Consider the following 87,248-nt stretch of genomic DNA (forward strand, 5'->3'; position numbering starts at 1 on the left):
GCTAGTTGTTGCCGCGGGCGATCGCGAGGATGCGCAGGATCTCGACGTACAGCCACACCACGGTGACCATGATGCCGAAGCCGCCCATCCAGCCGTAGACGCGGGGGGCGCCGTTGCGCACGCCCTGCTGCACCTGGTCGAAATCGAGCACCAGCGAGTACGCGGCCATGATCACGACGAAGACGCCGATCAGGACGCCCCACGGGATGCCGAACAGCGGGCTGGGCTCGCTGCGGAGACCGAAAGCGCCGCCGGCGATCGGCGCGCCGAAGATCATGAGGCCGAGGTTGATGAGCGAGAAGACGAGGTACCCGATCATCGCGATCATGAAGATCTTGGTGGCCTTCTTCGAGGCACGGATGCGCCCGCTGGCGAAGAGGGCGAGAGTGACGCCGACGACGACCAGCGTCGCGAGTGTCGCCTGCACGACGATGCCCGAGTAAAGGTACTCGAAGAACGCCGAGATGCCGCCGACGAACAGGCCCTCGAAGGCCGCGTACGCGAAGATCAGCGCGGGGCGGACCTTCTTGCGCGAGGTGAAGATGATGACCATCGACAGGACGAAGCCGACGAGCGCGCCGATGACCCAGGGGAGGGCGTTGATGCGCGTGTCGGCCGCCGGGGCGAGACCGCCCAGGGTCCACACCCAGCCGACGGCTGCGGTGACGAGCAGGACGGCGAAGAGGCTCACCGTCTTCATCACGGTGTCTTCGATCGTCATGCGGTCGGTCTGCACGGCTCCGGCGGACGGAGCGGCGTACATGCCCTCCATCTGCGCCTGGGCGGCCATGTTCACGCCGGCGTGCTGCGCAGCGGCGGTCGGCGCCGACGGCGGCGTCAAAGACGGGTAGGCCTGTCCGGCACGTCTGTCCTGGAAAGCGGGGTTGTTGAACGCGGGGTTGTTGAGGGCCACTGCTCTCACACTCCAAAGTCGGTCTGTCTCAGCCCGGTGCTGTCCCTCAAAGATAGCCGACCTGCGTACGGTCGCACCTGATCACGGCTGGGATTCGGCCCAGAGCGTACCCGCGACGGCGAGTGGATGCCGCGGCTCCGCCCGTACCCTGGACGCGTGCCACGGACCCCTCCTCTCGTGATCGGACACCGGGGGGCGCCCGGGTATCGGCCCGAGCACTCGCGCTCGTCGTACGAGCTGGCCCTGGCCCTCGGCGTGGACGCCGTCGAGCCCGATGTCGTCCCCACGCGCGACGGCGTGCTCGTCGTCCGGCATGAGAACGAGGTCTCGGGCACGACCGACGTGGCCGATCGACCCGAGTTCCGCGACCGCCGCGTCACGAAGACCGTGGACGGCGAGACGCTCACCGGCTGGTTCACGGAGGACTTCACGTGGGCGGAGCTGTCGACCCTCCGCTGCCGCGAGCGCCTGCCCGGCCTGCGGCCGGGGAACACGATCTTCGACGACACCGAGCCGGTGCTGAGGCTGCGCGACGTGCTCGACCTCGTGCGCGACGCCCGCACCGGCCGCGAGGTCGGCGTGGTGCTCGAGATCAAGCACGCCACCTACTTCTCCGGCATCGGGATCGATGTCGCCGCCCTGGTCGAGCACGAGCTGCGCGCGGCGGACTGGGCCGACGGCGCGCATCCGCTCGTCGTGGAGTCGTTCGAGCTCGAGGTGCTGCGGCAGGTGCGACAGCGCGGCATCCGCGCCACATGGATCTACCTCCTCGAGGAGACCGGGGCGCCTGCCGACCTTGCGGCCGCCTACGGGCCGGCGGCCGCGCCGTACGCGCAGACCGTCACCCCGGCGGGACTCGACGGCCTCGTCGGGGTCGTCGACGGCATCAGCGTCGATCGCCGCATGATCCTCGACCCCGACGCGCACGACCGCCCGCGAGGGCCGGCGGCCTTCGTCGCGGAGGCGCACGCGCGCGGCCTCCGCGTCTACACGTGGACCTGCCGGCCCGAGAACGCCTTCCTCCTCACGCCCTTCCGCACGAGCGCCGATCCGGCGGAGCTCGGGTGCTACGAGCAGGAGTGGGCGGTGATCCGGGATGCCGCGATCGACGGCGTCTTCGTCGATCACGCCGACCTCGGTGTCGCTTTTTTCCGCGGATGAGCGCCGAAACCCGACGCGATCGGCCCTTCCGCGAGTCCCGGCCGCCGGCACCGCAATAGAGTCGGCCTATGTCGCAGAACCGGGATGAGCCGGCGCGGGCCGGTGTCGGCCGGCGCGGGTTCATCGCGGCATCCACTCTGCTGGCCCTCGGGCTGACGAGCTTCGACCTCGCCCGGCTGGCCCAACCGGCCACCGCCGTGGCCCCGTTCTGGGGGTATCCGATCCGGGCCTACGGCACCGTGAGCACGATCTTCAACCCCGGTCAGACGATCACCAAGGACGAGCGGGCGCACGACGGCATCGACTTCACGAACTCCGTGCCCGGATCCCGCAACGGCGACCCGATCTTCTCCGTCGCCGACGGCATGGTGCTGGCGTCGCAGTCCGGCGGCGCCTACGGCAACCTCGTGATCATCCAGCACCAGGACGGCTGGCGCAGCCGCTACGCGCACACGACCGCCGGCAGCCTGATCGAGAAGGGCATGCCGGTGAACCGCGGTCGCAAGATCGCCACCATCGGTGCGACGGGCAATGCGACCGGTCCGCACCTGCACTTCGAGATCCTCAACGACGGGGTGCTGCAGGACCCCTGGCCCTTGATCCGGAACGCCCCCCTGCCGGGGCTAGGAAACACGTATTCTCGCGATCTGACGGAGGCTGACATGTCCGTGCAACTGTGGCTGTACACACCCACGAACTCGCTCATGCTCATTGACCACATGAACATGACGATCCGCAACCTCGGCAACGTGCCGTCGGTCGAGCGGGATTTCTTCTCGTCGGGCGCCTTCTCGTACCGTCCGATCGGCGAGCCGGCGTGGACGAACACCTTCAAGAACTTCACCTACGTGAAGGTGCCGAACGTCGTCAACCAGCCCGCCACCTAGGAGCGGTGACCGTCGACACCCTGCGCGTCGGTCCTGTCGCCTTGGCCTGGGAGGTCGCGCCGACGGACGATGAGGCGGCGGTACACCGGGCGGCCGCGTGCCTGCCCGCGTCTCAGGCGCGACGTGCTGCGGGGCTCTCCGGCGCCCGGGCTGCGACCTTCGTCACGGGGCGCCGGCTCCTCGTCCGGCTCGCCGCCGATCTGGAACCCGGCGCCGCGCTCGAGATCGACACGGGCTGCACGACGTGCGGCGAGGACCACGGGCGCCCACGCGCGGTCGGTGCGCCGCTGGCGTTGAGCGTCGCCTACGCCGGCCCGCTCGTCGTCGCCGCGGCGGCGCGGCGGGAGGAGGTCGGGGCCGTGGGCGTCGACGTGGAGCGGGAGAGCGGCGCCGTGGACCTGAGCGGCCTCGCGCCGGCGGGTGCGAGCGGTCTGGTCGGGTGGACGCGCATCGAGGCGGTGCTCAAGGCCGACGGCCGCGGCATCCGTCTCGATCCGGGAGAGGTGCGCATCGACCCGACCGCGCCCGGACCGCTGCTGCGCCAGGCGACCGCGCGGCTGCCGGGCCGCGACAAGGGGATCGAGGTCGCCACCGTCACGGGCCCCGCGGCGCACCTGCTCAGCGTCGCGGTCATCGCCGCGCGCGGATGAGCGGGCGGATGCGGCGGGTCAGGCGACAGGCAGGGCCGGCAGCGCCGTCTCCTCGAGCCAGGGGCGCAGCAGATCGCGGGCGGCCGCGCCCGACCGCTCTGCGACGAGGGCGGTGAAGTCGGCCGTCGTGGCCGTCCGGCCGCGGCCGGCATCGGTCCAGGCGCGCAGGATCGCGAAGAACGCGTCGTCGCCGACGGTGAGGCGCAGGGCGTGGAGCGTGAGCGCGCCGCGCTTGTAGACGCGGTCGTCGAACATCGTGTCGGGCCCGGGGTCGGCGAGCACGAGGTCCTGCGGCAGCCGGCGCAGGCGGGCGTGGTGGGCCGTGGCCTCGGCGTGGGCCGACGGACCGCCGGAGCGCTCCGACCACAGCCACTCGGCGTAGCAGGCGAACCCCTCGTTCAGCCAGATGTCGCGCCACTGCGCCAGGCCCACGCTGTTGCCGAACCACTGGTGGGCCAGCTCGTGGGCGATGAGGCGCTCGAGACCGCCGAGGCCGTCGATGTGGTTCGCCCCGAAGATGCCCATGCCCTGCGCCTCGAGCGGGATCTCGAGGTCGTCGGCCGTCACGACCACCGCGTACGCCGGCGAGGGGTAGGGGCCGAAGACCTCCTGGTACACGGCCATCATGCGGCCGAGGTCGGCGAAGTCGGCGTGCACCCGCGAGGACAGCGGGCGGGGGTAGTGCAGCTCCCCGTGCACACCGTCGAGGTCGAGCGTCTCGGTGACGTAGTGGCCCATCTGCACGGTCACCAGGTACGTCGGGGTCGGGGTGACCCACTCGAACACCCACGCGCGGCGGCCCCGCACCGTCGCCACCTGCACGAGCGGACCGGCGGCGACGTCGTAGCCGGGGTCGGTCGTGAACGACAGACGGTAGGTGGCCTTGTCGGAGGGCACGTCGTTGCAGGGGAACCAGGTCGGGGCGCCCGTGGGCTGCGAGGCGACGATCAGGCCGTCTTCGAGCTCCTCCCACCCGAGCGTGCCCCAGCGCGTGCGCCGCGGCCGGGGCGCACCGCCGTAGGCGATCTCGACGTCGAACCCCTCGCCCGCGCGGAGCGGCCGCGACGGCGTGACCTTCACCTTGCGGTCGCTCTGCGTGAAGCGCGCGCGGGGATCGCCGCCGAGGCGGACCTTCGTCGCCCGCAGCCCGACGAGGTCGAACGTCAGGGCGGCGGCGTCGCTCACGACCGTGCCGGAGATGCGGGCCGTTCCCGTCAGCCGGTTCGTGGCGATCCGGTAGTCGAGCTGCAGGTCGTAGTGCGACACCGAGATGGCGGCATCGCCGCTCTGCGGCGTGTAGGCGTCGACGCTCATGCGTCGGCGGCCTGGTAGGCGCGGACCTTCACCGCCCGCCAGGGGCCGATCGGGTTGCCGCTCCAGCGGCTGCCCACCGGCACGTCCTCGCCGCGCATGACGAGCGACGCGGGGCCCACCGTCGCGTCGGCGCCGATGGTCGCGGCCGGCAGCACCACGCTGTGGGGGCCCAGGGTCGCACCCGGTCCGAGGGTCACGGTGTCGATGCTCATCACTCGATCATGGAACAGATGCGTCTGCACCACGCACCCGCGGTTCACCGTGGCGCCGTCGCCGAGCGTCACGAGGTCGGGTTCGGGCAGCCAGTAGCTGTCGGTCCAGACGCCCCGGCCGATCTTCGCGCCGAGCGAGCGCAGCCAGATCGCCAGCGCCGGCGTGCCCGCGGCGGAGTTCGCGAACCAGGGCGCGGCGACCATCTCGGTGAAGGTGTCGGCGACCTCGGTGCGCCACACGAAGGACGACCAGAGCGGATGCTCTCCGGGGCGGATCGCGCCCACGAACGTCCACTTCGCGAGGGTGGTGATCGCCGCGGCGACGGCTCCCGCCAGGAGCAGCACGGCGCCCGACAGCAGCGCCGCGACGAGAGGCCCCCACCGCTCGCTCAGCGAGCCCAGCGTGAGGAGAACGGCGAGCCCGAGGGCGCACGTGACCACGACGGGGATCAGCCGGCACAGCTCCCACAGGGTGCGGGCGACGCGGAGACGGCGGGCGGGACGGTACGTGCGCTCGAGGTCCGCGTCGTTGACGACGCGGCGGAGGCGCACGGCCGGCGAGCCGAGCCACGACGACCCGGGCTTCGCCTTCTCCGGAGCCACCGAAAGCACGGCGACCAGGCCGTCGCGCGGCACGCGGTGCCCGGCGCCGGCCATCCCGGAGTTGCCGAGGAACGCGCGCTTGCCGATGCGCGCCGGCCCGATCCGCATGCGTCCGTGGCGGAGCGCGTAGGTGGCCACCATGGTGTCGTCCGCGAGGAAGGCGCCGTCGTCCACGGTGGTCATGGAGGGGATGAGGAGCACCGTGGATGCTTCGACGTCGCGTCCGACGGTGGCGCCCAGCATCCTGAGCCAGACCGGGGTGAAGAGACTCGAGTAGATCGGGAAGAGGGTGGTGCGGGCGGCGTCGAGGATGCGCTCGGTCGTCCAGGCCTGCCAGGCGATGCGCCCGCGTACGGGGTGGTCGCCCTCGACGAGTCCGATCGCGAGCAGTCGCACGGCGATCACCACGACGCCGGCGAAGACCACGCCCGCCACGAGCACCGCCGGTACGAGCCAGGCCAGGAGCGCGGGGATCGCGTCGGCGATGGACACCGCACCGCGCATGCCGGCGGCCAGCACCAGCGCGCCGGCGGAGAAGGCGACGAGGGGCAGGAGCGCGAGGCCGGTGGAGGACGCCGCGTACGCCCACAGCCACCGGCGGCGGACGGGTGGGCGGGGGAGGTCATCGGGGGTGGCCGACCCGACGCGGACGGCCGGCGAGCCGGCCCACTGCTGGCCTGCGCGGACGCGCCCGAAGACGGCGGACCCGGGGGCGATCTCGGCGCCGCGGCCGATCTTGGTGCCGGGCGCGAGGGTGCTGCGCGACCCGATCACGGCTCCCGCGCCGATGCGGATGCCGCCGATGCGGACGGTGTCGCCGTCGATCCAGGAGCCGGTGAGGTCGACCTCCGGTTCGATGGCGGCGCCGGACCCCACCTCGAGCATGCCCGTCACGGGCGGGAGGGTGTGGAGGTCGACGTCGCGGCCGATCTTCGCGCCGAGCGCCCGCGCGTAGTAGGTGACCCAGGGGGCGCCGGCCATGCCGACGGGGTCGATCTGCCCGGCCACCTGCTCCGCGAGCCAGAGCCGGAGGTGCACGCCGCCGCCGCGCCGGTAGTCGCCGGGACGGACGCCGGCCAGCAGCAGCCGGGCGGCACCGGCAGACAGGGCCATGCGACCCAGCGGCGTGGCGAACACGAGGAGCCCCGCCACGATGACCCACAGCGGCGCGTCGGGGAGGAAGGCGAAGCCCGGCACGAGCTGGAGGATCCAGCTCGCCGTGAGCAGCCAGAGGAGCCAGCGGATGCCGCTCAGCACGAACAGGGGCACCCCTGCGAGGGTCTGCACCCACTGCATGATGCGCGGGGTGGGGGAGGCGCTGGTGAAGACGGCGGGCTCGCCGTCGTCCTCCGCGGACTCTGCCTCGACGGCCTCGGCCATCTTGGCGAGGCGCGGCAGGTCGTACACGTCGGCCATCGTGAACTCGGGTGCGCGGGTGCGGATGCGCGACACGAGCTGCGCGGCGGCGAGCGAGCCGCCGCCGAGCTGGAAGAAGTCGGCGTCCGGGCTGCCGGGACGGATGCCCAGCACCGCGCCCCACTGCTCGGCGAGCCATGCGGCGGTGCCGGAGAGCTGAGAGCCCTCGCCGTCCGCGTCGGTGAGGGGCCAGGGGAGGGCGGCCTTGTCGACCTTGCCCGACGTGCGCACGGGCAGGTCGTCCACGGTCGCGAGGAGGGGGATGAGGGGCGCGGGAAGGGTCTCCGCCAGCTCGGCACGAGCCCGGCCCCGGTCGAAGCCCGCGTCGGGGACGACGTAGCCGACGAGGAGCGCGACCCCGGCGGTCGAGCGCTGCACGACCACGGTGGCGGCCGAGACGTCGCTGAGCGACTGCAGGGCCGCCTCCACCTCGCCCAGCTCGATGCGGCGGCCGCCGATCTTCACCTGGTCGTCGGCGCGGCCCTGGAACACCAGACCCGCCGCCTCGGCGCGCACGAGGTCGCCCGAGCGGTAGGCGCGATCCCAGCCCAGCGCGGGGAAGGGCGCGTACTTCTCGGCGTCCTTCGCGGGATCGAGGTAGCGGGCGAGCCCGACCCCGCCGATGATGAGCTCTCCGACATCACCCTCGGCCACCGGCATCCCGTCGCCGTCGACGACCGCCAGCGCCCAGCCGTCCAGCGGCAGCCCGATGCGCACCGGTGCGGTGCCGTCCATGAGTGCCGCGCAGGCCACGACCGTCGCCTCGGTGGGGCCGTACGTGTTCCAGACCTCGCGGTCGTCGCCGATCAACCGGGCCGACAGCTCGGGCGGCAGCGCCTCGCCGCCGAAGATGAGCAGGCGGATGTTCTCGATCGCGTCCTGGGGCCAGAGGGCCGCGAGGGTCGGCACGGTCGAGACGACCGTGATGCTGTGGCCGACCAGCCACGGGCCGAGGTCCTCGCCCGAGCGGACGAGCGCGCGGGGCGCCGGCACGAGGCATGCTCCCGACCGCCACGCCAGCCACATCTCCTCGCAGGAGGCGTCGAACGCGACCGAGAGTCCCGCCAGCACGCGGTCGCCCGGGCCGAGCGGCGCGCTTCGCAGGAAGAGGCGCGCCTCGGCGTCGACGAAGGCCGCGGCCGAGCGGTGCGAGACCGCGACGCCCTTGGGCACACCCGTCGACCCCGAGGTGAAGATGATCCAGGCGTCGTCATCGACGGAGGGCGGCGGCACGATCAGCGTCGCGCTCGAGGAGGGGTGGGGCGCGTCGCCGGCGAAGAGGCCCCCGGCGTCGCGCGCGGACGGTGCGGGGTGCTCGGCGGGGGTGAAGACACCGCGGGCGCCGATGACGCCGCGGACGCGCGCCTCGCCGAACACGAGGTCGGCGCGCTCCTGCGGATCGTCGGCGTCCACCGGCACGTAGGCCGCGCCGGCCGCGAGGATGCCGAGGATCGCCACATAGAGCGCGCGGTCGCCCGAGGGCATGCGCACGCCCACCCGGTCGCCTCTGACGACCCCGTGCTCGTGCAGGCGCGCGGCCGTGCGCCACACCTGCGCCAGCAGCTCCGCGTAGCTGAGGGCGCCGTCGGCGTCCTCGAGCGCAGAGGCCTCGGGATGCCGCGCCGCGGTGTCGCGGAGGATGTCGATGAGTGTGCGCGGCGGCGACGCGGCCGACGTGCGGTCGAACGCCTCGATACTCGGCGGGGTCGCCATGTGCTCTCACACGCCTCTCGGGATCGCGCCGCCGGTCGGCGACGCGCGGCACAGGATACAGGTGCGATCGGAACGGCGAGGGAACCGGAGGCCCGTGGCGCGACGGCATGATGGACGAGTGAAACTCGCGGTCATCGGCGCGGCTCTGCTCGCAGCGGGCCTGGTCGCCGCTCTCACCGGGGTGCTTCCGGCGGAGGACGTCGCCGCGATCGGCGAGCGCGTGTGGCCGATCCTGCTGTTCGTCGTCGCCATCACGATCGTCGCCGAGCTGGCGGCCATCGCCGGGCTGTTCGACGTGATCGCGGCGTTCCTGGCGCGCCTGTCGGGCGGCCGCACCTGGACGCTGTGGCTGCTCGTGGTCGCCCTCGCCGTCGTCTGCACCGCCTTCCTGTCGCTGGACACCACCGCGGTGCTTCTGACCCCGGTGGTCGTGGGTGTCGCGAAGGCCAACCGCCTGCCCCCTCTCCCGTTCGCCCTCGCCACGGTCTGGCTGGCCAACACCGCGTCGCTCGTGCTCCCCGTGTCGAACCTCACCAACCTCCTCGCGGTGCATCGGCTCGACGCGGGCCCGGGGGAGTTCCTGGCGCTCCTCGGTCCGTCGGCGCTCGTCGCGGTCGTCGTGACGGTCGGGATCCTCGCCCTCGTGAACCGCCGGGAGCTGCGCGGGAGGTTCACGCCGGCCCCCGCGCCGGCCGTCGGCGACCGTCGGCTGCTGATCGTCTCCGCTGTCGTCGTGGCCGCCCTGCTGCCGCTGCTGGTGTCGGGGCTGGACCCGTGGATCCCCGCGCTCGCCGCCGCCGCCGTGATGGTGGTCGTCTACATCGTCCGGGCTCCGCGTGCCCTCCGGCCGGGCCTCGTGCCGTGGCAGCTCGTCGTCTTCGCCTCCGGGCTGTTCCTCGCCGTGGGAGCGCTCCAGGCTCTCGGAGCCGACGCGGTGATCGCCACGGTCGCCGGTCACGGCGAAGACCTCCCCGCCCTCGCGCGGCTGGCGGGGACGGGTCTGGTCGGCGCGAACGTGATCGACAACCTGCCCGCGTACCTGGCGCTGGAGAACACCGCGGAGACGCCGGCGCGCCTCGGCGCGCTGCTGGTCGGGGTGAACGCCGGTCCGCTGATCACGCCGTGGGCGTCGCTGGCGACCCTGCTCTGGCATCAGCGCCTCGAAGCCGCCGGCGTGCGGATCGGCTGGGGTCGGTACGCCCTGCTGGGCCTCTGCGCGGCGCCCGTCATCGTCTTCCTGGCGGTGGTGCCGCTCGCGTTCTGATCGAGCGCCGCGGTCGGAGGGGTGATTCCGGGCACGAGGAAAGGCCAGGCGATGCGCCTGGCCTTCTTCGTTCGTGCTGCGCGTTGCGCGGTGGTGTCAGGCCGCGCTGGCGACGAGACGCTGCGGTTCCGCGGTCTCCGCCGCGTACCAGCTGTCGAGCTCGATCTGCAGCCCGCTGCCCGAACTGGCACGGATCGCGAAGTCCTGCAGCACGGCCGAGTCGAGCTTGCCGGCCTCGACCGACGTGAAGACGAAGCGGAGGGGGATCGACTCCTGCAGCCAGAGAGTCGAGCGGCCGGCCGGATCGGTGATCGTGTGGCGCCAGCCGAGCGTGAAGCTCTCCTTGCGTCGGAGCTTCGTCGTGATGACGACCTTCAGATGAGCCAGGAGCGCATCCGGGAATTCGATCGGCTCCGCGCGGTCGCCGTAGTACAGCATGCCCATCGTGACTCCTTCGGGTATCGATCGACGATCCGCGGGGGCGGGGCCGACATTCGCTACTCTACCCGAAAACTCACCGATTTAGTTAAATCAGTGAATAGCTCGCCACGTGAAATATCAGGTAGGCTGGGGAGATGAGCAGCAGCACTGACGCGGACGGCGAGACGCCGACCCTGCGCGCTGCCCTCCTGGCCTACGGAAACGCCCGCGCACGCAATCTCGGCGCAGCCCGCCGTGCTCTGGACATCGGCGAAGGCGATGCCCGCGCGATGCTCCACATCGCCGACCACCCGGGCATCCGTCCGTCTCAGCTGCGTGAATTCCTCGACATCACCGCCGCCGGGGTGACGGCGCTCCTCGATCGCCTCGAGCGACGAGACGTCGTGCGTCGGGAACTCGACGAGAGCGATCGCCGCGTGACCCGCGTCACACTGACCGTCGACATGGACGAGACGCCCTGGGTCGCGCTGACGCGCTTCGACACCCGGTTCGACGAGGCGACGGCTGCGCTGGACGCGTCGGAGGTCAGCCGCTTCGCCGCATCGCTCGATCTGCTCACCCGGGCCACCGTCGGCGCGCCTTCCTGACCTGCGCCCCTGCGCGTCGTCAGGTCTCGTCTGTGCCGACGAACGCGGCCGACTTCGCCTCGAGGAAGGCGCACAGCTTGGCGACGACGGCCAGCTCCGCCGCGAGTTCGGCGATCTCCTCCGCACCGAGGACGGCGGTCTGCTCGCGTGGCTCGAGCGTCACGTTCCACGTCGTCGACGGAGCCGGCTCCGGCTGTATGTAGACGATCGTGGGCGCGTATGCGAGCTGCACCCCGACGAGACCGGTGTTGGCGCCGTCATCGCCGTCCTGCTGCATCACCGAGAGCGTCGCCGAGGTCTCGTGCCCGAGCGCGCGAAACTCCTCGAGCCACCCGGAGATGGTGCTCCGACTGCGGAAGGGCATGGGCGAGGACTCCTCGATGTGCGTGGGCATCAGATCAACGGTACCGGGGGGCTCCGACATCGCTCCACACCCCTGCGGAGGGATGTCGCTACACCGTCGATCAAGCGTCTGCAACGGTCAGCGACGCGGGCACGGTCGGACCTAGCCTTCGAGGAGGAGACCACCCGGCAACGAGACAGGAGTCGTCATGAACGAGAACAGCGACCGAGCGAACAACGAGCCGATCGAGGAGCCCGTCGACCCGAGCGCGGAGGCGGCGCCCGCCGACCCCCAGACCGGCGCCGCCGAGCCGTCCACGGAGCCGAGCACCGAGAAGGACCCCGGCGAGGAGCCGAAGGCCGCTCACCCCGACGATCCGTCGCCGGATCACGAGGCTGTCGGCATCGGCGTGGTCGGCGGATCCCAGGTCGACCTGGACGCGGGAGTCTGATCTCCGAAGACCCGGATGGACGGATGCCTCGGCCCGAGGCATCCGTCCGTCTCTCGTCTCAGCGCTGAGACACGTGCGAGACCGCCGCGCAGCGGGCCGCACGCAGAACTCACGGATCGGTGCGCGTCAGCAGTCCGTCGAGGGCGTCCTGAAGGTCGCCGAGCGAGTCGAAGACGGCGACCGCTCCGGCCTCAGTGAGCTCGGCCGAGGAGAACCCGCCGGTGCGCACCGCGATCGTCGGCACCTCGAGCTTCTGCGCGGCCACGATGTCCCACGTCGAGTCGCCGATCATGACGCCCGAGCGGCCGCCCACACGATCGAGGGCGGTCTGCACCAGATCCGGCTCGGGTTTGCTGTTCTCCACGTCGTCCGAGCTCGTCCAGGCGTCCACGACGTCGGCGCCGTCGACGAGATGAAGGAAGCGCTCGACGTGCTCCGCCTTGCCCGAGCTGGCCAGCACCACCTGGAACCCGCGCTTCTTCACCGCGACCAGCAGGTCGTGCGCGGAGGCGAACGGCTTGACCTCGTCGATGACCTCGTCGAATTCCTCTGTCCACGCCTCGCGCAGCGCTTCGCCGTACTCCGCCTCGACCTCATCGCTCGTGACGCTCGCGATCAGCTGATCGCCGCCCATGCCGATGGCGCGGTGGATGCGCCACACGGGCACGGTGATGTCGTGGCGGCGGAACGCGCGGAACCACGACAGGGCGTGCTGGTAGTTCGTGTCGACGAGTGTGCCGTCCACGTCGAACAGGACCGTGTCGACCGCCAGCGGCGTGCGCGGGGCGCCGTCGGCAGCGGTCATCGGTAGAGGAGGCTCTGGAGGAACCCGGCGACGGGGCGCTGCTGCTCGCCCTGCTGTGCGCCGAGGATCAGAAGCGTGCCGGTGGCGAGGGGGATGAGCCACTGCACGACGCGCTGCTGACGCTGGGTCGAGGCCAGCTTCGCGGAGGTCGCCGCGCCGGGCTCGGTCACGCCGGCCGCGCCCTCGTCGGACCGAGCGGCCATCTTCGCGCCGAGGATCGCCGAGTACCCGGTCGCGATGAGGGCGAAGACGGTGATGCCGAGCTTCAGCTCGGTGTTGCTGCGCGCTTCGGGCTGCTTCACGAGGCGGGTCTTGTTTCCGAGGATGAGCCCCACGCCGCCGATGCCGTGGGCGACGATCGCGGTGAGCTGCACCGGCGCCCACTTGCCCCACCCGATCGAGGACAGGCGGAGACGCTCGGACGGCTCCATGGCCTTCGCGGTGCCGCCGTTGAGTCCGACCGCGCCCATGAGGGCGCCGCCGAACCAGGCGGCGAGGCCGACGTCGTGGAGCGAGCGGACAAGCGTGTTGCGCTGGGACATCTAGGATTCCAATCCGGGTGGTGAGCGGCTCACCTTCCTCGTCCCCGCGCCGATCGGCACGGGGGTTGCCCACCCGGAGCCGACGTGCAAGCAGAGGGAGCGCAGCAGTGCCGATGCGGATCGTGGAGGTCGCCTACGACGATGAGCGCGCCCAGGAGCTGCGCCGGCAGCTGAACGACGACCTCGACGAGCGGTACGCGCCGCTGCACCCCCCGGCGGAGTCCGACGAGGTCCGTGCGGCGCGGGCCGAAGCGCTGCGCACCCGCCCCGAGGAGATCGTGCAGACCTGGCTGGCGCTCGACGAGGCCGATGCGGCGGTGGGGCACGTGATTCTGCGGCGGCTCGGCCGGGAGTGGGAGCTCAAGCGCCTCATCGTCTCGCCGAGCGCGCGTCGGCGAGGCGTCGGGCGCGCCCTCACGGCCGCCGTCGTGGATCGCGCCCGGACGGACGGCGCGCACCGCGTCATCCTGCAGACCGGCGCCGCACAGCCCGAGTCACTGGCCCTCTACACCGGCGCCGGATTCCAGCGCATCCCGGTGTACGAGCCCTACGTCGCCACGATGGCCGGCTCGCTCTGCTTCGCCCTCGACCTCGACTGACCCGCCTTCGGCGGGTCGCAACGGCCCCCATCCGCCGGGACCCGATCCCGAGGTCCGATCCCCGGGGCACACTGTCACCGTGCCCTCGCTTCCCGTTCCGCCCGCGCCGTCCATCGACTCCTCCGACGACACCGCCGTGTGGGTCGCTGAGCACCTCGGCGACCTCACCCGCGAGGGGCCCGACGGCGTGCGGGCCGGCGACTTCACCGGAGGACAGGCGGCGGCGGATGCTGCGCTCGCCGCCCTCGACGTCACCGGGTATGCGCGCTCGCGCAGCACGGTGCTCCCCGAGTCGCGGAGGGGCGCGTCGCGGATGTCTCCCTACATCCGGCACGGGTTGCTCAGCCTCCGCGAGGTGTGGGACGCGGTGTCGGACGCCCAGGGCCAGGACAAGAAGCGCTACCGCGACGAACTGCTGTGGCAGGAGTACGCGCGCCACCTCTACGCCCGGGTCGGGCCGGCGCTGGCCGCGCCGCTGCGCGCGGAGCAGCCCCGCACCGGCCGCTGGGACGGTGACCCGTGGCCGGCTGAGATGGCCTGCATGGACCTCACGGTCGGAATGCTGCACGACGGGGGCTGGCTCGTGAACCAGACCCGGATGTGGCTGGCGTCGCAGTGGGCGGTGCGCGCGGGCGCCGATTGGCGCGACGGGGAGGACGAGTTCTTCGCCCACCTCCTCGACGGATCACGGGCGGCCAACCGTCTCGGCTGGCAGTGGACCGTCGGCACGGGCAGCGGCAAGCCCTACGGCTTCAGCCGATGGCAGGTGCAGAAGCGCGCGCCGCAGCTGTGCCGCTCGTGCCCGCTCGCCGACCGCTGCCCAATCGAGAACTGGCCCGACGCCGGACCCGGGCCGTCGGTCACCGGACCGGACCTCGGCCGGGGCGAGACGCCGTCCGGCCCTGCCGAGGTGGAGGGCTCGGGTGCGTCGACGGTCTGGCTGACCGCCGAGTCGCTCGGGCGCGGCGATCCGGCACTCGCCGCCGATCCCGACCGGCCCGCGGTCTTCGTCTTCGACGAGCCGCTGCTACGCCGGCTGCGACTGTCGGGCAAGCGGCTGGTCTTCCTGGCCGAGACGCTCGGCGAGCTCGCCGCGACACGTCCGCTCGAGGTCCGGCGTGGACGGGTCACCGAGGAGCTGGCCGGCCGGGACCTCGCCAGCACCTACGCGCCCGTGCCGGGGTGGGCCACCCGGGCGGCGGCGCTGAAGCCGGTCGAGGTGCATCCCTGGCCGTGGCTGACCCGCCCCCGCGGCGGCCCGGTGCAGTCGTTCTCGGCGTGGCGCCGAACTCTGAGGGTGTGACGCAGGCCTCCGAGAGCGCATGAGGCCGGACGCACATAACGGGGCAGGGACCGCGCGTCAACCGTCGTGCGACGAACGCGCCGCGTGACCCAAGCTCTCGGAGCGCGTTCCGCCACACGGGCGGAGCGCGCCGCGAAGGAGACCTCATGCCCGCCGATGCCGCCCCGACGTCCGAAGGGCCGAACGACACCCGGCTGCGCCGCGCCATCACAGGCCCGCTCCTGTTCGCCTTCATCCTGGGCGATGTGCTGGGCGCGGGCATCTACGCCCTGATGGGCGTGCTGAGCGACCGGGTGGGCGGGATGCTGTGGGCACCGCTTCTGCTCGCGCTCGTGCTCGCGCTCCTCACCGCGGGGTCGTACGCCGAGCTCGTGACGAAGTACCCGCGCGCCGGCGGCGCATCCGTCTTCGCGGAGCGCGCCTTCCGCAACCGTCTCGTGTCGTTCCTCGTCGGCTTCTGCATGCTCGCGGCCGGGGTCGTCAGCGCCGCAGGTCTCTCGCTCGCCTTCGCGGGGGAGTACCTGCGCACCTTCGTCGACCTGCCGACGATCCCCGTCGCGATGGTCTTCCTCGTGATCGTGGCGCTGCTGAACGCCCGCGGCGTGCGCGAGTCGCTCGGCGCGAACCTCGTGATGACCGTGGTCGAGGTGAGCGGCCTGGTGATCGTCGTCGTCGTGGTCGGGCTGCTGCTGGCCGGCGGCGGCGGCGACGTGTCCCGCGTCACGCAGCTGCCGGAGGGGACGGGCGCTGCGACCGCCGTGCTGGCCGGAGCCATCATCGCCTACTACTCGTTCGTGGGCTTCGAGACCTCCGCGAACATGATCGAGGAGGTCAAGCAGCCGTCCAAGACCTATCCGATCGCGCTGTTCGGCGCCCTCCTGACGGCGGGCGTCGTCTACGTGCTGGTCGGACTGGCGAGCTCCATCGCCCTGCCCGCGAGCGAGCTGTCGGAATCGAGCGGGCCGCTGCTGGCCGTCGTCGAGGCGAGCGGCGTGGCGATCCCGTCGTGGCTGTTCAGCCTGATCGCCCTCGTCGCCGTCGCCAACGGGGCGCTGCTCACGATGATCATGACGAGCCGCCTCACCTACGGGATGTCGGAGCAGGGGCTGCTCCCGCGCACCCTGTCGCGCGTGCTCCCTCAGCGCAAGACGCCCTGGGTCGCGATCCTCGCGACGACCCTCGTGGCGATGCTGCTCACCCTCGTCGGCGACCTCGCGACCCTGGCCGAGACGGTGGTGCTGCTGCTCCTGTTCGTCTTCCTCAGCGCCAACGTGTCGGTGCTGGTCCTCCGCCGCGACCGCGTGCAGCACGCGCACTTCCGGGTCTGGACGTTCGTGCCGGTGCTGGGCGTCGCGTCCTGCATCCTGCTGATGACGCAGCAGCGTCCCGAGGTCTGGCTGTTCGGGGCCATCCTGCTGGCCGTCGGCGCCGTGCTCTACGTCATCTCCCGCTGGACGCGGTCGCGCGAGGGTGCGAAGGACGCGGACCGGGCGGAGGAGACCGCGCCCCGCGCCTGAATCGGGCCCACGGGAATGAAGAAGGCCGTGGGTCCGATGGACCCACGGCCGGTGGTGGAGGACTCAGGAATCGCACCTGACAGGGCGCCTCATGTGCGCATCCCCCGAGATCCCTCACTATAGCGACGCCCGGAATGGTAGACAAGTCGCGGGAGGAGGCACGCCGGGTACCCGCCCGCCGGGGTCCGCGTGTCGCACGCACATGAACGCTGATGAGATCCGCCGCGCCTACCTCGACTTCATGACCGAACGCGGCCACGTGATCATCCCGCGCTCGCCGCTCGTCCCGAAGGACGACCCGACGACGCTGTTCACCGGAAGCGGCATGCAGCCGCTCCTTCCGTATCTGCTCGGGGCGCAGCATCCGGCCGGCACCAGACTCGCCGACAGCCAGACCTGCCTCCGCGTGCAGGACATCGAGGAGGTCGGCGACAACCGGCACACCACCTTCTTCGAGATGCTCGGCAACTGGAGCCTGGGCGACTACTTCAAGCAGGAGCAGATCCCGCAGGTGTGGACGTTCCTGACGGCCAAGGTCGGCCTCGATCCCGACCGCATCTACGTGTCGTGCTTCAGCGGCGACCCGAAGAACGACATCCCGAAGGACGAGGAGTCCGCCCGGCTGTGGACCGGGCTGTTCCAGGAGGCGGGCGTCTCCTCCGCGCAGGTCGACGTGGGGACGGAGGAGCATGCCGCCGCCGTCGGCACCGGCGGCGCGCGCATCGCGTTCTACAGCAAGAAGAACTGGTGGTGCCGCGGCGGCAAGGCGGAGGACATGCCCGTCGGCGAGCCCGGCGGTCCCGACACCGAGATCTTCTACCTGTTCCCGACCGTCGAGCACGATCCGTCGTTCGGCGAGCACTGCCATCAGAACTGCGACTGCGGACGCTTCATCGAGCTCGGCAACTCGGTGTTCATGGAGTACCGCCGCACCGAGACCGGCTTCGAGCCGCTGCCCAAGAAGAACGTCGACTACGGCGGAGGACTCGCCCGCATCGCGGCGGCGGCGATGGACAGCCCCGACGTGTTCCGCATCGGCCTGCTCTGGCCGATCATCGAGCGCCTGCAGGAGCTCTCCGGCCGCACCTACGAGGACGAGACCGTGAGCATGCGCGTCATCGCCGACCACCTCCGCGGCGCGACCTTCCTCGCGGTCGACGGGGTGATGCCGGGCAACAAGGCGCAGGGCTACGTCATGCGCCGCCTGCTGCGCCGCGCCATCCGCTTCGCCTTCGACCTCGGACTCGAGGAGAACTTCTTCCCACAGATCATCCCGACCATCGCGAAGATCTACGAGGCGCACTATCCCGAGGTGGGGGAGCACGCGGAGTACGTCGAAAAGGTGCTGGTGAAGGAGGAGCAGGCCTTCCGCCGCACGCTCCGCAAGGGACTGAAGCAGCTGCGCGCGTACCGCGGCACCACGGTGACCGGAGCCGAGCTGTTCGTGCTCTACGACACCTACGGCTTCCCCGTGGAGCTCTCCACCGAGGAGGCGGGCCGTCAGGGGATCGAGGTCAGCGAGACGTGGCGCGCCGAGTTCGACGAGCACATGACGGCGCAGCGCGAGCGCTCGCAGCGCTCCACCACGCTCCACGTCTGACGGCCGTTCCAGGGCCTCACGAGCTCGTCGGAGCCGTGTCGCACGCGCGGCCGGTGTGCAACCCCCGCATCTTCACAGCCGAAGTGGGGTAGAACGTCCTGTGGAGGAAAAAAGTTCGACCTCCTATGGAGGATCGTTTGCCCGGTAATGCTGTTTCCCGTTTCCAGAACGTCGCGCTGCTGTCGGTGGCGAGCGTCCTGCCCAGTCGGGTGACCACCTCGGAGGACATCGAGGGTCGCCTCGGCCCCTCCCTGGCACGCCTCAAGCTGCGCAGCGGCCTCCTCAAGCGCGTCGCCGGTGTGCTCGAGCGACGCAACTGGGGTCCCGGCGAGTCGGCCGACAAGGCGACCATCGCGGCCGGGAAGCGCGCGCTCGACGAAGCCGGTGTCCAGGCCTCGCAGGTGGGCCTGCTCATCAACACGTCGGTCACGCGCATGCACCTCGAGCCGTCCGTTGCGGTCGCCCTGCACCACGGCCTCGGCCTGCCGAGCTCGGCGGTGAACTTCGACGTCGCCAACGCGTGCCTCGGCTTCATCAACGGGATGTCGCTCGCGGCCACGATGATCGAGTCCGGGCAGATCGACTACGCCATGGTCGTGGCCGGTGAAGACGCCGACGACATCCAGGTGAACACCATCGAGCGTCTCCTGCGCTCGGAGTCCGACCGCGACGGGTTCATGAGCGAGTTCGCGTCGCTCACCCTGGGCTCGGGCTCTGCGGCCGCCGTGCTGGGCCGGGCCGATGCGCACCCCGAGGGTCACCGCATCCTCGGCGGCGTCACCCGCGCGGCCACGAACTTCCACACCCTCTGCGTCGGCAGTGTCGACGGCATGTTCACCGACGCCAAGGCGCTGCTCAAGGGCGGGCTGGATCTCGTGGTGTCCGCGTGGAAGGAGGCGTCGGCGGAGTGGGACTGGAAGTCGATGAACCGCTACATCACGCACCAGGTCTCGTCGATCCACACCGACGCCATCGTCAAGGCCGTGCACCTCGACCGCTCGAAGGTGCCCACGACCTACCCCCGCTACGGCAACGTCGGTCCGGCCTCGGTGCCGATCACGCTCGCGCAGGAGCAGGACAGCCTGCGTCAGGGTGACCGCGTGCTCCTCATGGGCGTCGGGTCGGGCCTGAACACCGCCATGATGGAGCTCGCTTGGTGAACGACGCGATGCGGACGCTCGCGGCCCTGCCCGGCATCGACGTCCGCGTCAGTCGGACGCGGCTGGTGCCCGAGCGCGACTCGGGAGCGGTGCACGAGTGGCACTACCTCGACACCGGTGCAGAGCTCGAGCAACTGGGTGTGCCCGTCGCGGGCACGATCCTCGCCGTCCACGGCAACCCCACCTGGTCCTACCTCTGGCGGGGCATCGTCTCCGCCTCGTTGGAGGCCGCCGCGGCGGGCAGACCCGCCTGGCGCGTGATCGCGGTCGACCAGCTCGACATGGGATTCTCCGCGCGGACCGGCGCCGCCCGTCCCCTCGCGCGCCGCGTCGCCGACCTGGGCGACCTCACCGCCGACCTGGGCCTCACCGGCCCCGTGGTGACCCTCGCGCACGACTGGGGCGGGCCGATCTCGCTCGGCTGGGCCGTGGACCACACCGAGCTGCTCGCGGGGGTCATCGCGCTGAACACCGCCGTGCACCACCCCGACGGCGTGCCCATTCCGGCTCCGCTCCGCCTCGCCGGCGCGCGCGGGGTGCTCGCAGGCGGCACCGTCCGCACGACCGCCTTCCTCGACACGACCCTGGCCCTCGGGCACCCGGCGCTCGCCCCGGAGGTCAAGGACGCCTTCCGCGCGCCCTACCGATCGGCGGCCCGCCGCACCGGGATCGGCGCGTTCGTCGCCGACATCCCCGTCGATGCGACGCATCCCAGTCACGCCGAGCTCCGTCGCATCTCGTCGGGGGTCGCCGCCCTCCACGTGCCGGCGCTGTTCCTGTGGGGCCCCGAGGATCCGATCTTCGGCGACCGGTACCTCGACGACCTGATCGACCGGATGCCGCACGCCGACGTGCACAGGTTCGAAGGCTCCGGACACCTCATCGCCGAGGACCGGCCCTACGCCGACGCCGTGCTGACCTGGCTCGGCGACAACGCGGCGCGGCTGACGGGCGCGGCCGCTGGATCGTCCACGGACGGTGCGGCGGAGCGGACCCCGGTCGCCGACGCGGTGGCGGCCGCGCGGGATGCGGCCGCCTTCGCGCCCCTCTGGTCGGCGCTCGACGCCCGGCGCGACGACGACGACGTGGCGGTCATCGACATGTCCGCGCGGGCCGGGCGTCCCGCGCGGGTGAGCTGGCGGCGGCTCGACGACCGTGTGCGCAACCTCGCGGCCGGGCTCCGCCGCATCGGCGTGCAGAAGGGGCAGCGCGTCTCCGTGCTCGTCCCGCCCGGCCCCACGCTCACGGCCGTCATCTACGCCTGTCTGCGCATCGGCGCGGTCGTCGTCGTCGCCGACGCCGGGCTCGGCGTGCGCGGGCTGTCGCGCGCGGTGCGCGGATCCTGGCCCGACGTCGTCATCGGGGAGCTGCCCGGGCTGGCGGCCGCGCGCGTGCTGGGCTGGCCCGGCATCCGCATCTCCGTCCCCCGCCTCCCGAAGGTCTCCGCGTCGGCACTCGGCGTCTCCCACGACCTCGCCGGCATCGCCGCCCTCGGCGCCACCGCACCGCTGCCGGCGGAGCCCGCGCCCGACGACCCCGCGGCGATCCTCTTCACCTCGGGTTCCACCGGGCCCGCGAAGGGCGTCGCGTACACGCACCGTCAGCTGTCCGCTCTCCGCGACATTCTCTCCGCACACTTCGGCGTGACGGCCGACACCGGCCTCGTCACGGGCTTCGCACCGTTCGCCCTGCTCGGTCCCGCGCTCGGCACCCGCTCGGCCACACCCGACATGGATGTCTCCGCGCCCAGCACCCTCACCGCCGCGGCGGTGGCGGCCGCCGTGCGGGCCTCCGATGCGCGCATGGTGTTCCTCTCCCCGGCGGCGATCCTCAATGTCGTCGCCACCGCGGACGCCCTGACGGCCGACGACCGGGCCGCCCTGGCGACGGTGCAGACGTTCCTCTCGACCGGCGCGCCTGTCGGCGAGCCGCTGCTGGCCGCCGCGGCCGGGCTCATGCCCGGCGCCGAGCCCCACACGCCGTACGGCATGACCGAGTGCCTCCTCGTCACGGACCTCACGCTCGCGGACATCCGGGGAGTGTCGGATGCCGCGGACCGCGGTGTCTGCGTCGGGCGCCCCATCGAGGGCAACACCGTGCTGATCGACCCTCTCGACGACGACGGCCGCCCCGGCGGTTCTCCCGGGTCGGAGACGGGGGTGCTCGGCGAAGTCGTCATCTCCGCGCCGCACCTCAAGACGTCGTACGACCGGCTGTGGCTGACGGACCGCTCCGCGGGCGCCGACGTGCCCGCGGAGGGCCGCTGGCACCGCACCGGCGACGTCGGCCACCTGGACGCCGACGGGCGGCTCTGGATCGAGGGTCGCCTGCCCCACGTGCTGACGATGACGGACGGCCCCGTCGCACCGGTCGGAGCCGAGCAGCAGATCGAGACCGCGCACGCCGTGCGCCGGGCCGCGGTCGTCGGCATCGGCCCGCACCGGCTGCGACAGGCGGTGGCGGTCGTGGAGACGACCCCGCCCGCCCGGCGTCCCGCACTGGCGGGACCCGAGGTGACCGCCGTCGTGCGCGGCGCGACCGACCTCCCGCTGGCCGCGGTGCTCGTGGTGCCGGAGCTGCCGACCGACATCCGCCACAACTCCAAGATCGACCGCACACGACTGTCGGTGTGGGCCGAGGGCGTGCTCTCGGGTGGACGGATGGCGCGGCCGTGATCGTCACCGTGACGGGCGCCTCCGGCTACCTGGGGCGCGCCGTCGCGGCGGAGCTCGTCGCCGCCGGCCACGAGGTGCGCACGCTGCAGCGACGCCCGAGCACCGTGGCCGGCGCCACGGACGTGCTCGGCTCGATCGGCGACGCCGCCGTCGTCGCGCGCGCCCTCGACGGCGCCGAGGGCGTCGTCCACCTCGCGGCGAAGGTGTCGCTCGCGGGCGACCCAGCCGAGTTCCGCACCGTCAACGTCGAGGGGACCAGACGGCTCCTCGACGAGGCCGGCCGAGCCGGGGCATCCCGATTCGTGCAGGTCTCTTCGCCGTCGGTCGCCCACGCCGGCGCCTCGCTCGCCGGCGTCGGAGCAGAGCCGGCCTCGCCGGCGGACGCCCGCGGCGAGTACGCGCGCACGAAGGCCGAAGCGGAGCTCCTCGCCCTCGCCCGCGACTCGGCGGCGATGCACGTCGTCGCCGTCCGCCCGCATCTCGTGTGGGGACCGGGCGACACGCAGCTCGTCGGCCGCATCGTCGACCGCGCGCGCCGCGGCCGGCTGCCGCTCCTCGACGGCGGGCGCGCCCTCATCGACTCCACGTACATCGACAACGCCGCGACCGGCGTCGCCGCGGCCCTGCATCAGGCCCCGTCGGCCCACGCCCGGGCGTTCGTCATCACGAACGGCGAGCCGCGACCCGTCGGCGAGCTGCTGGCCGGCATCTGCCTCGCCGCCGGCGTGCGGCCGCCCTCGTGGAGCATCCCCGCCGGGGTGGCCCGGGCGGCCGGCTCGCTGATCGAGCGCGCATGGGCGCTGCGCCCCGGCGCCGACGAGCCGCCGATGACGCGCTTCCTGGCCGAGCAGCTCTCCACCGCGCACTGGTTCGACCAGCGCGAGACGCGCGCGGCGCTGGAGTGGTCGCCGGCCGTGTCGATCGACGAGGGGCTGCGGCGCCTCGCGAGCCACGCGGCGGCGGCCCGCTAGCTCGACGGGTCCTGCCGCAGGACCGGCCTCGGCGCGCGGCGGCAGCACGACGTCGAGCATGCGCGATGTCTGCCTTTCTCTTGCGCTCCCTCATACGTCATTCATATGATGTTTGAAGGTGTCCCAAGCACCACCCGTCCACAAGGCCGTGATCGGATCGCGACTCCTGCGTACGGGCATTCCTCTCCGGACAAGGAGTCCACCCCGTGAAGATCAGCCATCTCCGCGGCGGAGCGTTGGCGGTGATCGGTGCCCTGGCGGTATCCGTCGCCGTTGCCACCCCCGCCGCAGCTGCTGCGCCGAAGACCCTCCACACCTCGCCGGACGGGTCGGGCGACGCCTGCACCGTCGGTGAGCCCTGCTCGCTGCCCACTGCCAAAGACCGCGTCAAGGACCTCGTCGCGGGAGGGGGCGTCGACGTCGTCGTCGAACTCGCCGACGGCACCTACCGCGTCGACCAGCCGCTCGAGTTCCGCCCCGAGGATGCCGGCGGCGCCGACGGCTCGGTGCGCTGGACCGCGGCACGCGGTGCGTCGCCCATCGTCTCCGGTGCCCAGCAGGTGTCGGGCTGGACCGTCTCGGACGCCGACGCCGGCATCTGGGTGGCGGACACGCCGCAGGGCGTCGACACCCGACAGCTCTACGTGAACGGCGTGTACGCCCAGCGCGCGCAGCGCCAGGTGGCCGGCGCCGATCTGGCGCTGGATGAGACCGGCATCACGCTGAAGAACCCCGACCTCGCGTTCATGAACGACCTCCCGCAGCCGGACCGGGTCGAGTTCGAGGCGAAGGGCGACTTCACCTACCGGTACTCGCCGGTGGCGTCGATCGCAGACAACAAGGCGACCATGGATCAGCCCGCGTGGGAGAACAACACGTGGGGGTGGGACACTCCGCAGTTCGCCCTCCTGGGCGGATCGACCTACTGGTTCTCCAACGCCCTGGCATTCATCGACGAGATGAACGAGTGGTACATCGATCCGGACGCCGGGAAGCTGTACTACAAGCCGGGTGCGGGGGTCGACCCGAACACGCTCGACGTCGAGCTCCCGCGGGTCGAGGTGCTCATGAGCATCGGCGGCACCTACGACGAGCCGCTGCAGAACCTCGCGTTCGAGGACATCACCTTCACCGGCACCTCCTGGCTCGGACCCTCCACCGACGGCTACGCCACCCAGCAGAACGGGTCGTACATCAAGGACCACTACGACTACCGGCCGGCTGACGCCTTCACCAGCTGCTCCCGCGGCTGCGAGCTCTTCGAGCGCGCGCGCACCAGCTGGTATCAGGAGCCGGCCGCCGTGCAGGTCTCGGCCGCGTCCGGGGTGCGCTTCGAGCGCAACCTCTTCATCACTCTGGGCTCCTCGGCCCTCGGCATCGGCAACGACACCAACGCCGCTCTGAGCGGCGTCGGCCTCGGAGCAAGCGACATCCAGGTGATCGGCAACCGCTTCACCGAGGTCGGCGGCCACGGCGTCTTCGTCGGCGGCAACCGTCCGGAGGCGCATCACCCCGATGACGAGCGCATGATCAACCACGACATCACGGTGGAGCACAACACCGTGACGCGGGCGGCGGTCGAGTACAAGGACAACTCCGGCATCCTGAGCACGTACGTCACGAACGCGCGCATCCAGAACAACGAGGTCTCCAACGTCGCCTACGACGGCATCGACACGGGCTACGGCTGGGGCATGAACGACGCCGGCGGCGCCGACGAGTACGCCAAGCGCGGCTACTACAACTGGAACACCCGGTACGAGACGCCGACCACGCTGAAGGACAACGTCGTCGCGGGCAACCTCGTGCACAACACCAAGTCGCAGTTCGCCGACGGCGGTTCGATCTACAACCTCTCGGCGAGCCCGGGGTCGGTGACGGAGCGGAACTACCTGTACAACGTCTCCGGTGTCGGCCTGTACCTCGACGAGGGCACGCGGTCGACGATCTACCGTCAGAACGTGCTGCAGGGCACCAGCCCGTGGGTGTTCACCAACGCCTACAACGCCACGAACACGAGCGACAACCTCATCACGCAGAACTGGTACAACTCGGGCGGTGCGCAGACCCCGAACCTCGAGGCGAACCGCAACCGGCTCGTGGACAACGTGCAGGTGTCGGGTCTGAACTGGCCGGATGCCGCGCGACAGGTGATCTGCGAGGCCGGGGTCCCCTCCGACCTCCGGACCACCCTCAACGGCAACCTCTTCAGCGAGAACGCCGCCTGTGGCAGCAGCGGTGATCCCGTCAAGAAGCCCTACTCGACGACGGCCACCTCGGCGTCGAGCTCGTACTTCGCCCAGGCCGACGGCTCGTTCGCGATCCGCGCCCAGGGCGCGGACGTGTGGGGCGGCGGCGGACAGCGCGACGACGCCTACGGGTCGATCTTCCAGAAGGACGCCGTCAACGGAGCCTCGAGCGTCTCGGCGCGCGTGGACACCATCGGCGACGCGAACGCATGGGCGAAGTCGGGCGTCATGATCCGCAACGACATCGACCAGCCCGGCGCGTCGGCCGGTTATGCGGTCGTGGCCGTCACGCCGCGCAACGGCGTCGCATTCCACTGGGACGCCGACGGCGACGGGTATGTCGAGAGCTCCGCCGCAGCGAGCGTGAACACGTTCCGCCCCGTCTGGGTCAAGCTCGACCGCGCAGGCGACCAGGTCAGCGCCTGGTACTCCTACGACGGCGCGAACTACGCGCAGGTCGGATCCACCGTCGCGCTGAAGAACGCGGCGGCGGTGCAGGATGCCGGCATCTTCTCGTCGTCGCACGACACCGGCCGTTCGGCCGTCAACGTGTTCAGCGATCTGAAGATCGAGCGCGACACCGTCAAGCCGACCGCGACGCTGACCGCGCCGACCACGGCAGGGCCGTTCTCGGCGCTGAACCTGCAGGTCGACGCCGCCGATGACCGCGGTCTGTCGAAGATCGTGGCCAACGTCTACAAGGGCGGCACGCTCGTGAAAAGCACGCAGTCCGCGGTGACGGGCGGTGCGACGAGCGCCACCCACACGGCGACGGTCTCGCTTCCCGACGGCGAGTACCAGCTGAAGTACAACGCGCACGACCTGGCCGGCAACGTCTCCAAGACGGGCACCTTCGCCTTCACGATCGACGCCACCGCGCCGACCGCGACGGTGAAGGACGGCGCCTCGTTCACCGTGGCGACGGGCGCGACCTACGACAAGGTGAGCTTCAAGCTCTACGACGCGGGCCGCATCGACAAGGTGGAGCTGAACGGGGTGGTGAAGGATCTGTCGAACAACGCCTGGTCCGACATCAACTTCGTGACGCCCGGCGTGTTCGGCGCCGTGCGAGGGGTGAACACCCTCGTGGTGTTCGACGTCGCGGGTAACACCGCGACGACGACCTTCACGCTCAACTGACGCACGACGAAGCCCCCTCGTTCCGGGAACGAGGGGGCTTCGTCATGCCCGGCGGGTCCGGAGCGGTCCCATGACGGTCAGCGCTGCACGGGGTCCGATGCGGAAGCGGCGAGCAGGTCCAGCTGGCGACGGTGGGGGAGGCTCTCCCAGTCGCCCCGGCCCAGGCAGGCGAACGCGCCGGCAGCCACCGCCGTGCCGAGGCGCTGCTCCGCGGGGGCGCCCGCGAGCAGCTCGGTGAGATAGCCCGCGACGAAGGCATCCCCGGCACCGACCGTGTCGACGGGCACGATCGGCACGGCGCTGCGCTGCAGCATCCGCCCGTCGTCGCGCACGAGCGCGCCGCGCTCGCCGAGCTTCAGCGCGACGACGGTGGGGCCGAGGGCGGCGATGCGGGTCACCAGCTCCTCCTCGTCGCCCGCGCCGACGAGGAGCTCGGCCTCGTCCGCTCCCGCGAAGACGAGATCAGCGGATGCCGCGAGCCTCCGGTAGAGCGGCCGAGGGTCCCGTCCGCGCCACAGCGACGGACGGTGGTTGACGTCTAAGGAGACCATGACGCCGGCCGAGCGTGCGGCATCGACGGCGCCTTCCACCGCCGCGGCGGCGGTCTCGGACAGCGCCGGCGTGATGCCGGTCACGTGCAGCACAGACGAGCCGCGGAGCAGTGCGGGGTCGATGTCGTCGGGTGCGAGCCGGCTGCCGGCGCTGCCGGCCCGCCAGTACTGAACCGAGATGCGACCCGGGGCGGACTCGGCCTTCATCATCGCCCCGGTGCCGGCCGCGTCGTCGATCCGCACCACCGCGTTCACGCCCTCGGCCCGGAGTTCGCGGGCGATGCGCCGACCGGCGACGTCGTCGCCGACGCGCCCCACCCACGTGGCCGTGCCGCCGAGTCGGGCGACGCCGATCGCGACGTTGCTCTCCGCGCCGCCGAACGACAGCCGGTAGGCGTCGCCCTCGCCCGACTCGACGGGGCGGAAGAGCGCCATCGTCTCGCCGAGGGTGACGAGCCCGCCGGTCATGCGGCCGCTCGTGCCCGCAGGGCCGCACGGCTCCGCTCGGTCACTCCGGACAGGTCGCCCGCGTCCAGCTCGCGTCGCGGCGCCAGCCAGCTGCCGCTGACCGCGGGAACGGCCGGGTGCGCCAGGTAGGCGGCGGCGTTGTCCGGGCCGACACCGCCGCTCGGCACGAACCCCACATCCGGGAAGACCGCCGCCAGTGCCTCGATCATCGCCAGGCCGCCGAGTCGATCGGCGGGGAAGAGCTTCACCGCGTCGAGCCCGTCGCGGCGCGCGCGCTGAACCTCGCTCGCCGTGGCCACGCCGGGCAGCACCGCCAGTCCGCGCGCGCGTGCGCGGTCGACGACGGCCTGGTCGTACCCCGGGCTGACGATGAACGTCGCCCCCGCGTCGGCGGCGCGGTCCACCTGCTCCTCGTCCAGCACCGTACCGGCGCCGATGGCGAACCCGTGCGGCGCGCCCGTGCTCATGGCCGTGAGCAGCTCCAGGGCGTGCGGCGTGCGCAGCGTGATCTCGGCGCAGGCGATACCGCCGGCATCCAGCGCCTGTGCGAGGTCGGCGCCGATGTCGGATCGGTCGGCGACGACGACGGGGATGATCGGATGCGGGCGCAGCCAGTCGGTCATCGCCCGAGCCACCCGCCGTCGACGGGGAGGATGACGCCGTCGACGTAGTCCGAGGCGCGGGAGGCCAGGAAGACCGTGGCGCCGCCGATGTCGGATGCCTCGCCCCAGCGACCGGCGGGGATCCGCTCGAGGATGCTGCGCGAGCGGTCGGCGTCCGCGCGGAGCGGCGCGGTGTTGTCCGTGGCGATGTAGCCCGGCGCGATGGCGTTCACATTCACTCCGCGGGGCGCCCACTCGTTCGCCAGGGCCTTCGTCAGCCCCGCGATCCCCGACTTCGCCGCCGCGTACCCGGGCACATTGATCCCGCCCTGGAAGCTCAGCAGCGATGCGGTGAAGATCACCTTGCCGGTACGGCGTTCGAGCATGCCCTGCGCCACCGCCTGGGTGAGGAGGAACGGGCTGCTGAGGTCGACCTCCACCACGCGGTCCCAGAGATCGGCGGGGTGCTCGGCGGCGGGAGCCCGCTCGATCGTGCCGGCGTTGTTGACGAGGATGTCGACCCTCCGGCCGCGCAGCTCATCGGCGAGGGCGAGGACCGCGGCGCGATCCGAGAAGTCGCACGCCACTGACGAGAACGTCCGGCCGTGCGCGGTGACGGCGCGGGCGACCGCGCTGTCGGCGGCGGCTTCGCGGGTGCTGACGGCGATGATGTCCGCTCCGGCGCCGGCGAGGGCATCCGCCATCGCCAGCCCGATGCCGCGGCTCGCGCCCGTGACGAGCGCGGTGCGTCCCGAGAGGTCGAACAGCGCGGCGGTCATCGGTCTCCGCCCACCGCGACGAGGAGCTTCAGCGCCTGACCGGCCTCGAGGGTCGTGAACGCGTCACCCGTCCGCTCCAGCGGGACGACGTCGGTGATCAGCGCGTCGGTCGGGATGGCCCGGCCGCCGGCCAGGAGGTCGACCGCCGTCTCGAAGTCCTGCCGCTGGTAGACGCGCGCACCCAGGAGGCGCAGCTCCCGCCAGAACACCCGCTGCAGGTCGATCTCGCGCGGCTGCGAGTGGATGGCCACCACGACGATCGTGCCGCGCACCTTGGCCAGCGCGGTCATCCCGCGCACCGCGGCCGCGGCTCCCGAGACCTCGAAGACGACGTCCGCACCGGCGCCCTGTGTCCAGTCCTCGACGGCTGCCGTCTGATCGACGGCCGTGGGGTCGAGCGTGGGGAAGCCGAGCTCGTCGATGGAGGCGCGACGCCCGGCATCCGGCTCGATGACGACGACCTCGGCGCCGACATGGCGGGCCACGCTGGCGATGAGCACGCCGATCGGACCTCCGCCGATCACGACGGCCTTGTCGCCCGCCGAAAGCTCGGAGCGCCGCACGTCGTGCACGGCGACCGCGACGGGCTCGACGAGGGCTCCTTCGCGCAGCGGAAGGTCTTTCGGAAGCCGGACCAGGGTGTCGGCGGGCACGTTCCAGAGCTCCTGGAGCGCGCCGGGGGAGTCGATCCCGATGAAGTCGAGGTTCTGGCAGATGTGCTCGTTGCCGGCGAGGCACGCGGGGCAGGTGCCGTCCCATGCGAGTGGCATCACCGTCACCCGGTCGCCCTCGGCCCAGCCGTCGACGCCGACGCCGAGGGCGGTGACGACGCCGCTCATCTCGTGTCCGAAGATCAGGGGATGCTGGACGCGAGCGTCCATGTCGCCGTGGAAGATGTGGAGGTCCGTGCCGCAGAGGCCGGCGTACGCGACGCGCACCTGCACCTGTCCGGGCTCGGGATCCTGCGGCTCCACGTCGACGGGGTTGACGGTTCGAGCCGAGACGTAGTGAAGTGCGCGCACGACGATTCCTCTCCGATGAGTGCGGATGAAAGCGACATCCGCCCCCTCACTGTACGGGTCTTTCCTCATAGGTCACATGTATGATCTAATGAATCCGCGAGCCGCAGGAGCGGCGAGTCGTCAACGACGTCGACCTTTTGAAGGACTTGAAATGGCCACACAGCATCGCCGCTTCTCCCGAGCCACTCGATTCGGAGCCCTCGCCATCGCCGGGCTCGCCGCCGTCGCCCTCAGCGGCTGCGGCGCGGACGCCGGCGGAGGAGGAGACTCCTCGCTCGGCTTCGCGCAGGCGAAGCAGGAGCCCGACAGCGCCATCACCGTCTGGGTCGACGCCACCCGCGAGCCGGTCATCGACGCCTTCCGTGCCGCGCACCCCGACATCGAGGTGAACGCGGAGACCTACGACGGCAACGCGAGCGGCTCGGCGAGCCTGCAGACCCGCATCGCCCTGTTCGACCAGGCCGGCGAGGGCTGGCCCGACGTCGTCTTCTCGACGCAAAACAACGACGCCTCCTGGGCATCCCGCGAGTCCAACGGCCAGCAGGCATTCGCCGCACCGGTGAACAAGGGCTGGTTCGACCAGGAGTTCCTCGACGGCTTCACCGCAGGATCCCTCGACCCCCTGACGGTCGACGGCACCACCTACGGATTGCGCAACGACCTCGCGCAGGTCGTGTTCTGGTACGACCAGTCGCTGTTCGACCAGCTCGGCTACGACGTCCCCACCACGTGGGAGGAGTACGAGGCGCTCAGCGACCGCGTCGCAGCCGAGAACCCCGGCTACCTCCTCGGCTCGGTCGGCGACGGCTTCCTGGGCTCGTACGTCTACTACTGGGGAGCGCAGGCGCCCATCTTCCAGCTCGACGGCAACGAGTTCACCTCCGACTTCGACGCGGAGAACTCGAAGAAGATGACCGATCTGCTCGACCACATGGTCGAGAACAAGACGCTGTCCACCGCGTCGGTCTTCGGCTCGGACTTCATCCAGCAGGCCCAGGGCAAGGTGCTCGGCATGCCGGCCCCGGTGTGGTTCACCGGCGCCATCTTCCAGAACCCGGACAGCCTGAACGTGCCCGCCGGTCAGCTCGGCGCCGGAGCGCCGCTGCACTGGGAGGGCCAGGACATCGGCACCGGCAACGTGGGCGGCGGAACGTGGCTCGCTTCGAGCCACTCCAAGAACCTGGATGCCGCGAAGACGTTCATGGAGTTCGCCACGAGTTCCGACGAGTACCAGGTCGACCTCGCGCCCGGCTTCCCCGCGTACGCGTCGGCCGGCGAGAAGTGGATCGCCCAGCAGGCTGCCGGCGGATACTTCGTCGGCGACTTCGAGCAGACCGTCGTGGATGCCGGTGCCCAGGTGTGGAGCGGCTGGGGCTTCCCGAGCTTCAGCGCCGAGACCGCGTACAGCAAGGTCGTCCTGCCCGCGCTCGCCGCCGGCAAGACGATCGGCGACGTCGCCGCGGACTGGCAGGCCGAGATCCTCAACGAGGCCCAGGTCCAGGGCTACACCGTCAACCGCTGAGCCCCCTCAGCCCACGAAAGGCCAGGCCATCGTCACCTCAACGATGACGCCGCTGACCGCCGGCGCGGAGACGCGCCGGCGGAAAGGCGATGAACGGCGTCGGAACCCCAATCGTTCGCAGTCCGCGATGGCCTACGCCTTCAGCTCGGGCTACGGGCTGCTGCTGCTCTTCTTCGGCATCGGCCCGGCGATCTACGCGATCTACCTCGCCTTCACACAGGCGGGCCGGTTCGCCGGCGTCGACAACTTCGTCAAGGTCTTCGCCGACTACCGCTTCTGGCCCGCCGTGCAGCACGTCTCGGCGTACCTCGTCATCTGGCTGCTCTTCCAGATCGTGTTCGTGGTGCTGCTGGCCCTCATCGTCCACAACATGGCCTCGCGCTGGCTGTCGACGTCGGCCCGCTTCATCTACTACATCCCGGGGGCGCTCGCCGGAGCATCCAGCGTCCTCCTCTGGCTGTTCCTCCTCGATCCGTCGGTCAGCCCCGTCTCGGGGATCCTGCGCGCCCTCGGCTTCGACTCGTTCGTCGCCACCGTCTCGCTCGACAACCTCCCGGTGATCTTCACGATCGTGTCGTTCTGGACGGGCGCCGGCCAGTGGATCGTCATCATGTACGGCGCGTTGAACAACATCAGCCCCGAGATCATGGAGGCCTCGCGCATGGACGGTGCGGGGCCGGTGAAGACCGCGTGGTACATCCAGCTCCCGCTGCTGCGCAAGTGGATCTCGTACATGGTCGTGATGTCGGTCGCCGCGGGGAGCCAGCTCTTCGTGGAGCCCCGCGTCCTCTCGCAGGCGAGCAAGGGCGTCGTCCCGCAGGACTACTCGCTGAACCAGCTCGCGTACCTCTATGCATTCCGGCAGAACGACTTCAACGGGTCCGCCGCGATCTCCCTGATCCTGCTGGCCGTCTCCCTGGCGCTGGCCGCCTTCTTCGTCTTCCGAGGAGGACTCTTTGAGCGCGACTGACATCGCGACCGATACCGCGACCCTCGTGCGCGCCGACGAGCGCGGCAGGGGGCGGCGCCGTGTCCGCCGCTCGTACACGCCCGGAGAATGGCTCGGTCGCGCCCTCGCGGCGGTCATCGCCCTCTTCTTCGCGGTCTTCTTCGTCCTGCCCCTCGTGTGGCTCCTGCTGGCGCCGACGAAGACGCCCCGCGAGCTGCTGCTCAACGGACCCTTCGATTTCGGGGCGTTCAGCACGCTCGCCGAGAACTGGAACGCCCTCATGGCCTTCCAGAACGGCATCGTCTGGACCTGGCTGGGCAACGCCGCGATGTACACCGGCGGCGCGCTGGTCATCACCCTCCTGGTGACGATCCCGGCGGGCTACGCGCTCGCCATGATCGACTTCAAGCTGCGGCGCACGCTGCTGGTGGTGACGCTGATCATCATGCTCGTCCCCAGCACGGCGCTCGTGCTGCCGACCTTCCTCGAGCTGAGCGCGGTCCGGCTGATCGGCAACCCGCTCGCCGTCATCCTTCCCTTCTCGTTCTTCCCGTTCGGGGTGTACCTCACCTACATCTACTTCTCGACGAGCATCTCGAAGGATCTCCTGGATGCCGCGAGGATCGACGGCGCGGGGGAGTGGCGCGTGTTCGCCCGCGTCGCGATGCCGCTCGCCACGCCGGTGATCGCGCTGGTCGGCTTCTTCAACGTCGTCGGCAACTGGAACAACTACTTCCTGCCGTTCGTGATGGTGCCGGGACGGCGCGCACCCATCCAGGTGGGTCTCGCCGAGCTGCTGTCCAATGTCCCGCTGTTCAACCCGACGTCGGCGGGCTCGGTCACGATCGAGCTGCCCGTGCTGGCTCTGGCCACCCTCGTGTCGGTGCTGCCGGTGCTGCTGATCTTCCTGTTCTCGCAGCGCTTCCTCGTGACCGGCATGACCGCCGGCGGAACGAAGGAGTGAGCGTGCTGCGCGTGGCCATGGTGTGCCGCATGGTGCCCGAGAAGCGCGAGGAGTATCTCGCGCTGCATCGCGCGGTCTGGCCCGGCGTCGAGCAGACCCTCCGCGACGGGAACATCCGGAACTTCACCATCTTCGTGCGCGGCGACGTGCTGTTCGGCTACTACGAGTACGTCGGCGACGACCTCGCCGCCGACGACGCGAAGATGGCCGCCGACCCCGTCACCCAGCAGTGGTGGGAGCGCACGCGGCCGTGCCAGCTGCCGTTCGACGCGGACGGAACCGAGCCGAACTGGCAGACGATGACCGAGGCCTGGCACCTGGACTGATCGGGCCGGCCGCCCGGCGACCGCCCTCCATCCGCTCGTGACGGGCCGAGCTCCCGCGGTCGCGCGTCAGCGTTCCCGGGCGGTCGGGAAGCGGCGACGCTGCCACGCGTCGAGGATGTGGGCCCGCATGGCGGCCTCCGCCTCGGCAGGATCGCCGGCAGCGATGGCGTCGTGCACCCTTCGGTGCTCCTCGAGGGTGATGTGGAAGGCGTCGGTGGACTGGTTGCCGACGAACCGGGCCGACTGACGGGCGCGACTGAACAGGATCTTCGTGATGCTGCTCGCCAGCTCGTTGCCCGACAGCGTCATGACGAGGAAGTGGAACTCGAGGTCGGCGTCTGGGAAGACCTCCGGGTCTTCGACGGACTCCTCCATCCGGCTCAGCGACTCCGTCACGAGCGCCAGCTGCTCGGGCGTGCGACGCTCGGCGGTGGCCGAGGTCATCGCCCCTTCGAGGGCCGCGCGGATGACGGCGATGTCGTCGAGCACGCCGAGGGAGGAGTCGTTCTCGAGCAGCACGGCGAGGACCACCGGGTCGAGGATGTTCCACGACGTCTTCGGCCGCACGATCGTGCCGCGGCCGGGTGCCACGCTGATGAGCCCCTTCTCCTCGATCCGCTTGACCGACTCGCGGATGACGGTCCGGCTCACCGCGAAGTGCTGCGCGAGCTTCTCCTCGGGCGGCAGGGCATCGCCGGGGGCAACGTCGCCCTTCACGATGGCCTCGACGAGGTCGTGCACCACGGCGACGCCCAGGCGCGCCGCAGGCAGCCGCGGCGTCGAGCTGCGCAGCGCCGACGCGGTGCCGGAGGGCGGGGTCTGCTCGCTCATGCGGTCAGCCTAGTCGCGGCTCCGGGTGCCCTCGGGCGGGTCGTGCCGATCGCCTTCGGGCACGAGGCGGAGGCCCGCGCGAACGGGTCGCACGTGCGGGCCGGCACCGACGAGCCAGCTCGCGCCGCGGTGGCCGCTTTCGGCGATGAGGGCCTCGTCCACGCTCACGCCGTGACCGGGGGTGTCGCCGAGCACGATGCCGCCGTCGGCGAACTCCTGATCGATGGTGAGGCCGAACGGAGCGCCGAGATCCTGCACCTCGGCGCTGAGGTGATTGGGAACGGACGCGGCCGCGTGCGCGACGGCCTGGTTCGCGGTGACGCCCACCGGGCTGATCGGGAGATCGCGGCCGTGGGCCAGCATGGCGACGCGCAGGAAGTGCGTGACGCCCCACGTGCAGCCCACCTGGACGATGTCGACGCCCCCGGCATCGAGGAGCGGCCGGAACTGCTCGAGACCGGTGAGGTTCTCGCCGGTGGCGACGGCGGCGCGGATGCTGCGGGTCAGCCGCGCATGTCCGTCGGCGTCCCAGCGGCGCAGGGGCTCTTCGACCCAGGTGAGATCCAGGTCGCGTTCGAGCTCGCTCACGTAGCGGACGGCCTGCTTGACGCTCCAGGACTCGTTGGCGTCGAACATCACGCCCGGTCGGCGCGAGTTGCGGCCCATCGCGTCGCGCACGATGTGGAGCCTGCGGCGGTCCACGTCGAGGTCGCGGCCGCCCTTGAGCTTGCCGCTGCTGAAGCCGAGGTCGGCCATCCGTCCGTAGAACGTCGCGAGCTCCTCGTCGGTGAGCGCGATGTCCAGGCCGGAGGCGTAACCCGTCACGAAGCGGTCTCGCCCGCCGAGCAGGCGCCAGAGGGGCTCGCCCGCCGCCTTCGCCTTGATGTCCCACAGCGCCATGTCGAAGGCGCCGATGCTGCCGAAGGTGGCGCCGGCGTGGCCCGCCTTGAACACGCGGGCGAGCATGCGGTCGTAAAGGGCGGTCACGGCGCGGGGATCCTCGCCGTCGATCGCGGGGAACAGGCGCGCCAGATCGCCGACGTGGCCCGTGCCGACACCGGTGATGCCTTCGTCGGTGTCGACGAGCACGACAGCCTCTTCGGTGATGCCCGAGGCGATGTGTCCGTTGACGTCCCCGATGGGCCGACCCCATTCGCGGAACGTGTGCAGAACGCGGTAACCGGTGACCTTCATATCGCCCTTGACTTCCTGCTGGCCGGCGCTCGGAGCGAGCACACAAAGAACATACATCATATGTTAGGGTCGCCACAGATGCCGGTCGTCCTCTCGGCGGCATCGGCTGCGATGACGGAGGAAGCGATGCGCACGCGCTCGACGGCGAGGACCCCGATGCTCACCGAGATCGGCTTCGGCGGTGCGCAGATCGGCAATCTCTCGCGTCCCATCGACGACGACGTCGCACGCGGAGCCGTCGACGCGGCCTGGGATGCGGGCATCCGATACTTCGACACCGCTCCGCACTACGGCCTGGGCCTCTCGGAGCGTCGACTCGGCGCTGCTCTGCGCGACCGCCCCCGTGACGACTATGTGCTGTCGACCAAGGTGGGGCGACTGCTGATCGATTCGCCGGAGACCGCGCACCTGCCGGACGACGACGGCTTCGCCGTCCCGGCCGCGGTGCGCCGCCGATGGGACTTCTCGCGCGACGGCATCCTCCGCTCCGTCGAGGAGAGCCTGGACCGCCTGGGCCTCGATCGCATCGACATCGCCTACCTCCACGACCCGGACGAGCACTGGGAGGCGGCCTCCACATCCGGCGTCGGCGCGCTGATCGAGCTGCGCGAGCAGGGCGTCGTGTCGGCGATCGGGGCGGGTATGAATCAGGCCGGCATGCTCGCCGACTTCGTCGAGCGCTGCGACGTCGACATGGTGATGGTCGCCGGCAGGTACACGCTGCTGGACGACGCGGCCGCCGAGCGGCTGCTGCCCCTCGCAGCGGAGCGCGGCGTGGGCGTAGTCGCCGCCGCCGTCTACAACTCCGGCCTGCTGAGCTCTCCCCGCCCGCCGGCGGAGGCCACCTACGACTACTCCACCGCGCCCGTAGAGCTGCGGGATCGCGCACATGCGATCGCCGACATCTGCGAGCGCCACGGCGTCGACCTGCCTTCCGCGGCCATCGCCCATCCTCTGCGACGGCCGGAGGTCGTCTCGGTGGTGGTGGGGCTGCGCACCCGCGAGCAGGTGGAGTCCACGCTGGAGCGGTATCGCACCCGCATCCCCGCGGCGGTGTGGACGGAGCTCACCGCGGCGGGCCTCGTCGCGGCATGACATGGCCGGGCGGCCGCGTGCCGTCCGTGACACGGTCGGGCGGCGCCTCCGCGCGGCCCCGAGAAGAGGAGATCCGATGAGACTGGCCAGACGGGGAGTTCCCGGTTCGGAACGCGTGATCGCCGAAGTGTCGGGGACGGGCCGCGTGCTGCCGCCCGAGTTCGGCGACCTGAATGGCGCCTTCCTCGAGAACGGTGCGCTCGAGCGGCTGTCGGGTCTGGATCTGTCGAGCCTTCCGCTCGACGACCTCGAGTCCGACGAGCGCTGGGCGGCGCCCATCGCGACCCCCGGCAAGGTGGTGTGCGTGGGGCTGAACTACCGCGACCACGCCGCGGAGACGGGCGCGGCGATCCCCGCGGAGCCGGTGGTGTTCATGAAGGACCCGTCCACGGTCGTCGGTCCGTTCGACGACGTCCTCATCCCGCGCGGCTCGGTCAAGACCGACTGGGAGGTCGAGCTCGGCGTGGTCATCGGCCGGACGGCGCGGTATCTCGACTCGATCGAGAGCGCGGCCGACTGCATCGCGGGCTACGTCGTATCGCATGACGTCAGCGAGCGCGAGTTCCAGCTCGAGCGCGGAGGCCAGTGGGACAAAGGCAAGAGCTGCGAGACCTTCAACCCGTGCGGGCCGTGGTTCGTGCCGGCCGACGAGGTCGCCGATCCCCAGGCCCTCCGCCTGTGGGCCACCGTGAACGGCGAGTCCCGACAGGACGGCACGACAGCCGACATGGTGTTCTCCGTGCTCGAGATCGTGCACTACCTCTCGCAGTTCATGGTGCTGCGGCCCGGTGACCTCATCAACACCGGAACACCGGCAGGCGTCGGACTCGGGATGCCGCAGCCCGTCTACCTGCGGGAGGGCGACGTCGTCGAGCTCGGCGTCGACGGCATGGGCGTCGCACGCCAGCGGATGGTCCAGGCGTGAGCGCGCCCGCCTCGGGGCTCACGGGCCTGGTCGCCGTCGTCACGGGAGGCGGGTCGGGCATCGGCCTGGCCACCGCGGAGCTACTGCGCGACCGCGGCGCGTCCGTCTGGTGCCTCGACGCCGCGAACGGCGACGCGAGTCCGGGCACGCGGCGCCTCACCTGCGACGTGCGGGACGAGGCATCCGTCTCCTCGGCCATCGCCACGGTGACGGAGGCGGAGGGGCGCATCGACCTGCTCGTCAACAACGCCGGCATCAGCGCCGTCGGCACGGTCGAGGCCTTCGACGAGGCGGAGTGGGCGAGGGTCCTCGGGGTCAACGTCGTCGGCATGGCACGCGTGAGCGCTGCGGCGCTGCCGTCGCTCCGGCAGTCGTCGACGCCGGTCATCGTCAACGTCTGCTCGATCGCGGCCCTCAACGGGCTGCCCGAGCGCGCCCTGTACTCCGCGTCGAAGGGAGCCGTGTACGCGCTGACGCTGGCGATGGCCACCGATCACGTGGGGGAGGGCATCCGCGTGAACGCGGTGAGCCCCGGCACGGTCGAGACGCCGTTCGTGACACGGATGCTGGAGGGATTCGCCGACCCGGTGGCCGAGCGCCAAGCCCTCGAGGCGCGGCAGGCCACCCGGCGGCTGGTGCAGCCCGACGAGGTGGCGCGGGCCATCGCCTATCTGGCCGATCCGGCGGCGTCGTCGACGACCGGCACGGTGCTGGACGTCGACGGCGGCGTCACGCGGCTGCGCGTGCGAACCACGCCGTGAGCGCGAGGAGAGAGAGGATGCGGGGATGATCGACGCGCACGTGCACCTGTGGGACCCGCGGGTTCTCACGTACGACTGGCTCGAGGGGACGCCCATCGATCGCCCCATGCTCCCGGCCGACTACGCCGGTGAGGGCACCGGGGCGACCGGCGCCGTCTTCGTGCAGGCCGCCGACGATGCCACCGACCCGGTCGACGAGGCACGGTGGGTCGCCTCGCTCGACTGGCCGGAGCTGATCGCCATCGTGGCAGGAGCCGATCTCGCGGCCGGTGCCGACGTAGTGGGCGCGCAGCTCGACGCCCTCGCGGCCGTGCCTCGTGTGAGCGGGGTGCGACACCTTCTGCAGGACACGGGTGTCGCGGCCTTCGACGACCTCGCGCCCGGCCTGAAGGAGCTCGCCGCGCGCGGCGGCACGTTCGACGCCTGCATCCGGCACCAGCAGCTGCCCGCCCTCATCGCGCTGCTGCGCGCGGCGCCGGAGCTGGTCGTCGTGCTCGACCACGTCGGCAAGCCGCCGATGCACGAGGGCATCGACAGTGACGCCGGAGCCGCTTGGGCCCGGTCGCTGGCCGAGCTGGCCGAGCGACCGGGCACCTTCGTGAAGCTCTCCGGCCTGACCGGCGAGGCGCCCGACGCGGAGGCGGTCGACCGCCACGCGAACGGGTTCCTTGCTCACGCCCTGGACGTCTTCGGCCCGGAGAGGGCCATGATCGCGACCGACTGGCCCGTCAGCACGACGTTCGGAGCCGGCGGCTCGGCAGGCGCGTGGGTCGAGCGTGTGCGCTCCCTCGTCACAGCTTCGGGCTGGGATGAGGTCGCCGACGGGACGGCGCGGCGGGTCTATCTGCCGCACGGCGCTGCCGCGCTCGCTGCGCGCGGGTGACGGGACTGACGCGCGCCGCTGAGAGGGCGCTGGCCGCGCTTGCGCCCCGGGCCGGGGCTCCGCGAGGCTGGAATGGCGCCGGCGACGGGCGGCTCGGCGCCGGGGGTCTCGATGCCCGCACGGGAGCGTACGCATGGGCATTCACCTCATCGGCGGAGGTCGCGACGAGGCACGTGTCGCCGCCGTCGTGGCCCCGTTCGTCCGCGACGCAGCAGCCGCGGCCGGTGATGACCCGCCGGTGATCGCGGTGCTGGTCGTCGTCGAAGCGCATGACACGGCCAGCGTCGACCGCTACCGCGCGATCCTCACCGCCGCCGGGGCGTCTCCGGCGAGCATACGCATACGGGTCGTCGTCGAGGGCGATCGCTTCGACGGAACGGCGGTGGCCGGTGCTCATGGGATCTTCGTCGGCGGCGGACTCACGCCGGCGTATCACGACGCTCTGATCGGCATCCGCGACGCGGTGCGCGAGCGCGTCGCGGCAGGCGCCGCGTACGCAGGTTTCTCGGCCGGCGCCGCCATCGTCCCTGACCGGGCCCTCGTGGGCGGCTATCGGTGGAGGGGTACCCAGGTCTCGCCAGAGGACGCCGGGGAGGAGCTCGACGAACTCGACGTCCGCGAGGGCCTGGGCCTCGTGGAGGGGAGCGTCGACGTGCACGCGGCTCAATGGGGGACCGTGTCCCGGCTGGTGGCCGCGGTAGCCGCCGGTCTCGTCCCGCACGGCGTGGCGATCGACGAGCACACCGCGTGGACCCTCTCAGCCGGTGGTCGCGATTCGGCGGTCGTCTCGGGCGACGGAGGCGTCTGGCTTATCGAGGCGATGTCGTCCGGCGTCCAGGTGTCGCTGCGGCGGCTCGCGAGCCACGGCGCAACTGGCCGCTAGTGCGATCCACCCACTCGTCACGCCGCTGAGGTCAGCGCGGTGGCATGAAGACCGCGGCGGCGGCTTGGATCTCTTTGTCGGTCGGCACCCGCACCTCGTAGTCGCGCGCCCTCACGTGAGCGAGGAAGTCGGCGTCGGGAGACACCCCGTAGGTCTGCACGTAGTAGGTGACGGGCCCGGTCCACACGAATTCGCCGTCGGTGCGGATCGTCATCGGCACGACCTTCTCGTCGCCCTTGAGGATGTCGACGCCCAGGGCCGTCGTGCGCATGACAACGGCGCCCGCCTCGAGGTACGCGCCGATGCGCGCGGCCTCGTCTGCAGGCAGTCGCTCCTCGTTGAGCGGAGGGCGCTGTCCGGCGGCGGTGGGCACCCAGCCGGGCTGGAACACGGAGACCTGCTTGACCATCGACGTCCTCACTCCTTCGGGCTGAACTGCACCCACGCACCGTTCGGCGGCCACGCCGGGGCGCCCGTGACGGGGTCGATGTCAGTCACGAACGGAGCCCCGTTCGGCTGCGACCACACCGGTTTCGTCGGCGCCGTCACGTCGACGCCGAGATTGTTCGACAGCTGCTGTGCGAACCCGTCGGGGTCGGCGCCGGTGTCGCACGAGAACAACCGTATCGGGGTCTGCCCGTCCCAGTCGGTGCGCCTGCGGACCACGTCGGCGAACGTCGCGGCATCCATCATCGTGCCGTCGCCGCCCTGGACCTGCTGCGGAGATCCGTGCAGGTCCAGGGCGTACTCGCCCGGGTAGATCGGCACATGCGACGCCGCGTCGCGATCCCCCTTCGGGAGGAAGTGCCACCCGGCGTCGGTCTTCCGCCCCCGGCGGGCGATGATGTCGCCCAGCCACCCTCGGGCGGTGGCGTCGCTGACGCTGTCCGCATCGAAGGTGTCCACGTCCCGCATCGCGCGCACGATGCTGTCGAGATGGTCGTCGAGGTTCGTCGTCAGCTGGGAGAGCTTGAGGTCGGTGTGGCGCATGCCGTCCAGCACCGCCTGGCGGAGCTCGCGCATGACCGGCTTGATCGACACCTGAGCCCCTCCCGACATCGCGGGGCGCCGACGCGTCCCGGTGCTCGAAACGCTAGAGGCTGACGCGGGGATCGGCGATGGAGAGAACTGCCCATCCGCTTCGCGCCCCGCGGCGTCGACTCCGCCGCCGGGTCAGTCGGGCAGCGGAACGGGCCGACGCGTGCGCGGGTCGACACGGAACGCGAGACGCGGCGGGATCTTGGTGAGATCCACCGACACGATGTCGACGGGGCGCGTCACCAGGCTCGCCGCCCGGTCGAGCACGCGCTGCCGGATGTCGTCGAGATCGAGTTCGCGGGCACCGTCGAGTCGGACGACCCGATGCGAGCCGAGCACCGAGCCCTGGTCGTCATGCACGACGAAGTCGCGGGTCTCGACGGCCTTCGCAGGCGACTCGGCCTGCGGGGTCAGGTCGTGGATCAGCCCCAGCGCCGATGCCGTCTCGACGCCTTCGGCCTGGAGCTGGAAGGTGACCTGGTCGGTCTCGAGCCACACGAGGTTGTCCGTCTCCTTGTTAGGCATAGGAATCCCGAAGGGACCGGATGGCGTCAGCTCCGTCTCGATGTACGCGAGCGCGTACTGCCGGCGGAAGCTCTGGAAGCGCTGGCCGTCTGCCAGGGAGAGCGCACTCAGCTGGATATGCGCAAGGATCTGCCGGGCGGGGAAACGCGCCTCGTGCGTCGCCCACCCGAGGTCGCCTCGGCGGGCCAGCCACGCCCCGTAGAACACCTGTGACATCGAACGTCCTCCCGTCGCGCCGAAGCGCATCGTCGTGTCGGCACGTTGCCGACACGACGATCAGGAGGCTCGAGAGATCGTCCTGATACGACGACGGAGCTGAGGGGCCCCGACCGTCGAGCGGAGAGGCCGGTGAGCGGTGCTCCTGCGGGCGGCCTCAGGCGTAGGCCTCGTGCCCGAGCCGGCGCACGGAGAGCTCGTCGGGTTCCGGGATGACGTGCAGTCCGCCGGGCGTGTTCGCCACGTGGGTGAGCGCCTCCAGCCAGGGCCGGCTGAGCTCGGCCATCCTGCTGCCGTCGTACTTGAACTGCATGTTCGACGACGGATGGACCCACACGGTCGTGCGTCCGCCTCCCACGCTGACGTCCTCACGCCAAGAGAAGAAGAATGACTCCCGCCGTCGGAGCTTTGTGCCGATCACCGTCTGCAGATGCAGCAGAAGGCGGTCCTCGAAATCGATCTTCGTCACTTGGTCGAACCGGAATTGGCCTATGAGGGCACCGCCGAACGCCGCAGCCGGGAGAAGTCAGGCGAGGCCGCGGCGGCAGCGACAAGAACCGCGGTGATGGGGGTGACTTCACGTTCGCATCTCGGCGGGTGCGGGACAACCCATTACCCTCGGCCGGGAAATGTGCATGCGCCCCGCCCATGGCGGTTCGGTTGTGGGCGATGAGCGGGCTCCGTGTCCGCGACGGAGCTTGCGCCTTCCGGATCGGGCGACTTGGAGTCCTGGACGCGACGGCGGGAGTCGAACCCGATCAAGGGCGATCTCGCTCGGCCGACTCATTCCAGAACCCGCGTGATTTCGCGGTTTTTCGGACTTGCTGAACCAGATGGGTCGAGCCGAATCGTGCTCATTCTCGCCCAAATGTGGGCAAAATGTGGGCAGGAGATGACAAGAGGATTCCGCCATCTCCTGTGATGTCTCAGGACATCGGTGACAGTTCTGTGTCAGGACTTTGGTGACAGTCGATGTGTCAGGACATCGGTGACGGTTTGGTGGTTCGCGGCCCGCGGGTTTGGCGGTTGGAGACGTAGGTGATGCCGGGCTTGGGCCAGGGGTGTTCGATGATGAGGGTGCCGCGGAGGTCGAAGATCATCACGGTCTTGCCTGCGTCCAAGACGCAGACGCGGTGACCACCCATGGCTCGGCCGATGCCGAACTTGATGCCCTTGAACTCGACCGACCCGCTGTCTTGAACCACCTTGACTCGGATGTCGTCCGCGATCGCTTGCGCCGGTGACGGCGTTGCGGGACGGGGTGGTTGAACACGGGGCGTCGCATCCCATGCTTGCTGGGGAGTGACCCGTCCGGGTAGGCCTTGGTGGGGACGGTCGGTGTTGTAGATGAGGTCGAACGCATCGACCTGGGCCTGTAGTTCCTCGAGGGTGGCGGCAAGGGGCTGCTTGTCGAGGTAGCGGAACAGGGTCTGGTGGAACCGCTCGTTCTTGCCCTGGGTGGTGGGTTTGTAGGGCTTCCCCGTGATTGGTTCGACGCCGAGCGAGCGCAGGTAGGCGACCAATTGGCCGATCACGCCACGGCGGGACGGGTTCAGTGCCGCACCGTTGTCAGAGAGCAATCGTTGCGGGACGCCGTACCTGGTCACGCCCTTCCTGACGACGGTGATCGCCCCCTCCGAGGTTTCACCCCAGGCAACGTGGGACGCGATCGCGAAGCGCGAGTGGTCATCGATGAGTTGGAAGATGACGCACTTGCGGCCGAGGGTGAGGACGTACTCGGTGGCGTCGAGCTGCCAGCACGCGTTCGGAGCGGGATACACGAACCGGCGATACGACGCCCGCGGCTTCTTGCGAGGTTCTTTCCTCGCCACTCCCGCGGCGCGGAAGATCCTCGCAAGTGACGCGACCGACGGTACCGGGCCCAACCTAAGTGACCGCATCTTGTCGTGCACGCTGATCGGTCCATGGTCCAGTCCCGACCGTTCCAACGCCGCCCGGACCGCGATCGCCTGCTGCGCGACATCATCCACAATCCGGGACGGACTCGTTGATGGACGCCTGGACCGCGGCTGCAACGCCGCCGCCGGCCCCTCTACCGCTGCTCGCTTTCGGATCGCCTAGAACGTCTTCCGGGAGATCCCGTGCTCGAGACAGAACGTCGTCACCGACCCTCGCGGCGCATCCTCCGGCCACTGCACGATGGCAAGACGAACACGGGGATCAACAGGCTCGACACGGCTCATGCCTCACAAATAGAGGGCACAACTGTCACCACCGACCACAACGAAACCGTCACCGACGAGGTGACCCGATTCCGTCACCGATGTCCTGAGACATGACAGATTCCGCCATCTCCCGGCGTCAGTACCCGCTGGGGTTCGCTCCTGCGTAGTTCAGGGGCGTCGAATTCATCCACCTCTTGGTGCCGGTCGCGCCGAGGCAACGCTCTCTGGTCCGGCCTGTGGCCGGGCTGTGGTCGCCCTGCGGGCTCGGTGTGTGGCCGTGAAGCCTTCGGCAGCATACGGGCGGGCGGGCTTCGTGCAAGCGGCTGCGCCGCCGGCTCCTCCCGATAAGTGCGGCACGCGGTCGCTGCGCTCCCTCACATCGCACCGAACTTCTCTCCCCCCACCGCCCCTCCGGGTTGCGCTGCACCCCGTCCGCCCTCCGCGGCGACTCTGTCGCCTTCCTTACCGTTATTTCCGTGGATTCGGGGCAGTTGTAGGCTCCGGAACGCGCCAGGGGTCCCGGGTATGGCTGACCGCCTTCAGCCGTCTGATGGCATGCCGTGATTAGCCGCCTGGGACCCCGCAACGGCACGACCGCTCATTGAGAAACGCGACCAGATCGCCTCGTAAGGACATGCCGGCATGGTCGTTCACGGCGCACCGCACCCACTGAACGGAAGGACCCTGCGTGCCCCAACTCTGGGCCGGTATCGACGCCGGCAAGACCGAACACCACTGCGTCGTCATCGACGGCAACGGAGCCAAGCTGCTCTCGCAACGGTTCAAGAACCGTGAGACGGCGATCCTGACCCTGATGGGCGATGTCGCGTCCTTGCCGGGCGGCACAGACGTCGCCTGGGCGACGGACCTGAACCACGGCGGGACGGGGCTGTTGCAGACGCTGCTCAGCTCGCATGCGCAGCCGCTGTTCTACATCTCGGGCCGGATAGTGCACCACGCCTCGGGCGCGTACCGGGGTGAGGCGAAGACGGACGCGAAGGACGCGGTCATCATCGCCGACCAGGCGCGGACCCGTCGAGATGTGACGCTGATGCGTCAGGCCGACGAGGTCACCGCGGAGCTGCGCCTGCTCTCGGCGCGCCGGGAGGATCTGGTGCACGATCGCACCCGGGCCGTGAACCGGCTGCGCGCCATCCTGGTCCACTACTTCCCGTCGCTTGAGGGGGCGTTCAACTACGCGACGACCAGGGGACCGTTGGTGCTGCTCACCCGGTACGCGACCCCCGGAGCGATCCGGCGGATGGGGGAGGCGCGGCTGGCGTCGTGGTTGAAGGGGCAGGGCTGCTGGAAGTCCGCGGCCGTGGCGAAGGCAGCGGTCGACGCTGCTCGCGAGCAGACGTCAGTCGTCGTGGGGGAGGGGGCAGCAGCGCGGCTGGTCAGCCGGTCCGCGCGTGATCTGCTCCGCATCCGCGACGAGGTCGCCGAGCTCGACGCGGAGATCGACGCCGCTTTGCAGGACAGCAGGGCCGCGGATCTGCTGGTGTCCATCCCGGGGTTCGGGCGCAGGCTCGCCGCGGATTTCCTCGCCGCGACCGGTACCGACCTCGCCGCGTTTGAGACGCCTGACAGGCTGGCCAGCTTCGCCGGTCTCGCCCCGGTGCCGCGCGATTCCGGGAAGATCTCCGGCAATCACCACCGGCCACGGCGTTACGACCGGCGGCTGTTGAACGCCTGCTTCCAGGCAGCGTTCATCGCGTCGAGAAACTGCCCGGTCTCGCGCTCGTTCTACGAACGGAAACGCCACGAGGGGAAGTCGCACAAGCAGGCGCTGATCGCTCTCGCGCGGCGCCGCATCAACGTCATCTGGGCGATCTTCCGTGACCAGACCACCTACAACCCCACCCCGACCCGGCCGAACGACCCCGTCACCCCACTTCCGCAGCACGGTCCAGATTCGCTATTGAGGAAGAGAACCGCTCCCGCTCTCGCGGCCGTTTGAAGCGTCCGGGCGAGCTCGGCCTGGATCCGGGCTGCGGGCACCCCTTGGAGCTCCCATCGGTCTTCGCGGAGGTCGCGCTCATTCGGCGGGTGGACCCGTCAGTGGCGACGAGGAGGGATCGGGTGATGGTGTTCTGCATGAGGCCGGTGAGGGTGCATCGATGATGCTCATCGCGCGCCTCCGAGCCAGAGTCCTGTTGCTGCGGCGATGACGCTGAGGAGGAGCGTGCCGAGGGCGTTGGTGGCGGAGGCGAGGCGGCGTCTTTCGGCGAGGAGGCGGACGGTTTCGAGGCTGGCGGTGGAGAAGGTGGTGTAGCCGCCGAGGAAGCCGGTGCCGAGGACGAGTCGCCACGGCTCGGGGGCGAGGCCTGCGAGGGCGAGGCCGGTGATCAGGCCGAGGAGGAGTGATCCGGTGACGTTGATGACGGTGGTGCCCCAGGGGTAGGCGCCGCCGGTGCGGGCTTTGATGAGCCCGTCGAGGAGGAGCCGTGTTGCGGCTCCGATTCCGCCGGCGAGGGAGAGCGCGAGGAACAGTGCGGGTGTCATGCCGGCACCTTCCTCTGCGTGCGTCGCGGGTGGAGTGCTGCGGCGAGGGCGATTCCGGTCCAGGACGCGAGGGCACCGAGGAGGACGGTGCCGAGCGCGTAGAGGGCGGCGGGTGCGGGGTGTCCTGTGGTGAGCAGGTGGGCGGTGTCGGTGGCGAGGGTGCTGTAGGTGGTGAAGCCTCCGAGCGCTCCGGTACCGAGTAGCAGCCGTGCGGTGCGGCGTCGGCCTTCGTCGCTGCCGGCTCTGGCGAGGCTCTCCAGGAGTACGCCGAGCAGGAGCGCGCCGACGATGTTGATGGCGAAGATGACGGTGTCGAAGGCGGGATCGGCGGGGAAGGTGAGGGTCAGGCCCTCCCGCGCCCCGGTCCCGACTGTGCCGCCGGCGGCGACGAGGAGGAGGTACCGGAGGCGCAGGTGCACGGGTCGTGGCGTCCCGTCGGGGGCGTCGTCGACGTCGAGGTCGCTGTCGACCGGCAGCTCGGGGTCGGGGTCCGGGGGGCGGTGACGGTGGCGGTCGTCAGTCACGGGGAGTGGGACCTTTCGGGAGGGGGCGGGTCAGTGGGTGAGGCCGTAGTGCAGCGTGGGGTCGAGGTGTTCGATGTCGACGAGGCGGTTGTACTTCGCGACCCTCTCGCCGCGCGCGGGGGCGCCGGATTTGATCTGCCCGACTCCGGTTCCCACCGAGAGGTCGGCGATGAAGGTGTCGAGGGTCTCGCCGGAGCGGTGGGAGACCATGCAGCGCATGCCGGCGTCGTGCGCGGCCGCGATCGCGTCGAGGGTGCCGGTGATGGTGCCGATCTGGTTGGGCTTGATGAGTGCGGCGTTGGAGTAGCCGTTGCGGGCTCCGTCGCGGATGCGGTCGGCGTCGGTGACGTAGAGGTCGTCTCCCACGAGCTGCACCCGGTCGCTGATGGTGTGGGCGAGGAGGGCCCAGCCCTCGTGGTCGTCCTCGGCGAAGCCGTCCTCGATGCTGCGGATCGGGTAGTCGGCGATCAGCTTCTCGTAGTAGCGGGCGAGTGCGTCGCGGTCGAGGTCGGTGCCGGCGACGGTGTAGTGGCCGTCGCCGTGGAAGAAGCCGTTCGCGGCGGGATCCATCGCGATCGCGATGTCACTGGTGCCGGGCTGGTATCCGGCGTCGGTGATCGCTGTGACGAGGAGGTCCAGGGCGTCTTCGGGCCGGTCGATGGGGGGCGCGAAGCCGCCCTCGTCGCCGAGCCCGGAGGTGCCGTAGGCGGTGCGGACGCGGGCGGCGAGGGCGTGATAGATCTCGGCGCCGATCTGCACGGCTTCCTCCTCGGTGCTGGCGGAGACGGGGGCGATCATGAACTCTTGGAAGTCGAGGCCGTTCGCGGCGTGCGCGCCGCCGTTGATGACGTTGAAGTGCGGGACGGGCAGGGAGGCGGTCGCCTCGGTGTGATCGGCGATCCACCGGTGCAGGGGCAGGCCGGTGCGCGCTGCGAGGGCGCGGGCGGCTGCGATGGAGACGGCGACGACGGAGTTCGCTCCGAGGCGGGCGAGGTTCGCGGTTCCATCCAGTGCTCGCAGCGCTTCGTCGATCTCGCGAAGCGAGGTCCAGGAGTGCTCGAGCAGGAGGGCGCGGATCTCGCCGTCGACGGCCGCGACAGCGGAGCGGACTCCGCGTCCGCCGAACGCGGGGCCGCCGTCGCGCAGCTCGACCGCTTCGAACGCGCCGGTCGAGGCGCCCGCGGGGGCGGAGGCGTCCAGGACGGTGTCGTCGTCCAGACGCAGGGTGACGGCGACGGTCGGGAAGCCGCGGGAGTCGAGGATCTGCCGTGCGGCGACGTCGGTGATGACCAGCGGGTGTCCGGCGGGGTGGGTGACGTACTCGCCCGATCCGTGGATGCTGGTGCGGGTGTGGCTGATGTAGGCGTTCATCAGGTTCCTCCTTCGTGGGCGAGCGTGATCGCCGCCCGGTCGGCTCTTGCGGGGTCGAGGTAGCGTCCGCTCCTCGAGATCGGTGTCCCGGACGGCCCGGTGTCGTACAGGTACGGCTGACCGGTCGGGATGTTCAGATCGCGGACCGCGGCATCGTCGAGGTCCTCGAGAAGGGCGCGCAGCGCGCGCAGGGAGTTGCCGTGCCCGACGATGAGCACCGTCTCGCCCTCCTCGAGGGCGGGCAGGATGCGCTCCTCGAGGAGCGGCTGCAGTCGGTGGACGACGTCGCGCAACGACTCCGTCTCCGTCATCGCCTCGGCCGGCTGCCCACGGAACGCCGCGGACCTGTGCAGCTGCGCGAAGGCGGCGGCGGACAGAGCAGGCGGGCAGACGTCCATCGACCGGCGCCACTCCAGGAAGGCGTCGGCCCCGTACTGGGCTCTGACGGCGCTTTTGGACAGGCCGGTGAGCGCTCCGTAGTTGCGCTCGTTCAGCCGCCACTGGGCCGCGACGATCCGCGGCCGCACTGGAAGGGCGCCGGCGATGATCCGGGCCGATTCGGTGGAGCGTTGCAGGGTCGACGTGAGGATCAGATCGGGGTCGATCGATGCGTCCCTCAGTAGCGTCGCGGCCTGTCGCGCTTCGTCACGTCCGAGGTCGGTGAGGGGAACGTCGAGGACGCCGCAGAAGAGACCGTCGGCGTTGCCGGTGCTCTCACCGTGGCGCACGAGGACGAGCGGGGGATGCGCGGGCATGGGTCACCTACCTGGTCTCTGATCGAGAAGGTAGGAACCATCAGCCTCGGCGGCAGTTCGAGCTCACGCTCGGGCGGGATCCATCGCCACTGCCGTCAGCCTACGCCCGCACCTCGGTCAGGACCAGGGCAGCGGCTCCGAATCATCGACCGGGGAGAGGGGGATCATGAGGACCGGCCGGTGCTGACGGTGAGCGAGACGGGCGCCGACGGCGCCGGAGAAGACCTCCTGCACGGTGCGACGCAGAGACGGCTCCTTCGTGCCGACAATGATCATGACCGCATCGACACGGTCCGCGAGCGTCGCCAGAGCGTGTGCAACGTCACCGGCCATCTGATGCGTCTGCCACGGGACACGGTCACCGACGATCCGGTCAAGCCGCTCGAGGATCGCAGGATCGAACGGATCCTCGCTGCTGTCAGCGGCATCCGAATCTAACGGCATCGACCGCTCGACCAGCGGATCCTCCCCGAACTGCCCGTCGATGACGTACCGGCCCGTGTCCACCTGCACGAACTCCAACCGCCCCCCGAAACGCACGGCGAAGCCCAGCGCTTCCTGAATCACCGCTTCCGGCTGATCCGCCTGCACCCCGACCACGATCGCGTCCTCAGCCATCACGCGCACCTTTCCGATCCTCGTGCGCTCGGACGGAGAACAGTGACGCCGTACGGATCACAGTTGCTCCTATCTCCGCGCACACCACTGACAGAGATAGGGACTGTTGTCGACGTCGTCGAGGTTGGGTCCGGCGAGCCCCACCGCCGGAACGCACTGCGTTGATCTCAGTGTGCACCCGCGCCGCCCCGCCCGCACCTGCAGTCAGGTCGCCGTCCGCTGGAGCCAGTGGAGTGTCGCAGATGCACTGCGGGCGACACCGGTACCTTCCTCCCGGGTCTGGTCCCCGCCAGCTGCCCGCGCGTACACGCGCGGACGCTGCGGCGTACCCGAATCGCCTGCTACTGACCAAGCGCGCCTCGGGAACGAACGGCGGGATCACGCTCGACCCGACGATCGGGGTGTCGTCGAGGATGGCACGCGGTCGAACCGATCACCACGGAGACCACCGCGCGCGAGACGGTGAGAAGCAGCTCAGGCGCAAGGGGTCTCGGATCGTCGTTGTCGCGGTTCACTCACTGCATGGATGGTCTGCCCTTCGTTGTTCTCGTCGTCATCTTTCTCGCCGCCGCCGCAGTGGTGTGGATCGCCGGCATCCAGTTATCGAAGGCCACGGACGTTCTGGACGCGCGTCTGCACCTGGGGAGTGCGCTGGGCGGTCTGATCGTTCTCGCCGTCGCGACGAACCTGCCGGAGATCGCGATCACCGTGTCCGCCGCGCTCTCCGGGAACCTGGACGTCGCGGTCGGCAACATTCTCGGCGGCATCGCACTGCAGACCGTGGTCCTCGTCGTCCTCGACCTGTTCGGCAAGCGTGGAAAGGGTGCGAAGCCGCTCACCTACCGTGCCGCGTCCCTCACACTCGTGCTCGAGGGGCTCGTGGTCGTCGCGGTGCTCGCCGTCGTCATCGCCGGCAGTCAGCTGCCCTCCGGACTGGAAGTGCTGCGACTGACCCCGGACGTCGTCCTCATCGCCGGCCTCTGGGTCGTGGGGCTGCTGCTCGTGCAACGCTCCGGCAAGCACCTCCCCTGGCACGAGGACGGGCGGGCCCCCGACGCGACAGCATCCCCCGCGAAGAAGAAGACGCACCCGATGAGCACACGCAAGGCGACCATCGTGTTCACGATCTCCGCCGCGGCGACCCTCCTCGCCGGTGTCGTGCTCGAGCGCGCCGGTGATGCAGCATCCTCGCAGCTCGGTTTCTCAGGGGTGCTGTTCGGAGCCACCGTGCTCGCTCTCGCCACCTCCCTCCCCGAGATCTCGACCGGGCTGCAAGCCATCAAGCAGGGCGACGACAACCTCGCCATCAGCGACATCTTCGGCGGCAACGCCTTCCTCCCCGTCCTGTTCCTCGTCGCCACCGTCCTCTCCGGCACCGCAGTCCTCCCGCAGGCGAACTCGTCCGACATCTACCTCACCGCTCTCGCCGCCCTGCTCACCCTCGTCTACATCGTCGGACTGATCTTCCGACCCACCCGCCGCATCGCCGGCATGGGAATCGACTCGTTGATCGTGCTCGCGCTCTACACCGTCGGCATCGGCGGGCTCTTCGCCATCACCGCGAAATGACGTCCGCGCCGCCGTGTGCAGATCGACCAGATCGCTGCAGCTGGAGCAGACACGGCCGCTGGCGTGATCGGCGTTGCGACGAGCCGTGCACCGGTCAGCGCATCTCGTGCGCGATCTCCAGGAACGCCGCCGCGGACGACCCGATGCGATCGGACCAGATGGCGCGGAGAGGTCGCACGAGTGCTGGTCCGCGGAGGGGCACTCGTATCAGTGAGCGCGCGGCGAGATCTGCTTCGACGGTGAGGATGCTCATGACGGCGGGCGCGATGCCGGCGCGGGCGTTCGCTCGGATGATCGCCGTCGTCTCCAGGATCGCGGCGGGAGTCGTGGGTGCGAGCCCGGCGTCGTGGAGCCATGCTTCGAGGGTCGTCCGGGTGCCGGAGCCTTCCTCTCGTGTCAGCAGTGCGGTCCCGGCCAAGTCCTCGGCGCCGATACTCGCCGCGCGTGCCCAGGGGTGGTCCGGTGCGACGACGACAGCGAGTTCGTCCTCCGTGACCACGTGAGAGGAGAGCGTGGCCGTGGACGCCGGTGTCTCGACGAATCCGAGCTGCGCCGCACCGGATCGCACGAGCTCGGTGACCGTGGCTGAATTGCCGGCGATCAGCTGCACACTCACCTCGGGTGTGCGCTGTCGGAATTCGAGGAGCCAGCGTGGGAGCAGCAGTTCGGCGATCGTCTGCGACGCCGCGAGGACCAGTGAGCCGGTCGGCTGTCGCAGTGCTGCCGCGCCCGCCTCGAGGCGGCGGGACGCCTCGAGGACCGGGCCGGCCAGCTCGAGCACGAGCCGGCCCGCGTCGGTCATCAGGGACCCGGTCGGAGAGCGGCGCACGAGCGGCTGCCCGATGGCGCGCTCCGCGACCCGCAGACGCGCCGAGACGGCCTGCTGGGTGACGCCGAGGTCTTCGGCGGCACGGGAGAGCGAGCCCGCCTCGGCGATGCGTTCGAGCACCTCCAGCGTGTCGAGATCCAGGATCCGGTCCGTCAATCGCCGCGTCGTCACAAGCACTCATTGTGCCCCGCCAACACGATCGCTGTATCGGCTGGTGCCGGCGATGCTCAGGCTGGAGTCATGACAACCTCTTCCCTCACCCGCGCATCTTCCTCGATCGGGCATCCTCCGCGGTCGAGGCGCTTGTTCCGGGAGTTGGAGCATCCGGGACTGATCGTGTCGAACCTGACGCCGAACTGGTTCGCGTCGATCATGGGCACCGGCATCGTCGCGGTCGCCGCCGCGTCCCTGCCACTCCAGTTCCCCGGACTGCGGACCGGGGCCACCGTCGTCTGGGCGATCGCCGCGCTGCTGCTTGTCGCGCTGACGGTCGCGACCGGGCTGCACTGGGTCCGCTACCGCGCTACAGCGGTGAGGCACCACCTGAATCCGGTGCTTTCGCACTTCTACGGCGCGCCTCCCATGGCGTTTCTCACCGTCGGCGCGGGAACCCTCCTCCTCGGCAAGGACTGGATCGGCCTGCCGGCCGCTGTCACCATCGACTGGGTGCTCTGGGGTGCGGGGACTCTCGGCGGGCTGGTGACGGCGGTCCTGGTGCCCTACCTCGCGTTCACCCGGCATGAGAACAAGCCCGATTCGGCGTTCGGCGGCTGGCTGATGCCGATCGTTCCGCCGATGGTGTCCGCTTCCACCGGCGCATTGCTGCTGCCGTACGCGCCCGCCGGGCAAGCGCGGGAGACGCTCCTGTGGTCCTGCTACGGCTTCTTCGGCCTCAGCCTGATCGCGTCGCTGGTGGTGATCACCCTGATCTGGAACCGGCTCGCGCAGCACAAGGTCGGAGCGGCGGGGATGGTGCCGACACTGTGGATCGTCCTCGGTCCGGTCGGACAGTCGATCACCGCTGTGAATCTGCTCGCCTCGAACGCGCCCACCGTCGTGGACGCCGGCATGGCGCGTGCGCTGCTGGTCGTGGCTCTGGTGTACGGCTTCGCGATGCTCGGCTTCGCGCTGCTCTGGACCGTCATCGCCCTCGCGATCACCCTCCGCACCGCGAAGGAGCACCTGCCCTTCAGTCTGACGTGGTGGTCGTTCACGTTCCCCGTCGGCACCTGCGTCACCGGACTGAACGGCCTCGCCCTGCACTCCGGTCTCACGGTCGTCGCCGGTCTCGCCGTGCTCTACTACGTCGGCCTGGTCGCCGCGTGGATCATCGTCGCCGCCCGCACCTTCCACGGTTCCGTGATCCGCGGCACCCTGCTCGCACCACCGCGACCGGCCTGACCGGGATCGAGGACCATCGTGGACATCCGAACCCTGAACGCCCTCGCCGAGACCTGGCGGAGTACCGCGGACGCGACCGGACGCTTCGTTCCGGGCTTCGATCCCCGCTCCGGCGGCACCGCCAGTCGCGTCCTGGTGCTGATGCAGTCACCCGGCCCTCGGACGATCGCCGCGGGATCCGCTGCCGTCTGCAGTGAAGACAACCTCGGGCCCACCGCCGCCGCGTTCCGGGCGGCCCGCATCGAGTCCGGACTCTCCCGCGACCACTACCTCCGATGGAACCTCATCCCGTGGGAGATCCCTGGCCGCGTCCGCCCCGCGGACATCGAGCAGGGCCGGCTCGCGCTCGGTGAGCTGCTGGAGCTGCTGCCCGCGCTCGAAGCCGTCGTCACCTACGGGACCGTGGCGCTCGACGGGGTCATGCGCTACCTGACCCTGCACGATGATCCCCGCGTCGTCCCCGTCCTCGCGGCACCGCACCCCTCACCGGCCAACGGACGTCACCGCGCCGACCAGCACCTCCGCTCCGTGAACGCGCTCCGCCTCGCGAATCGTCTGGGATCCGGTCGGCGACTCGCAGACTGACGGCACTGAAGGCAGACGTCCGCGGCTCGGTCGGCACCGGTCCTCGTGACCGATGAGGCGCTGATCTCAGACGGTCCCCGTCCTCGGACCGCTGACGGGACCGGCCTGGTCGTCCACGATGTCGACGGTGTACGCCGCGCCGTGCTCGAGCGTGTGGCCGACGGTGCACTGACGGTCGACCGCCCGGCGGGTGCGCTCGGACAGTGAGGCGATCCGCTCGGGATCGAGCGCCGACAGGTCGGCGCGGATCACGGCGGTGATCGAGTCGTAGCGGTCCTCGCCCTCGGGCTTGGTCGCGGTGATGTCGGTGGTCGCTTCGAAGTCGGCTCCGAGACGGCTGGCGAGGAGGTGGTCCGAGGAGAGCATGCCGCAGGCGGCGAGGGCGAGGTGCAGCAGCTCGCCGGGCGAGAACACGCCGTCGGCCTCCGACCCGCCGATGCGGACCTCGGCTCCTCGCGCGTTGCGGCCGATGAAGCTTCTCGGGCCCTCGCGGGTGATGTGCAGCGGCGTGGTCTCGGTGCTCATGGTCTGCTCCTGTCCGGTGTCCGCGGCACCGCGGGCAGTGGCGGTGTCTCCTGAGGGTGGGCGGTGTCTCAGGTGTCGGTGCGGACGAGGGGGGTGTTCGTGCCGCGGACCCTGATGTCGACGCCGGTGATCTCCGATCGGGCGATGCCCGTGGACGCCGCCAGGTCGACGGCGCGCTGCCCGGCCGCCGTCCAGGTGGCGACGGTGATCGTGCTGCCGTCTGTGCGGGTGATCACGAGTTCGTACTCCGCGTCGGCGGGCGCATCACCACTGTAGGTGCAGCTCCACTCCAGCCGGGTGCCCCACGGCTTCCCCTCGACCTGGATGTCCGCAGCGAGAGCGGGATCCGCCGCGATCGGGTCCATCGGTTCCAGGGTCGCCTCGCTCGCCACGGGAGCGCCCGCGATGCCCGTGCCCAGTGCGACCCCGCCCAAGACGGAGGCGGTCACGGCGGCCGCGACGGCGAGGGACGTCACCAGCCGGCGCCGACGTCGGCGCGTCCGGACACGGTGAGCGATGGCGGGCAGCGTCACCACAGACGGCGGCGCCTCCTCGCCGTCGTCCGATGCGCTGATGGCGAGAGCGTCCTCGACCGAGAGGCGACCGACGATCCCGGGCAGTCCTGCCAGCTCTGCCACGGCCGCGCGGCAGGCCGCGCAGCCGCTGAGGTGCTGCTCGTACTCGAGTCGCTGATCCGCGGGGAGAGCGCCGAGGACGTAGGACGCGTCCCAGTCGCGGTACTCGTCCTCCATCGCAGAGCTTCCGTGGTGGTCGTTCATCGGGTGACGCCCCTTTCCTGCAGAGCCAGTCGCAGACCGCGCAGTCCGTAGTGCAATCGAGATTTCGCTGTTCCCTCGGGGATGGAGTGCCGGCGGGCGATCTCGGGGACGGTGTGTCCGAGGAAATACGCGTCCACCACGATCTGACGATGCTCCACCGACAGCGATGCGAGAGCGTCGGCGACGAGGATGCTGTCCAGGACCGCGTCGGTGCGATCGGGGACGGCGCCGCCGCCGTCCTCGTCCTTCGCCGGCACCTCGCGTCGGCTCCGAGCGGATCGGGCGTCGTCGATGACGAGGTTGCGGGCGACGGTGAACAGCCACGCGCGAGCGGCGTCGGCGTCACGTTCGAGGACCTGCGGGCGCTGCCAGGCCCGGACCATCGTCTCCTGCACGACGTCCTCCGTCAGCGCCGCGTTCCGAGTGAGGTTCTGCACGAAGCGCCGCAACGCCGGGCCGTGACTCTCGTACAGCGCCGCCAGGAGCTCATCGACGGGGCGGGGCACAGTGCTCACCGCCTCGAAGCGCCACAGCGCGCTCCCTCATCACGGTTGCTTCGATCACTGCCGGTCATCCCTTTCCGTCCTTGCCTGTCGAGAACCGGCGACCCGCCCGGGCGATGCGCTTCGCTGCCCGCGGGGACGGGTCGCCGTCGCATCAGGACGCCGGGGTGGCGGTGCTCATGGCCGCGGCTTCCTTGTTCATCGTGCCGTCAGGGAGGAGGACGTACCAGGCGTCCTTCACACCCTGCCCGTTGACCTGGCCCGGCGCGGTGTCCTTCGCGAACCGGTAGACCGGCCATCCGTCGACGGTCAGCTGGGTCGTCCCGTCGGTGCGCGTGATCGAGCCGACCTCTCCGGTGATCCCGTCCGCTGCGGTCGTGCTGGACGCCGACACGGCAGGCCAGGTCGTGGCGCACTCGTCGTAGCAGCTGCTGCTGCCCGAGTTCTGCGTGTCCTTCGTGAACGTGTAGACGGTGTAGCCGGCCTCGTCCGTGATGACCTCGCCCAGCGGCGAGGACGCCGTCGTGAGAGCCGCCGTCTCAGCGGAGGCGGTCGCGGTGGAGGAGGCCGTCGCGGTGGCGGAGGGGCTGTCGGCCGGCGCTTCCGACGAGGCGGCCGAGCCGGCGGCCGTCGAGCATCCGGCGAGAAGGACGGCGGCGAACGCCGCAGTCGTCACAGTGGTCGCGATTCGCTTGAGCATGATGCCTCCTGTAGTGCGGGGGCCGAGGTGGTCCCACCGAGGACACGACACAGCAGTCGCGGACGTTCAACGAGGCGAGAAGATCGCTGGGAGAGCATCCGCGCGGCGGGCGGCTTCAGCGAGAGCGATGATCCGTTGCGCGCTCCTTCGCGTGAAGGCCCGAGGCAGCGCTCTGCTCTCCATCCCCGCGCAGACCGAGGCGAACGAGCACGCAGACCGCCAGCGAACGGTGCCCGCGGCCTTACTGCTGAGGATCCGGGCCACCTCGTCAGGTGGGATCGGGCGTCGCTGTATCGCCACGAGGCGGACGCCACTCGGCGCGCTCCTGCTCAAGAGCAGACAGCCTCCCAGTAGAGGCTCGTCCTCTGGCCGATCGAACCCCCTCGGCGGAAGTCTCCGCGAGCAAGCGGACGCCGACCTCGGTCGGCGCTGTGGTGTGCGCTGCGCGCATTTCTGCCTGGAAGCCTTCGGCAGCGTACGGGCCTCCGGCGTCCACGCAAGCCGCTGCGCGGCCGGCTCCTCCGAGGTTCTCGCCACGCGGTCGCTGCGCTCCCTCACGTCGCGCCGACAACCTCTCCTCCGCCGCCCTTCGGGTTGCGCTCCCGCCTCCGACCCTGCTCGGCACTACGTGCCTTCCAAGCAAAAAACGCTGGGAGAGAAGGAAGAACAGGCGAGCCAGACCACACCCCTGGCTTGACAAACCTGATTGAGAATCACGGCAACACACCGATTGAGAGGGAAGAGACCATGACCGTCATCCGATCCACCACCCCCGCCCAGTTCCTCGCGCTCGTGCCCCACCTGCTCGGGTACACCCCCACCCGCTCCCTCGTCCTCATCCCTTCACCGGAACACGCAGCACCGGAGCCATGCGAGTCGACCTGCCCGCGCACCCGAACCAGCACCGGCACGCCGCGCACGTCCTCGCCGGACTCCTCTGCCGCATCCCCGACGCCGACGGACTCGTCGCCGTCATCTACGACACCAGTCCCAGCGATGAGCACTCAGCTCTGATGGGCGAGATCGGGCGACAGGTCGACGCGTGCGGGCTCACCGTCCTGGACCGCCTGTCCGTCACGGACGATGGGTACGGGCGGTTGGGGGAGGCCCGCCAGCCCCTTACCGACCTCACTCCGGTCCTCGTCGCCGGGGAGACACGGAACGACGCTGACCAGCACTCGGCCAGCATCCTGCCCACACCAGAACTAGGCCTCCTCGCCGCCGCGCTTCAGGTCGACATCACTCCCATCCTCGAGGACCTGAACAAGTTCGCCGCCATGGTGGAGAGGGTCGCCACCGGTGACGAGGTGGACGCGGACCTGTTCGCGTTCGTCATGACGGCCTGTGAGCGACCCTCGCACCGTGACGTCCTGCTCGTCGGGGTCCTCAGGGGACCGGAACAGACGCGTCGGGCGTGGGACGCGCAAGCCGCGTGGGAGGACGGCGCCGACTACCCGACCGACATCGCCCGCGTCATGTGGGGCGAAGGACCCCGGCCCCGCGCCGACCGGCTCCGCAACCTCGACCACATCCTCCGCCGCGTCGCCGCCACCGAAGATCAGACTTTCCCCGGAGCGCTGGCAACACTGGGCTGGGTGGCAGGGGCACTCGGACACTCCACCACCGCAACCGACTTCACCACCGCCAGCCTCACCGCCCAACCAGGGCACGGGCTGGCCGAGATCGTCGACACTTTCGTGAACGCCGGGCACCTGCCCGACTGGGCATTCACGCAACAGTAGGAACCGGTGGGGTCTCGACCAACGTCGAGACCCCACCAATCCGGGCCGTAAGCGGACGGGCGGGAGGGCTACACCCTGACCCACACGTTCACGATCACCACCCCGAGACCATCACCATCATCGACACCCTGCAGAAGACCATCGAGGACTGACCACCATGAGCGAGCCGCACACCACCACACCCGCTGTGCGGCTCGCTCCGCGTGCCAGCTTGACCACCCTCTGGAGCGCCGCTCAGCGCGTCCACCAGGCCGCGCACCACGGGGAGCGAGCCACTAACGAGAGCGTGCGCCGCGAATGGGCCGCAGTCGAGACCGAACTGACCGCCCTCGGCATCCCGACCTACGACCGCCACGGGCCATCCGGCCCCGGCCGCGCTTGGTGGACCGCACAGAACACCGAAGGCCGTCTCATCGGGAAATGGGCAGAGTCCTACGAAGAAGCTGTCATAGAACTCGGCGCGAGCTTCCACAGCCGCATTGTCTGGTGCGTCGCGGACACCGACCTGCAGATCCGCGACCGCTACCCGCGCGCAAAGCAGGGCGAACCGTCCATCCACCCCGTCACCGACCAGCCGATCCCCGGCCCCGACTACGCCCCCCTCACCACCCTCTTCTAACCCACCCTCGAGCCCGCAGGAGCATCCTCATGACCGAACCCCAGCCCACCGTTCACGACGTCGACGCGCACGTGCAGCAGGTGGCCGTGCTGCTGCCGTTCCCCGTGAGGCTTGACGCCGACATGGGCGGAACATTCGCGATGCAGATCGACCTCGGACGCCGTGGGGGAGTGGACGACCCGCACGACACTGCAGGCATCGACCCCGCCGACCCCCGTTGGTGGGTCGACATTGAAGGAGGAGAACGCACCTACATTTCCGACTTCGGACTGGACGCGGACCCGCAGGCGGTTGCCAACTGGCTCTCCACCACCGCGCAACAGCAGCAGTGCCCCGCCGCCGTCGACGCCGACATCCGCCGACGCAACGCGATCGTCACCGCCTCTCACCCGACGCACACCAACCAGGCCACGGACATGGCGGCAGCTCCCTCTAGCACCCCGAACCCGGAGCAGCGACCCGGCCACGAAAGGTAGCTGTGGAAAGCCCCCACGGGCTGACTGTGCTGGGTAGCGTGTCGGGATGACCAGTGACGTCATCCCGTTCGGCCCCACGTTCAACGAGGACTGGTGGACCACGGAACCCCAGCTGCACAGTTTCGACTACGAGGCGGGCAAGTAGCCATGTGTGGGCGGTTCGCGTTGAACGCGAAACCGGGCATTATCCGGAACTAACGCAACGTCGATCGTCTGACAGTGTTGACAGCGGCCGTTCGACTGGCTCCGCGGTTGCCGGTTCGGTGCACTCGTGTCTAATTCACGGCTGCCGCTAGCACGCAGCGTAGGTCTGCAGCCAGGGCAGCGGGTCGGTTGCGGTGGTGCCGTTCTGGAGGACTTCGAAGTGAAGGTGTGCGCCGAACGATCGGCCGGTGTCGCCGGTGCGGCCGATGTATTGGCCGACACTGACGGTGTCGCCAACCTCGACTTGTCGTGAGTCGTACTCCATGTGGGCGTAGCGGCTGGAGACAGTTCGGCTGTCGACAACGTGGTCGATGACGATGGTGACTCCGTACGCGCCGCCGTTGTCGGTGGCGACGCTGACAATTCCGTCGGCGATTGCTTGAATGTGGGCGCCAGCGCCGGGCACGAAGTCGGTGCCCTCATGGAGCCGGCCGTCACGCATCCCGTAGCCGTAGGTCATCGGCACGCCTACTGCGTATGGCCATTGCACTGCGCAGGCCGGATTTTTGGTGAACACCGCGCTGGAGTAGTTGGTGATCCCGACTGTTCCGGCGAGATCTACGAGGGTGGCTGTGGAGTAGCCGTCGCGGCTGACGACGGGGCTCGGTTGCCTCTGGGCGGGTGTGACGTAGGCCTGGATGTCTCCGCCGGGTGCGGCGTCAGCAGTGCTGCTTGTTGGGGTGACGTGTTCGTGGGGGAGGGCTTCGGCGTCGACGGTCATCCCGATGGTCATCAGGGCCACGAGGCCGAGCACGTGTGCGGAGAAGAACACTGCCCGGGTGCGAGAGTGTGCGGCGCCGGTCCGGGGGGTTTCGGTCGGCTGCTGGCCGGGGTTGGACGACCGTGGAGATGCGGGCTGCTCGGGTTGGGCAGGCGCTTTCGGTGTGAAGGAGAACAGGCGTGCCGCGTCATCGAACGGGTCTACGGGCGGTTCTGCAGCAGGGCGACCGCGCGTGTTTGCACGCGTTTCAGTGGATGTCTGGGTTCGAGCGCGGGCTTGGCGTCGCGCGTCAAGAAGGGTTCGGGCGGTGAGGCCGTGCCGGTCTGGGCTGTGGTGGGTGTGGGGGTACGCAATGGTGGGGTCTCTCGGGTGGGGGTGTTAGCCGGGCAGGAGGGTGAGTCCGCTGTCGTCGACGACGAGGATGTGGCCGGTATCGGTGACGGTGATCGCCTGCGCGGCTCGATGTACGGTTCCGACGTTCACCCATTGGGTGGCGCCGGCAGTGCTGATCCAGATGGTGCCGTTGTTGTCGACGCCGATCAGTCGCTGGTTATCGGGGGAAGAAGCGATCGGGTACAGGGTGGGCGCATCGGGCAGCGGAACGAATGATCTGCCCCTGTCCGTGCTGACCTGTGGTCCTTGTTGCGTGCTGGCCACGATGCGACCCGTGGCGTCGACGGCAAGACCGAACACGAGGAGACCGGGGCCGGTAGGAGTCCACGTGGCGCCGAGGTCCGTGCTCGTCAGCAGCACGTTGTTATCCGTCGCCTGCCCATAGAGGGTCCCGTCAGGTCCGGCCGCCAGGGCGTGGAAGTCTTTCTCGCCGGTGAACGCGACCGGATTCCAGGTGACGCCGCCGTCTGGGCTGCGGATGATGCCCAGATTGCCTTCGCCCAGTTCCGTGGGGGTGCGAGCACCGGGGTGGCCGGAGGCGATGAGTTCCCCACCGACCGCGGTGAGACCCATCGCGTCGAGGTCGTCGCGCCCGACGCGGGTGCCGAGCTGACCGTCCGCGGTGGCGGTGTAGAGGCCGTCGTGCGTGCCGAGCAGGAAGCCGTCGCCGCCGGGGGCGGGCACGATGGCGTGCACGTGCGGCATCACGTCCGCATGGCCGGTGCCGGTGGAAGGCGGCACGGGCGCAGCGCAGCCCGTGAGAGACAGAGTGAAAAGCGCGACAAGGCTTGCTGTCGCGCGCAGGTGAATGCGCATACGCACCCTTTCGAGTCCGGGGTGAGAGACACCCGCGATGGGCGCCCCTCACCAAGGGTGCGGTCAGAGCTGTGCGAGCAGCTCCTGCATGGTGGCGATCTCCGCGGTCTGCGTCTCGACAATGGTCTGCGCCAACGCGACGGCATCCGCGTTCTGGCCGTTGTCGACCTCGTCTTGCGCCATCGTGATGGCACCTTCGTGGTGCATCGTCATCTGCTCGAGGAACAGCCGGGACGCCTCGGTGCCGGTCGCACCGTCGAGGGATTGCATGTCCTCGTCGCTCATCATCCCGCCGCCGTGGTCCATGCCGTCCATGGACTCGGTGTCACTGTCCGCGCCCCACTCCTCCAGCCAACCCTGCAGCTGCTCGATCTCAGGCTGCTGAGCAGCTTTGATCTCTTCGGCCAGGGTGAGGACGCTCTCGTCGATGCCATCTTTCGCGAGGATCATGTCGGCCATCTCCACGGCCTGCTGGTGATGCGGGATCATCATCTGCGCGAACATCACATCCGCGTCGTTGAAGTCCGCCATCACTGCGGACGGTGAAGAGCTGCTGCCGTGATCCATTCCCGGCATGGACTCCGAGCCAGATCCGGTCCCGCCAGCGCAGCCGGCAAGCGTGAGGGCGGCGGCCAGGGCCAGTGCGGCGGTCGCCGCAGTACGAATTTTCATCAGGGTTCTCCAAAAGGGGTACGTGAAAAAGGGCGCCGGTCGGGTCGACCAGGCGTATGGCAGAAGAGCCCGGCAAAGTTGCCGAGGGCTCCACCGCATCACGTACGGCTAATGCAGAGAACTGTCAGAGAGGGCGGGTGCAGGCCGGGGACACCAGGAGGGGGAAGGGCGGGAGATCCGGGACGAGGAAGAAGCGCCAACCATTGCTGCCCGCCGCGGGCGCGTGCCACAAGCAGCACGGTGGCCAGCAGCGCGAGCACACACGCCATCGCGAGCATGCCGGAATGGCTCGTGCCGCAGTCAGCGCACGACTCCTCAGCCGACACGGTGGTGGCGGCGTGGGCGTCTCCCTTCACGCTAACCCCGACCGCGTCTTTGGTCATCGTGGCATGGTGACCGGATTCCGCGGTGGCGTGGGTGTTGAAAGAGTGCATGGCCAACAGGCCGATGATGACAGCGCCGGTCAGAGCAATCAGCAGCAGCAGCGTGCGGGCCATAGAGCGGCCGGCACGCAGGTGCTCGGTGAGTGCGATCAGCGACATGTCACCTCCCTCGTCCCTTCTACGGTACGTCACCGCGGTCAGCGGCCGATAACCGCGTCAGGGCTGAGATTCAGTCGGCGCAGCAGCTGCGCGTTGAGGGCGACCACGATTGTGGACAGCGACATCAGGATCGCACCCACCGACATCGGCAGCACGAACCCGATCGGGGCGAGCACCCCGGCGGCCAGCGGCACGGAGAGCAGGTTGTAGCCGGCTGCCCACCACAGGTTCTGCTTCATCTTCCGGTAGCTGGCCCGAGACAACTCGATCACTGACACCACCGACCGGGGATCATCGCTGGCGAGAATGACACCGGCGGAGGCGATCGCGACATCGGTGCCGGCGCCGATCGCGATACCCACGTCGGCCTGCGCGAGCGCGGGGGCATCGTTCACCCCGTCGCCGACCATCGCGACCTTGCGGCCCTCGCTTTGCAGCTGCTTCACCTTCGAGGCCTTGTCCTCCGGGCGGACCCCAGCGAAGAACCGGTCGATGCCGAGCTCGCCGGCCACGGACGCGGCGACCGCTTCGGCATCGCCGGTGATCATCACCACCTGCACACCCCGCTCCCGCAACGCGGTGACCGCGGCACGAGACTCCGGGCGGATCTCGTCCGCGAGCCGCAGCGCACCCGCCACCGTCTCATCAATGAGGACGTGCAGAATGATCGCACCCTCGGCACGCCACTCGTCCGCGACAGGCAACTCGACCGCCCTCTCTTGCTCGAGCAAGTACGGGCCGCCGACCTGCACGGTCCGCCCGTCCACCAGCGCCTGAACGCCGACCGCCGGGGAAGACTCGAAGTCGCGGGAGCCGGGCACGGTGAGGTGCTTTTCCTTTGCGGCGTTCACGATCGCCCGGGCGAGGGGGTGTTCGGAGTCCGCTTCAGCAGCGGCGGCGAGAGCGAGCAGCTCGTCGGCGTCGATACCGCCAGCGGGGTTGATGGCGGTCACGGCGGGGGTGCCCTTGGTGAGAGTGCCGGTCTTATCGAACAGCACCGCGTCGACGGTGCGCATACTCTCCAACGCTAGCCGGTCCTTCACCAGCACTCCGGCGCGCGCCGCGCGTTCAGTGGCGATGGAGACCACCAGCGGAATCGCCAGCCCCAGCGCGTGCGGGCAGGCGATCACCAGCACGGTGATCGTGCGAACTACGGCATCATCCGGAAAGCCCAGCAGGGTCCAGACAATCGCGGTAATGGCGGCCGCACCCAGAGCGAACCAGAACAGCCACCCGGCGGCGCGGTCTGCGAGCCGCTGCGCACGCGAGGACGAATTCTGCGCGTCGGTGACCAGCTTCTGAATGCCGGCGAGGGCGGTGTCTGCACCGACCGCGGTGACTTCCACCCGCACCCCGGAATCGGTGGCGACTGTCCCGGCGATCACCTGATCTCCATCGGAGCGGCGGACCGGGCGGGACTCGCCAGTGATCATCGACTCGTCCATGCTCGCCGAACCCTGCACGATCCGACCATCCGCGGGCACCCGCCCACCGGGGCGAACGACAACCACGTCCCCCACCAGCAGATCCGCCGGGGCAACCGTCACGGTGGTGTCACCGTCGAGCTTCTCCGCCTCGTCAGGCAGGAGAGCGGCGAGAGAGTCCAGGGCGGAGGTGGTTTGGGCGAGGGAGCGCATCTCGATCCAGTGCCCGAGCAGCATGATGACGATCAGCAGCGCCAGTTCCCACCAGAAGTCCAGCTCGTGATCGAGCAGCCCGAGGCTCGCCCCCCAGGACGCGAGGAACGCCACGGTGATGGCCAGGGCGATTAGCAGCATCATCCCCGGCTTACGGGCGCGGAGCTCGCTGACGGCACCCGTGAGGAACGGGGCACCACCCCACACATACATGACCGTGCCAAGGGTCGGGGATACCCAGCCCACCCATGCGGCGTCCGGCAGGGGGTAGCCGATGATCATCGAGAACATCGTCGAGAATCCGATTACCGGAACCGCGAGGACCAGCATGATCCAGAACAGCCTTCGGAACCGGGCTACGTGGTCGCCGTGACTGGCATGCCCGCCATGGTCGGCGTGGCCGTGCGCGGAGTGTCCCGCAGCCGGTGCCCGCTCGTCGCTGTGACCGGCATGGCCCATCGCCGCGTGGTCGTGCTCCGTGGCGGTCGCGGCCGCGTGCCCGCTGTGGTCCGTGGGGTGGGTGTGATCGTGCTGGCTCATCAGAGCCTCCTTCGTTGCGTGCGTTCGAAGTGTTTAGACCGGGCTGTCAGCCAGGGCGTACCCGGCCTCGTCGACGGCTGCTTTCACCTGTGCGGGGTCAAGCGCGCTGGTGCTGTGAATGGTGACGCGGGATGTGCCGCCGGCGTTCAGGTCCACGGTCACGTTCTGCACACCGTCGATGCCCGACAGTTCCTCCCTGACGCTGGACACACAGTGCGAGCACGTCATCCCCGACACCAGGATCTCCTCCGTCACCGCGGCGTTCTCAGCGGCAGGGATCTCGGTGGCGGTGGAAGCAGGCGCAGCGCAACACGCGCAACCAGCGGTAGCGGCGTCTTTCAGGCCAAGGTCAATGCGGTCAGTCATAGTGTCCTCCAAGGTGATACATGGGGTTTGTCAGGAACGGACCAAGCGCGCGATCGCGTCGTTGGCTTCACGAATTTTCTCAGCCGCGACTTGGCCGCCTTCAGCGCTGGCCTCCGCGACACAGTGACGAAGATGATCGCCCAGCAGAGACAGCGCAACCGTCTCCAACGCCCGCGTCGCCGCGGACACCTGCGTGAGGATGTCGATGCAGTACTTGTCTTCATCAACCATCCGCGCGATCCCGCGCACCTGCCCTTCGATACGTCGAAGTCGCTGCTGCAGATCGTCTTTACTCGCGTCGTAACCGTTCATCTCCGATACCATACCCCCCTAGGGTATCAACGCAGCCCCGTGTCTGGTATTCCGCTCCTATGCGACGTTCGCAAAGCAAACGTCTCCGGCTGCGGTTCCGTCCGTTCGCCGAACGACGCCCAGGGCGTCAGCTTGAGTGCGCACGGCTGTCGCCGTAAACACCGCTGGTACATTCGGCTCCATGTGCGGGAGATTCGCCCTAAATGCCAAAGTGGACACGATCATCCGCGAGTTCGTCGCAGACGGCGGCGACTTCCACGAATGGACACCGCGCTACTCGATCGCACCCACCCAGGTCACGCCGATCGTGCGAGAGCGTGCCAACGCCGAGACGGGAGAGTTCCAGCGAATAGTGGATGCCGCGATCTGGGACTTCCACCCCGCGTTCATGAAGGACTCAAAGCGACCTGTTGACCGGACTACTGCTCGCGTCAGGTAGGCCCGTCTGTAAAGCTCACCGGCATGTCGGGTTCTGGGCTTTTCGGTCGGGTGACGGGTGGGAATGAGCCGCCGTTCTTCGTGCTGGTCGACGACGATGGTGAGCCGGTAGGCGAGGTCACGTCGTCTCTGCTCGATTTCTGGGCTCGTGGCAATGCCGAATTGAGTTGCCGATCGTACGCATACGGGCTGCTTCGCTGGTATCGATTCCTCGCCTTGGAGGGCGTGGTTTGGGACCGGGCTTCACGCGACGTCGTTCGCGACTTCGTTCTGGCGTGCAGGCAAGCGTCGGTGTTATGCCCGCGGCCGCTCGTTGCGAGAACGATCAACCACAATCTGGCGGTCGTCTCGGCGTTCTACGCGTTTCAGATCAGTCAACAGCAGGGTCCGCTGCTGAATCCGGTCCCTACTTCACACGGGGGTCGGCAGGGGAAGCGGTCCGCACACCACAACCCGGAGACCTCGTTCCGGCTGGATCGTCGTGCCGACTTGCGGCAGAAGGTCCCCGAGACTGCGCCGCGGTCGCTCCCTGAGCAGAAGATCTCGGAACTGCTTCGACTCCTGGAACACCCCAGGGACCGCGCGCTGATGGAGTTCTACCTATCGAGCGCGGTGCGTCCCGCAGAGCTACTGGGCATGAGCGTTGAGGACGTTGACCCTGGGTCTCAACTGATTACAGTCGTTCGGAAGGGCACAAGAGCACGCCAGCGGGTGCCGGCTTCGTCGATAGCGTTCGTCTGGTTGCGGATCTATCAGGAGTCTTTACCGCCGAATCTGTTGGCGGCTGGTCAGCCCGTGTGGTGGACAAGACGGCGCCCGTTCAAACCGCTCAATTACGACGCCGCTCGTGCTCTAATGCGGCGTCTCGGCGCGGTGCTGGGGACACCAGTGAAGTTGCATGATCTGCGACACACGGCAGCTGCGCGGATGGCGCAGGACCAAGCGATGTCGTTGCCGGACATTCAAAGGGTGCTCGGCCATGCGCACCTGTCAACGACCCAGCAATACATACGTCAACACGACGTCGACGTGCTGACACGCGTCGCGGAGCACCTGCGAACGCGCGCGGAGCCGACGCCCCCTCCCGCGACACCACTGCTGCGATACAGCTCCGCGGATCTGACTGAGCTGATGGGAGACAGCGCATGGTGACGAGGGTTGCTGAGAGGAACTTCCAGAGTGATTCCATGGTCCCGGCAGTGGGTGGTCGCTCGCTGACGGTGTTCCGGCAACCATCTCGGCCAAACCTGTCAGCGGAGGACCTCCTCGCGGCATCCACCGGCCGGCGTCCCTTTACGGCCGAAATCAACGGTGACTGGCGGCCCATCACGCAGCTGTTCATAGACGCGATGATGCAATTCCCCGGGGCGAGCTGGCAGGAGCGTTGGGAAGCGAGCGGCGCCGAGCACGTCCCGGGCACGGGCCAATGGCACGCGATCGTTCCTGGCTTGGCTGCTGCCGCGCAGAGGCGGTACACCGGCCCGGGGTTCCCCGTCTCCCTGCTGATCAAAGTCGACGCGTTGCGTCCCAGTGCTGCATTCCTCAACCGCACCGGTCGAATCAGGCTGGACCGGTTCTCGCCGTGGTCGTTGGAGGGGTTCGACCCGGAGGCACCCCGCGACGCACTCCGGGCAGTGCTCATCATCCAGGTCGCCACGGGGAAGCATCTCGCCGAGATCACGGTGGAAGATCTGCTGATCTTCGCTGAACTGGCACGGAATCCGCTGCGCCGCGGCGCGGGCCAGGCCTGGGAGATCATGAAGAGGACCGGCTTCGCGCCTGCCGAGGCGCCCCCGCTCCGCCAGCTCGGCCACAAAGCCCGACCCGATGCAGCAGGGTTCGTTGCCCAGTATCGCGTTGAACCGCCCGAGGTTGCAGACATGTTCACCCGCTACCTCCGCACCCGCGAAACCGTCTTGGACTACGGCTCCCTACGCATGGTCGCCAACGAGCTGCTACGCAACTTCTGGGGCCGCATTCGTGCGCGCAATCCTGAGCAGAATGACCTTCGAATAGGCGCCGAGCTAGGACGGTGGTGGAAGGCGGACGCGCTGTCTGCACGTAAGAACGGCCACACCACTCTCTGGATGGTCCGTGCGCTCTACCTGGACATCGCCGAGCTGGCCACTGATGACGCGTCCTGGGCGAGATGGGTTGCGCCGGTGTTCGTAACCCAGAAGGACACCGCGAGTTCCAGCAAGCTGAGACAGCGCACCGTCGCGGCAAAGCATCAGAGAATCCGGCAGCTCACGCCCGGCATCCCGCGGCTGATGGACTCCGTGGACCGGGATTGGGATCACCACCGCCGACTCCTCGAAGCTGCGCGGACGGCGACTCCTGGCGACGAGTTCCGTCTGGACGGCGCCACGTACATGAGGGAAATCAAGACGCGTGGATCAATGCACCTGACGGGCATTCCGATCACCCACCAGGTCACCGGACAGACGGTGCTGCAAGCACGGGCGGAGGAGCGGTCTTTCTGGGCGTGGGCGGCCGTCCACATCCTCCATGAGACCGGCGTCCGACTAGAAGAACTGAGCGAGCTCACAGCGACAGCGCTCTTCACTCTCGAGACGACCGCGAGGGAGAAGATGCTGATGCTGCAGATCGTCCCGTCTAAGTCGGACCGAGAGCGGGTGCTGCTGGTGTCGCCAGAGCTCGCGCACGTTCTCGCTCTGATCAGACAGCGCATCCGCGGTGACAACGGCCTAGTTCCGCTCGCCATCCGTTACGACGCCCTCGAACGAGAGTTCAGCTCTGCACTCCCGTTCTTGTTCCAATGGCGCGACGCAGACGGCACCTGCCGAGTGTTCTCACACAGCGCGATCCGCGCCTTCGTCGACTACGCCGTCGACGTCTCTGGCATCGCCGACGATCATGGTCGGCTGACACCCCACGACTTTCGGCGCGTTTTCGCGACCGACGCACTGCGAACCGGCCTTCCCGTGCACATCCTGGCCAAGGTCATGGGACACCTGAACATCGCAACGACGCAGGGCTACGCCGCTGTATTCGATGAAGACGTCGCGCGCCACTTCCGTGAATTCGTCGACCGGCGACGCGCCACCCGCCCGGTCGAGGATTACAGAGAACCCGACCCCGAAGAACTGGAGGAATTCCAGGCCCACTTCGCCAACCGCAAGGTCGAGCTTGGGTCATGCTCCCGCGCCTACGGCACCCCATGCATACACGAGCACGCCTGCATTCGTTGCCCGATGCTCCGGCCCGACCCGGCTCAGCGACAGCGGCTCGAGTCGATCCGCGCGAACCTGGTGGAACGACGAGGTGAGGCAACACGGATGGGTTGGAACGGCGAACTGGAAGGGATCGAGATCAGCATCCGCGCCGCCGACGACAAGCTCTCTCAAATGACCCGCATCGTCCGCCTCACACTGGCACGCCGACGCCCTTAATGAGCACCAGTCGGTCATCATCAGCGCGTGCGCCCATCACCGGTTGACCGCCGCCCACGGCAAACAATCGCACCTACGCGCTAGCCAGCACCCCGGTCACGCGCTCCAGGGCAGCGGGCACGAGGCGGTAATACGCCCACGTGCCGCGCTTGGATCGAGTCAGGAACCCCGCCTCCGTGAGCACCTTCAGGTGATGCGACACGGTCGGCTGGGACAGACCGACGGGTTCGATCAGGTCACACACGCAGGCCTCCTGGTCCGTACTCGCCGCGACGATCGAGAGCAACCGGAGACGGGCGGGATCAGCCAGAGCCTTTAACGTCTGCGCAAGCTGCTCCGCATCAGATTGGGTGAGCGGCTCACGAACCAGCGGCGCACAGCACGCCACGGCGGAGACGTCCGTGACCTCAAGCATGGTAACCATGCATCGATGCTAGTCGATATTGACAGCAGTCGATAGATGTGGTGATACTGGGCATCGACGCTCATCAATATTCTGGAGGTTTCGTCGTGACACTGCTGGATCTGACTCCCCGCACCGTGACCAGTGACCGTCTCGCGACGCTGCCCGTGGTGATCATCGGCGCTGGACCGATCGGTCTCGCAGCGGCCGCGAACCTCGTCGAGCGAGGCATCGACTTCCTCATTCTCGAAGCCAGCGACCAGGTCGCCGCATCCGTCCGGCTCTGGGGCCACACCCGACTCTTCTCCCCGTGGCAGCACCTGATCGACCCGGCCGCGCAGCGACTCCTCGAGGCCACCGACTGGGTTGCGCCCAACCTGGACGTCGCGCCCACCGGAGCCCAACTCGTCGACGACTACCTCCTCCCTCTTGCCGGCCTCGAGCAGATCGCGTCGCGCATCCGGTTCGGCGAGACCGTGCTGGCGGTGACCCGTGAGGGGATGGACCGCACCCGCACCGCCGGCCGCGCCCAAACCCCGTTCCTGCTGCGCCTCCAGCACGCGGACGGCGCGATCGAGGACATCACCGGGCGGGCGGTGATCGACGCGTCCGGGACCTACACGACCCCGAACCCGCTCGCCTCCTCCGGCCTAGATCCGATCGGCGCGGACACGGTGACGGACAGCATCGTGCACGCGCTTCCTGACGTGCTGGGGGCTGACCGGGCGCGGTTCGCCGGCCGCCACACCACGGTGGTCGGCGCCGGGCATTCCGCGGCGAACACCCTGATCGCCCTCGCCCGCCTGGCACGCGACGAGCCAGGGACCACGGTCAGCTGGCTGATCCGCAACACCTCCGCCGTCCGGGTCTCCTCCTCACCCGAGGACAAGCTCGAAGGACGCGCGCAGCTCGGCTCACGCGTGGACCGCCTGGTCGCCCGGGGTGAGGTCCAGCTGGTCGATGGGTTTGAGATCTCCGGAGTCGCGGCCGACGAGGGTGGAGTCCGTCTGCAGGGCGCCCGCCGTGGTGACTCGGCGCAGCACGTGACGGACGTGGTGGTGAACGCGACCGGGTTCCGCCCGAACCTCGACATGCTTCGCGAGATCCGCCTCGACCTGGATGACATCGTGGAAGCCCCGCGTAGGTTGGCGCCGCTGATCGATCCGAACGTGCACTCCTGCGGCACGGTCGAACCGCACGGATTCCGTGAACTCACCCACCCAGAGACCGGGTTCTTCCTCGTCGGGATGAAGTCCTACGGGCGTGCCCCCACGTTCCTGCTCGCCACCGGTTACGAGCAGGTCCGCTCCGTGGTCGCGTGGCTGGACGGGGACATGCGTTCCGCATCGAACGTCGAGCTCACCCTTCCGGCGACAGGGGTTTGCTCCACCGATCTGAGCAGCGGCGGTTCCTGCTGCTCATGACCGGCATCCGGCCGATGACCGTGGCGGACTGGCCGCAGGTCGAGGAGATCTTCGCTGCGGGAATCGCCGGCGGCGAAGCCACCTTCGAGACCTCCACCCCCACCTGGGAGCAATTCGACACTGGCAAAATCAGGGACGCGCGTCTGGTCGCCACGAGCGAGAACGGGACCGTCGTGGGTTGGGCTGCCGCGTCCCCGGTCTCTGCCCGGGCGGCCTACCAGGGGGTGATCGAGCACTCCGTTTACGTGCATCCCGACGCGCATGGGCGCGGGATCGGGCGGTTGCTGCTGGACGCGTTCATCACAGGGGCCGACGACGCCGGCTACTGGACGATCCAATCCAGCATCTTCCCGGAGAATACGGCGAGCCTCCGCCTGCACGAGACGGCAGGGTTTCGCACCATCGGCACAAGAGAACGCGTCGCCCGCTCGCAGCTCGGACCGCACGCCGGCACCTGGCGTGACACCGTCCTGATCGAACGCCGCTCCACCCGCAACGGAAACTAGCTGCTGGTTCGTGCATTTGGACGTCAGCCGGAACAGTCGAGCGATCGGATGCGGGCGATAATCAACCTCATGCCCACCTCGCCCGCACCCTTCGAGATCACCGGTCCGCCGGCGAGATCCTGGCAGCGATCGCTCCTGGTGGTGTTCCTCGCCGGCGCGGGCATCGGGGTGCTGGGCGGAATGATCGGCCTGGGCGGAGCTGAATTCCGGCTCCCGCTGCTGATCGGCATCTTCGGGTTCGCCGCACTGCCGGCCATCATCATGAACAAAGCGATGAGCCTGATCGTGGTGATCACCGCCATCCCCGCACGGCTGATCAGCGTGCCCTTGGGCGAGCTTTCCCCGTACCTCTACATCGTCGCCAACCTGCTCGCCGGAAGCTTGATCGGCGCATGGCTCGGCGCGCATTGGGCCACGAAACTGGCGTCCAATACCCTCTACCGGGTGATCGCGATCCTGCTCGTCCTGATCGCGATCCTGCTGTTCGTGACCCACTTCTTCGCCATCGAACCTCTGAACCTCCCCGTTATCCCGCGGATCATCCTCGGCGTGATCGCCGGCGTTCTGATCGGGGTCGTCGCGGCCTTGATGGGCGTTGCCGGAGGGGAACTGCTGATCCCGACGATCGTGCTCCTCTACGGCACCGACATTAAGATCGCCGGGAGCCTCTCGCTGCTGGTCTCCCTGCCGACCATGCTGGTCGCGTTCGCCCGCTACAGCCGTGACAACAGCTTCGCCGTCCTCGGGCAGAACAAGAGCTTCCTGATCGCCATGACCGCCGGGTCCATCGCGGGAACCATCGCTGGCGGGCTGCTGCTCGGTGTCGTTCCGAGCGTTGTGCTCATCCCGCTGCTGGTTCTGCTGCTCCTGCTGTCATCGATCAAGGTCTGGCATCACAAATAGCTCTTGCTGGCCATGCAGGTCAGGTCAGGGCGAGCATCCTCGGCGCCAACCGAGTCACCCGGGAAGCCAGATCCGCGAACGCGGCCTCGAACGCATCGTCCGTGGAGGCGGGAACCGGATCCGGCACAGACCAATGCAAGACACGCTCGGGGAACTCTTCGTGCGCGCGATCGCAGACCGTGATCACGAAATCCGTGTCTCGCAGGATCCCATCGACCTGCTGCGGCACGACCTCTGCCAGGTCCAGTCCGTGACGGGCAGCAATTGCGATGGCGCCAGCCGCGACGCGATCGGCGGGATGCGTGCCGGCGCTGATCGCCGGGATCTCGCTCACGTCATTCCACAGCGACTGCGCGAGCTGGGAGCGGGCAGAGTTGGCGGAGCAGACGAACACGACACGCTCCGCCCCTGCCGTCGCGAAGGATCCCAGCTCGAGCAGCGCGCCCGGGTTGAGTCGGACATACGTCCGCCGCCCGTCGCCCTCCGAGCGGCCGCGAGAGACGATCCCTTCCCGCTCCAGCACATTCAGGTGATGCGCCAGCAGGTTCGAGGTCATCCCGACGAGCTCTGACTGCAGCTCCGTGGGAGACAGGTCTCCGAACGTGAGCAGGTCCAGCATCCACAGCCGGGCAGGGTCAGCCAGAGCCGCGTGCTTCGCGGCCCGCAACTCCAGAGAATTTCTCTCATCGTTCATTGCCTCAATATTGACTGAGCTATAGTCGATTCGTCAAGATGAGGACTCCATGAACACGATCACCCTGCTCCGCCGCACCGGCGCCGAACTGCTCGGCACCGGCCTGCTGGTGACCGTCGTGGTCGGCTCCGGGATCGCCGCCTCCCGACTTTCCACGGACCCGGGGTTGCAGCTGTTGGAGAACTCGATCGCCACCGCCTTAGGCCTGAGCGTTCTGATCCTGCTCCTCGGCCCGGTCTCCGGCGCCCACTTCAACCCCGTCGTCTCGATCGCCGACACCATCCTCGGCCGCCGCCACCACACCGGCCTCCCACTGACCCTGCTGGCCCTCTACGTCGTGGCCCAGGTGGTCGGAGCGATCGGCGGCGCCGTCCTCGCCAACGCCATGTTCGCTACCCCTACCGCGCTCTCCACCACGAACCGGGCCACCCCCTCTACATTCCTCGCGGAGATCGTGGCGACCGCGGGGCTGGTGCTGCTGATCATCGGCCTGACCCGCGCGCACCGCAGCACCCCGGTGATCGCCGCCGCGGTCGGCTCCTACATCGGCGCCGCGTACTGGTTCACCAGCTCCACCTCGTTCGCCAACCCCGCGGTGACCATCGGCCGTGTCTTCACTGACACGTTCGCCGGCATCGCCCCCGATTCCGTCCTCCCGTTCCTGGCCGCGCAACTCCTCGGCGCCGGCATCGGGATCGTCCTGGCCGTGCTGCTGTTCCCGCACGCTGCCACCACGGCGGACGACCTGACCGTCGCCCCCAATCTCACCGACCCTGCGCCGATCGATAGGGCTGGATAGCCCGGCGCGATGGACGACGCACTGATCAAGTGGCATCTAAGCGCCGTTCGGATGTTGGTGCTGGACATCATCGCAAGGCAGCCAGGAGTCGCGCTCGAAGCGATTGTGGCGGAGTGGATAGCCCAGCAGCCGGCTATGTCTCCCCGTCATCGCGCTGCGATGCCGCGGATGACAGGGGAGATCCTTTGGCGACTGGAAAACCTCGGGTGGGTTGAGAAGCGACACGGGCTTTTTCGCCTAACGGATCTCGGCGCGCGGGCGCGAACTGTCGCACATCTCGACCGCTGACGGAGCGGCTGCGTTCACCCTGCGTTCATATAGAACGTCTTCTATGTGAATCGGATAGAAGCCCGTCTATCTGAATCGCCTGCACCGGGCGATCCCAGACCGGCCTCCGGGCCTGAACGAAAGCACATCGTGAACAAGACCACAGCAAAGCTCGCCGCTCTCGCGGCGATCACCGCTGCTGCACTCGCACTCAGCGCGTGTGGCGGCCAGTCCGCCGGCGGCGGGGCAACCACCAACCCGGACGGTTCCAGCAGCGGCCTGAGCGGCCCCGTTGTCGCTGACGGCTCATCGACGGTCGAACCGCTGACTTCGGCGGCAGCTGATCTCTTCAAGGAGGTCGGACCGGACGTCAACGTCACGGTGGCCACGTCTGGAACCGGCGGCGGATTCCAGTCGTTCTGCGCCGGTGAGACGGATATCTCGAACGCGTCACGCGCCATCGAGGACGACGAGATCGCCGCCTGTGAGGCCGAGGGAATCGAGTTCACCGAGATCGTCGCCGCCAACGACGGCCTCTCCGTGATCATCAACCCGGAGAACGACTGGGCAACCGACCTCACTGTCGAGCAGCTCGCAACGATCTGGGGTCCCGATTCAGAAGGCGAGATCACGAACTGGAACCAGGTCGACCCGAACTTCCCCGATCAGCCCATCACCCTCTTCGGCGCCGGCACCGACTCCGGAACCTTCGACTACTTCACCGCCGCTATCAACGGCGAAGAGGGCGCAATCCGCACGGACTACAGCCCCTCGGAGGACGACAACATCACTGTCCAGGGTGTCGCCGGCGACGTCGGAGCCATCGGCTTCCTCGGACTTAGCTACGTCGAAGAGAACGAGGGTGTCATCGTCGCCGCGTCCGTCGACGGTGTCTCCCCGAGCACCGAAACTGTCCAGGACGGCACCTACACGCCGCTCAGCCGGCCGCTGTTCATCTACGTCAACAACGCCTCGTACACCGACAAGGCACAGGTGAAGGCGTTCGTCGACTTCTACGTCGAGAACTCACTCGACATCGCCGAACTGGCCCTCTTCGTGCCTCTCACGGACGAGCAGGTCACGACCGCTCAGGAGGAGCTCGCGTCGCTCGGCTGAGCGGACGCCGCTCACCTCTGAGTCGACCTGTCGTCATGACAACTGTCACCGAGAAGACCGGGAGCCCGAGAATCACCTCGGGCTCCCGGCCCCCGAGCCACTTCGCCGGGAAACCGCGACACGGCGAAGCCATCATCAAGGCGGTCCTGCGGACTGCGGCGATTGCGACGATCTTGACGACCGTCGGCATCTTGATCGCGCTGTTCATCCCGGCGCTGTCGTTCTTCGCGGAGGTGCCCTTCTGGGACTTCCTGTTCGGAACACGGTGGGCACCGCGATTCGCAGACGCCTCCTTCGGAGTGCTGCCGCTGGTCACAGCAACCCTGTGGACGACAGGAATCGCGCTTCTCGTGGCCGTTCCGTTCGGCCTGGGGGCGGCCATTCTCCTCTCCGAGTATGCGAAGCCGAACGTCCGGAAGGTGCTCAAACCGTTGCTCGAGATCCTCGCGGGTGTACCCACCGTGGTCTACGGGTTTTTCGCGCTGCAGTTCGTCCAGGCGACCGTGTTCCGGGAGTGGCTGCAACTGCCCACGGGTGCGTTCAGCGTCCTCGCTGCCGGCCTAGTGATGGGCGTCATGATCATTCCGACAGTCGCTTCCATCTCGGAAGACGCGATGTCCGCCGTGCCATCTGCGATGCGCCAGGGCAGCGCCGCGCTCGGAGCCAACCGGATGCAAACCACGTTGCGTGTGGTGTTCCCCGCCGCCCTATCAGGCATCGTCGCAGCCATCGTATTGGGCATCTCTCGCGCTGTTGGCGAGACGATGATCGTCGCGATCGCTGCAGGCAATCAGGCACGCATGGTCAGCAACCCGCTCGAGCAGGGACAGACGATGACCGGCTTCATCGCCAACGCCGCACTCGGCGACTCACGCGTGGGGAGCTTGGAGTACAACACCTTGTTCGCGGTGGGGCTGCTGCTGTTTGTCATCACGCTGGCCATCAATTTCATCAGCATCCGCTTCGTGCGGCGCTTCAGAGAGGCCTACTGATGGTTAGAACCGTCGACATCAAGCCACCGTTGGTTGCCGCGAAACCCCTGGGGACAGGGACCAACGGGGAGCTGCGCCCGTCGGCGCTGATCTTCCTCATTCTGCTCTGGCTTTCGCTGCTTGTCGCATTCGGTGTGCTGGTGACGCTGCTGATCACGATCTTCCTCGAGGGCCAGAACAAGCTCACGATGGATCTGATCACAAACTTCCCCGCCTCTACCCCCGATGGCGCTGGTGCCCGTCCGGCCATCCTCGGTTCGATCTGGGTGATCATCACCACCGCGGTGCTGTCCATTCCGATCGGTATCGCCGCGGCCGTGCATCTCGAGGAGTTCGCCGACAACCGCAAGTGGTACAACCGGCTGGTTGAGCTCAATGTGCAAAACCTCGCAGCCGTGCCCTCGATCGTTTACGGCCTGCTCGCTCTCGCCTTCCTCGCACTCCTCGGCGTCGGGGACACGAACATCGTCATCGGCGGAGCATTCGCGCTGACGCTGCTGATCCTGCCGGTCATCATCATCTCCACCCGCGAGGCTCTCCGCGGAGTGCCGCGAGAGATCCGTGATGGGTCGCTGGCGTTGGGGGCCACCGAGTGGCAGACAACCTGGCGACAGACGTTGCCCGCAGCTGTCCCGGGCATCGCGACAGGATCCATCCTTGCGCTCTCTCGAGCACTCGGTGAGGCCGCACCGTTGTTGGTACTCGGCGCCCTGGTCTACATCACGTTCGATCCGAACGGGCTCCTGAGCGGGTACACAACGTTGCCGATCCAGATCTTCAACTGGACCGGTCGCCCACAGGAGGGCTTCCACGAACTCGCGGCCGCCACAAGCGTTCTCCTGCTCGTCGTTCTGCTCCTGATGAACGGCCTGGCCATCTTCATTCGCAACAAGTTTCAGAAACGGTGGTAGCCATGAGCGACCTGACAACGACCACGAGCAACCAAGAGGAACCCCACCCGAACTTCCATCCCGCAGAAGTGCGGGCTCTGCGCGAGACTCCGAGCGGACTCATCCGCTGCGAAGACGTCAACGTGTTCTACGGCGACTTCCGTGCGGTAACCGGGGTCAACCTGGCCTTCGGGAAGAATGAGATTACGGCGCTGATCGGACCGTCCGGCTGCGGCAAGTCCACGCTGCTGCGGTCACTGAACCGTATGAACGATCTCGTGATCGGCGCCCATGTCGAAGGACAGGTGCTCTTTCAAGACGAAGACATCTACGGCAAGGGAGTGGACCCGATCGAGGTCCGCCGACGCATCGGCATGGTCTTCCAAAAGCCCAACCCGTTCCCGAAATCTATCTACGACAACATCGCCTACGGCCCCCGCGTCACGGGAATGAAGGTCGACTCGATGGACGACCTCGTCGAAGAGTCACTCACTCGCGCGGCACTGTGGAGCGAGGTCAAGGACAAGCTGAAGCAGTCAGCGTTCGGTCTGTCCGGAGGACAGCAGCAGCGTCTATGCATTGCCCGCACGATCGCGGTCAAGCCGGACGTGATCCTCATGGACGAACCATGCTCGTCGCTGGACCCCATTGCGACCAGCCGCATCGAGGATCTGATGCACGAGCTGCGCCGGGATTACACGATCATCATCGTCACCCACAACATGCAACAGGCCGCTCGGGTCGCGGACCGCACCGCGTTCTTCACCGCACTCCCGGACGAGACGACAGGCAACCGTACGGGTGTGCTCGTTGAGTACGCGACGACGTCACAGATTTTCGAGAACCCCAACGACCAGCGCACCGAGGACTACATCAGTGGCAGGTTCGGATGACCCTCACCGTAGAACCTCTCGTCGGATCTACCCGTGTCGTGGTGCTCGCCCCGGACGGGCGTGTGGTGCGGGACCAGGCGGCAGAGTTTCACCGCTTCGGGATCTCGATTGTGTTACGTCAAGACATCCTGGCGGCCCTGACCGAGGTCGTGCATGATCCAACGGCGATGCTCGTGGTCTCCGCCGACATTCCGTGCCAGGAACTGCGGGATGTGCTCGACGTCGCCGTCGCGACCTGCGGATCATCGGTGCTCCTCGGGCTGACAGCGACTACCGACACCGGTGCGGTGGGCGCTGCCCTGCGTGCGGGCGTCCGCTCGACTGTCGATCTGCCGCTCACCGCGGAGCGTCTCGCGCGGACCTTTCGGGCACTCCCCGCTAAAGCAGCATCAACAGGACCGATCATGATCGGGAATCTGACGGTGGATGCCGCGCGTCATCGGATCGACTGGGCGGGGGCCCCCGTCGAGGCAAGCCCGCGGGAGTTCGCGGTGATGCTACAGCTCGCGCAGAATCACCCGCACATGGTGGCGCTCGATGAACTCGCTGCGGGATATCAAGGGTCTTCCGTGGACCCGTACGCCTCGGTCCGGGTCGTGATCAACCATCTTCGATCACGGATCGCGCAGGTCACCGGGGCACGTGGTACCGCGATTATCGAAACAGTCCGCGGCGTCGGCTACCGCCTGGCGGGCTGACCGGCGAGGCCCATCTCGACCAGTAGATCTTCCACACGGACACGGATGCGATCGCGAACTACTCGAAGCCCGGCATCATCCAATGTCAGCGGGTCCTCCAGCTCCCAGTCCATGTACCGCCGACCGGGGTACACCGGGCATGCGTCGCCGCAGCCCATCGTCACCACGAAGTCCGCAGCCTGAACAACCTCGTCGGTCAGCGGCTTCGGGTATTCATCCGACAGTGGGACCCCCACCTCAGCGAGGGCTTCGACGACGCGCGGGTGAACAGCAGCGGCAGGTTCCGACCCTGCCGTTCGGACATGGACCGCACCGCCGGCCAGGTGACGCAGATACGCGGCAGCAATTTGCGACCGCCCCGCGTTTTGCACACACACGAACAGCACCTCGGGTGTCCCGCGAAGAGTCAGCCCCGTCGCGGAGGCAAGAGCGTCCAGCCGGTCGGCGGCGTAGCGGGCGGTCAGAGCAGCCAGATGAGTGCGCACCCGGGCACGATGGCTGAGCAGCAGATAGCTCTCGGCGACATACCGCGAGACTGTCTCAGCGCTGAAAGTGGAGCTGAATCTATACGACAGGTCACGGGCGACGGTTTCGATGGCAACGGGCAGCGCCGTGATCGACGGTTCGCTCGCAGGCGAGGGCAGGGCGGGGTCTCCGTTCACCAGCAGCCGACCGAACCTCACCCACGCCTCGGCGGTCAGGAGGTGCGCACCATCGGGGTCGGTATGCACGATACCGACGGACTCAAGCGAAGCCACTGCCGCAGAGATCCGTGGGGACGAGACGTGCAGGAGAGACGACAGTTCGGTGGATGGGACGCCTGCGGCCAGAGCGCTCAACACGCGCAGCGACAGGGTGTCGCCGAGCGCTGCGGCCTGGGCGGCTCGTGTCTGTGCCGCCGGGAGGTCAAGGGGCCGGCCGATGCGATGGGTGGGTGCGCAGGTCATCGCAGGAGGTCCTCGATCGCGGGTCGCCGGTCGGGCGTGACCGAGAGCCACACGTACTTTCCCTCCGGTTCCCGCGCCAGCAAACCGTCCTCCACGAGGATGCGCACGTGGTGCGTGACGGTCGGTTGGCGCAGTCCGAGCGCCTCCGTGAGTTGGGTGACCGTGGCACGCCCGTCACCCGAGTCGAGGATCACACTGAGCAGCTGTAGGCGGGTGGGATCCGCGACAGCGCGTAACGTTCGGGCAAGATCCTCCGCCGCTGAACGTTCCAGCGGCGGATTCGATCCTGAGCCTGCTGGGGTGGGAAGCGGAGAGGGCACGTAGCAATGCTACCCGCGGATAGACTCCCATCTATGAGTACGGACGTCGCCTCCGCTCGCGGCGTGTCGGTGCTGGCGGACCCGACCCGGGCAGCGATCCTCCAACTGATGCTGTCCACCGCAGACGGTCGCGTCCTCGTCGGTCGTATCGCTGACACGCTCGGACTGCGGCAGCCGACTGTCAGCCACCATATGAAGGCATTGCTGACAGAGGGGATCGTGACCCGCGAACCCTCCGGGCGCCAGGCGTGGTACGCGATAGCTCCCGGCCACCGCGACCGCATCGACGCGCTGTTCGCCGACGAGCCCGCCTCCAGCCGCGATGAGTTCGACCTGGGTCGCATCGTCGACAACCTCCTCGTCCGGTTTAACGACAGCATCGACCGCGCATCGATCCAGCGGTGCGTCACAGAGACGCACCAGCTACTCAGAGGGGCCTCGCATCCTCGGCTCCTCGCTTCGCGGACCGCGGCTTTCGCAGCGGACCGCCTTGAAGGCATGGTCAGAATGAGTGCACCCCATGACGTTCCCACCGTGCTGTTCGTCTGCGTGCAGAACGCTGGCCGGTCACAAATCGCCGCGGCTGTGCTTCGTCACCTGGCCGGGGATCGCGTGCGCGTTCGGACTGCCGGGTCTGCACCGTCGGCGGATGTCCGCAGCTCGATCGTGACTGCGCTCGACGAGATCGGCATCCCGCTCGGCGCGGAATTTCCCAAGCCGCTCACTAATGATGCCGTCCGTGCCGCGGATGTGGTGATCACGATGGGCTGCGGTGACGTCTGCGCAACGTATCCCGGTACGAACTACCTCGACTGGGATGTCGACGATCCGGTCGGTCGACCGCTCGATGAGGTACGAGCAATCAGGGACGAGATCACGCTTCAGGTGCGTGGCCTGCTTCCGACCATCCTCGCCCGCTGACATCTCCCGTTCACCGCCCGTTATAGCATCATACATAGACGACCCTCTATGCTTCGAGGGTCACAGAAAGCGAGAACTCATGTCTGACAAGCCCACCGTCCTTTTCGTCTGTGTGCACAATGCCGGCCGTTCGCAGATGGCTGCGGGGTTCCTCCGAGAACTAGGCGGCGGGGACATTGACGTGTTGTCGGCGGGATCTGCTCCGAAGGATCAGATCAACCCGGTGGCGATCGACGCGATGGCTGAAGAAGGCATCGACATCGCGAACAACACCCCGAAGATCCTGACCGTCGACGCGGTCAAAGAATCCGACGTGGTGATCACGATGGGCTGCGGAGACGTATGTCCGATCTTCCCCGGCAAGCGTTACGAGGACTGGGTGCTCGATGACCCGGCCGGACAGGGGATTGAAGCGGTGCGCCCGATCCGTGACGAGATCCGCCGCCGGGTGCAGGAACTGGTCGACGAACTGCTCCCAGCGCGAGGTGCCGCATGACCGGCACACGGGGGCAGGATGCTCTGCTGTCTCCGGACTCGGTCCTGCACCGCGCGTCGGAGCGGTTGGCGCAGCAGTTCAGCGGGATGGTCAGCGAGGAGACCGTCGAGCGCGTCGTCTTCGAGTCCTACACGGCGCTCGCCCGGACGGCCTCCGTGTCCACTCATCTGCCGTCGCTGGCGGAGAAGTTCTCCCGCGACCGCCTCACCGCCCTCGCCCAATCTCGCGGCTTTATCGCGAAGCCAGTGCCCGAAGTCCTCTACGTGTGCGTGCAGAACTCGGGACGGTCGCAGATGGCGGCCGCGCTCACGCGTCACCTTGCAGGCGATCGCATCCATGTGCGCTCCGCCGGCTCGCAGCCGGGGGCTGGCATCCTCCCGTCGGTCGTCACCGTGCTCGCCGAACTCGGGATCGATGTGTCCGAGGAGTTCCCCAAGCCGCTGACCGACGACGTCGTCCGTGCCGCGGATGCTGTTGTCACCATGGGATGCGGCGACGCATGCCCGCTCTATCCCGGCAAACGCTACCTGGATTGGGAACTCGCGGACCCCGCCGACCTCACCCTTGACGGAGTCCGAGCAGTCCGCGACGACGTTCAATCGCGGGTTGAGCACCTGCTAGCCGAACTCATCCCTTCCGCAGCGAGGTAGAACGCCTCCGCGGCAGCCGTGGCGGCCCGCCCCGTCACAGCTGCTCTTGCGCTGCGCGGAAGACAAGTCGTCCGTGCGGGTCACTTCAAGAAAGAGAGACTCTCATGACTCATATCGTCGCCATTGGCGGCAGCGATGCCGGCATCTCCGCCGCTCTCCGCGCCCGCGAACTGGACCCCACTGTCGAGGTCACCGTGGTCGTCGCGGACGCCTACCCGAACTACTCCATCTGCGGAATCCCGTACTTCTTCTCCGGCGACGTGAAGCCCTGGCAGTCCCTCGCCCATCGCACCCACGCCGACCTCGAAGCCACCGGCATGCGACTGCGACTGGACACCCTCGCCACCCACATCGACGTCGCCGGGCAGCAGCTCACCGTCCGCGACAGCAGCGGCGCCGAGTCGCAGATCGCCTACGACGAACTGGTCGTCGGCACCGGGGCCCTGCCCGCCTACGCCGGGATTGCCGGGCTGGAGCAGCTCACCCCCGAGGATGGGGTCCACGTGATCCACTCCATGGGCGACACGTTCGCGCTGGAGAGGCACCTCACCGAACGCGACCCCAAGTCGGCGATCATCATCGGCGCCGGCTACGTCGGCCTCGAAATGGCCGAAGGGTTCACCGGCCGCGGCATCCAGGTCACCCAGCTGCAACGCGGACCCGAAGTCCTCTCCACCCTCGACCCTGAACTCGCGTCGATCGTGCACACCGAACTGGTCGAGCACGGCGTCACCGTCCACACCAACACCACCGTTCGCGCCGTCGAGAAGACCACCGCCGGCCTGGTCGTGCACGCCGAGCACGACGGGCAACTCGTCACCCACACCGCCGACCTCGTCCTCGCAGTTGTCGGCGTCCGCCCCAACACCAGCCTGCTCGAGCAGGCCGGCGCGACCCTCGGCGCGGGGCGGGCGGTGGTGGTCGACGAGCAGATGCGCACCGGCCTGCCGCACGTCTTCGCCGCCGGGGATGGGGTCACCACCCACCACCGCCTCCTTGGCCTCACTTACCTGCCCCTCGGCACCACCGCGCACAAGCAGGGCCGCGTTGCTGGGGAGAACGCTCTCGGAGGGACCGCTAGGTTCGCTGGATCGGTCGGCACCCAGGTCGTGAAAGTCTTCGACGTCGTCGCCGCCCGCAGCGGGCTCCGCGAACACGAAGCCCTCGCGGCCGGCTACAGCCCGGCGACGACGCAGACCGCGGCGGATGACCACAAGCGTTACTACCCGGGCGCGCAGCCGATCAGCATCCGCATCACCGGCGACACCGAGTCCGGGCTGCTGCTCGGCGCGCAGCTCGTCGGTCGGCTGGGCACCGAGACCGCGAAACGCGTCGACACCTACGCCACCGCCCTGTTCGCCGGACTCACCGTCGAGCAGATCTCTGATCTTGACCTGTCCTACACGCCGCCGCTCGGATCGCCGTGGGATGCCGTCCAGGTCGCCACCCAGGCATGGTCCCGCACCCACACCGCGGCGGGAGTCTTCGCGTGAGCACCCCACCCACGGTCCTGTTCATCTGCCAGCACAACGCCGGCCGCTCCCAGCTCGGCGCGCACCTTCTCGAGCACATCGCCCCAGGGCGGGCGAACGCGACCAGCGGCGGCATCGCACCCGCGGAACACATCAACCCCGTGATGGCCGAGGCCCTCGGAGAGTTGGGCATCGACACCAGCGCAGCCGTTCCGCGTCCCGTCACCGCCGCCGACCTGGCCGCGGCGGACATCGTCGTCACGATGAAACCCGGACTCGCCCTGCCCGGACCGGTCACAAGACGACTCGTCGAGTGGGAGTTCCCCGACCCGAACAGCTGGGGCATCGACGGGGTCAGAGACCTCCGCGATGGCGTCCTCGAGAAGGTTCGTGCACTGGCGCTGGATGCGTGAACCCTTCACCGACGGCGCCGGTCGCTACTGCGGGTCTCTTCGCAACCGCAGCGCCACGTAAAGCCCGCATCGACGACAGATGAACGCGCCCGAGTCGCCCAACGAATGCAGCTTGCTTCGCGCGTAACCGCGCCCGCAGCACGAACAGCGCGACCCCGCTCCCGCCATAGCGGACTCTCCGTCGGGCTGGTCCATAACGCAGATGCTACCCAGACAAGCCCGCGGGGAATGGTCCTGCTGGCCGGCGAACGCCTGGCGTTCTCAAGTGAGCGCCTCTCGGCCACAGCCGTCCGCCGGGCGAGATAGGCCCGGCAGGACGCGGAAGCGCGAGGCAAACCGCAGCGGTCGATAGTTCGGAGAAGCCCGAATTTCAACACCAGGATTGAGACCGTCGCGACCAACGGGCTCTGGAAGGGCGCGTTCGCATCCTCGAGAGCACTGTTCCCGATGCGCGGTTACTTCGAATGGACCGGCACCGCAGGCAACAAGCAACCACACTTCCTGCACTCCCAAGACGGCGGGCTCCTCGCCGCCGCCGGCATCTACACCGCCCGCAAAGTCGAAGACGAGTGGCAAGTGTCCGCATCGATCATCACCCGCCCCGCACGCGACGCGTCGGGAGAGATCCACGACCGGATGCCGGTGTTTCTCGAATCAACCGTGTGGGACGAGTACCTCTCCCCGGACAAACTGGACGACGCTGGCAAGCAAGACATGATCCAGCTGCTAACCGTCGAATCCGACCGCATCGCCGGAACCATCATCAGCCACGACGTCGACCGGAAAGTCAACAACACCCGCACCGCCGACTCCACCGACCCCACCCTCATCGAACCACTGGAGTGACCCGCCAGTGGTTCACGGCGGCTGCGCACCTCTCGCGAATAGTCCAACGGCATGTTGGACTTCTCTGTCGGGCGACTAGGGGATGCTGGAATCGTGGCAACGATCGAACCCTCGAACTACGCGCAGACGCTGGACGCGCTGAAGCTCCGCGTCCGGGAAGCCCGGTTCGCAGCACAACGGAAAGCCAACACCGAACTCATCAGCCTGTACTGGCACATCGGCGACACCATCCTCCAACGGCAGAAAGTCGAGCCGTGGGGGAGCGGTGTGATGGCTAGGCTCGCCGACGATCTCCGTGCGGAATTCCCCTCGATGCGTGGCTTCTCTCGCGCCAACCTCTTCTATATGCGGAAGTTCGCCGAAGCTTGGTCGGACGAGGCCGCAATTGTCCAACAGCCCATTGGACAATTGCCGTGGAGCCACATCATCGACCTCCTCGACAAACTGGACGACATTGAAACTCGGAACTGGTACGCCGCTAAAGACGTTCAGAACGGGTGGAGCCGCGCCGTACTCGCGCACCAGATCGGCACCCGCCTCGCCGACCGCGAAGGCGTGGCATCGACCAACTTCTCTGCTGCGCTCGAGGCGGTCGATTCCGAACTCGCGCAGCAGATCACAAAGGACCCGTTCACTCTCGACTTCCTCGCAATCGGTGGCGACACCACCGAGCGTGACCTTGAAGAGAGGCTCACTGCACGCATCGTCGATACCCTCCGCGAACTCGGCGCCGGCTTTGCCTTCGTCGGCCGCCAGGTCCACTTAGAGGTGGACGGAGACGACTTCTATGTCGACCTACTGTTCTTCCACATCGACCAGCTTCGGTACGTGGTGATCGAGCTCAAGACCACCAAATTTGAACCACGCGATGCTGGCCAGCTCGGCTTCTACGTCGCACTGGTGGACGATCGCGTTCGCCGTCGCGACATGCACCGCCCGACGGTCGGCATGCTGTTGGTCACCGACAAGAACGAGACTGTCGTGCGGTATGCGCTGGCCGGGACGTCGCAGCCGATGGCCGTATCACGTTACGAGCTATCGCCCTCGGACCAAGCCGCGCTTCCTACCGAGGAGACGCTCACCCGCCTCGCTCAGAGCGAAAACTTATAAACCCTACTACTCGGGCAAACTGGCATCGATCGATCCGATCTCGTTGTCGATGAGGCCGAATGGGGGAACGTTGGGGTCGCGGGTGTATCGGACAACCACGTTTTGGTCCGCTGCCGAAGGTGGGGTGTTGTCAACGATTATGACCTGAGCGCCTCGACCGGGACCTGAGAGCCACCCCTCCATATGAGCGTAGACACGTTCGACCAAGTGGATGTCAGCGAACTCGGCGTCGTCCGCGAGCCCGCCCAGATTCTTCTGAGGGGTGTCAATCATGAGAAAGCCCGGGTGCGATTCGTTCTTCTCGTACGCCGTCTCGAAAGCAGCGAGCATCCAGGCGAGACTCACAAGAACCTGCCCGCCACTACTGGCTTCCTTGAAGTGCTGACTGCGAACGTGTGGAACGAGCTTGTCGTTGAGGTAGGGAGCAACAACGCCCGGTTCATCCACCTTTGGATACTTGATCTCATGGAGGATCTGAGAATAGCGAGTACTCAGAGCCTGCACGATCGCGCCGCGATCCGGCCTAGCGCTAGTGTCGCGCTGCTCTTTCCGAAGCATCTCAAGATTTCGTCGGGCCCGGTCGAAGCCTGTCAGTCGGGCTTCGAGTCCGGTACGAAGTTTTATACCGTTGGCGACGCCGTTTCGGACAACGAGTGCTGCCTGTCGACGTCCTTGGAGTTCATTTCTCTCGCCAAGG

General features: G+C 68.9%; 88 protein-coding genes, 2 pseudogenes and 1 riboswitch. Of the genes and pseudogenes, 50 read left to right on the plus strand and 40 right to left on the minus strand.

Annotated elements, in window-relative coordinates; all coding sequences use genetic code 11:
* Position 1: 1 nt before the first annotated feature.
* The gene (locus ABC304_RS03300) at positions 2-913 is read right to left on the minus strand and encodes a Bax inhibitor-1/YccA family protein (protein WP_412929055.1); all 912 of its coding nucleotides are present in this window, start codon (positions 911-913) and stop codon (positions 2-4) included.
* A gap of 156 nt (positions 914-1,069) precedes the next feature.
* Here ABC304_RS03300 and ABC304_RS03305 point away from each other — a divergent pair, with 156 nt between their 5' ends.
* The 3 genes from ABC304_RS03305 (at position 1,070) to ABC304_RS03315 (ending at position 3,611) form a co-directional block, all read left to right on the plus strand.
* Positions 1,070-2,074 carry a glycerophosphodiester phosphodiesterase family protein gene (locus tag ABC304_RS03305; RefSeq protein ID WP_412928929.1) on the plus strand — a complete coding sequence of 335 codons (1,005 nt, stop codon included), beginning with the start codon at positions 1,070-1,072 and terminating at the stop codon, positions 2,072-2,074.
* 68 nt (positions 2,075-2,142) lie between these two features.
* Complete coding sequence (locus ABC304_RS03310; protein ID WP_412928931.1) at positions 2,143-2,961, plus strand: M23 family metallopeptidase; 819 nt, start codon at positions 2,143-2,145, stop codon at positions 2,959-2,961.
* Positions 2,962-2,966: 5 nt separating this feature from the next.
* Positions 2,967-3,611, plus strand: coding sequence for a 4'-phosphopantetheinyl transferase family protein (locus ABC304_RS03315; protein WP_412928933.1), 645 nt, complete (start codon positions 2,967-2,969; stop codon positions 3,609-3,611).
* A gap of 18 nt (positions 3,612-3,629) precedes the next feature.
* On the opposite strand, the gene ABC304_RS03320 is transcribed toward ABC304_RS03315, so the two are convergent.
* Both ABC304_RS03320 and ABC304_RS03325 read right to left on the minus strand, forming a co-directional pair.
* On the minus strand, positions 3,630-4,925 hold the full coding sequence (locus ABC304_RS03320; protein ID WP_412928934.1) for a M1 family metallopeptidase: 1,296 nt from the start codon (positions 4,923-4,925) through the stop codon (positions 3,630-3,632).
* Entirely contained in the window at positions 4,922-8,869 is a 3,948-nt protein-coding gene (locus tag ABC304_RS03325) for a Pls/PosA family non-ribosomal peptide synthetase (protein WP_412928936.1), read from the minus strand. The genes ABC304_RS03320 and ABC304_RS03325 overlap by 4 nt, the downstream gene beginning before the upstream one ends.
* Positions 8,870-8,987: 118 nt before the next feature.
* Here ABC304_RS03325 and ABC304_RS03330 point away from each other — a divergent pair, with 118 nt between their 5' ends.
* The gene (locus ABC304_RS03330) at positions 8,988-10,133 is read left to right on the plus strand and encodes an ArsB/NhaD family transporter (RefSeq protein WP_412928938.1); all 1,146 of its coding nucleotides are present in this window, start codon (positions 8,988-8,990) and stop codon (positions 10,131-10,133) included.
* Between the two features lie 96 nt (positions 10,134-10,229).
* Here ABC304_RS03330 and ABC304_RS03335 read toward each other — a convergent pair whose 3' ends face one another.
* Complete coding sequence (locus tag ABC304_RS03335; RefSeq protein WP_412928939.1) at positions 10,230-10,577, minus strand: DUF7882 family protein; 348 nt, start codon at positions 10,575-10,577, stop codon at positions 10,230-10,232.
* A 131-nt stretch (positions 10,578-10,708) separates the two neighbouring features.
* Between ABC304_RS03335 and ABC304_RS03340 the strand changes: the two genes are divergently transcribed.
* Positions 10,709-11,161 (plus strand): MarR family winged helix-turn-helix transcriptional regulator, encoded by a 453-nt coding sequence (locus tag ABC304_RS03340; RefSeq protein WP_412928940.1) that lies wholly within the window; start codon positions 10,709-10,711, stop codon positions 11,159-11,161.
* A gap of 19 nt (positions 11,162-11,180) precedes the next feature.
* Here ABC304_RS03340 and ABC304_RS03345 read toward each other — a convergent pair whose 3' ends face one another.
* A complete protein-coding gene (locus tag ABC304_RS03345) occupies positions 11,181-11,555 on the minus strand; it encodes a hypothetical protein (RefSeq protein WP_412928942.1) in 375 nt (124 codons plus the stop codon).
* 157 nt (positions 11,556-11,712) lie between these two features.
* On the opposite strand from ABC304_RS03345, the gene ABC304_RS03350 reads away from it, so the two are divergent.
* A complete protein-coding gene (locus tag ABC304_RS03350; protein ID WP_412928944.1) occupies positions 11,713-11,955 on the plus strand; it encodes a hypothetical protein in 243 nt (80 codons plus the stop codon).
* A gap of 109 nt (positions 11,956-12,064) precedes the next feature.
* Here the strand turns inward: ABC304_RS03350 and ABC304_RS03355 are convergent, their stop codons facing one another.
* Both ABC304_RS03355 and ABC304_RS03360 read right to left on the minus strand, forming a co-directional pair.
* A complete protein-coding gene (locus ABC304_RS03355) occupies positions 12,065-12,760 on the minus strand; it encodes an HAD family hydrolase (RefSeq protein WP_412928947.1) in 696 nt (231 codons plus the stop codon).
* Complete coding sequence (locus tag ABC304_RS03360; RefSeq protein ID WP_412928948.1) at positions 12,757-13,302, minus strand: hypothetical protein; 546 nt, start codon at positions 13,300-13,302, stop codon at positions 12,757-12,759. Before ABC304_RS03360 ends, ABC304_RS03355 begins: the two co-directional genes overlap by 4 nt.
* Before the next feature lie 113 nt (positions 13,303-13,415).
* On the opposite strand from ABC304_RS03360, the gene ABC304_RS03365 reads away from it, so the two are divergent.
* The 8 genes from ABC304_RS03365 to ABC304_RS03400 all read left to right on the plus strand — a co-directional run bounded on the left by ABC304_RS03365 (position 13,416) and on the right by ABC304_RS03400 (position 26,516).
* Positions 13,416-13,901: a GNAT family N-acetyltransferase gene (locus ABC304_RS03365; protein ID WP_412928949.1), complete on the plus strand. Its 486-nt coding sequence runs from the start codon at positions 13,416-13,418 to the stop codon at positions 13,899-13,901.
* Positions 13,902-13,980: 79 nt separating this feature from the next.
* A complete protein-coding gene (locus ABC304_RS03370; RefSeq protein ID WP_412928951.1) occupies positions 13,981-15,204 on the plus strand; it encodes an FAD-binding domain-containing protein in 1,224 nt (407 codons plus the stop codon).
* A 146-nt stretch (positions 15,205-15,350) separates the two neighbouring features.
* Positions 15,351-16,721, plus strand: coding sequence for an APC family permease (locus ABC304_RS03375; RefSeq protein ID WP_412928952.1), 1,371 nt, complete (start codon positions 15,351-15,353; stop codon positions 16,719-16,721).
* 202 nt (positions 16,722-16,923) lie between these two features.
* Positions 16,924-18,321: an alanine--tRNA ligase-related protein gene (locus ABC304_RS03380; RefSeq protein WP_412928954.1), complete on the plus strand. Its 1,398-nt coding sequence runs from the start codon at positions 16,924-16,926 to the stop codon at positions 18,319-18,321.
* Positions 18,322-18,458: 137 nt separating this feature from the next.
* The gene (locus ABC304_RS03385) at positions 18,459-19,481 is read left to right on the plus strand and encodes a 3-oxoacyl-ACP synthase III (protein WP_412928955.1); all 1,023 of its coding nucleotides are present in this window, start codon (positions 18,459-18,461) and stop codon (positions 19,479-19,481) included.
* Positions 19,482-19,489: 8 nt separating this feature from the next.
* Positions 19,490-22,156, plus strand: coding sequence for an alpha/beta fold hydrolase (locus tag ABC304_RS03390; protein WP_412929057.1), 2,667 nt, complete (start codon positions 19,490-19,492; stop codon positions 22,154-22,156).
* On the plus strand, positions 22,153-23,127 hold the full coding sequence (locus ABC304_RS03395) for an NAD-dependent epimerase/dehydratase family protein (RefSeq protein WP_412928956.1): 975 nt from the start codon (positions 22,153-22,155) through the stop codon (positions 23,125-23,127). Before ABC304_RS03390 ends, ABC304_RS03395 begins: the two co-directional genes overlap by 4 nt.
* Positions 23,128-23,333: 206 nt before the next feature.
* On the plus strand, positions 23,334-26,516 hold the full coding sequence (locus ABC304_RS03400) for a right-handed parallel beta-helix repeat-containing protein (protein WP_412928957.1): 3,183 nt from the start codon (positions 23,334-23,336) through the stop codon (positions 26,514-26,516).
* Positions 26,517-26,593: 77 nt separating this feature from the next.
* Here the strand turns inward: ABC304_RS03400 and ABC304_RS03405 are convergent, their stop codons facing one another.
* The 4 genes from ABC304_RS03405 to ABC304_RS03420 are packed head-to-tail and all read right to left on the minus strand — an operon-like array spanning position 26,594 to position 29,938.
* On the minus strand, positions 26,594-27,535 hold the full coding sequence (locus ABC304_RS03405) for a sugar kinase (protein ID WP_412928958.1): 942 nt from the start codon (positions 27,533-27,535) through the stop codon (positions 26,594-26,596).
* Positions 27,532-28,158 (minus strand): bifunctional 4-hydroxy-2-oxoglutarate aldolase/2-dehydro-3-deoxy-phosphogluconate aldolase, encoded by a 627-nt coding sequence (locus ABC304_RS03410; RefSeq protein ID WP_412928959.1) that lies wholly within the window; start codon positions 28,156-28,158, stop codon positions 27,532-27,534. Before ABC304_RS03410 ends, ABC304_RS03405 begins: the two co-directional genes overlap by 4 nt.
* Positions 28,155-28,916: an SDR family oxidoreductase gene (locus ABC304_RS03415; protein WP_412928961.1), complete on the minus strand. Its 762-nt coding sequence runs from the start codon at positions 28,914-28,916 to the stop codon at positions 28,155-28,157. Before ABC304_RS03415 ends, ABC304_RS03410 begins: the two co-directional genes overlap by 4 nt.
* Positions 28,913-29,938, minus strand: a complete 1,026-nt coding sequence (locus ABC304_RS03420; RefSeq protein WP_412928962.1) for a zinc-dependent alcohol dehydrogenase — start codon at positions 29,936-29,938, stop codon at positions 28,913-28,915. Before ABC304_RS03420 ends, ABC304_RS03415 begins: the two co-directional genes overlap by 4 nt.
* 151 nt (positions 29,939-30,089) lie before the next feature.
* Here ABC304_RS03420 and ABC304_RS03425 point away from each other — a divergent pair, with 151 nt between their 5' ends.
* The 4 genes from ABC304_RS03425 (at position 30,090) to ABC304_RS03440 (ending at position 33,699) form a co-directional block, all read left to right on the plus strand.
* Complete coding sequence (locus ABC304_RS03425) at positions 30,090-31,460, plus strand: ABC transporter substrate-binding protein (RefSeq protein WP_412928964.1); 1,371 nt, start codon at positions 30,090-30,092, stop codon at positions 31,458-31,460.
* A gap of 127 nt (positions 31,461-31,587) precedes the next feature.
* On the plus strand, positions 31,588-32,430 hold the full coding sequence (locus tag ABC304_RS03430; protein WP_412928966.1) for a carbohydrate ABC transporter permease: 843 nt from the start codon (positions 31,588-31,590) through the stop codon (positions 32,428-32,430).
* Positions 32,417-33,373 (plus strand): carbohydrate ABC transporter permease, encoded by a 957-nt coding sequence (locus ABC304_RS03435; RefSeq protein WP_412928968.1) that lies wholly within the window; start codon positions 32,417-32,419, stop codon positions 33,371-33,373. The genes ABC304_RS03430 and ABC304_RS03435 overlap by 14 nt, the downstream gene beginning before the upstream one ends.
* Before the next feature lie 2 nt (positions 33,374-33,375).
* Positions 33,376-33,699 (plus strand): L-rhamnose mutarotase, encoded by a 324-nt coding sequence (locus tag ABC304_RS03440; protein WP_412928970.1) that lies wholly within the window; start codon positions 33,376-33,378, stop codon positions 33,697-33,699.
* Positions 33,700-33,765: 66 nt separating this feature from the next.
* Here the strand turns inward: ABC304_RS03440 and ABC304_RS03445 are convergent, their stop codons facing one another.
* Both ABC304_RS03445 and ABC304_RS03450 read right to left on the minus strand, forming a co-directional pair.
* Positions 33,766-34,530 carry a FadR/GntR family transcriptional regulator gene (locus ABC304_RS03445; protein WP_412928972.1) on the minus strand — a complete coding sequence of 255 codons (765 nt, stop codon included), beginning with the start codon at positions 34,528-34,530 and terminating at the stop codon, positions 33,766-33,768.
* Positions 34,531-34,539: 9 nt separating this feature from the next.
* Positions 34,540-35,766 (minus strand): mandelate racemase/muconate lactonizing enzyme family protein, encoded by a 1,227-nt coding sequence (locus ABC304_RS03450; protein ID WP_412928973.1) that lies wholly within the window; start codon positions 35,764-35,766, stop codon positions 34,540-34,542.
* Positions 35,767-35,850: 84 nt separating this feature from the next.
* Here ABC304_RS03450 and ABC304_RS03455 point away from each other — a divergent pair, with 84 nt between their 5' ends.
* The 5 genes from ABC304_RS03455 (at position 35,851) to ABC304_RS03475 (ending at position 40,271) form a co-directional block, all read left to right on the plus strand.
* Complete coding sequence (locus ABC304_RS03455; RefSeq protein ID WP_412929058.1) at positions 35,851-36,819, plus strand: aldo/keto reductase; 969 nt, start codon at positions 35,851-35,853, stop codon at positions 36,817-36,819.
* 76 nt (positions 36,820-36,895) lie between these two features.
* A complete protein-coding gene (locus ABC304_RS03460) occupies positions 36,896-37,744 on the plus strand; it encodes a fumarylacetoacetate hydrolase family protein (protein WP_412928975.1) in 849 nt (282 codons plus the stop codon).
* On the plus strand, positions 37,741-38,505 hold the full coding sequence (locus tag ABC304_RS03465; protein WP_412928977.1) for an SDR family NAD(P)-dependent oxidoreductase: 765 nt from the start codon (positions 37,741-37,743) through the stop codon (positions 38,503-38,505). The genes ABC304_RS03460 and ABC304_RS03465 overlap by 4 nt, the downstream gene beginning before the upstream one ends.
* A 25-nt stretch (positions 38,506-38,530) precedes the next feature.
* Positions 38,531-39,388: an amidohydrolase family protein gene (locus tag ABC304_RS03470; RefSeq protein ID WP_412928980.1), complete on the plus strand. Its 858-nt coding sequence runs from the start codon at positions 38,531-38,533 to the stop codon at positions 39,386-39,388.
* 133 nt (positions 39,389-39,521) lie between these two features.
* Complete coding sequence (locus tag ABC304_RS03475) at positions 39,522-40,271, plus strand: type 1 glutamine amidotransferase family protein (RefSeq protein ID WP_412928981.1); 750 nt, start codon at positions 39,522-39,524, stop codon at positions 40,269-40,271.
* Between the two features lie 31 nt (positions 40,272-40,302).
* On the opposite strand, the gene ABC304_RS03480 is transcribed toward ABC304_RS03475, so the two are convergent.
* From ABC304_RS03480 to ABC304_RS03500, 5 genes and pseudogenes are all read right to left on the minus strand, one after another.
* The gene (locus ABC304_RS03480) at positions 40,303-40,680 is read right to left on the minus strand and encodes a hypothetical protein (RefSeq protein WP_412928982.1); all 378 of its coding nucleotides are present in this window, start codon (positions 40,678-40,680) and stop codon (positions 40,303-40,305) included.
* Between the two features lie 8 nt (positions 40,681-40,688).
* The gene (locus ABC304_RS03485; RefSeq protein ID WP_412928983.1) at positions 40,689-41,312 is read right to left on the minus strand and encodes a hypothetical protein; all 624 of its coding nucleotides are present in this window, start codon (positions 41,310-41,312) and stop codon (positions 40,689-40,691) included.
* A 132-nt stretch (positions 41,313-41,444) separates the two neighbouring features.
* Complete coding sequence (locus tag ABC304_RS03490) at positions 41,445-42,050, minus strand: hypothetical protein (RefSeq protein ID WP_412928984.1); 606 nt, start codon at positions 42,048-42,050, stop codon at positions 41,445-41,447.
* Positions 42,051-42,207: 157 nt separating this feature from the next.
* The gene (locus ABC304_RS03495; protein WP_459564415.1) at positions 42,208-42,543 is read right to left on the minus strand and encodes a DUF7882 family protein; all 336 of its coding nucleotides are present in this window, start codon (positions 42,541-42,543) and stop codon (positions 42,208-42,210) included.
* Positions 42,544-43,027: 484 nt separating this feature from the next.
* Positions 43,028-44,254, minus strand: a pseudogene (locus ABC304_RS03500) (integrase core domain-containing protein).
* A 670-nt stretch (positions 44,255-44,924) separates the two neighbouring features.
* On the opposite strand from ABC304_RS03500, the pseudogene ABC304_RS03505 reads away from it, so the two are divergent.
* Positions 44,925-46,106: pseudogene (locus ABC304_RS03505) on the plus strand (IS110 family RNA-guided transposase); the annotation flags it as partial.
* Between the two features lie 257 nt (positions 46,107-46,363).
* On the opposite strand, the gene crcB reads toward ABC304_RS03505, so the two are convergent.
* The 5 genes from crcB to ABC304_RS03530 all read right to left on the minus strand — a co-directional run bounded on the left by crcB (position 46,364) and on the right by ABC304_RS03530 (position 49,991).
* A complete protein-coding gene (crcB, locus tag ABC304_RS03510; RefSeq protein WP_159983145.1) occupies positions 46,364-46,741 on the minus strand; it encodes a fluoride efflux transporter CrcB in 378 nt (125 codons plus the stop codon).
* Entirely contained in the window at positions 46,738-47,265 is a 528-nt protein-coding gene (locus tag ABC304_RS03515) for a fluoride efflux transporter FluC (RefSeq protein WP_412928987.1), read from the minus strand. The genes crcB and ABC304_RS03515 overlap by 4 nt, the downstream gene beginning before the upstream one ends.
* Before the next feature lie 30 nt (positions 47,266-47,295).
* Positions 47,296-48,636 carry a phosphopyruvate hydratase gene (gene eno / locus ABC304_RS03520; protein ID WP_159983146.1) on the minus strand — a complete coding sequence of 447 codons (1,341 nt, stop codon included), beginning with the start codon at positions 48,634-48,636 and terminating at the stop codon, positions 47,296-47,298.
* Positions 48,636-49,391 (minus strand): 2,3-bisphosphoglycerate-dependent phosphoglycerate mutase, encoded by a 756-nt coding sequence (locus tag ABC304_RS03525; protein WP_159983147.1) that lies wholly within the window; start codon positions 49,389-49,391, stop codon positions 48,636-48,638. Before ABC304_RS03525 ends, eno begins: the two co-directional genes overlap by 1 nt.
* A gap of 24 nt (positions 49,392-49,415) precedes the next feature.
* Positions 49,416-49,488: riboswitch (Fluoride riboswitch) on the minus strand.
* A gap of 20 nt (positions 49,489-49,508) precedes the next feature.
* Positions 49,509-49,991 (minus strand): universal stress protein, encoded by a 483-nt coding sequence (locus ABC304_RS03530; protein ID WP_412928988.1) that lies wholly within the window; start codon positions 49,989-49,991, stop codon positions 49,509-49,511.
* Positions 49,992-50,531: 540 nt separating this feature from the next.
* On the opposite strand from ABC304_RS03530, the gene ABC304_RS03535 reads away from it, so the two are divergent.
* Positions 50,532-51,578: a sodium:calcium antiporter gene (locus ABC304_RS03535; RefSeq protein ID WP_159983149.1), complete on the plus strand. Its 1,047-nt coding sequence runs from the start codon at positions 50,532-50,534 to the stop codon at positions 51,576-51,578.
* 94 nt (positions 51,579-51,672) lie between these two features.
* Here the strand turns inward: ABC304_RS03535 and ABC304_RS03540 are convergent, their stop codons facing one another.
* Positions 51,673-52,563: a LysR family transcriptional regulator gene (locus ABC304_RS03540; protein WP_243588141.1), complete on the minus strand. Its 891-nt coding sequence runs from the start codon at positions 52,561-52,563 to the stop codon at positions 51,673-51,675.
* Positions 52,564-52,647: 84 nt separating this feature from the next.
* Here ABC304_RS03540 and ABC304_RS03545 point away from each other — a divergent pair, with 84 nt between their 5' ends.
* Both ABC304_RS03545 and ABC304_RS03550 read left to right on the plus strand, forming a co-directional pair.
* On the plus strand, positions 52,648-53,808 hold the full coding sequence (locus ABC304_RS03545) for a TDT family transporter (RefSeq protein ID WP_159983151.1): 1,161 nt from the start codon (positions 52,648-52,650) through the stop codon (positions 53,806-53,808).
* Between the two features lie 18 nt (positions 53,809-53,826).
* Positions 53,827-54,393, plus strand: coding sequence for a uracil-DNA glycosylase family protein (locus ABC304_RS03550; RefSeq protein WP_243588143.1), 567 nt, complete (start codon positions 53,827-53,829; stop codon positions 54,391-54,393).
* A gap of 66 nt (positions 54,394-54,459) precedes the next feature.
* On the opposite strand, the gene ABC304_RS03555 is transcribed toward ABC304_RS03550, so the two are convergent.
* From ABC304_RS03555 to ABC304_RS03570, 4 genes are all read right to left on the minus strand, one after another.
* Positions 54,460-54,918 carry an OsmC family protein gene (locus tag ABC304_RS03555; RefSeq protein ID WP_133961397.1) on the minus strand — a complete coding sequence of 153 codons (459 nt, stop codon included), beginning with the start codon at positions 54,916-54,918 and terminating at the stop codon, positions 54,460-54,462.
* Between the two features lie 68 nt (positions 54,919-54,986).
* Positions 54,987-55,697: an anti-sigma factor family protein gene (locus ABC304_RS03560; RefSeq protein ID WP_159983152.1), complete on the minus strand. Its 711-nt coding sequence runs from the start codon at positions 55,695-55,697 to the stop codon at positions 54,987-54,989.
* Positions 55,694-56,203, minus strand: coding sequence for a sigma-70 family RNA polymerase sigma factor (locus tag ABC304_RS03565; protein ID WP_056865923.1), 510 nt, complete (start codon positions 56,201-56,203; stop codon positions 55,694-55,696). Before ABC304_RS03565 ends, ABC304_RS03560 begins: the two co-directional genes overlap by 4 nt.
* Positions 56,204-56,354: 151 nt before the next feature.
* The gene (locus tag ABC304_RS03570) at positions 56,355-56,900 is read right to left on the minus strand and encodes a COG4315 family predicted lipoprotein (RefSeq protein WP_056865924.1); all 546 of its coding nucleotides are present in this window, start codon (positions 56,898-56,900) and stop codon (positions 56,355-56,357) included.
* Between the two features lie 869 nt (positions 56,901-57,769).
* On the opposite strand from ABC304_RS03570, the gene ABC304_RS03575 reads away from it, so the two are divergent.
* From ABC304_RS03575 to ABC304_RS03585, 3 genes are all read left to right on the plus strand, one after another.
* Positions 57,770-58,642 (plus strand): hypothetical protein, encoded by an 873-nt coding sequence (locus tag ABC304_RS03575; protein ID WP_412928989.1) that lies wholly within the window; start codon positions 57,770-57,772, stop codon positions 58,640-58,642.
* A 157-nt stretch (positions 58,643-58,799) separates the two neighbouring features.
* Complete coding sequence (locus tag ABC304_RS03580; protein WP_412928991.1) at positions 58,800-59,261, plus strand: hypothetical protein; 462 nt, start codon at positions 58,800-58,802, stop codon at positions 59,259-59,261.
* Positions 59,262-59,290: 29 nt separating this feature from the next.
* On the plus strand, positions 59,291-59,737 hold the full coding sequence (locus ABC304_RS03585; protein ID WP_412928992.1) for a hypothetical protein: 447 nt from the start codon (positions 59,291-59,293) through the stop codon (positions 59,735-59,737).
* Between the two features lie 292 nt (positions 59,738-60,029).
* Here ABC304_RS03585 and ABC304_RS03590 read toward each other — a convergent pair whose 3' ends face one another.
* The 7 genes from ABC304_RS03590 to ABC304_RS03620 form a co-directional block, all read right to left on the minus strand.
* Positions 60,030-60,662 carry a M23 family metallopeptidase gene (locus tag ABC304_RS03590; RefSeq protein WP_412928993.1) on the minus strand — a complete coding sequence of 211 codons (633 nt, stop codon included), beginning with the start codon at positions 60,660-60,662 and terminating at the stop codon, positions 60,030-60,032.
* Positions 60,663-61,040: 378 nt separating this feature from the next.
* Entirely contained in the window at positions 61,041-61,871 is an 831-nt protein-coding gene (locus tag ABC304_RS03595) for a F510_1955 family glycosylhydrolase (RefSeq protein ID WP_412928994.1), read from the minus strand.
* A 63-nt stretch (positions 61,872-61,934) separates the two neighbouring features.
* A complete protein-coding gene (locus tag ABC304_RS03600; protein WP_412929059.1) occupies positions 61,935-62,543 on the minus strand; it encodes a DUF305 domain-containing protein in 609 nt (202 codons plus the stop codon).
* 98 nt (positions 62,544-62,641) lie between these two features.
* Positions 62,642-63,085: a DUF6153 family protein gene (locus tag ABC304_RS03605; protein WP_412928996.1), complete on the minus strand. Its 444-nt coding sequence runs from the start codon at positions 63,083-63,085 to the stop codon at positions 62,642-62,644.
* Between the two features lie 38 nt (positions 63,086-63,123).
* A complete protein-coding gene (locus tag ABC304_RS03610; RefSeq protein ID WP_412928997.1) occupies positions 63,124-65,262 on the minus strand; it encodes a heavy metal translocating P-type ATPase in 2,139 nt (712 codons plus the stop codon).
* Between the two features lie 33 nt (positions 65,263-65,295).
* Positions 65,296-65,628 (minus strand): heavy-metal-associated domain-containing protein, encoded by a 333-nt coding sequence (locus ABC304_RS03615; RefSeq protein WP_412928999.1) that lies wholly within the window; start codon positions 65,626-65,628, stop codon positions 65,296-65,298.
* 30 nt (positions 65,629-65,658) lie between these two features.
* Complete coding sequence (locus tag ABC304_RS03620) at positions 65,659-65,940, minus strand: metal-sensitive transcriptional regulator (RefSeq protein ID WP_121149770.1); 282 nt, start codon at positions 65,938-65,940, stop codon at positions 65,659-65,661.
* 181 nt (positions 65,941-66,121) lie between these two features.
* Here ABC304_RS03620 and ABC304_RS03625 point away from each other — a divergent pair, with 181 nt between their 5' ends.
* Genes ABC304_RS03625 through ABC304_RS03635 form a run of 3 tightly spaced genes read left to right on the plus strand, consistent with a single transcriptional unit; the run spans position 66,122 to position 69,791 of the window.
* Entirely contained in the window at positions 66,122-66,379 is a 258-nt protein-coding gene (locus ABC304_RS03625; RefSeq protein ID WP_412929001.1) for an SOS response-associated peptidase family protein, read from the plus strand.
* Positions 66,380-66,402: 23 nt separating this feature from the next.
* Positions 66,403-67,530: a tyrosine-type recombinase/integrase gene (locus ABC304_RS03630; protein WP_412929003.1), complete on the plus strand. Its 1,128-nt coding sequence runs from the start codon at positions 66,403-66,405 to the stop codon at positions 67,528-67,530.
* 35 nt (positions 67,531-67,565) lie between these two features.
* Positions 67,566-69,791: a tyrosine-type recombinase/integrase gene (locus ABC304_RS03635; RefSeq protein WP_412929004.1), complete on the plus strand. Its 2,226-nt coding sequence runs from the start codon at positions 67,566-67,568 to the stop codon at positions 69,789-69,791.
* Between the two features lie 73 nt (positions 69,792-69,864).
* Here the strand turns inward: ABC304_RS03635 and ABC304_RS03640 are convergent, their stop codons facing one another.
* Positions 69,865-70,215 carry a metalloregulator ArsR/SmtB family transcription factor gene (locus ABC304_RS03640; RefSeq protein ID WP_412929005.1) on the minus strand — a complete coding sequence of 117 codons (351 nt, stop codon included), beginning with the start codon at positions 70,213-70,215 and terminating at the stop codon, positions 69,865-69,867.
* An 86-nt stretch (positions 70,216-70,301) separates the two neighbouring features.
* Between ABC304_RS03640 and ABC304_RS03645 the strand changes: the two genes are divergently transcribed.
* The 3 genes from ABC304_RS03645 to ABC304_RS03655 all read left to right on the plus strand — a co-directional run bounded on the left by ABC304_RS03645 (position 70,302) and on the right by ABC304_RS03655 (position 73,027).
* On the plus strand, positions 70,302-71,618 hold the full coding sequence (locus tag ABC304_RS03645) for an NAD(P)-binding domain-containing protein (RefSeq protein ID WP_412929006.1): 1,317 nt from the start codon (positions 70,302-70,304) through the stop codon (positions 71,616-71,618).
* On the plus strand, positions 71,615-72,124 hold the full coding sequence (locus ABC304_RS03650) for a GNAT family N-acetyltransferase (RefSeq protein WP_412929008.1): 510 nt from the start codon (positions 71,615-71,617) through the stop codon (positions 72,122-72,124). Before ABC304_RS03645 ends, ABC304_RS03650 begins: the two co-directional genes overlap by 4 nt.
* 69 nt (positions 72,125-72,193) lie before the next feature.
* Positions 72,194-73,027, plus strand: coding sequence for a sulfite exporter TauE/SafE family protein (locus ABC304_RS03655; RefSeq protein WP_412929009.1), 834 nt, complete (start codon positions 72,194-72,196; stop codon positions 73,025-73,027).
* A 19-nt stretch (positions 73,028-73,046) separates the two neighbouring features.
* Here the strand turns inward: ABC304_RS03655 and ABC304_RS03660 are convergent, their stop codons facing one another.
* Positions 73,047-73,721 carry an arsenate reductase/protein-tyrosine-phosphatase family protein gene (locus ABC304_RS03660; RefSeq protein ID WP_412929010.1) on the minus strand — a complete coding sequence of 225 codons (675 nt, stop codon included), beginning with the start codon at positions 73,719-73,721 and terminating at the stop codon, positions 73,047-73,049.
* Positions 73,722-73,770: 49 nt separating this feature from the next.
* On the opposite strand from ABC304_RS03660, the gene ABC304_RS03665 reads away from it, so the two are divergent.
* The 7 genes from ABC304_RS03665 to ABC304_RS03695 all read left to right on the plus strand — a co-directional run bounded on the left by ABC304_RS03665 (position 73,771) and on the right by ABC304_RS03695 (position 79,376).
* Positions 73,771-74,520, plus strand: coding sequence for an aquaporin (locus tag ABC304_RS03665; RefSeq protein WP_412929011.1), 750 nt, complete (start codon positions 73,771-73,773; stop codon positions 74,518-74,520).
* 9 nt (positions 74,521-74,529) lie between these two features.
* Positions 74,530-74,808 (plus strand): hypothetical protein, encoded by a 279-nt coding sequence (locus tag ABC304_RS03670; protein ID WP_412929012.1) that lies wholly within the window; start codon positions 74,530-74,532, stop codon positions 74,806-74,808.
* Positions 74,809-74,937: 129 nt separating this feature from the next.
* Complete coding sequence (locus ABC304_RS03675; protein WP_412929013.1) at positions 74,938-75,903, plus strand: PstS family phosphate ABC transporter substrate-binding protein; 966 nt, start codon at positions 74,938-74,940, stop codon at positions 75,901-75,903.
* A 35-nt stretch (positions 75,904-75,938) separates the two neighbouring features.
* Entirely contained in the window at positions 75,939-76,895 is a 957-nt protein-coding gene (pstC, locus tag ABC304_RS03680; RefSeq protein WP_412929014.1) for a phosphate ABC transporter permease subunit PstC, read from the plus strand.
* The gene (gene pstA, locus ABC304_RS03685) at positions 76,895-77,806 is read left to right on the plus strand and encodes a phosphate ABC transporter permease PstA (protein ID WP_412929015.1); all 912 of its coding nucleotides are present in this window, start codon (positions 76,895-76,897) and stop codon (positions 77,804-77,806) included. The genes pstC and pstA overlap by 1 nt, the downstream gene beginning before the upstream one ends.
* A gap of 101 nt (positions 77,807-77,907) precedes the next feature.
* Positions 77,908-78,678 (plus strand): phosphate ABC transporter ATP-binding protein PstB, encoded by a 771-nt coding sequence (pstB, locus tag ABC304_RS03690; protein WP_459564416.1) that lies wholly within the window; start codon positions 77,908-77,910, stop codon positions 78,676-78,678.
* On the plus strand, positions 78,675-79,376 hold the full coding sequence (locus tag ABC304_RS03695) for a winged helix-turn-helix domain-containing protein (RefSeq protein WP_412929016.1): 702 nt from the start codon (positions 78,675-78,677) through the stop codon (positions 79,374-79,376). The genes pstB and ABC304_RS03695 overlap by 4 nt, the downstream gene beginning before the upstream one ends.
* Here ABC304_RS03695 and ABC304_RS03700 read toward each other — a convergent pair.
* A complete protein-coding gene (locus ABC304_RS03700) occupies positions 79,358-80,323 on the minus strand; it encodes an arsenate reductase ArsC (protein ID WP_412929017.1) in 966 nt (321 codons plus the stop codon). The genes ABC304_RS03695 and ABC304_RS03700 overlap by 19 nt on opposite strands.
* The gene (locus ABC304_RS03705; protein WP_412929018.1) at positions 80,320-80,643 is read right to left on the minus strand and encodes an ArsR/SmtB family transcription factor; all 324 of its coding nucleotides are present in this window, start codon (positions 80,641-80,643) and stop codon (positions 80,320-80,322) included. Before ABC304_RS03705 ends, ABC304_RS03700 begins: the two co-directional genes overlap by 4 nt.
* Positions 80,644-80,676: 33 nt before the next feature.
* On the opposite strand from ABC304_RS03705, the gene ABC304_RS03710 reads away from it, so the two are divergent.
* The 7 genes from ABC304_RS03710 to ABC304_RS03740 all read left to right on the plus strand — a co-directional run bounded on the left by ABC304_RS03710 (position 80,677) and on the right by ABC304_RS03740 (position 86,551).
* Positions 80,677-81,564, plus strand: coding sequence for a metalloregulator ArsR/SmtB family transcription factor (locus tag ABC304_RS03710; protein WP_412929019.1), 888 nt, complete (start codon positions 80,677-80,679; stop codon positions 81,562-81,564).
* A gap of 79 nt (positions 81,565-81,643) precedes the next feature.
* Entirely contained in the window at positions 81,644-82,060 is a 417-nt protein-coding gene (locus ABC304_RS03715; protein ID WP_412929020.1) for an arsenate reductase ArsC, read from the plus strand.
* Positions 82,057-82,710, plus strand: a complete 654-nt coding sequence (locus ABC304_RS03720) for an arsenate reductase ArsC (RefSeq protein ID WP_412929021.1) — start codon at positions 82,057-82,059, stop codon at positions 82,708-82,710. Before ABC304_RS03715 ends, ABC304_RS03720 begins: the two co-directional genes overlap by 4 nt.
* Positions 82,711-82,814: 104 nt before the next feature.
* Entirely contained in the window at positions 82,815-84,203 is a 1,389-nt protein-coding gene (locus ABC304_RS03725; RefSeq protein ID WP_412929022.1) for an FAD-dependent oxidoreductase, read from the plus strand.
* Positions 84,200-84,595 (plus strand): arsenate-mycothiol transferase ArsC, encoded by a 396-nt coding sequence (locus ABC304_RS03730; protein WP_412929024.1) that lies wholly within the window; start codon positions 84,200-84,202, stop codon positions 84,593-84,595. Before ABC304_RS03725 ends, ABC304_RS03730 begins: the two co-directional genes overlap by 4 nt.
* A 348-nt stretch (positions 84,596-84,943) precedes the next feature.
* On the plus strand, positions 84,944-85,441 hold the full coding sequence (locus tag ABC304_RS03735; protein ID WP_412929061.1) for an SOS response-associated peptidase: 498 nt from the start codon (positions 84,944-84,946) through the stop codon (positions 85,439-85,441).
* A gap of 93 nt (positions 85,442-85,534) precedes the next feature.
* On the plus strand, positions 85,535-86,551 hold the full coding sequence (locus ABC304_RS03740) for a PDDEXK nuclease domain-containing protein (RefSeq protein WP_412929025.1): 1,017 nt from the start codon (positions 85,535-85,537) through the stop codon (positions 86,549-86,551).
* A 6-nt stretch (positions 86,552-86,557) separates the two neighbouring features.
* On the opposite strand, the gene ABC304_RS03745 is transcribed toward ABC304_RS03740, so the two are convergent.
* The coding region (locus ABC304_RS03745) for a hypothetical protein (RefSeq protein ID WP_412929026.1) at positions 86,558-87,248 on the minus strand (691 nt) is incomplete at its 5' end.

The sequence above is a fragment of the Microbacterium jepli genome (assembly GCF_047237905.1).
Classification (GTDB): domain Bacteria; phylum Actinomycetota; class Actinomycetes; order Actinomycetales; family Microbacteriaceae; genus Microbacterium.

Coding starts and splice junctions, on each gene's coding strand:
- ABC304_RS03310 (WP_412928931.1), top strand. CDS start 2,143: ATGTCGCAGAACCGGGATGAGCCGGCGCGGGCCGGTGTCGGCCGGCGC.
- ABC304_RS03320 (WP_412928934.1), bottom strand. CDS start 4,925: ATGAGCGTCGACGCCTACACGCCGCAGAGCGGCGATGCCGCCATCTCG.
- ABC304_RS03325 (WP_412928936.1), bottom strand. CDS start 8,869: ATGGCGACCCCGCCGAGTATCGAGGCGTTCGACCGCACGTCGGCCGCG.
- ABC304_RS03335 (WP_412928939.1), bottom strand. CDS start 10,577: ATGGGCATGCTGTACTACGGCGACCGCGCGGAGCCGATCGAATTCCCG.
- ABC304_RS03340 (WP_412928940.1), top strand. CDS start 10,709: ATGAGCAGCAGCACTGACGCGGACGGCGAGACGCCGACCCTGCGCGCT.
- ABC304_RS03345 (WP_412928942.1), bottom strand. CDS start 11,555: ATGCCCACGCACATCGAGGAGTCCTCGCCCATGCCCTTCCGCAGTCGG.
- ABC304_RS03350 (WP_412928944.1), top strand. CDS start 11,713: ATGAACGAGAACAGCGACCGAGCGAACAACGAGCCGATCGAGGAGCCC.
- ABC304_RS03355 (WP_412928947.1), bottom strand. CDS start 12,760: ATGACCGCTGCCGACGGCGCCCCGCGCACGCCGCTGGCGGTCGACACG.
- ABC304_RS03360 (WP_412928948.1), bottom strand. CDS start 13,302: ATGTCCCAGCGCAACACGCTTGTCCGCTCGCTCCACGACGTCGGCCTC.
- ABC304_RS03365 (WP_412928949.1), top strand. CDS start 13,416: ATGCGGATCGTGGAGGTCGCCTACGACGATGAGCGCGCCCAGGAGCTG.
- ABC304_RS03375 (WP_412928952.1), top strand. CDS start 15,351: ATGCCCGCCGATGCCGCCCCGACGTCCGAAGGGCCGAACGACACCCGG.
- ABC304_RS03380 (WP_412928954.1), top strand. CDS start 16,924: ATGAACGCTGATGAGATCCGCCGCGCCTACCTCGACTTCATGACCGAA.
- ABC304_RS03390 (WP_412929057.1), top strand. CDS start 19,490: ATGCGGACGCTCGCGGCCCTGCCCGGCATCGACGTCCGCGTCAGTCGG.
- ABC304_RS03405 (WP_412928958.1), bottom strand. CDS start 27,535: ATGACCGGCGGGCTCGTCACCCTCGGCGAGACGATGGCGCTCTTCCGC.
- ABC304_RS03410 (WP_412928959.1), bottom strand. CDS start 28,158: ATGACCGACTGGCTGCGCCCGCATCCGATCATCCCCGTCGTCGTCGCC.
- ABC304_RS03415 (WP_412928961.1), bottom strand. CDS start 28,916: ATGACCGCCGCGCTGTTCGACCTCTCGGGACGCACCGCGCTCGTCACG.
- ABC304_RS03425 (WP_412928964.1), top strand. CDS start 30,090: ATGGCCACACAGCATCGCCGCTTCTCCCGAGCCACTCGATTCGGAGCC.
- ABC304_RS03430 (WP_412928966.1), top strand. CDS start 31,588: ATGGCCTACGCCTTCAGCTCGGGCTACGGGCTGCTGCTGCTCTTCTTC.
- ABC304_RS03445 (WP_412928972.1), bottom strand. CDS start 34,530: ATGAGCGAGCAGACCCCGCCCTCCGGCACCGCGTCGGCGCTGCGCAGC.
- ABC304_RS03455 (WP_412929058.1), top strand. CDS start 35,851: ATGCGCACGCGCTCGACGGCGAGGACCCCGATGCTCACCGAGATCGGC.
- ABC304_RS03460 (WP_412928975.1), top strand. CDS start 36,896: ATGAGACTGGCCAGACGGGGAGTTCCCGGTTCGGAACGCGTGATCGCC.
- ABC304_RS03470 (WP_412928980.1), top strand. CDS start 38,531: ATGATCGACGCGCACGTGCACCTGTGGGACCCGCGGGTTCTCACGTAC.
- ABC304_RS03475 (WP_412928981.1), top strand. CDS start 39,522: ATGGGCATTCACCTCATCGGCGGAGGTCGCGACGAGGCACGTGTCGCC.
- ABC304_RS03480 (WP_412928982.1), bottom strand. CDS start 40,680: ATGGTCAAGCAGGTCTCCGTGTTCCAGCCCGGCTGGGTGCCCACCGCC.
- ABC304_RS03490 (WP_412928984.1), bottom strand. CDS start 42,050: ATGTCACAGGTGTTCTACGGGGCGTGGCTGGCCCGCCGAGGCGACCTC.
- crcB (WP_159983145.1), bottom strand. CDS start 46,741: ATGACACCCGCACTGTTCCTCGCGCTCTCCCTCGCCGGCGGAATCGGA.
- eno (WP_159983146.1), bottom strand. CDS start 48,636: ATGAACGCCTACATCAGCCACACCCGCACCAGCATCCACGGATCGGGC.
- ABC304_RS03525 (WP_159983147.1), bottom strand. CDS start 49,391: ATGCCCGCGCATCCCCCGCTCGTCCTCGTGCGCCACGGTGAGAGCACC.
- ABC304_RS03535 (WP_159983149.1), top strand. CDS start 50,532: ATGGATGGTCTGCCCTTCGTTGTTCTCGTCGTCATCTTTCTCGCCGCC.
- ABC304_RS03545 (WP_159983151.1), top strand. CDS start 52,648: ATGACAACCTCTTCCCTCACCCGCGCATCTTCCTCGATCGGGCATCCT.
- ABC304_RS03555 (WP_133961397.1), bottom strand. CDS start 54,918: ATGAGCACCGAGACCACGCCGCTGCACATCACCCGCGAGGGCCCGAGA.
- ABC304_RS03560 (WP_159983152.1), bottom strand. CDS start 55,697: ATGAACGACCACCACGGAAGCTCTGCGATGGAGGACGAGTACCGCGAC.
- ABC304_RS03570 (WP_056865924.1), bottom strand. CDS start 56,900: ATGCTCAAGCGAATCGCGACCACTGTGACGACTGCGGCGTTCGCCGCC.
- ABC304_RS03575 (WP_412928989.1), top strand. CDS start 57,770: ATGCGAGTCGACCTGCCCGCGCACCCGAACCAGCACCGGCACGCCGCG.
- ABC304_RS03580 (WP_412928991.1), top strand. CDS start 58,800: ATGAGCGAGCCGCACACCACCACACCCGCTGTGCGGCTCGCTCCGCGT.
- ABC304_RS03585 (WP_412928992.1), top strand. CDS start 59,291: ATGACCGAACCCCAGCCCACCGTTCACGACGTCGACGCGCACGTGCAG.
- ABC304_RS03590 (WP_412928993.1), bottom strand. CDS start 60,662: ATGACCGTCGACGCCGAAGCCCTCCCCCACGAACACGTCACCCCAACA.
- ABC304_RS03595 (WP_412928994.1), bottom strand. CDS start 61,871: ATGCGCATTCACCTGCGCGCGACAGCAAGCCTTGTCGCGCTTTTCACT.
- ABC304_RS03600 (WP_412929059.1), bottom strand. CDS start 62,543: ATGAAAATTCGTACTGCGGCGACCGCCGCACTGGCCCTGGCCGCCGCC.
- ABC304_RS03605 (WP_412928996.1), bottom strand. CDS start 63,085: ATGTCGCTGATCGCACTCACCGAGCACCTGCGTGCCGGCCGCTCTATG.
- ABC304_RS03610 (WP_412928997.1), bottom strand. CDS start 65,262: ATGAGCCAGCACGATCACACCCACCCCACGGACCACAGCGGGCACGCG.
- ABC304_RS03615 (WP_412928999.1), bottom strand. CDS start 65,628: ATGACTGACCGCATTGACCTTGGCCTGAAAGACGCCGCTACCGCTGGT.
- ABC304_RS03620 (WP_121149770.1), bottom strand. CDS start 65,940: ATGAACGGTTACGACGCGAGTAAAGACGATCTGCAGCAGCGACTTCGA.
- ABC304_RS03625 (WP_412929001.1), top strand. CDS start 66,122: ATGTGCGGGAGATTCGCCCTAAATGCCAAAGTGGACACGATCATCCGC.
- ABC304_RS03630 (WP_412929003.1), top strand. CDS start 66,403: ATGTCGGGTTCTGGGCTTTTCGGTCGGGTGACGGGTGGGAATGAGCCG.
- ABC304_RS03635 (WP_412929004.1), top strand. CDS start 67,566: ATGGTCCCGGCAGTGGGTGGTCGCTCGCTGACGGTGTTCCGGCAACCA.
- ABC304_RS03640 (WP_412929005.1), bottom strand. CDS start 70,215: ATGGTTACCATGCTTGAGGTCACGGACGTCTCCGCCGTGGCGTGCTGT.
- ABC304_RS03650 (WP_412929008.1), top strand. CDS start 71,615: ATGACCGGCATCCGGCCGATGACCGTGGCGGACTGGCCGCAGGTCGAG.
- ABC304_RS03655 (WP_412929009.1), top strand. CDS start 72,194: ATGCCCACCTCGCCCGCACCCTTCGAGATCACCGGTCCGCCGGCGAGA.
- ABC304_RS03660 (WP_412929010.1), bottom strand. CDS start 73,721: ATGAACGATGAGAGAAATTCTCTGGAGTTGCGGGCCGCGAAGCACGCG.
- ABC304_RS03665 (WP_412929011.1), top strand. CDS start 73,771: ATGAACACGATCACCCTGCTCCGCCGCACCGGCGCCGAACTGCTCGGC.
- ABC304_RS03670 (WP_412929012.1), top strand. CDS start 74,530: ATGGACGACGCACTGATCAAGTGGCATCTAAGCGCCGTTCGGATGTTG.
- pstC (WP_412929014.1), top strand. CDS start 75,939: ATGACAACTGTCACCGAGAAGACCGGGAGCCCGAGAATCACCTCGGGC.
- pstA (WP_412929015.1), top strand. CDS start 76,895: ATGGTTAGAACCGTCGACATCAAGCCACCGTTGGTTGCCGCGAAACCC.
- ABC304_RS03695 (WP_412929016.1), top strand. CDS start 78,675: ATGACCCTCACCGTAGAACCTCTCGTCGGATCTACCCGTGTCGTGGTG.
- ABC304_RS03700 (WP_412929017.1), bottom strand. CDS start 80,323: ATGACCTGCGCACCCACCCATCGCATCGGCCGGCCCCTTGACCTCCCG.
- ABC304_RS03710 (WP_412929019.1), top strand. CDS start 80,677: ATGAGTACGGACGTCGCCTCCGCTCGCGGCGTGTCGGTGCTGGCGGAC.
- ABC304_RS03715 (WP_412929020.1), top strand. CDS start 81,644: ATGTCTGACAAGCCCACCGTCCTTTTCGTCTGTGTGCACAATGCCGGC.
- ABC304_RS03720 (WP_412929021.1), top strand. CDS start 82,057: ATGACCGGCACACGGGGGCAGGATGCTCTGCTGTCTCCGGACTCGGTC.
- ABC304_RS03725 (WP_412929022.1), top strand. CDS start 82,815: ATGACTCATATCGTCGCCATTGGCGGCAGCGATGCCGGCATCTCCGCC.